The organism is Cellulomonas sp. P1_C4, from assembly GCF_056406355.1.
Genome location: NZ_JBFUAI010000021.1, coordinates 1 through 82,631, shown reverse-complemented (window position 1 = coordinate 82,631; position 82,631 = coordinate 1). Strand labels below are relative to the sequence as shown.

General features: G+C 72.5%; 81 protein-coding genes, 2 tRNA genes, 1 other RNA gene, 1 pseudogene and 2 riboswitches. Of the genes and pseudogenes, 36 read left to right on the top strand and 49 right to left on the bottom strand.

Annotated elements, in window-relative coordinates:
- The 4 genes from AC1DYZ_RS16825 to AC1DYZ_RS16810 form a co-directional block, all read right to left on the bottom strand.
- A partial coding sequence (locus tag AC1DYZ_RS16825; protein WP_477066283.1) for a DNA polymerase III subunit gamma and tau occupies positions 1 to 1,197 on the bottom strand: 1,197 nt, incomplete at its 3' end.
- 56 nt (positions 1,198 to 1,253) lie between these two features.
- Entirely contained in the window at positions 1,254 to 2,612 is a 1,359-nt protein-coding gene (locus AC1DYZ_RS16820; protein WP_477066282.1) for an FtsX-like permease family protein, read from the bottom strand.
- A complete protein-coding gene (locus tag AC1DYZ_RS16815) occupies positions 2,609 to 3,307 on the bottom strand; it encodes an ABC transporter ATP-binding protein (RefSeq protein ID WP_477066281.1) in 699 nt (232 codons plus the stop codon). The genes AC1DYZ_RS16820 and AC1DYZ_RS16815 overlap by 4 nt, the downstream gene beginning before the upstream one ends.
- Positions 3,308 to 3,424: 117 nt before the next feature.
- On the bottom strand, positions 3,425 to 4,024 hold the full coding sequence (locus AC1DYZ_RS16810) for a LysE family transporter (RefSeq protein WP_477066280.1): 600 nt from the start codon (positions 4,022 to 4,024) through the stop codon (positions 3,425 to 3,427).
- An 80-nt stretch (positions 4,025 to 4,104) separates the two neighbouring features.
- On the opposite strand from AC1DYZ_RS16810, the gene AC1DYZ_RS16805 reads away from it, so the two are divergent.
- Entirely contained in the window at positions 4,105 to 4,533 is a 429-nt protein-coding gene (locus AC1DYZ_RS16805) for an Lrp/AsnC family transcriptional regulator (RefSeq protein ID WP_477066279.1), read from the top strand.
- Here the strand turns inward: AC1DYZ_RS16805 and ffs are convergent.
- Positions 4,531 to 4,627, bottom strand: an RNA gene (ffs, locus tag AC1DYZ_RS16800) — signal recognition particle sRNA small type. The two genes, AC1DYZ_RS16805 and ffs, sit on opposite strands and share 3 nt — an antisense overlap.
- Before the next feature lie 133 nt (positions 4,628 to 4,760).
- On the opposite strand from ffs, the gene sthA reads away from it, so the two are divergent.
- Positions 4,761 to 6,224 (top strand): Si-specific NAD(P)(+) transhydrogenase, encoded by a 1,464-nt coding sequence (gene sthA / locus AC1DYZ_RS16795; protein ID WP_477066278.1) that lies wholly within the window; start codon positions 4,761 to 4,763, stop codon positions 6,222 to 6,224.
- Here sthA and AC1DYZ_RS16790 read toward each other — a convergent pair.
- On the bottom strand, positions 6,214 to 7,041 hold the full coding sequence (locus AC1DYZ_RS16790) for an inositol monophosphatase family protein (protein ID WP_477066277.1): 828 nt from the start codon (positions 7,039 to 7,041) through the stop codon (positions 6,214 to 6,216). The genes sthA and AC1DYZ_RS16790 overlap by 11 nt on opposite strands.
- Positions 7,042 to 7,089: 48 nt before the next feature.
- Positions 7,090 to 7,455, bottom strand: coding sequence for a VOC family protein (locus AC1DYZ_RS16785; RefSeq protein ID WP_477066276.1), 366 nt, complete (start codon positions 7,453 to 7,455; stop codon positions 7,090 to 7,092).
- 167 nt (positions 7,456 to 7,622) lie between these two features.
- Between AC1DYZ_RS16785 and AC1DYZ_RS16780 the strand changes: the two genes are divergently transcribed.
- Positions 7,623 to 7,707 (top strand) — tRNA-Ser (locus tag AC1DYZ_RS16780).
- Positions 7,708 to 7,819: 112 nt separating this feature from the next.
- The gene (locus tag AC1DYZ_RS16775) at positions 7,820 to 8,248 is read left to right on the top strand and encodes a ScoMcrA-related endonuclease (protein ID WP_477066275.1); all 429 of its coding nucleotides are present in this window, start codon (positions 7,820 to 7,822) and stop codon (positions 8,246 to 8,248) included.
- A 3-nt stretch (positions 8,249 to 8,251) separates the two neighbouring features.
- Here the strand turns inward: AC1DYZ_RS16775 and AC1DYZ_RS16770 are convergent, their stop codons facing one another.
- Positions 8,252 to 9,451 carry a BaiN/RdsA family NAD(P)/FAD-dependent oxidoreductase gene (locus AC1DYZ_RS16770; RefSeq protein WP_477066274.1) on the bottom strand — a complete coding sequence of 400 codons (1,200 nt, stop codon included), beginning with the start codon at positions 9,449 to 9,451 and terminating at the stop codon, positions 8,252 to 8,254.
- 31 nt (positions 9,452 to 9,482) lie between these two features.
- A complete protein-coding gene (locus AC1DYZ_RS16765) occupies positions 9,483 to 10,898 on the bottom strand; it encodes a DUF2252 domain-containing protein (RefSeq protein WP_477066273.1) in 1,416 nt (471 codons plus the stop codon).
- Between the two features lie 109 nt (positions 10,899 to 11,007).
- Between AC1DYZ_RS16765 and AC1DYZ_RS16760 the strand changes: the two genes are divergently transcribed.
- Positions 11,008 to 11,199: a hypothetical protein gene (locus tag AC1DYZ_RS16760; RefSeq protein WP_477066272.1), complete on the top strand. Its 192-nt coding sequence runs from the start codon at positions 11,008 to 11,010 to the stop codon at positions 11,197 to 11,199.
- A 31-nt stretch (positions 11,200 to 11,230) separates the two neighbouring features.
- On the top strand, positions 11,231 to 12,007 hold the full coding sequence (locus AC1DYZ_RS16755) for a DinB family protein (RefSeq protein WP_477066271.1): 777 nt from the start codon (positions 11,231 to 11,233) through the stop codon (positions 12,005 to 12,007).
- Between the two features lie 165 nt (positions 12,008 to 12,172).
- Here AC1DYZ_RS16755 and AC1DYZ_RS16750 read toward each other — a convergent pair whose 3' ends face one another.
- Positions 12,173 to 13,189, bottom strand: coding sequence for an AraC family transcriptional regulator (locus tag AC1DYZ_RS16750; RefSeq protein ID WP_477066270.1), 1,017 nt, complete (start codon positions 13,187 to 13,189; stop codon positions 12,173 to 12,175).
- A gap of 45 nt (positions 13,190 to 13,234) precedes the next feature.
- On the opposite strand from AC1DYZ_RS16750, the gene AC1DYZ_RS16745 reads away from it, so the two are divergent.
- Entirely contained in the window at positions 13,235 to 13,486 is a 252-nt protein-coding gene (locus AC1DYZ_RS16745) for a DUF4242 domain-containing protein (RefSeq protein ID WP_477066269.1), read from the top strand.
- A gap of 110 nt (positions 13,487 to 13,596) precedes the next feature.
- Complete coding sequence (locus AC1DYZ_RS16740; RefSeq protein WP_477066268.1) at positions 13,597 to 14,229, top strand: hypothetical protein; 633 nt, start codon at positions 13,597 to 13,599, stop codon at positions 14,227 to 14,229.
- Between the two features lie 19 nt (positions 14,230 to 14,248).
- On the opposite strand, the gene AC1DYZ_RS16735 is transcribed toward AC1DYZ_RS16740, so the two are convergent.
- From AC1DYZ_RS16735 to AC1DYZ_RS16725, 3 genes are all read right to left on the bottom strand, one after another.
- Entirely contained in the window at positions 14,249 to 15,328 is a 1,080-nt protein-coding gene (locus tag AC1DYZ_RS16735) for a hypothetical protein (RefSeq protein ID WP_477066267.1), read from the bottom strand.
- Between the two features lie 70 nt (positions 15,329 to 15,398).
- Positions 15,399 to 15,707, bottom strand: a complete 309-nt coding sequence (locus AC1DYZ_RS16730) for a hypothetical protein (RefSeq protein ID WP_477066266.1) — start codon at positions 15,705 to 15,707, stop codon at positions 15,399 to 15,401.
- A gap of 90 nt (positions 15,708 to 15,797) precedes the next feature.
- The gene (locus tag AC1DYZ_RS16725) at positions 15,798 to 17,318 is read right to left on the bottom strand and encodes an ATP-dependent DNA ligase (RefSeq protein ID WP_477066265.1); all 1,521 of its coding nucleotides are present in this window, start codon (positions 17,316 to 17,318) and stop codon (positions 15,798 to 15,800) included.
- A 170-nt stretch (positions 17,319 to 17,488) separates the two neighbouring features.
- On the opposite strand from AC1DYZ_RS16725, the gene AC1DYZ_RS16720 reads away from it, so the two are divergent.
- On the top strand, positions 17,489 to 18,712 hold the full coding sequence (locus tag AC1DYZ_RS16720) for an MFS transporter (RefSeq protein WP_477066264.1): 1,224 nt from the start codon (positions 17,489 to 17,491) through the stop codon (positions 18,710 to 18,712).
- A 15-nt stretch (positions 18,713 to 18,727) separates the two neighbouring features.
- Entirely contained in the window at positions 18,728 to 19,297 is a 570-nt protein-coding gene (locus AC1DYZ_RS16715; RefSeq protein WP_477066263.1) for a TetR/AcrR family transcriptional regulator, read from the top strand.
- A 7-nt stretch (positions 19,298 to 19,304) separates the two neighbouring features.
- Here AC1DYZ_RS16715 and AC1DYZ_RS16710 read toward each other — a convergent pair whose 3' ends face one another.
- Positions 19,305 to 19,712, bottom strand: a complete 408-nt coding sequence (locus AC1DYZ_RS16710; protein ID WP_477066262.1) for a YchJ family protein — start codon at positions 19,710 to 19,712, stop codon at positions 19,305 to 19,307.
- A gap of 300 nt (positions 19,713 to 20,012) precedes the next feature.
- Between AC1DYZ_RS16710 and AC1DYZ_RS16705 the strand changes: the two genes are divergently transcribed.
- The gene (locus tag AC1DYZ_RS16705) at positions 20,013 to 20,216 is read left to right on the top strand and encodes a cold-shock protein (RefSeq protein ID WP_028049733.1); all 204 of its coding nucleotides are present in this window, start codon (positions 20,013 to 20,015) and stop codon (positions 20,214 to 20,216) included.
- 141 nt (positions 20,217 to 20,357) lie between these two features.
- Entirely contained in the window at positions 20,358 to 21,437 is a 1,080-nt protein-coding gene (locus AC1DYZ_RS16700) for a fatty acid desaturase family protein (protein WP_477066261.1), read from the top strand.
- Positions 21,438 to 21,539: 102 nt separating this feature from the next.
- Here AC1DYZ_RS16700 and AC1DYZ_RS16695 read toward each other — a convergent pair whose 3' ends face one another.
- The 6 genes from AC1DYZ_RS16695 to kdpA all read right to left on the bottom strand — a co-directional run bounded on the left by AC1DYZ_RS16695 (position 21,540) and on the right by kdpA (position 32,421).
- Positions 21,540 to 24,089 (bottom strand): rhamnogalacturonan lyase, encoded by a 2,550-nt coding sequence (locus AC1DYZ_RS16695; protein ID WP_477066260.1) that lies wholly within the window; start codon positions 24,087 to 24,089, stop codon positions 21,540 to 21,542.
- Between the two features lie 740 nt (positions 24,090 to 24,829).
- The gene (locus AC1DYZ_RS16690) at positions 24,830 to 25,519 is read right to left on the bottom strand and encodes a response regulator (RefSeq protein ID WP_477066259.1); all 690 of its coding nucleotides are present in this window, start codon (positions 25,517 to 25,519) and stop codon (positions 24,830 to 24,832) included.
- Positions 25,516 to 28,050, bottom strand: a complete 2,535-nt coding sequence (locus AC1DYZ_RS16685) for a DUF4118 domain-containing protein (protein ID WP_477066258.1) — start codon at positions 28,048 to 28,050, stop codon at positions 25,516 to 25,518. Before AC1DYZ_RS16685 ends, AC1DYZ_RS16690 begins: the two co-directional genes overlap by 4 nt.
- Positions 28,047 to 28,667, bottom strand: coding sequence for a potassium-transporting ATPase subunit KdpC (kdpC, locus tag AC1DYZ_RS16680; RefSeq protein ID WP_477066257.1), 621 nt, complete (start codon positions 28,665 to 28,667; stop codon positions 28,047 to 28,049). Before kdpC ends, AC1DYZ_RS16685 begins: the two co-directional genes overlap by 4 nt.
- Positions 28,667 to 30,760 (bottom strand): potassium-transporting ATPase subunit KdpB, encoded by a 2,094-nt coding sequence (gene kdpB / locus AC1DYZ_RS16675; protein ID WP_477066256.1) that lies wholly within the window; start codon positions 30,758 to 30,760, stop codon positions 28,667 to 28,669. Before kdpB ends, kdpC begins: the two co-directional genes overlap by 1 nt.
- The gene (kdpA, locus tag AC1DYZ_RS16670; RefSeq protein ID WP_477066255.1) at positions 30,757 to 32,421 is read right to left on the bottom strand and encodes a potassium-transporting ATPase subunit KdpA; all 1,665 of its coding nucleotides are present in this window, start codon (positions 32,419 to 32,421) and stop codon (positions 30,757 to 30,759) included. Before kdpA ends, kdpB begins: the two co-directional genes overlap by 4 nt.
- 340 nt (positions 32,422 to 32,761) lie before the next feature.
- On the opposite strand from kdpA, the gene AC1DYZ_RS16665 reads away from it, so the two are divergent.
- The 4 genes from AC1DYZ_RS16665 to AC1DYZ_RS16650 all read left to right on the top strand — a co-directional run bounded on the left by AC1DYZ_RS16665 (position 32,762) and on the right by AC1DYZ_RS16650 (position 35,380).
- Entirely contained in the window at positions 32,762 to 33,058 is a 297-nt protein-coding gene (locus AC1DYZ_RS16665; RefSeq protein WP_056087555.1) for a type II toxin-antitoxin system VapB family antitoxin, read from the top strand.
- Positions 33,055 to 33,687 (top strand): LytR C-terminal domain-containing protein, encoded by a 633-nt coding sequence (locus AC1DYZ_RS16660; protein ID WP_477066254.1) that lies wholly within the window; start codon positions 33,055 to 33,057, stop codon positions 33,685 to 33,687. The genes AC1DYZ_RS16665 and AC1DYZ_RS16660 overlap by 4 nt, the downstream gene beginning before the upstream one ends.
- Before the next feature lie 86 nt (positions 33,688 to 33,773).
- On the top strand, positions 33,774 to 33,962 hold the full coding sequence (locus AC1DYZ_RS16655; protein WP_477066253.1) for a hypothetical protein: 189 nt from the start codon (positions 33,774 to 33,776) through the stop codon (positions 33,960 to 33,962).
- Positions 33,963 to 34,036: 74 nt separating this feature from the next.
- Entirely contained in the window at positions 34,037 to 35,380 is a 1,344-nt protein-coding gene (locus AC1DYZ_RS16650) for a glycosyltransferase 87 family protein (RefSeq protein ID WP_477066252.1), read from the top strand.
- Here AC1DYZ_RS16650 and AC1DYZ_RS16645 read toward each other — a convergent pair.
- From AC1DYZ_RS16645 to AC1DYZ_RS16625, 5 genes and pseudogenes are all read right to left on the bottom strand, one after another.
- Entirely contained in the window at positions 35,323 to 35,868 is a 546-nt protein-coding gene (locus AC1DYZ_RS16645) for a hypothetical protein (RefSeq protein ID WP_477066251.1), read from the bottom strand. The genes AC1DYZ_RS16650 and AC1DYZ_RS16645 overlap by 58 nt on opposite strands.
- A 256-nt stretch (positions 35,869 to 36,124) precedes the next feature.
- Positions 36,125 to 36,412 (bottom strand): annotated as a pseudogene (locus AC1DYZ_RS16640) (lysophospholipid acyltransferase family protein); the annotation flags it as partial.
- 128 nt (positions 36,413 to 36,540) lie between these two features.
- Positions 36,541 to 37,416 carry a phosphatidate cytidylyltransferase gene (locus tag AC1DYZ_RS16635; RefSeq protein ID WP_477066250.1) on the bottom strand — a complete coding sequence of 292 codons (876 nt, stop codon included), beginning with the start codon at positions 37,414 to 37,416 and terminating at the stop codon, positions 36,541 to 36,543.
- On the bottom strand, positions 37,413 to 37,988 hold the full coding sequence (locus AC1DYZ_RS16630) for a CDP-alcohol phosphatidyltransferase family protein (protein ID WP_477066249.1): 576 nt from the start codon (positions 37,986 to 37,988) through the stop codon (positions 37,413 to 37,415). Before AC1DYZ_RS16630 ends, AC1DYZ_RS16635 begins: the two co-directional genes overlap by 4 nt.
- Before the next feature lie 52 nt (positions 37,989 to 38,040).
- Positions 38,041 to 38,988: an LLM class F420-dependent oxidoreductase gene (locus tag AC1DYZ_RS16625; protein WP_477066248.1), complete on the bottom strand. Its 948-nt coding sequence runs from the start codon at positions 38,986 to 38,988 to the stop codon at positions 38,041 to 38,043.
- Positions 38,989 to 39,054: 66 nt separating this feature from the next.
- Here AC1DYZ_RS16625 and AC1DYZ_RS16620 point away from each other — a divergent pair, with 66 nt between their 5' ends.
- The gene (locus AC1DYZ_RS16620) at positions 39,055 to 39,696 is read left to right on the top strand and encodes a DUF1684 domain-containing protein (RefSeq protein ID WP_477066247.1); all 642 of its coding nucleotides are present in this window, start codon (positions 39,055 to 39,057) and stop codon (positions 39,694 to 39,696) included.
- Between the two features lie 106 nt (positions 39,697 to 39,802).
- Here the strand turns inward: AC1DYZ_RS16620 and AC1DYZ_RS16615 are convergent, their stop codons facing one another.
- The 5 genes from AC1DYZ_RS16615 to AC1DYZ_RS16595 form a co-directional block, all read right to left on the bottom strand.
- A complete protein-coding gene (locus AC1DYZ_RS16615) occupies positions 39,803 to 40,735 on the bottom strand; it encodes an Fpg/Nei family DNA glycosylase (RefSeq protein ID WP_477066246.1) in 933 nt (310 codons plus the stop codon).
- Positions 40,736 to 40,744: 9 nt separating this feature from the next.
- Positions 40,745 to 42,634 (bottom strand): AAA family ATPase, encoded by a 1,890-nt coding sequence (locus AC1DYZ_RS16610; RefSeq protein WP_477066245.1) that lies wholly within the window; start codon positions 42,632 to 42,634, stop codon positions 40,745 to 40,747.
- A 135-nt stretch (positions 42,635 to 42,769) separates the two neighbouring features.
- The gene (locus AC1DYZ_RS16605) at positions 42,770 to 43,567 is read right to left on the bottom strand and encodes a tyrosine-protein phosphatase (RefSeq protein ID WP_477066244.1); all 798 of its coding nucleotides are present in this window, start codon (positions 43,565 to 43,567) and stop codon (positions 42,770 to 42,772) included.
- A 13-nt stretch (positions 43,568 to 43,580) separates the two neighbouring features.
- A complete protein-coding gene (locus AC1DYZ_RS16600) occupies positions 43,581 to 44,762 on the bottom strand; it encodes an RNA polymerase sigma factor (RefSeq protein WP_477066286.1) in 1,182 nt (393 codons plus the stop codon).
- Positions 44,763 to 44,781: 19 nt separating this feature from the next.
- Positions 44,782 to 45,168, bottom strand: coding sequence for a YciI family protein (locus AC1DYZ_RS16595; protein WP_477066285.1), 387 nt, complete (start codon positions 45,166 to 45,168; stop codon positions 44,782 to 44,784).
- Between the two features lie 184 nt (positions 45,169 to 45,352).
- A riboswitch (SAM riboswitch) is annotated at positions 45,353 to 45,461 on the top strand.
- A 16-nt stretch (positions 45,462 to 45,477) separates the two neighbouring features.
- On the opposite strand from AC1DYZ_RS16595, the gene AC1DYZ_RS16590 reads away from it, so the two are divergent.
- Both AC1DYZ_RS16590 and AC1DYZ_RS16585 read left to right on the top strand, forming a co-directional pair.
- Entirely contained in the window at positions 45,478 to 46,008 is a 531-nt protein-coding gene (locus tag AC1DYZ_RS16590) for an NADPH-dependent FMN reductase (protein WP_477066243.1), read from the top strand.
- Entirely contained in the window at positions 46,005 to 46,550 is a 546-nt protein-coding gene (locus AC1DYZ_RS16585) for a flavin reductase family protein (RefSeq protein ID WP_477066242.1), read from the top strand. The genes AC1DYZ_RS16590 and AC1DYZ_RS16585 overlap by 4 nt, the downstream gene beginning before the upstream one ends.
- A gap of 168 nt (positions 46,551 to 46,718) precedes the next feature.
- Here the strand turns inward: AC1DYZ_RS16585 and AC1DYZ_RS16580 are convergent, their stop codons facing one another.
- The 7 genes from AC1DYZ_RS16580 to AC1DYZ_RS16550 form a co-directional block, all read right to left on the bottom strand.
- Entirely contained in the window at positions 46,719 to 47,921 is a 1,203-nt protein-coding gene (locus tag AC1DYZ_RS16580) for an LLM class flavin-dependent oxidoreductase (RefSeq protein ID WP_477066241.1), read from the bottom strand.
- Positions 47,918 to 49,027: an FAD-dependent oxidoreductase gene (locus AC1DYZ_RS16575; RefSeq protein WP_477066240.1), complete on the bottom strand. Its 1,110-nt coding sequence runs from the start codon at positions 49,025 to 49,027 to the stop codon at positions 47,918 to 47,920. Before AC1DYZ_RS16575 ends, AC1DYZ_RS16580 begins: the two co-directional genes overlap by 4 nt.
- 122 nt (positions 49,028 to 49,149) lie before the next feature.
- Positions 49,150 to 50,148 carry an ABC transporter substrate-binding protein gene (locus AC1DYZ_RS16570; protein ID WP_477066239.1) on the bottom strand — a complete coding sequence of 333 codons (999 nt, stop codon included), beginning with the start codon at positions 50,146 to 50,148 and terminating at the stop codon, positions 49,150 to 49,152.
- A gap of 79 nt (positions 50,149 to 50,227) precedes the next feature.
- Positions 50,228 to 50,995 carry an amino acid ABC transporter ATP-binding protein gene (locus AC1DYZ_RS16565; RefSeq protein ID WP_477066238.1) on the bottom strand — a complete coding sequence of 256 codons (768 nt, stop codon included), beginning with the start codon at positions 50,993 to 50,995 and terminating at the stop codon, positions 50,228 to 50,230.
- Positions 50,995 to 52,038: an amino acid ABC transporter permease gene (locus AC1DYZ_RS16560; protein ID WP_477066237.1), complete on the bottom strand. Its 1,044-nt coding sequence runs from the start codon at positions 52,036 to 52,038 to the stop codon at positions 50,995 to 50,997. The genes AC1DYZ_RS16565 and AC1DYZ_RS16560 overlap by 1 nt, the downstream gene beginning before the upstream one ends.
- 2 nt (positions 52,039 to 52,040) lie before the next feature.
- Positions 52,041 to 52,655: a GNAT family N-acetyltransferase gene (locus AC1DYZ_RS16555; RefSeq protein WP_477066236.1), complete on the bottom strand. Its 615-nt coding sequence runs from the start codon at positions 52,653 to 52,655 to the stop codon at positions 52,041 to 52,043.
- 1 nt (position 52,656) lies between these two features.
- Complete coding sequence (locus AC1DYZ_RS16550; protein WP_477066235.1) at positions 52,657 to 53,763, bottom strand: LLM class flavin-dependent oxidoreductase; 1,107 nt, start codon at positions 53,761 to 53,763, stop codon at positions 52,657 to 52,659.
- A 218-nt stretch (positions 53,764 to 53,981) separates the two neighbouring features.
- Positions 53,982 to 54,100, bottom strand: a riboswitch (SAM riboswitch).
- Between the two features lie 160 nt (positions 54,101 to 54,260).
- Here AC1DYZ_RS16550 and AC1DYZ_RS16545 point away from each other — a divergent pair.
- From AC1DYZ_RS16545 to AC1DYZ_RS16515, 7 genes are all read left to right on the top strand, one after another.
- On the top strand, positions 54,261 to 55,136 hold the full coding sequence (locus tag AC1DYZ_RS16545; protein WP_477066234.1) for a L,D-transpeptidase family protein: 876 nt from the start codon (positions 54,261 to 54,263) through the stop codon (positions 55,134 to 55,136).
- Positions 55,137 to 55,181: 45 nt separating this feature from the next.
- Complete coding sequence (locus AC1DYZ_RS16540; protein WP_477066233.1) at positions 55,182 to 55,856, top strand: phosphatase PAP2 family protein; 675 nt, start codon at positions 55,182 to 55,184, stop codon at positions 55,854 to 55,856.
- Positions 55,856 to 56,587, top strand: coding sequence for a phosphatase PAP2 family protein (locus AC1DYZ_RS16535; protein ID WP_477066232.1), 732 nt, complete (start codon positions 55,856 to 55,858; stop codon positions 56,585 to 56,587). The genes AC1DYZ_RS16540 and AC1DYZ_RS16535 overlap by 1 nt, the downstream gene beginning before the upstream one ends.
- A 21-nt stretch (positions 56,588 to 56,608) precedes the next feature.
- Positions 56,609 to 57,226 (top strand): FMN-binding negative transcriptional regulator, encoded by a 618-nt coding sequence (locus AC1DYZ_RS16530; protein ID WP_477066231.1) that lies wholly within the window; start codon positions 56,609 to 56,611, stop codon positions 57,224 to 57,226.
- A 114-nt stretch (positions 57,227 to 57,340) separates the two neighbouring features.
- Positions 57,341 to 57,712 carry a hypothetical protein gene (locus AC1DYZ_RS16525; RefSeq protein ID WP_477066230.1) on the top strand — a complete coding sequence of 124 codons (372 nt, stop codon included), beginning with the start codon at positions 57,341 to 57,343 and terminating at the stop codon, positions 57,710 to 57,712.
- A 3-nt stretch (positions 57,713 to 57,715) separates the two neighbouring features.
- On the top strand, positions 57,716 to 58,450 hold the full coding sequence (locus AC1DYZ_RS16520) for a hypothetical protein (protein WP_477066229.1): 735 nt from the start codon (positions 57,716 to 57,718) through the stop codon (positions 58,448 to 58,450).
- Complete coding sequence (locus AC1DYZ_RS16515) at positions 58,447 to 59,985, top strand: AarF/UbiB family protein (protein ID WP_477066228.1); 1,539 nt, start codon at positions 58,447 to 58,449, stop codon at positions 59,983 to 59,985. Before AC1DYZ_RS16520 ends, AC1DYZ_RS16515 begins: the two co-directional genes overlap by 4 nt.
- Before the next feature lie 58 nt (positions 59,986 to 60,043).
- On the opposite strand, the gene AC1DYZ_RS16510 is transcribed toward AC1DYZ_RS16515, so the two are convergent.
- Positions 60,044 to 60,277 carry a hypothetical protein gene (locus tag AC1DYZ_RS16510; protein ID WP_477066227.1) on the bottom strand — a complete coding sequence of 78 codons (234 nt, stop codon included), beginning with the start codon at positions 60,275 to 60,277 and terminating at the stop codon, positions 60,044 to 60,046.
- Positions 60,278 to 60,400: 123 nt separating this feature from the next.
- Positions 60,401 to 60,490: transfer RNA gene (locus tag AC1DYZ_RS16505), tRNA-Ser, on the bottom strand.
- Positions 60,491 to 60,578: 88 nt separating this feature from the next.
- Here AC1DYZ_RS16505 and AC1DYZ_RS16500 point away from each other — a divergent pair.
- Positions 60,579 to 61,406: an NAD-dependent protein deacetylase gene (locus AC1DYZ_RS16500; RefSeq protein WP_477066284.1), complete on the top strand. Its 828-nt coding sequence runs from the start codon at positions 60,579 to 60,581 to the stop codon at positions 61,404 to 61,406.
- A gap of 1 nt (position 61,407) precedes the next feature.
- Here the strand turns inward: AC1DYZ_RS16500 and AC1DYZ_RS16495 are convergent, their stop codons facing one another.
- Complete coding sequence (locus AC1DYZ_RS16495) at positions 61,408 to 61,899, bottom strand: nucleoside deaminase (protein ID WP_477066226.1); 492 nt, start codon at positions 61,897 to 61,899, stop codon at positions 61,408 to 61,410.
- A 63-nt stretch (positions 61,900 to 61,962) separates the two neighbouring features.
- Here AC1DYZ_RS16495 and upp point away from each other — a divergent pair, with 63 nt between their 5' ends.
- From upp to AC1DYZ_RS16480, 3 genes are all read left to right on the top strand, one after another.
- Entirely contained in the window at positions 61,963 to 62,598 is a 636-nt protein-coding gene (gene upp, locus AC1DYZ_RS16490; RefSeq protein WP_456825123.1) for a uracil phosphoribosyltransferase, read from the top strand.
- A gap of 200 nt (positions 62,599 to 62,798) precedes the next feature.
- The gene (locus tag AC1DYZ_RS16485; protein ID WP_477066225.1) at positions 62,799 to 63,077 is read left to right on the top strand and encodes a hypothetical protein; all 279 of its coding nucleotides are present in this window, start codon (positions 62,799 to 62,801) and stop codon (positions 63,075 to 63,077) included.
- A 92-nt stretch (positions 63,078 to 63,169) separates the two neighbouring features.
- Complete coding sequence (locus tag AC1DYZ_RS16480) at positions 63,170 to 63,826, top strand: SDR family oxidoreductase (RefSeq protein ID WP_477066224.1); 657 nt, start codon at positions 63,170 to 63,172, stop codon at positions 63,824 to 63,826.
- 378 nt (positions 63,827 to 64,204) lie between these two features.
- On the opposite strand, the gene AC1DYZ_RS16475 is transcribed toward AC1DYZ_RS16480, so the two are convergent.
- A complete protein-coding gene (locus tag AC1DYZ_RS16475) occupies positions 64,205 to 66,112 on the bottom strand; it encodes a sigma-70 family RNA polymerase sigma factor (protein ID WP_477066223.1) in 1,908 nt (635 codons plus the stop codon).
- Positions 66,113 to 66,254: 142 nt separating this feature from the next.
- Between AC1DYZ_RS16475 and AC1DYZ_RS16470 the strand changes: the two genes are divergently transcribed.
- Both AC1DYZ_RS16470 and AC1DYZ_RS16465 read left to right on the top strand, forming a co-directional pair.
- Positions 66,255 to 67,067, top strand: a complete 813-nt coding sequence (locus AC1DYZ_RS16470) for a hypothetical protein (protein WP_477066222.1) — start codon at positions 66,255 to 66,257, stop codon at positions 67,065 to 67,067.
- Positions 67,068 to 67,169: 102 nt separating this feature from the next.
- Positions 67,170 to 68,060 carry a phosphotransferase gene (locus tag AC1DYZ_RS16465; protein ID WP_477066221.1) on the top strand — a complete coding sequence of 297 codons (891 nt, stop codon included), beginning with the start codon at positions 67,170 to 67,172 and terminating at the stop codon, positions 68,058 to 68,060.
- A 59-nt stretch (positions 68,061 to 68,119) separates the two neighbouring features.
- Here the strand turns inward: AC1DYZ_RS16465 and AC1DYZ_RS16460 are convergent, their stop codons facing one another.
- From AC1DYZ_RS16460 to AC1DYZ_RS16445, 4 genes are all read right to left on the bottom strand, one after another.
- On the bottom strand, positions 68,120 to 68,419 hold the full coding sequence (locus AC1DYZ_RS16460) for a DUF1540 domain-containing protein (RefSeq protein ID WP_456825128.1): 300 nt from the start codon (positions 68,417 to 68,419) through the stop codon (positions 68,120 to 68,122).
- A gap of 735 nt (positions 68,420 to 69,154) precedes the next feature.
- Positions 69,155 to 71,224, bottom strand: coding sequence for a hypothetical protein (locus tag AC1DYZ_RS16455; RefSeq protein WP_477066220.1), 2,070 nt, complete (start codon positions 71,222 to 71,224; stop codon positions 69,155 to 69,157).
- Positions 71,225 to 71,645: 421 nt separating this feature from the next.
- The gene (locus tag AC1DYZ_RS16450) at positions 71,646 to 71,786 is read right to left on the bottom strand and encodes a hypothetical protein (protein ID WP_477066219.1); all 141 of its coding nucleotides are present in this window, start codon (positions 71,784 to 71,786) and stop codon (positions 71,646 to 71,648) included.
- Between the two features lie 51 nt (positions 71,787 to 71,837).
- Complete coding sequence (locus AC1DYZ_RS16445; RefSeq protein ID WP_477066218.1) at positions 71,838 to 74,513, bottom strand: carbohydrate-binding protein; 2,676 nt, start codon at positions 74,511 to 74,513, stop codon at positions 71,838 to 71,840.
- 235 nt (positions 74,514 to 74,748) lie between these two features.
- Between AC1DYZ_RS16445 and AC1DYZ_RS16440 the strand changes: the two genes are divergently transcribed.
- The 3 genes from AC1DYZ_RS16440 to AC1DYZ_RS16430 all read left to right on the top strand — a co-directional run bounded on the left by AC1DYZ_RS16440 (position 74,749) and on the right by AC1DYZ_RS16430 (position 77,255).
- Entirely contained in the window at positions 74,749 to 75,366 is a 618-nt protein-coding gene (locus AC1DYZ_RS16440; protein ID WP_477066217.1) for a LysE family transporter, read from the top strand.
- Positions 75,367 to 75,535: 169 nt separating this feature from the next.
- Positions 75,536 to 76,219, top strand: coding sequence for a TetR/AcrR family transcriptional regulator (locus tag AC1DYZ_RS16435; RefSeq protein ID WP_477066216.1), 684 nt, complete (start codon positions 75,536 to 75,538; stop codon positions 76,217 to 76,219).
- 61 nt (positions 76,220 to 76,280) lie between these two features.
- Positions 76,281 to 77,255 carry an NAD(P)-dependent alcohol dehydrogenase gene (locus AC1DYZ_RS16430; protein ID WP_477066215.1) on the top strand — a complete coding sequence of 325 codons (975 nt, stop codon included), beginning with the start codon at positions 76,281 to 76,283 and terminating at the stop codon, positions 77,253 to 77,255.
- Between the two features lie 222 nt (positions 77,256 to 77,477).
- Here the strand turns inward: AC1DYZ_RS16430 and nrdF are convergent, their stop codons facing one another.
- The 4 genes from nrdF to nrdH all read right to left on the bottom strand — a co-directional run bounded on the left by nrdF (position 77,478) and on the right by nrdH (position 81,386).
- Positions 77,478 to 78,452, bottom strand: coding sequence for a class 1b ribonucleoside-diphosphate reductase subunit beta (gene nrdF, locus AC1DYZ_RS16425; protein ID WP_477066214.1), 975 nt, complete (start codon positions 78,450 to 78,452; stop codon positions 77,478 to 77,480).
- Positions 78,453 to 78,492: 40 nt separating this feature from the next.
- Positions 78,493 to 80,640, bottom strand: coding sequence for a class 1b ribonucleoside-diphosphate reductase subunit alpha (gene nrdE, locus AC1DYZ_RS16420; protein WP_456825131.1), 2,148 nt, complete (start codon positions 80,638 to 80,640; stop codon positions 78,493 to 78,495).
- On the bottom strand, positions 80,610 to 81,026 hold the full coding sequence (gene nrdI / locus AC1DYZ_RS16415) for a class Ib ribonucleoside-diphosphate reductase assembly flavoprotein NrdI (protein ID WP_477066213.1): 417 nt from the start codon (positions 81,024 to 81,026) through the stop codon (positions 80,610 to 80,612). Before nrdI ends, nrdE begins: the two co-directional genes overlap by 31 nt.
- Positions 81,027 to 81,140: 114 nt before the next feature.
- A complete protein-coding gene (nrdH, locus tag AC1DYZ_RS16410; protein WP_370503192.1) occupies positions 81,141 to 81,386 on the bottom strand; it encodes a glutaredoxin-like protein NrdH in 246 nt (81 codons plus the stop codon).
- A gap of 525 nt (positions 81,387 to 81,911) precedes the next feature.
- Between nrdH and AC1DYZ_RS16405 the strand changes: the two genes are divergently transcribed.
- On the top strand, positions 81,912 to 82,631 hold a 720-nt coding region (locus AC1DYZ_RS16405; RefSeq protein WP_477066212.1), incomplete at its 3' end, for an AfsR/SARP family transcriptional regulator.

Genomic DNA, 82,631 nt, shown 5'->3' with positions numbered 1-82,631 from the left:
CACCCGCACGGCGGCACCGCCGTCGGCCGGCAGGCTGCGCTCGAGCCGGTCGAGCCGCGCCCCGATGCCCGCGCGCGTGTCCTCGGCGGCGGGCAGCAGCAGGCGGGCCATGAGCAGCTCGAGGTGCAGGCGCGGCGACGTCGCGCCGGTCATCTCGGTGAGCGCGGCGTTGCAGAGGTCGGCGGAGCGCGACAGCTCCGACGGACCGAGGTGGCGGGCCTGGAGGCGCATGCGGTCGAGCTGGTCGGACGGGACGTCGCGCAGGGCGGCGTCGGCGGCGTCACCGGACGCGGCGATGACGATGAGGTCGCGCAGCCGCTCGAGCAGGTCCTCGACGAACCGGCGGGGCTCGTGCCCGGTGGAGATCACGCGCTCGACCACCCGGAACGCCGAGGCGCCGTCGCGGGCCGCGACCGCCTCGACCAGGTCGTCCAGCAGCGAGGCCTGCGTGTACCCGAGCAGCGCGGCGGCGCCCTCGTACGCGAGCTCGCCGCCGCCGGAGCCGGCGATGAGCTGGTCGAGCACGGAGAGCGTGTCCCGGACCGAGCCGCCGCCCGCGCGGACGACCAGCGGGAGGACGCCCGAGGCCACGGGCACGCCCTCGCTGTCGCAGAGCTGCTGGAGGTACGGCACCAGCACGTCGGGCGGCACCAGGCGGAACGGGTAGTGGTGGGTCCGCGAGCGGATCGTGCCGATGACCTTGTCCGGCTCCGTCGTCGCGAAGATGAACTTGATGTGCGGCGGGGGCTCCTCGACGATCTTGAGCAGGGCGTTGAAGCCCTGGTTCGAGACCATGTGCGCCTCGTCGAGGATGAACACCTTGTACCGGTCGCGAGCCGGCGCGAACGTGGCGCGCTCGCGCAGCTCGCGGGCGTCGTCGACACCGCCGTGGCTCGCGGCGTCGATCTCGACCACGTCGAGGCTGCCCGGTCCCCCGCGCGCCAGCTCGACGCACGACTCGCACACGCCGCACGGGGTGTCGGTGGGGTGCTCCTCGGTGTTCTGCGCGCAGTTGAGGATGCGGGCCAGGATGCGGGCCGACGTCGTCTTGCCGCAGCCGCGCGGGCCGGAGAACAGGTAGGCGTGGTTGACCTGACCGCTGCGCAGCGCCTGCCGCAGGGGGGCGGTGACGTGGTCCTGACCGATCACCTCGGCGAAGTTCTCCGGCCGGTAGCGGCGGTACAGGGCTGTCGTCACGCCACGAACCCTAGACGCCCTCGCCCACAGACGGAGCCCCAGGTCCTCAGCCTCACTCAGTCAGCGCGCACGACCGTGTCGGCCAGCACCGATCGCAGCAGCGGCCGCGACGTCTCGGTGGCGCCGAACACCAGCGCGCACCCCCCGGCCAGGAACCCGGCGAGCAGCAGGAGCCCCTGCGGCGACGTGACGGCGGCGGTGCCGAACAGCGGGAAGAACATGATCAGCGCGGTCGCGGCCGAGCCGACGGCGACGAACAGCAGCGGCACCAGCACCGAGCGCCGGCGCACGGAGTCCAGCAGCTCGACGGGGGTGCCGGCCAGGTTCTGCAGCGCGATCTCCCGACGCCGGTCCAGCACCGAGGCGGCCTGCGCGATGCCCGCGGACACCGCCGCGAGCAGGAAGGCGACCACCAGCGTGACCATCGCCCCCGTGACCAGGTCGCCCATGAGCATCGCGCCCTGCGGGTCCTGCGACGTGTCGACCGCGGTGATCGCGGGCAGGACGGCGAGCGCTCCGGCGACGAACCCGGCGAGCCCGAGCCCACCGACCACGCGCCAGGCCGCCTTCGGGTCGTCGAGCAGCCGGCGCGCCGCCAGGAGCCGTGCGGGCGTCGTCGCGCGGCGCAGCTGCACCTTGCCGACAAGCCCGAGCACCCACGGACCGATCGCGTTGAGGGTGGCGAAACCGAGCGCGAGCGCCCCGACCAGCGCGCCGACGGCGGCCGCGCCGAGCGCCCCCGCGGCCGAGCTGAGCACCATGAACAGGCCGATGCCGACGACGGTGACCACGACGCGGAGCCACGTCATCTTCTTCGGCGTCTCCCGCCGCGCCACGCCCAGCGGCGAGACCGTCACGCGCCGCAGCGAGATCGCGCCCGACAGGGCCGCGAGGACCGGGACGGCCACCAGAGCGATCGCGAGCCCCTGCCAGCCCACCCAGAGCTCGCCCACCGAGAAGGTGGTCCCCTGGAACGGCAGCAGGGACACCACGGGTAGCAGCAGCCCGTAGAGCACGATGCCCAGCACCGCCCCGACGAACCCCTGCCACGCGGTCTCGGCCACGGTCAGGGCGACGACCTCGCGCGGGGTCGCGCCCAGCAGCCGCAGGGTCGCCAGCCGGGCGTCACGACGGGCGACCCCCAGCCGCGCGGCCGCGCCGCCGAGCGAGACCAGCGGGACCACCAGCAGCACGACGGCGAACCACGCGAGCGAGAGGTAGAGCCCGCGGATGTCGGTCTGGTCGTCGCCGACCGGGAGCGTGCTCCGGCCCGCGAAACCCAGCAGCCCGCCGACGACGCTGAGCGTGAGCCCGGTCGTCACCGTGAAGGCGGTGACCGCCAGGGCCGTGGTGACCCGGGAGTCGCGGCCGCCCGCGCGCTGGAACCGGGGCGCGAGCGTGACGACGGCGTTCATCGGGCGACCCGGGCGGGTGCGCCGGCCCCGACGACCAGCCCGTCGCGCACCTCGATGCGCCGGTCGCACCAGTCGGCCACCTGGGCGTCGTGCGTGACGACGACGAGCGACGCACCCGCCGCCTTGGTCGTCTGCGTGAGGACCTGCATGACGTCGTGACCGGTGGACTGGTCGAGCGCACCGGTGGGCTCGTCGGCGAAGACGACCGCGGGACCGGTGATGAGGGCGCGCGCCACGGCGACGCGCTGGGCCTGGCCGCCCGAGAGCTCGCCCGGTCGCCGGCCCTCCATCCCCGCGAGCCCGAGGGAGCCGAGCCACTGCCCGGCCAGCGCGGTGGCGTCGCGTCGCGACGTCCCCAGCAGCATCGCGGGCAGGGCGACGTTCTCGATGGCGGGCAGCTCCGAGAGCAGCTGCCCGAACTGGAACACGAACCCGTAGTGCCGGCGCCGCAGCAGGGAGCGCTCGCGGTCGGACAGCGCACCGACCTCGCGCCCGTCGAGCGCGACCGTGCCCGCGTCGGGCAGCAGGATGCCGGCGAGGCAGTGCAGCAGGGTCGACTTGCCGGACCCGGACGGTCCCATCACGGCGAGCGACTCCCCGGCGGCGAGGTCGACGTCGACGCCGGCGAGGGCGGACGTCGACCCGAAGCGCTTGACGAGGCCGCGGGCGGAGAGGCGGGGCGAGGCGGTGGTCATGCTCCCAGGCTGGTGCGGGCGGCTGCTCGTTCGCGTCGGCCCGCGGGCTGCTTCAGGAGGTCCCGGCGTGCACCCGCAGGCGGACGCGGGTCCGCCCACCGAGGGACAGCCACCGCGTCAGACGACGAGCGCCACGCCCGCGAGCACGACGACGCCCGCACCGGCCGTCGACACCCATCGACGGGCCCGGGGCGGGACGCGCAGGCCGAGCGCGCCGCTGGTCACGGCCAGCACCAGCTGCCACGCGAGGGAGGCCAGCCCGACACCGACGACGAAGGCCGACGCCGACCCCGCTCCCCCGACCTGCGCGGCCAGCCCGACGGCGATCGTCGTGACCGTGACGGCGGTGAGCGGGTTGACGGCGGTGAGCGCGACGAACCGCACATAGGCCCGCGACGCCGAGGGGGCGACCGCCGCGACCGCAGTGGGTTCCCGCGACGCCCGGGTGGCCATGACGACTCCGACGACGACGAGCACCCCCGCGCTGACCCACCGGACGAGGGCGGCGTGCTCCCCCAGCACACGGCTCACCGGCGCACCGACCGCCACGGCGAGCACTGCGTAGGAGAGGTCGACCGTCGCGATGCCGCAGGCCGCACCGACCGCGACGCGCGCGCCGTCGACGAGCCCGGTGCGCAGCAGCAGCACGCCGACCGGCCCGACGGGCATGGCGACGGACAGGCCCGCGAGCACGCCGAGAAGGAAGGCCGTGGTCACGCCATCGAGGCTGCGCGATGGAACGCAGTCGCGTCACGCTCGATCTGCGGAATTCGTCGCCACACTGCGAGAATCGCACCGTGGACGCCATCGACGACGCAATCCTCCGCGAGCTGACCGTGGATGCGCGGTTGCCGTACAGCGAGCTCGGAGCTCGCGTCGGCCTCAGCCCGAACGCGGCCGCCAACCGTGTGGGCCGGCTCGTGGCCGACGGCACGATCCGCGCGTTCACGATCGTCCGCGGGGGCGGTGCGGCGGCGCCCGGGCCGGGACTCGAGGTATTCGTCGAGGTGCGGCTGGCCGACGGAACCACCGACGAGGACTTCACGGAGGCGCTGGCGCGGCGGGGCTTCCCGCAGGTGCTCGACGCCGTCCACGTGACGGGGTCGTACGACTACCTGCTGCACGCCGTGGTCACCGACCCGGCGGCGCTGGACCTGTTCGTCCGGCGGCTCAAGCGGGAGGCGGGGGTAGCCCAGACATTCACGCGGCTCGCCATGCGGGCATGAAAGGACCCCCCGCACACCCGCCAGAGCTCACCTGCCCTTGCTGCCTTCCGGCCCTGGGGGAGTTCAGCGAGATGACGCCGCACGAGGGGTCTGCCGGAAATCCTAACCCGAACCGTCGGTGACGATGACCGCGTCAGCAGGCCGGCGGAGCTGTCGCCCGGCCAACGTTCACCTGCTGGTGATTCGCCGGACTCACATCGCGGGGCCTTTGGTTGCAGACTGCCCCCATGGCGACTGACGGGGTTCCCGGCGAGGCCGCGGCGGCACAGGAGCCGGCCGACGCCCACTACGACTACGACCTCATGGTGATCGGCTCGGGTCCGGGCGGGCAGAAGGCGGCGATCGCGTCGGCCAAGCTGGGCCACAAGGTCGCCATCATCGAGCGCCGGCACATGATGGGCGGCGTCTCCACCAACACGGGCACCATCCCCAGCAAGACGCTGCGCGAGGCGGTCATGTACCTGACCGGCATGGCGCAGCGAGAGGTCTACGGGGCCAGCTACCGCGTGAAGTCCGACATCACGATGGAGGACCTGTTCGCCCGCACGCAGCACGTGATCGGCCGCGAGCACGAAGTGATCCGCGCGCAGCTGCTGCGCAACCACGTCGACATCCTCAACGGCACCGGCTCGTTCCTCGACGAGCACACGGTCGGGGTCCTCGACGACGACGGCACCCGCCGGACCCAGTTCACCGCGCGCTTCGTCGTCATCGCCACCGGCAGCAAGCCGCACCGGCCTAACACCGTGCAGTTCGACGGGAGGACGGTCCTCGACTCGGACGGCGTGCTCGCGCTGGAGAAGGTGCCGAACTCGATGGTCGTGGTCGGCGCCGGGATCATCGGGATCGAGTACGCGTCGATGTTCGCGGCGCTGGGCACCCGCGTCACGGTCATCGACAAGCGGCCCGCGATGCTCGAGATGTGCGACCCCGAGGTGGCCGAGTCGCTGAAGTTCCACCTTCGGGACCTGTCGGTGTCGTTCCGGTTCGGCGAGGAGGTCGCGGGGGTCGACAGCAACACGCACGGCACCGTGACCCGGCTGGTCTCGGGCAAGCGCATCGCCGCCGACGCCGTCATGTACTCGGCCGGCCGGCAGGGGCAGACGGACGCGCTCAACCTCGAGGCGGCCGGGCTGTCGGCGGACTCGCGCGGGCGCATCGCGGTCGACGACCAGTACCGCACCGCGGTGCCGAACATCTTCGCCGTCGGCGACGTCATCGGGTTCCCGGCGCTGGCCGCGACGAGCATGGACCAGGGCCGCCTCGCTGCCTACCACGCCTTCGGGGAGCCGGCCCGGGAGCTGCAGTCCGTGCAGCCGATCGGCATCTACACCATCCCCGAGATCTCCTACTGCGGCCGCACCGAGGAGGAGCTCACGACGCAGGCGGTGCCCTACGAGGTCGGCGTCGCGCGCTACCGCGAGCTGGCGCGCGGGCAGATCGTCGGCGACTCCTACGGGATGCTCAAGCTGCTGGTCGACACCGAGACGCGCGAGCTGCTGGGCGTCCACATCTTCGGGACCTCCGCCACCGACCTGGTGCACATCGGCCAGGCGATCATGGCGTGCGGCGGGACCGTCGACTACCTCGTCGACACGGTCCTCAACTACCCGACGCTGTCGGAGGCGTACAAGGTCGCGGCCCTCGACGCGACGAACAAGATCCGCCAGGTGGACCGCTTCAGCTCCTGACGACCGCCAGCCCGCGCGCGACGGCGGCGACCATGGCGTCGGCGATCTCCGGCGTCGCCGCCGCGAGGATCGAGTCGGACGCGAGCGACCACGGCTCCCCCCGCGCATCGACGACGACCCCGCCGGCCTCCCGGACCAGCACCACGCCCGCCACCACGTCCCAGGCCGCGTTCCCGAACGCGATCGAGGCCGACGTGCGGCCGGTCGCCACCCAGGCGAGCTCCGTGGCCGACGTCCCGACGACCCGCACCTTGCCGACCGTCGCCGCCACCTCCCGCAGCGCGCCGGCCCGCACGTCGAGCGGCCACGGCGCGACGGAGGTCCACGACAGGTCCCCGACCGTCACGGTGAGCGAGTCGAGCGGGCCCCCGAGGGTCGACACCCGGACGTCCCCGTCGGCCGTGCGGCGCCAGGCCCCGGCCCCGCGCGACGCCCACACGATCTCGCCGGTGGTCACGTCCGCGGTGACGCCCACCACCGGTTCGCCGCCCGCGAGTCGGGCCAGCGTGCACGCGACCAGCGGCAGGCCGGCGACGAAGTTCGCGGTCCCGTCGATCGGGTCGACGACCCAGCGGTCCGGTGCGGACTCGCGCGGCGAACCCTCCTCGCCCTGGACCGGCAGCGACGACCCGGCCCGCAGCGTTCCGACGACCGCGTCCTCCGTCGCCAGGTCGACCGCGGTGACCAGGTCGTTCGGGCCCTTGAGCCGCAGGACCGCGCGGTCGTCGGTCCCCCGCACCACCGCGAGGCCGGCCTCGACCGCGCGGAGCGCGAGGTCGACGTCGGGCTGGAGGTCCTGGGCGATGAGCGTGGTCATGGGCGCATCATCACCCCCGCGTGCGACGCGCAGGTGAACGGGGGTCGGTCAGTCGGTGGCAGTCGCGCCCTCGTACAGGCCGATCTGGTTGCCCTCCGAGTCCTCGAGCGCCGCCCACCAGCTGGTCGGCGAGATCTCGGTCTTCTCCAGGACGGTGCGGCCGCCGAGCTCGTTCGCCTGCTTGAGCGTGTCGTCGATCGAGTCCACCTCGACGTAGCTGCGCGGCACCTGCAGGTTGCCCGCCCGGGCCGTGAACCCGCCGCCGCTGATGCCGTTCGGGGCGGCCCACATCGGGTACCCCTCGTAGCCGGGCGGCTCCTTGATGTCCCAGCCGAACAGCGCCGAGTAGAACGCCGTCGCCCGCGGGAGGTCGTCTGCCGGGATGTCGATGTGCGTGATGTCGCCGTGCGCCATGGCCTCGCTCCTCGCATTCCTGGCGGGCCCTCGGGTGGCGGGCCCGGAACCCGACAAGCCTAGGACCGGCACCGACGGGGACGACAGCCTGCGCGGTCGCGCGCGTCAACGGCCGCCGGCAGGCGGATTCGGCGCACCCGCCGACCTCGGCTATCCTCAGTCGGCCGGGAGGATTCGCCTAGTGGCCTATGGCGCACGCTTGGAAAGCGTGTTGGGTGAAAGCCCTCKGGGGTTCGAATCCCCCATCCTCCGCGCACCGAAGGGCCCGTCACCTGCAGCGATGTCGGTAGCGGGCCCTTCGTCATGTCGTCGGCGGGACCAGTCCTGGACCGATCGGGCCTGCATCGTCGTACGCTCGTTCGTCGTGGCTACCTTCTCCTCCGTCTCGCGCCAGCACGTCCTCCAGGCGATCGCCGAGTACGACGAGCGCGGCGGCAGCGAGTTCCTCGACCTCTACGGGTTCGCGCCTGCCGACGGCTACCCGCTGGTCCACGAGGGCCGCAGCTACGACTCACGGGCAGTGCTCGGCGTCGCGCACCGGTACGCGACGGGGYGGCTGGCGACGTCCGAGGAGTTCCACGGCGGCATGCAGAGCGCCGTCACGATCCTGCGCAAGCGCGGCTTCGAGGTCACCGAGCCGGCCTCGGCCGTCCGCGCCGCCCCGGTCCGCGCGCCGCGAGCCACGCGCACGCCGGTCGTCCGGGCCGCGCCCACCCGCGAGGCCGTGCCCGTGATCTGCCCGACGTGCCTGATGACCCTCCCGGCGACGGGCATCTGCGACGAGTGCGGCTGACGACTACCGCTCGAGCCAGGCCAGCGCGCCCCGCGCCGCAACCACGCCGGTGCTGAACGAGGCCTGCAGCAGGTAGCCGCCCGTGGGTGCCTCCCAGTCGAGCATCTCGCCCGCGACGAACGTGCCCGGCAGCCGTCGGAGCATGAGCGACTCGTCGACCTCGGACCAGGCGATGCCGCCCGCGGTCGAGATCGCCCGCTCGATCGGCATCGTCGCGGTCACCACCACCGGCACGGCCTTGACCAGCGACGACATCGCCGATGCGTCGCTCGGCAGCGCACCAGCCTCCCGTAGCAGCCCGATCGCGACCGGGTCCAGGGCGAGCGTCCGGCGCAGCCAGTTCGAGCCGGAGTCCTTCGGCCGACGGCGCTGCAGCCGCTCGGCGACCTGCTCGTGCGAGAGAGACGGACGCAGGTCGACCTCGAGGACGCACCGCCCGTCGGTCTCGAGGGCGTCGCGGATGGCGGCGCCGATCGCGTAGACCGGCCCGCCCTCGATGCCGGTCTTCGTCACCATCGCGTCGCCGCGCGACCGCTGCCCGCCCGCCGACAGCCCGACGTGCTTCAGCGGCGTCCCCTCGAACCGGTACGCGAAGGTCCCGGTCCACTCGACGCGCATCCCGACGTTCGCGGGCCGCAGGGGCGTCGTCGCGACCCCCCGCTCGGAGAACGGACCGACCCAGCCGCCGTCCGCGCCGAGCCGCGGCCACGACGCTCCCCCGAGGGCGAAGACGGTCACGTCACCGACGACCTCGTGCGGCGCCTCGTCGGCACCCGTGACCTGCAGCCCGCCGTCCGTCCACCCCGTCCAGCGCTGCCGCCGCTCGATCACGACCCCGAGGTCGGCGAGGCGCGCCAACCACGCGCGGACCAGCGGCGTCGCCCGGAACGACCGCGGGAACACCCGCCCGCTCGACCCGACGAACGTCTGCTCACCCAGTCCCGCGCACCAGTCCCGCAGATCCTGCGGGCTGAAGGTCTCGAGCATCGGCGCAAGCCGGTCGGCCGAGGGGCCGTACCGCGCCAGGAACGGGTCGAGGTCCTCGGAGTGCGTGATGTTCAGCCCGCCGTGACCCGCCAGGAGGAACTTGCGGGCGGGCGACGGCATGCGGTCGAGGACCGTCACCGCGACGCCGGCCCGGGCCAGCACCTCCGCGGCGATCAGACCCGCGGGCCCGCCGCCCACCACGCTCGCCCTGCTCATCGGGCGAACGTATCCGACGACGGCCGGGTCCTCAGACCCCGCGCTCGATCGGGAGCCGCCCCGCCGCCACCGCCCGGACCAGGGCGGCGTGGTCGGCCTCGGTCTGGTCGGCGTAGGCGAGCGCGAACCGCGCCATCGCGGTGTCGAGCTTGTCCGACCGGCCCCCGTAGCCGGAGATCATCGACGCCCCGCTGGTCCGTGCGTGGCCCTTGGCCAGCAGCCGCCCGACGATCCCGGCGTAGTCCGCGAGCGCTGCCGCGTCGATGGCGTCCAGGGCGACCGTGCCCTTCATGTTGCGGAACTGGCGCACGTAGAACTGCAGGCCGCCCACCGTGCTCCAGCCGAGCAGCGGGTCGCTCACGGTCTGCAGCGCCTGCTGGTACTCGACGACCCGCTGGCCCTGGTGCGCGTGCCAGGCGCTGTCGCCGTGGACGTGCTGGGCCAGCACCGACCGCCGCGCCTGCTTGAGCTGGAGGAAGACGACGTCGTCGGGACTCGATCCCTCGAGCAGCGCGATGTACGCGCGCAGGCCCACCGAGCCGACGCCGACGACCTTCTGAGCGACGTCGACGAGCGTGTATCCGCCCAGCGCCCGGCGCCAGTGCGGGGCGAGCGTGGCCAGGTAGTCGTCGAGGCCTTCGGCTACGAGGTCCGCTTCACGATCGGACAGGCGCGTGATCAGCGGGGGCTGCTCCACGATGCGGCGCTGGCCGCCCTCCGAGGCCGTGAACTTCGGCAGCGCACGGTCGCTCGTGCGGGTCCGGGCGCGCTTGACGGCCCGGTCGATCTCCGCGGCCAGCGTGCCGTGCGGGGCGCGCTCGTGGATGCGGTCGACATCCAGGCGCTCGAACGAGCGCGCGAGCAGGGGGCGGTCGGCCAGACGTCGGATCTCGTCGCGGTAGGCGGCGCTGCAGGCGACCGCGGCCGACTCGCACGCGTGCTCGGGCGCACCGTTCTGCCGGCCGGCCACCCAGATGCTGGCGACGAGCCGGCGCAGGTCCCACTCCCACGCGCCGGGATGGGCCTCGTCGAAGTCGTTCAGGTCGATGACCAGGTCGCGTTCGGGCGACGCGTAGAAGCCGAAGTTGCCCAGGTGCGAGTCGCCGCAGACGACGGGCGTGATGCCGGTGGCGGGCAGGGTCGCCAGGTCGTTGGCCATGACGACGGCGGACCCGCGCAGGAACCCGTACGGCGAGGCGGCCATGCGTCCGACGCGCAGCGGGATCAGCGACTCCAGCCGACCCTCGTGGCTCTCGATGATCTGCGCGACGGGGTCGCGGTCCGTCGGCGACCAGTCACCCAGCGACGAGCGCGGCACCGTGTCCCGCAGGGCGTGACCCGTCCGGTAGCGCTCCTCCCGGGTCACCGGCCGACGCCGCAGCGACGCGTAGTCGCTGCTGTCGGCGCTCTGCAGCACCACATGACCGGCGACGGGCCGTCCGTCCATCGCTGCCCACCTCGGGATCGGCTGCCCTGACCTCCGAAGTCTCCCGCACCCGTCAACTGCGCGGGGATACTGGAAACGCCCCGTACCTGATGCCTGAGGGAGACGACTCATGCGCAAGCCGGCTCTGATCGTGCTCGGTGCCGTGCTGCTCGTCGCCGGCGCGATCTTCACGTTCCAGGGGCTCGGCTACCTCGGGGGGAGCGCGATGACGGGGGTCACCCTGTGGGCGATCCTGGGCCCGATCATCGCCGTCGTCGGGCTGGTGCTGATCGTCTCGTCCGCCCGCGGTCGGCGCGGTTGACCTGTCGGACCTCCGTCCTAGCCTGACAGGCATGAGCGACGACGGGTTCTCCGACCTTCGCGGCACCGAGTTCGAGCACGCGGACCTCAGCGGCGCGCGGTTCAGGTCGGCGCTGCTGAACGGTGCGACGTTCCGATCCGTCGAGCTGTCGCACGTCGTGATGCGCGGCGTCGAGATGCTCGACACCACCATCGACGGCGAGATCCGGCGCCTCGTGGTCAACGGGGTCGACATCGTGCCGCTGGTGGAGGCCGAGCTGGACCGCCGCTACCCCGACCGGCCCGCGTTCCGGGCGACCACTCCCGACGGCTTCCGGGCGGCGTGGGACATCAACGAGCGGCTGTGGGCGGCGACCGTCGAGCGGGCGCGCCTGCTGCCCCCGGCGCTGCTGCACGAGTCCGTCGCCGACGAGTGGTCGTTCATCGAGACCCTGCGGCACCTCGCGTTCGCCACCGAGTCCTGGGTCAGCCGTTGCATCGACGGCGATCCGAGCCCGTGGCACCCGCTGTCGCTGCCGTGGGACGAGATGCGCCCGCGGCCCGGCGTCCCGCGGGACCGTTCCGCGCGGCCGACCCTCGACGAGGCGCTCGCCCTGCGGCTGGGCGCGATGGCGTCGGTGCGGCGGGTGGTCGACGGCCTGACCGACGAGCAGCTCGACAGCCGGACCGCCCCGCTGGTGGGGCCCGGCTGGCCCGACGAGGGCGAGACCTTCCCGGTCCGCGTGTGCCTGCAGATCGTCCTCAACGAGGAGTGGGAGCACCGCATGTACGCCGAGCGCGACCTGACGGTCCTGGAGGAGCGCGTCTGACCCTCTCAGACCGCCGTCGGGTCGTCGAGGCTATGGATGAGCATCGGTCACCCGGAGCGTCAGGTACGTGCAGATGCCGAACCCGAAGGTGAACGCCACCGTCCCCCGGACGGTGACCATGTCCTGTCCGCCCACGATGTTCGTCGCGTGCACCGGACCGACGGGTCAGGACATCGTCGTGCGTCCCGCCCGCCAGACGCTCGGCGCGTCCCCGCGGCTGCGCTTGAACGCGCGGCTGAACGCCTCCTCCGAGTCGTAGCCCACGTGGTGCGCCACCGCCACCACCCCGAGATCGGTCGTCGCCAGCAGGTCCTGCGCCACGTGCATGCGCCACTCGGTCAGATAGCGGATGGGCGAGCGGCCGAGCACCTCACGGAACCGCGTGTCCAGCTGTGACCGGGACACCAGCGACTCCCGCGCCAGCAGCTCGACGGTCCACTTGCGCTCGGGCCGTCGGTGCATCGAGGCCAGCGCCGGCGCCAGCACGGGATCGCGCAGCGCCGCGGTCCAACCCTGGTCCACCGCGGGGGCGGTCGCCAGGTGCAGGCGCAGGACCTCCACGAGCAGCAGCTCGGGCAGGCGGGTCGGGATGCCGAGGGTGCCGGCGGACGTCTGCTCGAGGGCGTACTCGATGTTGGCCCGCACCCACTGCGCCGCCGGGCCGGTCGGGTGCACGACGAACACCGACGGCAGCGCCCGCAACGCCGGGTCGAACAGCGGGTCGAGGCTGTGCAGGTAGCCGCAGACGACGTCGGTCTCGGAGCCGTCCCGGCCGTACCGGAGGACCGGCATCTGCGCCCACGGGGCCGGCGGCATGAAGGTCGTGATCGGTACGACGTCGGCGTCCTGCAGGCCGCCCATCCTGTGCTGGTCGCCGTACGGCAGCACGATGACGTCCCCGGGGCCCGCCCAGTGCTTCACACCGCTGCCGACCGCCACCCAGCACGACCCGGACGCGACGACGTGGAACAACACCACCCGCTCGGTACCCGGTCGCAGCATGGCGGCGGTCATGGGGCCGGACATGGACTCGTACGTCCAGGGCTCCCGGTACTCGGCCCGCAGGAAGACGGCGCCCTCCAGCCGCAGCCGCTCCAGCGCGTTCTGCAGCAGGACCGGGTACGTGGGGTCCCGATCAGGAAGGCCGGTGACGCGGTCATGGTCCGCGGACGCGCTCACCACGAGGCTGATCGTGTCACACCGACACACGAGTCAAGGAGAACGGAAATGCCGCTGTTCATGGACATCCACCACATCGACGGACCTGTGGGGATGAACGATGTCGCCCAGGCGCACCAGGCCGACCTGCACACCCAGGGGTCCTACCACGTGAACTACCTGAAGTACTGGGTCGACGAGACCCAGGGCAAGATCTTCTGTCTGGTCGACGCCCCCGACGCCGAGGCGGCCGCGACCGTCCACCGGCAGGCGCACGGCCTCGTCGCGGACGAGATCTACCGGGTCGACGAGGGCGCCTGAGCCCCGATCGAAGGCCCGTGACCTGCAGCGATGTGGGTCGCGGGCCTTTCACCTTCCCGGCCCTTCCCGGCGCGTCCTAGCGTGGGCACCAGCGCCGGAAGGAGACGCCGATGTCCTCACCCGACCCGCCCGCGACCCCGTCGCCATCGGTACGCGCCCAGATCCTCGCCACCGAGCACTGGAGCCTGCTCGCCACGCGCAGCACGCTCTGGTCCGAGGTGATGAGCCGCATCACGATCCACCTGACGGTCGTGTCGGCCTCGCTCGTCGTGCTGGCCCTCGTCGCCCAGGCGTCGGGCTTCGGCACACCGTTCACCGTCCTCTCGATCGGGCTGGCCTCGGCGGCCCTGATCCTCGGCACGCTCACCGGGGTGCGCGTCATGAACGCCAGCCACGACGACAGCGCACTGATCCTCGGGATGAACAGGCTTCGGGCGGCCTACGTCGCACTGGACCCCGAGGTCGCCGACTACCTCGTGACGTCGTGGCAGGTCGACCGCGAGGGCCTCATGCGCACCTACACGATGGGGCTGCCTCGCTCGACGTTCAGCCATGTGGCCGGTAGCACGGCCATGTTCGTCAACGTCGTCAACGCCCTCGTGGCGGGCACGCTCGGCGCGCTCGTCGCCGAAGCAGCGGGCGCGGGCCCGGCAGTGACCGCCGCGGTGGGCGTGGTCACGGGACTGGCCTATCTCCTCGCATGGCTGGAGTACGGCCGCCGCTCGTTCGCGACGGCCGACTGAGCGGTGCGGCGTCGTCCCACTACCGGGTCGACGAGGGCGTCCGAGCCTTCCGGGCCGGCGTCGCAGACCCCGCGGCGCCGATCCTCTCCTTGAGCAGGTCGATGGACGCGCCGGGGAACAGCTGCGCGGGGTAGATCCAGTACAGGGGGGTGTCCCGAGCGCGCAGGAACACGAGCTCGTCGCGGACGGACACCGACCGGTACGCCGCGTAGCTCGTCTCGCCCGTCACGGCCGGCCCCTCGACCCAGACCCCGTCCGGCAGCAGCGCGGCACGGAACGTGGACCCCACGGGGACCTGCCCTGCAAGCCCGCGCGCGAACCGGTTGCGCTGACGCCACATCGACCACCCCACGACGGAGGCGCCGAGCCCGGCGTAGACGAGGCCGGCCACCACGCCGGACGTCCCCCCACCGGCGACCACGACGCCGATGACGAACAGCCCGACGGCCATGAGCACCTGGATGAGGACGCGTCGGGGCGCGAACACGACCTCGCTGACGTACGCGCTGACCACGCGGTCCACGTAGCCAGGACCGGTCGTGTAGGTCGCCACCGCCCCGGGGCGCGGGAGCGCAGCCGGTGCCGTGGTCCGTGCCGGCACCTCCGGCGGGGCACCTTCGATGCGGTTCCGCAGGTCCTCGAGCACGCCGTCCGGGAACAGCTCGCGCGGGTACGCCGCGAGGTAGGCGTTGGTGCGGTTCTCCAGCAGCACGACGTGCCGCCCCACGATCACCCGACGGAAGGCCGCGAGCCGCACCGACGTCGTCCCTGCCTTCCCCTCGCCGACGAGCCGGTCCCCGTCGAGGGCGACCTTGAGCTGCGTGCCCGCGGGGACGCGGCGGTACGAGCCGACCAACGCCTTGACGTAGGCGAGCAGCACCCAGCCGACCAGCACCGCCGCCACCACGAGCGCCGTACCGGCGACCTCGGGTGCCACCAGCGCGAGCACGAGCAGCAGCGCGACGAACACCTCGGCCACGACCATCCGCGGCCGGACCAGCAGCCGCCGCCACTGCGCGTTGACGGCCCGGCGCACGTACGACGGGTCGGTCGTGCACGTCAGCCAGACGAGCGGCTCGGGCGCGGCGGCGAGTTCCACGGGCCGAGGCTAGGGCGGGTCCGCCGTGTGGGGGACGAGTTGGCGACAGGTTCAGCCGGACGCCACGCCGTCAGTCGTCCCGACGCCCGATCGCGACCACGTTCCGCCGCTCCAGCACCACGGGGTCACCCGCGTGCAGCGACCGCAGCTCCACCGGCTCGCTGTGCAGCCGACCCTCGAGCTCCACCTCGTCGACCCGCTCGAGCACCACCCACATCCGCTCCTCGAGGCCCTGCTGCGGCACCACGACCACCTTGACCCGGTCGCCCACCCGCACGGCCGCCAAGGCCGCATCGGCGGGGACTCGGAAGGTGTCGGGCGCGGCCGCGTGACGTTCGGCGGCGTCCGCCAGGCTCCAGCCGACCCGGCGACGGAACACCTCAGGCCGCCGCTGTCGTCGGAACCCACCCGGCACGGGGCGGCTCGAGGGTCGGTTCCACGCGCCGATCGTAGGGCGGAGTCGACGCCGTCACCCGGCGAGCGCTCGCACCGCCTCGATCGTGTCCGCCTCCGCCGCCGGCTTGTCGTCGCGGTACCGCACCACTCGAGCGAACCGCAGCGCGAGGCCGCCGGGGTAACGCGTCGACCGCTGCAGCCCGTCGAACGCGATCTCCACCACCTGCTCCGGCCGCAGCTCGACCACCCAGCCGTCGAGCGGCGACGTCGCGAGCTCCGTGAACCGCGCGGTCTGCCACCGCAGCATCTCGTCGGTCATGCCCTTGAACGTCTTGCCGAGCATGACGAACCCGTCCCCGTCCCGAGCGCCGAGGTGGATGTTCGACAGGAGCCCCTTCCGGCGGCCCGACCCCCACTCGACCGCGAGCACGACGAGGTCGAGCGTGTTCCGCGGCTTGACCTTGATCCAGGCCGCCCCGCGCCTCCCGGCCTCGTACGGGGCGTCGGCGGCCTTCACGACGACCCCCTCCTGACCGGCCCGGACCGCCGCGCCGAAGTAGTCGCGCGCAGCCGCAGGGTCGGAGGTGATCAGCCGGTCCACCACCAGCGGGCCGGCCACGGCGTCGAGCGCCTCCAACCGGCGCAGCAGCGGGGCGTCGAGCAGGTCGACGCCGTCGACGTGCAGGCAGTCGAAGAAGAACGGCGTCAGCGTGACCGCCGCGGCGACCTCGGCGTCGCGGGTGGCGGAGCGCGACGCGGTCTCCTGGAACGGTCGCGGCCGCCCGTCGGGACCGACGGCCAGCGCCTCGCCGTCGAGCACCAGGTCGGTCGCCGGCATGGCGCGGACCCTCTCGACGATCTCCGGCACGCGCGCCGTGATKTCGTCGAGGCTCCGCGTGAACACCGCGATGTGCGACCCCCTCCGGTGCACCTGGATCCGGATGCCGTCGAGCTTCGAGTCCACGACCACCGGTCCCGGCGCCAGGCTCGCCCACGCGCCGTCGACGTCCGGCGCCGACTGGGCGAGCATCGGCCGCACGGGCCGCCCGACCACGAGCGTGAAGGCCGCGAGCGCCGCCACGGGGTCCGGCTGCGTGAGCGCGGCGACGGCGACCTGCTCGGTGTCGCCGGCGAGCATCGCGGCCCGACGCACGGTCTCCGGGGCCACCCCGGCCGCCTCCGCGACCGCGTCGAGCAGCAGCGCGTCCAGCGACCCCTGCCGCAGCTCCCCGGTCACCAGCCCCCGCAGCAGCCGCTGCTCGTCGGCCGTCGCCGCCGCGAACAGCTCACCGGCGGCAGTGGTCCGGGCGGTGCCGGAGCCGGTGCCGGCCAGGAGCGACATGGCCTCGAAGGCGCCGTCGACCTCCGCCACGGTCAGGGTGGGCTCGAGCGCGGGTGGCGGCAGGCTGCTGAGCGACCGCCAGCCGAGCCCCGTGCGCCGCTGGCGCAGCTGCCCGCCCAGGTACCGCGATACGACGGCGACGTCCTCGGGCGGCGTCCGCCGCAGCAGGTCGACCAGCAGCGCCCGCTTGGCCAGCCGCGACCGGGTGGTCGCGAGGGCGGCCGACGTCGTGGCGAGCTCGGCGAACAGCATGTCGGCATCGTGCACCCGACCGCCCACACCGCGCGCGGGCTGCGACCGCACTCCCACCGGCCGACCGAGGCATCAGGTGCGGCGGCCGGCCAACGGTTGACGTCAGCAGACAGATCTGTCTACTGTTCCCCCAGGCATTAGACAGACCGGTCTACCCAACGGAGTCCATCGTGACCCAGCTCGCCGAACGACCCACCACGATCGCCCGCACCCGCCGCCGGCGGCTGTCGCCGCGCGCGTCCTTCGTCCTCCTCGCGACGATCGTCCTCGCGTTCCTCGGCGCCTCGAGCGCACCGACCCCGCTCTACGCGATCTATCAGTCCGAGTGGGGCTTCTCCGCGACCACGACGACCGTCGTCTTCGGCACCTACGCGATCGCGGTGCTGGTCTCCCTCCTGGTGCTCGGCCGGCTGTCCGACCACGTGGGCCGCCGCCCCGTGCTGCTCGCCGCCATCGCGGTGCAGGCCGTCGCGCTGGTCATCTTCACGACCGCCGACGGCGTCCCGATGCTGCTGGTGGCGCGCGTCGTCCAGGGGCTGTCGACCGGAGCAGCCGTCGCGGCGATCGGCGCCGGCATGCTCGACATCGACCGCGTCCGCGGCACCTTGGCCAACGCGGCGGTACCCGCCATGGGGACCGCCCTCGGTGCCCTCGTCGCGTCGTTCGTCGTCGCCCTGCTGCCCGCACCGACGCACCTGATCTTCCTGGCACTGCTGGTGGTCCTCGCGCTGCAGTCGATCGGGGTCCTGCTGATGCCCGAGACCGTGACGCCGGAGCAGGGCGCGCTCGCCAGCCTGCGGCCGACCGTCGCGCTGCCGCGCAGCGTCCGTCGACCGGCGGCCGTCGCGCTCCCCGTGCTCTTCGCCGTCTGGGCACTCCCGGGCTTCTACGGCTCGCTCGGTCCGGCGCTGGTCGCCACGCTCGTCGGGTCGAGCTCGGCGGCGTTCGCCGGGCTGGGCCTGTTCGTGCTTGCCGGCACCGCGGCGGTGACGGTGGTGGTGCTGCGCGACAAGCCGGCCCGGGAGGTCCTGCTCCTCGGCGTCGTTGCCCTCGTCGTCGGCCTCGTCGTCGTCCTCGTCGCGATCGGCCTGCTCGCGCCCGTCCTCTTCTTCGTCGGCACCGCGATCGCGGGCGTCGGCTTCGGCGGCGGGTTCCAGGGCGCCATCCGCCTCGTCGTGCCCCAGACACTGCCGCATGAGCGGGCGGGCGTGCTGTCGCTGCTGTACGTCGTGTCCTACCTCGGCATGGGGGTGCCGGCCGTGATCGCCGGGATCGCGGTGGTCCACGACGGCGGCCTGCAGGTGACCGCGCAGGGCTACGGCGTCGCCGTGATCGCGTTCGCGCTCGTCGCCCTCGCAGGACTGCTGCGGCGTACAGTAGACAGACCTGTCTGACGAGGGGAGTGCGCGATGACGACGAAGACGAGTGCGCGCGAGCGACTGCTCGATGCCGCCAACGAGCTGTTCTACGCCGAGGGCGTGCAGACGGTCGGCATCGACCGCGTCATCGACCAGGCCGGCGTCGCCAAGGCCTCGCTCTACAACACCTTCGGCAGCAAGGACGAGCTGGTCCGGGCGTACCTCGAGTCCCGGCACGCCCGCATCGCCACCCGGATCGGGCGGCACGTCGAGCGCTACACCGATCCCACCGACCGGCTCCTGGCGGTCTTCGAGGCCCAGGACGAGATGGTCCACGAGCCGTCGTACCGCGGCTGCGCGTTCGCCGCGGCCAGCACCGAGGCCCGCCCGGACGGCGCCGTCGTGCACGCGGCGGAGGCGTACCGGCGCTGGGTCCGCGAGCTGCTGACGGACCTCGCCTCGCAGGTCGACGGCGTGCCGGACCCGGCCACCCTGGCCCGGCGCCTGCACCTGCTCTACGACGGCGTCGGCATCTCCGCCCGCATGGACCACGACCGCGAGGCCGCGAAGGCCGCACGCGCCGCGGCGCTCGTGCTCATCGAGGCGGCCACGCAGCGCTGACCTGCGCCTACGCGCCGATGCCGCCGTCGACGTAGAGCCAGCGGCCGTCCTCGCGCACGAAGGTGCTGGTCTCGTGCAGGCGCCCGCGCTGACCGATCAGGGAGCCGTCGTCGAGCCGGTAGTGGGCCACGAACTCGACCGTGCCGGCGTCGTCCCACGGGCCACCCGCGTCGGTCTGCAGGACATCCAGACGGCGCCAGATCATCGCCTCGTCCAGCTCGAGCTCGTCAGGGCGCGTGCTCGGGTGCCACGTCGCCAGCAGGTAGGGCACCGCCCTCCTCGCGAATCCCGTGTAGCGGGACCGCATGAGCGCCTCTGCCGTCGGGGCCACCCGGCCGTCGTCGACGTACCGGCCGCAGCACTCGGCGTACGTCTCTCCCGACCCGCACGGACAGCGGTCATCGGTCTCGCTCATCGGTCTCTCCACCCTGTCGACCGCGTGAACCTAGCAAGAGTTCCGGGGGCTCGCAGAGGCGGCCCGGACCCACCGCGCCGCGGGTTCCGAGCAGACCAGTTCGCTTCGTACGTTCCGGTCAGGCCCATCGTGCCGTACGGTTGTCCCTGTAGTCGCAGTGAATCGCTTGTCATGACGGCCACGGGGAGACCCTGGCAGGACGTTCTCGAGGACCACCTCGGAGACGGACGACGAACACCGTGAATACCGGTCCCGGTCACCCGGGAGTTGTCCATACCGCACGTGAGAGAAGAGAACAACATGCCTGTTGGCACCGTGAAGTGGTTCAACGCCGAGAAGGGCTTCGGCTTCATCGCCCCCGAGGACGGCGGACCCGACGTCTTCGCGCACTACAGCGCCATCACCACGAGCGGCTACCGCACGCTCGAGGAGAACCAGAAGGTCCAGTTCGAGGTCACGCAGGGCCCCAAGGGCCCGCAGGCGTCGAACATCACGCCTCTCTGAGCTGAGTAGAGCTCAACAGCTCCACACGAGACCCCGGCCTTGTGGCCGGGGTCTCGTCGCACCATCGACTTGGCGCCACACGCTCTGGCAGGACCCGACCGCACTCGCGCCGCGCATCGCACGACCGACAGGACGGACGCCATGAGCTCCCCGACGCTTACCGACACCCCCACGCGCCCTCGCGACCGAGCAGTCAGCGACTTCACCGAGCTGACCCGGACCGTGCAGGCCGCCGGCCTGATGAAGCGCCGCCCCGCGCACTATGCCGTACGGCTGTCCGCCGCCGTGCTGGCCGTGCTGGGCCTGGTCGCCACGATCATCCTGGTCGGCGACTCCTGGTGGCAGATCGCCGTCGCGTTCGCCGCCGCGGTGATCCTCACGCAGGTCGCCTTCCTCGGCCACGACGCCGCGCACCGCCAGATCTTCGCCGACGGACGCGCCAACAACTGGACGTCCCTCGTGCTCGCCGACCTGTTCGTCGGCTTGAGCCACGGCTGGTGGCAGCGCAAGCACACCCGCCACCACGCCAACCCGAACAAGATCGACGCCGACCCCGACATCGACCTCGAGGTCCTCTCCTTCACGCCGGAGCAGGCCGCGACGCGCACGTCGAAGCTGTCGATCTGGTTCCTGAACCACCAGGGCTGGTTCTTCTTCCCGCTGCTGCTGCTCGAAGGCGTCGCGCTGCACGTCGCCGCCGTCAAGCGCCTCTCGTCGCGGGAGAAGCTGGACCACCGCGCCGCCGAGATCGTCATGATGTCGATCCGCCTCGTGGGCGGCGCCGCCCTCGTCTTCCTCGTGATGTCCTGGCCGATCGCCCTGGTGTTCCTCGCGGTGCAGATGGGCGTCTTCGGGTTCTACATGGGTGCCTCGTTCGCCCCGAACCACAAGGGCATGCCCCTGATCCCCAAGGACTCGCGCCTCGACTTCCTGCGCCGCCAGGTGCTGACCAGCCGCAACATCGGCGGCGGCAAGTGGGTCGACGTGCTCATGGGCGGGCTCAACCACCAGGTCGAGCACCACCTCTTCCCGTCGATGCCCCGCCCGTCGCTGCGTCGCGCCAAGCCGATCGTCGAGGCGTACTGCCGGGAGCACAACATCCCCTACGTCCAGGTCTCGCTGCCTCGCTCGTACGCGATCATCGTCAAGTACCTGAACACCGTCGGGAAGCCCGACCGCGACCCGTTCAACTGCCCGATGACGGCGCTCTACCGCGTTTGACCCTCGGCACAGCGAAAGCCCCCGTCGTCCTTCCGGACGGCGGGGGCTTCGCTGTTGGTCGGCCCGTCGGCCTCGTCGGCCTCGTCGGCCTCGTCAGCCTCGTCAGCTGAGCATCGAGATCACCTGCTGCGCCTGGTACTCCAGCGCCGCCCGCGCGGCCGGTGTGACCGTCGCGTGGGGCTGCTTCGGCGTGAGCCGGTCGACGTACGTCGCGAGCGACTTGGCCGCGACCTTCTCGTTGCCCCGGTCGGCCGCCTTGTCGGCCGCATCGAGTGCCGCGAGCAGCTGCACGACCACGACACCCGAGATCGCACCGGCGTCGATCTGCGCCGTGGTCGCGTCGCGCAGGGCGTCGATGCTGCCCGGCGCGTAGTACGACGGCACCGGCACCTGCGTGAAGTCCGTGTCCGAGGCCAGGTAGAAGCCCACGTCCGACGGCTGGTTGTAGGTCGTCTGCTGGCGGGCGACCTCGACGCGGTACTGCGGGTCCTGCATGAGCGTGTACATCTTCTTGTGGCTCAGGGCCGTGTTGGTGAACACGCGGATCGCCGACGAGTCCGTGGTGCGGACCAGCAGCTCCTCGCGCGAGTCACCGAGGATGTCCGCCACCAGCGACGGGTTGCCCTTGGTGCCGTTGTTGGCCCGGGTGCCGGTCGCCGTGAGCTGGCGGCCGCGGGTCCAGTCGTCGATCGTGACGGTCTGGTCGCCCGAGCCGTTGACGATCTGCGTCGTGCCGTCCGGCAGCCACTTGATGCTCATGTTCGTGCCGGGGATGGCGCCCGGCGTGAACTGCCCGGTCGCCGTGTAGAGGCCCAACGAGCCGGACCCGCCGGGCAGGCTGGCCCAGACCTCGAGCCCACGGACGTTCGGCAGCACGTCGCCGATCATCGAGCGGCCCGTGTCCGCACCGGAGTACTTGCCGAACAGGACCTCGCCGGTCTTCGCGTCGCGCAGCGCCATGCCGTACGGCGCACCCGTCGCGCCCTCGTGGCACGTGTAGATCTCCAGGCCCGGGCGGTCCGGGTCGATGTCGGTCACGTGGATCGCGTCGCCGTGGCCCAGGCGGGCCTCCGTACCGGGTGCCGACGAGCCCGCCGGGAGCGTGTCGAACGACGAGTACAGGACGGAGCCGTCGTCGTCGATCGTCGCGCCGCCGTAGACGATCTCCTGCTTGCCGTCCCCGTCGACGTCGGCCGCCGAGAGCGAGTGGAAGCCCTGCGTGGTGATCTTCCCGTAGACGGGGTCGGTGCCGTCGCGCCCGTGCGGGCTGTCGTTGAACGGGTTCGTCATCGGCACGTGGCCGCTGTCGACGTACCAGCGCTCCTTCAGCGCCGTCCCGTCCCAGTCGTACGCGACGATCGTGGTGCGCGTGTAGTAGCCGCGGGCGAAGATCGCCGACGGCGTGGCCCCGTCGAGGTACGCGACGCCGGCGAGGAACCGGTCGACGCGGTTCGCGGGCTCGATGCGGGCCATCGCGTAGTCGCCCCACATGAGGCCGTCATCGCCGCGGCCCGGCTTGTAGTCGACGGTCTGGAGCTCCTTGCCGGTCGCCCCCTCGAACACCGTGAGGTACTCGGGGCCGTCGACGATGAACCCCTCGAAGTTGCGCAGCTGGTTGCGGGTGCTGCGGGCGGGCGCGTAGACGTCGACGAAGTAGTTCGCCAGGGCCGTCGCGTCCTCGTGGCTCAGCGGGTAGGTGTACTGCTTCGGGATGCCCAGCGCTTCCTCCACCGTCGACGGCCAGTGCCCCGCGACGACCTCCGGGTGGCTGCTCCAGCCCCTGAGCATGCTGACCAGGTGCTCGAAGTAGCCGGCCTTGCTCAGCCGGTAGTCCGTCGTGTCGGTGACGCCGGCGTCGCGGTCCCGCTGCGGCAGGGTCACGTACGCCTCGCTGGCGACCGAGCCGTCGGCCGCGTACCGCGTGATCTTGGTGCCGGGGGCCGTCTTCATCATGAGCTCGGCCTTGCCGTCGCCGTCGTAGTCGTAGACGGGGAACTGCGTGTAGTGCGCGCCGGCCCGGATGTTGACGCCCATATCGATGCGCCAGAGCTGCGTGCCGTCCTGCTCGTACGCGTCGACGTAAACGTTGCCGGTGTACCCGACCTGGCTGACGTCCTTCGAGTTGGACGGGTCCCACTTGACGATGTACTCGTACTGCCCGTCGCCGTCGACGTCGCCGACCGACATGTCGTTGGCCGAGTAGGTGTAGGCCTCGCCCACCGGCGTGACCCCGTCGGCGGGCTTGTGCAGCGGGATGTCGAGGCTCGGCTGCGCCCACGGCGTCGCCTCGGTGCCGTCGACCTCGACACCGTCGACGACCGCCGCCACCCGGTAGCGGGAGGTCGCCGTGCCGGCCGGGTCGACGAAGTTCGTCGAGTCGGTGACGGTGCCGACCTTGGTGCCGTCGCGGTAGACCGCGAAGTTCGGACCGGTGAGGCCCGTGGTGGTGGCGCCGGTGACCTCGCTGGCCAGCAGCCGCCAGGAGAGGAAGACGCCCTCGTTGGTGACCGCCGCGACGACCCCACGGTCGAGGCGCTCGAGCGTGAGTCCGTCCGGTCCCTGGGTCGCGCCGCCGTTCGCGTTGGTGACCTGGGTGGCGGAGGCGGGCGTCGCCGTCAGCGTGCCGACGAGCAGCACGGATCCGACGAGCATGGCGGGCATGGTCAGCGTGCGCCCTCGTGCCCCCGACGGCCGCTCCTGTCCGGCCGATTCCAGGCGTAGGCCCGGCGATCCGGGCGGTGTCGATCCTCTTCGATGCGTCAGACTCATCCTTGAATCCTTTCAATCGCCTAGGAGGTGCCCGGGGACGAACTAGGTGTCCTCCATGAGGAAAAGCCGAGGGCGCCATTGACCCCGACCGCCCACGACCGTATCGCCTGGTTCACCCGAGTCAACCCGTGCTGAGACATTCGCCGGATTCCGTCGAGGGGAGCGCTCCCGCCAACGGAAACCGCTATCCGATCGGGCCGCGGGCACCGGCTGGTGAGCGCAGCCGCGAGGGTCGGAGTCGCCGAGTTCGTGAGTTTCGGACGAGTTCGTGAGTTGCAACCCACGAACTCGTCGCCAACCCGCGAACTGGCTTCGTCACGAGGCGGGCGCGGCTTCACGCGATCGACGTGCCGTCGACCTCGTGGGTTCGCGCCGAACTCGTGAGACCGGTCGAACTCGTGAGCTCCTGCCCACGAGTTCGGCTCGGCGTCACGAGTTCGACCGGGCGCCACGAGTTCGGCGGAAGGAGAGTCGCCGTTGGGGTGGCGCATGCGAACTCAGGACGGCCTCCGACGGCACCCTGACGCGGCGCACCCCCGAGAACGGCACGCTGCCGCGAGAACGGGACCTGGAAGCGCCGGTCTCGCGCCGAAGCGACGTTCTCGGCTGGGCGCAGCGGGCGGTCACACCTCGAACGTGTAGCCCAGGCCCGGTTGGGTGAGGATGTGGCGCGGGTGGGCCGGGTCGGCCTCGAGCTTGCGGCGGAGCTGGGCGGAGTAGACGCGCAGGTAGTTGGTCTCGTCGGAGTAGCCGGGCCCCCAGACCTCCTGGAGCAGCTGCCGACGCCCGACGAGGCGGCCGCGGTTGCGCACGAGGACCTCGAGCATCGACCACTCGGTGGGCGTCAGCCGCACCTCGACGCCGTCGCGCAGCACCCGGGCGCGCGCGAGGTCGATGGTCAACGCGCCGGCGGTGACGACGGCCTCGTCGGACGGATCGCCGGCCACCGACGAGCGCCGGACCGCCGCCCGCAGCCGCGCGAGGAGCTCGTTCATGGCGAACGGCTTGGTCACGTAGTCGTCGGCCCCCGCGTCGAGGGCGTCGACCTTGTCCTCGCCGTGCTGCCGGGCCGACAGGACCACGATCGGCACCCGGCTCCAGCCGCGGATCGCGGTGATGACGTCGAGGCCGCTCATGTCCGGCAGGCCCAGGTCGAGCAGGACGACGTCCGGCGCGCGGGAGGCCGCGGTGGTGATCGCCGAGGCGCCGTCGGCCGCCGTCGCGACCTCCCAGCCGGACGCGCGCAGCGTGATGGCGAGCGCGTGGGCGAGCCCGGGCTCGTCGTCGACGACCAGGACGCGGTTGCCGGTCATCGCGCGACCGTCTCATCGGGTTCCGGCGACACACCCGCGGCCGGTGATGGGTCGGCGAGCGGGACGGTCACCAGCATCGTCAGTCCCCCGCCGGGCGTGTCCTCGGCGGAGAGCTCCGCGCCGACCGCCGTCGCGAGGCCGTCGGCGACCGCCAGCCCGAGCCCCAGGCCCGTCCCGGCGGAGTCGTCGAGCCGCTGGAAGGGCGCAAACAGCTGCTCCTTGAGCTCGTCGGGCACGCCCGGGCCTGAGTCCGCCACGCGCAGCACCATCCCACGACCGACCACGGCGGCACTCACGCGCACGGGACCTCCGGCCGAGGCGTACCGGACCGCGTTCGAGACGAGGTTGGCGACGACGCGCTCGAGCAGGCCGGGGTCGGTGAGCACGTACGGCAGCTCCTCCGGCACGTCGAGCACCACCGGGAAGCCCTCGACGGCCAGCGGGACGATCTCGTCGAGGCTGGTGGCGCGGAGCACGGGCCGGACGCTGCCGGTCTGCAGGCGGGACAGGTCGAGCAGGTTGTCGATGAGCCGCTCCAGCCGGGCGGTCGACTCGGCGAGCGTGAGCACGAGGGCCGCCCGGTCGGCAGGGTCCAGCTGCAGCGACAGCCCGTCGACCGAGGCGCGGATGGTGGCCAGCGGGGTGCGCAGGTCGTGCGAGACGGCGGCGAGCAGCGCCGTCCGCGTGGCGTCGGTCTGCTCGAGCAGGCGGGCCTGGTCGGCCTGGGCGTGCAGCCTCTGGTGCTCGAGCACGATGCCGACCTGCGACGCGAACGCCTCCAGCACGCGGCGGTCGCTGGCGGGCAGCACACGGCCGGTGAGCGCGAGCACGCGGTGGTCGTCGACCGTGAGGACCGCGTCGGCGTCCTCGGGCCGGAGCGCGGGGTCGACGCCGTCCACCGCCAGCACCTCCCAACCAGAGCCCCGAGCCTCCAGGAGCGCGACGGCCGCGAGGGTGAAGGTCTCGCGCAGCCGGGCGACGAGGGCGGCGGCCGTGTCCTGGCCCGACAGCACCGACCGGGACACCGCCGCGAGCGCGGAGGCCTCGGCGCGCGCCCGGAACGCCTCGGCCGTGCGGCGGGCGGCGAGGTCGACCACGGAGGCGACCCCGGCCGCCACCAGCACGAACACGAACAGCGCCAGCGCGTTCTCCGGCTGGTCGATGGTGAGGTGACCGGTCGGGACGATGAAGAACCAGTTGAGCAGCAGGAACCCGACGACCGCGCTCACGATCGCCGGCCACAGCCCGCCGACCAGCGCCACGAGCACGGTCAGCGCGAGGAAGAGCATGAGCTCGGTGGGCAGGCTCACCACGTCCCGCAGGGCGCTGAGCAGGGCCGTGAGCAGCACCGGTCCCAGCAGCGCGATGGTCCAGCCGGCGAGCAGGCGCGAGCGCGACAGGGCCGAGCGCCGCAGCCGTCGTCGGCCCCCGCGCGCCTTCTCGTGCGTGACCAGGTGGACGTCGATGACGCCGGCCAGCCGGGCGATCTCGGTGCCGTTGCCCTCCGACAGGGCCTCGCGCCAGCGGCTGCGCCGGGAGACCCCGACGACGATCATCGTGGCGTTGACGCCGCGGGCGAAGTCGACGACGGCGCTCGCGACGTCCTCGCCGACGACCGTGTGGAACGTGCCGCCCAGCGACTCGACCAGCCGGCGCTGCTCCGCGATGGCCCCGGGCGGCGCGGTGGGCAGGCCGTCGGTGGCGAGCACGTGCACGGCGAGCAGCTCGGAGCCCGCCGCGCGCTGGGCGATCCGGGCCCCCCGACGCAGCAGCGTGTCCGCCTCCGGTCCCCCGGTGACCGCGACGACCACGCGCTCGCGGGCCGGCCACGGCGTCTCGATCCGGTGGTCGCGCCGGTAGGTGGCCAGCGCGTCGTCCACCCGGTCCGCCAGCCAGAGCAGGGCGAGCTCGCGCAGGGCGGTGAGGTTGCCCACCCGGAAGTACTGCGTCAGCGACGCGTCGATCTGCTCGGCCCGGTACACGTTGCCGTGCGCGAGCCGGCGCCGCAGGGCCTCGGGCGCCAGGTCGACCAGCTGGATCTGGTCGGCGTCGCGCACCACGCGGTCCGGCACGGTCTCCCGCTGCCGGACGCCCGTGATGGCCTCGACGTCGTCGTTCAGCGACTCCAGGTGCTGCACGTTCACGGTGGTGACCACGTCGATGCCCGCGGCGAGGACGTCCTGCACGTCCTGCCACCGCTTGGCGTGCAGGCTGCCCGGCACGTTGGTGTGCGCGAGCTCGTCGATCATGACGACCTGCGGTGCACGCGCCAGGACGGCGTCGACGTCGAGCTCGGTGAAGGTCGCGTCCCGGTGGACCAGCGTCCGCCGGGCCAGCACCTCCAGGCCGTCCAGCTGCGCGGCCGTCGCCGCCCGGCCGTGGTCCTCGACGAAGCCGACGACGACATCCGTGCCGCGGGCGAGGCGGCGGTGGGCCTCGTCGAGCATCGCGTACGTCTTGCCGACGCCCGGCGCCGCGCCGAGGTAGACGGTCAGCCGACCGCGCCTCGGTGGCACCTCGCCGCTGGTCACGAGCCCATTGTCTGCAGCGCGAGGTTGAGGCGCAGCACGTCGACGCGCGGCTCGCCGAGGAACCCGAGGTCGCGACCGACGGTGGTGGCGTCGACCAGCGCGGCCACCGACTCCACGGACAGCCCGTTCTCGCGGGCGACCCGCGCGGCCTGCAGGTGCGCGTACGCCGGCGAGATGTCGGGGTCGAGGCCCGAGGCCGACGCCGTGAGCGCGTCCACGGGGACGTCCGCGGGGTCGACGCCCTCGAGCGCGGCCACGGTGGCCCGGCGCTCCTCGATCGTCGCCACCAGGTCCTCGTTGAGGGGCCCGAGGTTGGAGCCCGCCGACGCCAGCGCGTCGTACCCGTCGCCGGCGGCCGACGGCCGAGGGTGGAACCACTGCGGCCCGTCGAAGGACTGCCCGACGAGGAGCGACCCGGCGGCGTCGGCAGCCGAGGTCACGTGCTCCCCCGAGGAGGAGACGAGCGAGCCGTTCGCCTGCCACCGCAGCGCGAGCTGGGACACCCCCGTGACGGCCAGCGGGTAGACCAGCCCGAGCAGGACGGTGAGGACGAGCAGCACGCGCAGCCCGGCCCAGGACTGGCGGGCGAAGGACACGACGTCGGTTCCGGTGGTCATCAGGACATCCCCAGGGCAGTGACGATCAGGTCGATGAGCTTGATGCCGACGAACGGGGCGATGACGCCGCCGAGCCCGTACACCAGGAGGTTGCGACGCAGCAGGGCAGACGCCGACGCGGGCCGGTAGCGGACCCCGCGCAGGGCCAGCGGGAGCAACGCGATGATGACCAGCGCGTTGAAGATGACGGCCGACAGGATGGCCGACTGCGGGCTGCTCAGGCGCATCACGTTGAGCACCTCGAGCTGCGGGAACGCGACGACGAACATCGCCGGCAGGATCGCGAAGTACTTGGCGACGTCGTTGGCCACGGAGAACGTGGTCAGCGCCCCGCGCGTGATGAGCAGCTGCTTGCCGATCTCGACGATCTCCAGCAGCTTGGTCGGGTTCGAGTCGAGGTCGACCATGTTGCCGGCCTCCTTCGCGGCGGTCGTGCCCGTGTTCATCGCGACTCCGACGTCCGCCTGCGCCAGCGCGGGGGCGTCGTTGGTGCCGTCACCGGCCATCGCGACCAGCCGCCCGCCCTCCTGCTCGCGCCGGATGAGGGCCAGCTTGTCCTCGGGCGTCGCCTCCGCCAGCACGTCGTCCACGCCGGCCTCGGTGCCGATGGCCTTCGCGGTGAGCGGGTTGTCGCCCGTCACCATGACGGTCCGGATGCCCATCGCGCGCAGCGCGTCGAACCGTTCGCGCATGCCCTCCTTGACGACGTCCTTGAGGTGGATGACGCCGAGCACGCGTGCCGGGTTCTGCCCGAGCTGCTCCGCGACGACCAGCGGCGTACCGCCCGACGCCGAGATCGCGTCGACGGTCGCGGCGACGTCGTGCCCCGTGTGCCCGCCGGTCGAGTGCACCCAGTGCGTGACCGCGGCGGCGGCCCCCTTGCGCACGGACCGGCCGGGCAGGTCGACCCCGCTCATGCGGGTCCGAGCCGCGAACGGCACCAGCTCGGCGCCGGCCAGGTCGTGCCGCTCGCGCAGCCCGAACCGCTCCTTGACCAGCACGAGGACCGAGCGACCCTCCGGGGTCTCGTCGGCCATCGACGACAGCTGCGCGGCGTCCGCGAGCGCCTCCGGGGTGATGCCCGCGGCCGGCAGCAGGTCGGCCGCCTGGCGGTTGCCCAGCGTGATGGTGCCGGTCTTGTCCAGCAGCAGCACGTCGACGTCGCCCGCGGCCTCGACCGCGCGGCCGGACATCGCGAGCACGTTGCGACGGACCAGGCGGTCCATGCCCGCGATGCCGATGGCCGAGAGCAGGGCGCCGATCGTCGTCGGGATCAGGCAGACCACCAGCGCGACGAGCACGATGAGCGGCTGGCGGGCGCCGGAGTAGACGGCGAACGGCTGCAGCGTGACCACCGCCAGCAGGAACACGATCGTGAGCGTGGTGAGCAGCACGTTGAGGGCGACCTCGTTGGGGGTCTTCTGCCGCTCGGATCCTTCGACCAGCGCGATCATCCGGTCGACGAACGTGTGCCCCGCGGGTGCCGTGATCCGCACGACGATCCGGTCCGACAGCACGACCGTCCCGCCGGTGACGGCCGAGCGGTCGCCGCCGGACTCGCGGATGACCGGCGCGGACTCGCCGGTGATCGCGGACTCGTCGACGCTCGCGACGCCCTCGATGACGTCGCCGTCGCCGGGGATGGTCTCCCCCGCCACGACGATGACGACGTCGCCGACCTTGAGCGTGGACGACGCCACCTGCGCGGTCGGCAGCTCCGCGAGCCCTGTCGTCGCCTCCAGCGTGTCCTGCGGCGCGAGCACGCGGCGGGCCGTCGTCTCGCGCTGCGTCGCCCGCAGGCTGGCCGCCTGCGCCTTGCCGCGGCCCTCGGCCACCGACTCCGCGAGGGTCGCGAAGAGGACCGTGAGCCACAGCCAGACGGTGATCGACCAGGCGAAGACGCTCGGCTCGGCGATGGCCAGCACCGTGGTGAACGCGGCGCCGACCTCCACGACGAACAGGACGGGCGAGTCCCACAGCTTCCGGGGATCGAGACCACGCAGGGCGCCGGGCAGGGCCTTGGCCAGCTGCGGGCCGGACAGCGCGCTCGTCGCGACCGCCGGCTGGGGCCGCTCCAGGACTGACGTGCTCATGACAGGGACTCCACGACGGGACCGAGGGACAGGACGGGGACGAACGTGAGGCCGACGACGACGAGCGTCACCGTGACCAGGAGGCCGACGAACAGCGGCGTGTGGGTGGGCAGCGTGCCGGCCGTCTCGGGGGTCTTCTTCTGGCGGGCGAACCGGCCGGCCAGCGCCAGGACCAGCGCGATCGGCACGAACCGGCCGATGAGCATCGCGAGCCCCAGGAGCGTGTTGTAGAACGGCGTCCCGGAGGTCAGGCCGCCGAACGCCGAGCCGTTGTTGTTCCCGGCGGACGCGAACGCGTAGACGATCTCCGAGAGGCCGTGCGCGCCGGGGTTGAGCAGACCGCTCAGCCCGGCCGGCGTCGAGATGGCGATCGCCGAGCCCAGCAGCACCACGGCGGGCATGGTGAGGACCGCGAGCGCGACGAGCGTGATCTCCTCGCGGCCGATCTTCTTGCCCAGGTACTCGGGCGTGCGCCCGACCATGAGGCCGGCCAGGAACACCGCGACGATGGCCAGGATCACCATCCCGTACAGCCCGCTGCCGACGCCGCCCGGGGCCACCTCGCCGAGCAGCATCCCGACGAGCGCCACCCCGCCGCCGGGCGCGGTCAGCGAGTCGTGCGTGGAGTTCACCGCCCCCGTGGACGTCATGGTGGTCGACGCCGCGAAGAGCGCCGAGGCGGCCTCACCGAACCGGACCTCCTTGCCCTCGAGCGCACCACCGGCCGCGAGCGGTGCGGCGCCGGCACCGGCCATCTCCGCCCAGGTGAGGAACCCGACGGCCGCGACCCACAGGGTCGACATCGCCGCGAGGATCGCCCAGCCCTGCCGGCGGTCGCCGACCATGCGGCCGAACATCCGCGGCATGGCGAACGGGATCAGGAGCAGCAGCACGATCTCGAACACGTTGGTCCACGGCGCCGGGTTCTCGTACGGGTGCGCGGAGTTGGCGTTGAAGAACCCGCCGCCGTTGGTGCCCAGCTCCTTGATGGCCTCCTGCGAGGCGACCGGGCCGCCCAGCACCGACTGGGTGCCACCGGCCAGCGTGGTGATCTCCGTGTGCGCGTGCAGGTTCTGGATCACGCCGCCGGCGACCAGGACGAGGGCCGCGACGAACGCGAGCGGCAGGAGCACCCGCACCGTGGCGCGCACCAGGTCCGCCCAGAAGTTGCCGACCCGTCCGTCGGTTCCGGACCGCGCGAACCCGCGGGCCAGGGCCGCGACCACCGCGATGCCGACGGCGGCGGACAGGAAGTTCTGCACCGCGAATCCGGCCATCTGCAGCAGGTGACCCGCGGCGACCTCGCCGGAGAACCACTGCCAGTTGGTGTTGGTGACGAACGAGACGGCCGCGTTCCACGCCCCCGCGGGGTCCATCGGCGGCGCGCCGATGTCGAGCGGCAGCCGGTCCTGCAGCCGGGCCAGGCCGAACAGCACCAGCACCGACGCCAGCGAGAAGCCCAGCAACGAGAGCAGGTACGTGCTCCACCGCTGCTCCGCGTCGGGGTCCACCCGCATCAGCCGGTAGCCGACGCGTTCCACCGCGAGGTGCTTCGTCGACGACATGACCCGGTACAGGTAGTCCCCGAGCGGTCGGTGGCTGACCGCGAGCGCCAGGACGACGAGCGCGATCTGGGCAATGGCAACCCACGTGGCGGTCATCGGACCTTGTCCGATCGCAGCAGCTGGGCCACCAGGTACACCAGCAGGGCGCCCGCGACGACGAGCCCGGCGACGTCGAAGCCGCTCATGAGCGGTCCGTCCGGCGGGCAAGGAGCGCGACGGCGGCGAAGAACAGCACGGTCAGCGCGAGGAAGGCCAGGTCGGCCATGGCAGTGACTTTCCGACGAAGGAGCGAGGAGGACACCCGCTGGTCTACGCCGCGCCACGGCCCCCGTGGGGCGCCTTGACGGAACCCTGACGCTCGCGGCCCCGGTCCTGACGCGATGACTCCACCCGCAGGATGAGCGCCGCCGAGCGGCGTGTCACCTAGACTCCGTCCGTGATCTTCAAGGCGGTGGGCGAGGGCAGGCCTTACCCGGACCACGGGCTCGAGACAGCCAAGCAGTGGGCCGAGGTTCCGCCGCGCCAGGTACGGCTCGACGAGCTGGTCACCACGAAGCGCACGCTCGACCTCGATGCGCTGCTGGCCGAGGACTCCACCTTCTACGGCGATCTGTTCGCCCACGTCGTCCAGTACCGCGGCGTCATGTACCTGGAGGACGGTCTGCACAGGGCAGTCCGGGCCGCCCTCCACCAGCGCGCGCTGCTCCACGCCAGGGTGCTGGTGGTCAAGTGACCGAGCAGGACCGTGGTCGTCAGCTCCGTCGACGGCACATGCACGAGCGGCAGGCCGTCATCTTCGGCGTGCTCCTCGCTGTTCTCGCGCTCGCCGGGCTCGGTGCCGCCGCCATCTTCACCGGCAGCCTGAACCTCCCGGTCTTCGCCCGCGACTTCGCCACGGAGGCCGCCACGACCGGCCCGCAGGACCCGTATCCGTGCCCCCCGGCCGGCTCGCTGCCCGTCCCCGCCGCGCAGATCACGGTCAAGGTCTTCAACGCGACCAGCCGGGTGGGGCTCGCGGGCGCGACCGCCGCCGCCCTGCAGGACCGCGGGTTCGTCATCGGCGCGACGGAGAACTTCGCCGTCGCGTACGACGGCAAGGCGCGCATCATCTTCGGCACGGCCGGGGTGGCCCAGGCCTACACGCTCGCGGCACACCTGGACGGCGCGGTGCTGATCCTCGACCCGCGCACCGACCCCACCGTCGACCTCGTCCTCGGCGCCGAGTTCCCGGAGCTCAAGGCGCCGGACACGGTCACGCTCGACCCGGCCACACCGCTCGTCGCCCCGGCCGGCTGCACCCCGTTCGACCAGGTCGTCGCACCGGCCGCCCCCGCGCCGACGGAGACCGCCGCGGCCGGCTGATCCGCCCGCCGTGCGCGCGCCGGACACCCGTGCGAGGTTGGTGACCTGACCGTGGTCACCGACCACGACCGACCTGGGAGCCGACGATGACCGACAACGCGCCTGACCCCGTGGCCTCCTCCGCACCCACCGCGCCGGTGGCACCCGACGACCAGCGCGACGACGCGTACCTCGAGTCGAAGACCACCGCGATCTTCCCCGTGGCCGGCGCGAGCGCCGGGACGGTCCCCGCGGCCGTGCACCCCGACGTCGAGCGGCCGTCCCAGGACGAGTGATCTCACAGGCTGCGGGGCCACCTCGAGCGAGATGGTCGGGCTAGCCTGAGGCCCTGCCCGTCCGGCCGGCCTCGTTGGCCCCCGCCCCCTCGGAGGTCCCGCTGCTCCGCCGCCTGCTGCACTCCACCACAGCCGTCTGGGTCGCGTTCGTCCTCGTGCACGGCTGGCTCGCGCTCGTCGGGCTCGTGCTGATCCCCCAGCAGGCGTTCTGGGACCTCGACCTCTACCGCTACTGGATGTGGCTCGGCATCTACCGCGACCAGTGGCCGGTGCTCTCCGGGACCTGGGTGTACCCGGTCGGCGCGATCGTGCCCATGCTCGTGGCCGCCGTGGGCGGGACGGGAGGCGTCTCGGGGTACGCGCCGGCGTGGTCGGCCATGATCACCCTGCTCGACGGCATCGCGCTATCGGTCCTGCTGCGCGTGCGACGCCCGGACCGGCCCGACGACGCCCCCACCACGTACGGCGCCTGGTGGTGGCTCGCGTTCCTGGCGCTGCTCGGCCCCGTGGCCATGGGTCGGCTCGACGCGGTCGTGGCGCCCGTGGTCGTGATCGCGCTCGCCATCGCCCTGCGGCACCCCCGCATCACGTCCGCGCTGCTCACCGCCGCCGCGTGGATCAAGGTGGCGCCGGGCGCCCTGCTCATCGCCCTCTTCTTCGCGGTGAAGAGGCCGCTGCGCAGCGTCGTGGTGCCCGCCGCGATCGTCAGCGTGGTCGTCGTCGGTGTGACCGCCGCGCTCGGCGGCTTCGCCCACGTGGCGTCGTTCCTCACCGAGCAGGACCAGCGCGGGCTCCAGATCGAGGCACCCGGCGCGACGCCGTGGCTCGTCGCCGGCCTGTGGGTGCCGTCCATCACGCGGGTCCTCAACCAGGCGATCGTCAGCTGGGAGATCCACGGGCCGGGGACCCAGGGCGTCGCGGACGTGCTCGGGGCGCTGTTCTTCCTGGCCATCGGCGCTTCCGCGCTGCTGCTCTGGTGGCGCCGCGAACAGCTGGGTGCACGGATGTGGTCCGGCGGCATCGCCCGGACCGAGCTGCTGGTCCGCGGCGCGATGCTGCTGACGCTCGCCATGCTCGTGTTCAACAAGGTGGGCTCGCCGCAGTACATGGGCTGGCTGGCCCCGCCGGTCGCGGTCGCGCTCGCGCTGCGGCTACCGGGATGGCGCACGACCGCCTGGCTGGTCGCCGGGATCGCGGGCGCGACGCAGCTGGTGTTCCCGTGGCTGTACAGCCAGGTGATCTACGGCGGCGCGGGCGTGACGTTCACGCTCGCCGCCCGCAACGTCGCGCTCGTCGTCCTGCTCGTGCACACCGTGGTCGCGCTGGTCCGGCCGGTGCCGCCCGAGGAGGCTGCACAAGCTCAGGTCGAGGAACGGCGCCGCCAGGAGCGGATCACCAGCGCCAGCCCCGCGGCGTAGCCGACGCCGAGAACCCCGAGGTAGGGCCCGTAGAACCGGCGCAGCACCGGGTGGCCGACAGCCGCGGCACCGGCCACCGCCGCGCCCATCACCACCGCCCGCGCCCCGCGGGCACCGGCGGTCTGGAGCGCGAGCGGCACCCGGGGGATCCCGGCCTCGCCCGCCGCGGCCGCGTAGAGCTTCACCGGGACGCCGTTGACGGCCTGCTTCCAGACGCCGCGCGCGCCGGCCGCCATGTGCTCGGCGGCCGCATCGCGCATGCTCTGCGTGGTGAGCGGTGCCGGCGGCCGCATCCCGCGCCGCGTGAGCTCCGAGGTCACCAGGACGCCGACCACCGACCCCGCCGTGAGCCACCCGGCGGCGGGCAGGACCCGGCGCGGGTGCGCGACGCCCACGATGCCGAGGTACATCTCCATGGTGACGGGCCAGCTCACCGCCTCGGCAAACCCCCACGCCGCGGCGCCGACCATGCCGGCCTTGCCGTCCATCGCCCGGTACAGCAGGCGCCAGGTGCGCGACTCGGACGCGGTCGCGCCCCTCGGCCAGGAGCGCGTCGAGCTGGTGGACCACCGGTGACATGTCGTCGCCGTCCAGGTCCTCCGGCTGGATCGGGTGCCCGAGCCGCACCTCGACCGGCCCCGGGTGCAGTCCGCCGCCCTTGGGCAGCAGGTCGGCGGTGCCGACGATGGCGACGGGCAGGAGCGGCACGTCGAACTCGCGGGCGAGCCGCACGGCGCCGCTGCGCAGCTCCCCGATCTTCCCGTCGGTGCTGCGCGTGCCCTCGGGGAACACCAGCAGGCTCGAGCCGGTCCCCAGCACCGCCTGCGCACCCTCGACCAGCCCGGCGTAGCCCCCGCCGCCCTCGCGGTGCACGGGCACGGCGCCGATGGCGAGCTTGAGCCCGAGGCGCATCCACGCCTTCTCGAACCAGTAGTCCTCGGCCGCGACGACCACGGGCTTGTAGGGCGCGGGAAAAGCCGCGATGAGCGCGGGCGTGTCGGCGTGCGAGCTGTGGTTGGCGACGATGACCATCGCCTCGTACGGCGCCGAGCCGCGCACGCGGTACCCGCCGACGAGGTGGAAGGCGTTGCGCCAGAACGTGTGCCGCAGGGCGCCGGCCAGGTTGAACCCGGGCGGCAGGCCGACGCGCCGGTGCGTGGTCACGCGAGCACCGCCGCGAGCGGGAGCACGAGCAGCAGGGAGTCGACGCGGTCCAGCAGCCCACCGAAGCCGGGCAGCCACGCACCGGCGTCCTTGACCCCCGCGCGCCGCTTCACCATCGACTCCAACAGGTCCCCTCCGACGCTCCCGAGCACCACCGCGACGTACAGCCCGAACGAGGCGGAATCGAGCACGACCAGCACGATCGCGGCCCCGACGGCGGCTCCGACCATACCGCCGACGGTCTTGTTCGGACTGAGCCGGGAGAGTGGTCGTCGGGCCCAGGCGAACCGGCGCAGGAACGTCCCGCCGCACCAGGCGGCGACGTCGGTGGCGGCCGCCGCGAAGCACAGCAGGTACGCGTCGCGGCCGACGAGCACCAGGTTGGCCAGCGACCAGCACAGCCAGATCGAACCGAACGCGGTGAGCGTGGCGCGCTCGAGCCCTCGCTCCGAGTCGCCGGCGAGCAGCGCCGGCACCGCGCAGAGCAGCGCCACCAGCGGCACGAGCGCGAGCAGGTCCGGGTCCAGCCAGGCGGCCAGCGGGTAGGCGACGGCCAGCACCAGCAGCAGCCGGGTCTCGGCGCGCGGCAGCCGCATCATCGCGGCGAACTCCCGCACCGACTGCAGCGCGAGCAGCGCGGCGAGCGCGGCGGTCGGGCCGGGTCCCAGCCACATGGGGATGCCGATCACCGGCAGGATCAGCGCCCACGTCGTCCAGCGCCGGCGCAGCTCCGGCTTGCCGGACAGGAACACGGGGATCGCGGCGAGCGCGAGGATGGTCACGCTGACGACGAGCAGCCAGACCGCCCGGCCCTCCAGGTCGAGGTGCCACGCGCCCAGCACCGTGTGGATCTCGAGCGGCGGGATGGTCACGCGAGCACCGCCCGCACGCGCCGGAGCCGGAGCACCATCGTCGTCAGCGACCCGACGGCGATCAGTCCGGCCCACAGCCCCAGCAGCGCCGGGAAGGCCGTCGCGACGACGACGACCGCGCAGCGCTCGGTCTTGCCCCACGGGCCGCCGTTCAGCCGCGGTGCGCCCGCCCCGGCGCCGGCCAGCGATGCGAACGTCGGCAGCGTGGCGCAGACCGCGGCGACCAGCACCCAGGTGACCTGCTCGGGGCCGTCGGCCAGCACGGCGAGCCCCGCGAACATCAGCAGGTCGCTCGCGCGGTCACCGATCTCGTTGAGGACGAACCCCCACGGCCGCGACACCCCGCGTGCCCGGGCGACCGCACCGTCGAGGTTCGCACCGGCCAGCCGGCCGGCCAGGAAGACGAGGGCCAGCGGCCACCACCCGATCGCGATCGCTACCGCCGCCAGCGCCGCGCTGAGCACGCCGAGCCACGTGAACACGTCCGGCGAGGCGCCCCGGCGGACGGCAGACCGCACGAACCCGTCGAGCCGACGGGTGTACCAGGGCTTGAGGGCGTACAGGCCGCGCATGCCGGGACCCTAGCGACTGCGGGCCCCGGCACAGGCGGTTTCCGGCGCTCGTTCACCCCAGCTGCGTGGCGACCTCCGACGCGACGAGCTCGAGGTGGTCGAGGTCGTGCAGGTCGAGCACCTGGAGGTACACGCGCGTAATGCCGAGCTCGCCGTAGGAGCCGATCCGGTCGACCACCGCGCTGGGCGTGCCGGCGAACCCGACGGCGCGGACCTCGGCGACGTCGCGCCCGATCGCCGCGGCCCGACGGTCCACCTCGGCGTCGTTGCGACCCACGCACAGCACCTGCGCCACCGAGTACGTCAGGGACGACGGATCACGGCCGGCGTCCTGGCACGCGGCGCGGACCGTGGCCACGCGCCCCTCCACGTCGACGGGCGCGGGGAACGACATGTTGAACTCGTTCGCGTACTTGGCCGCGAGCGCGGGCGTCCGCTTCGGGCCGCTGCCGCCCACGATCACCGGGACCCCGGCCCTCGTCGGGTCGAGCGGCGAGAACTGCACCGGCTTGGGCAGCGCCGGCGCGTTCGTCAGCGTGTAGTGCGAGCCCTCGAACCCGTAGCGCGACCCGACCGGCGTGCCCCACAGACCGGTGATCAGCTCGAGCTGCTCCGTCAGCAGGTCGAACCGCTTCTCCGGGAACGGGATGCCGTAGGCCGCGTGCTCCTGTGCGAACCAGCCGGCGCCGAGGCCCAGCTCGACCCGGCCGCCGGACATCTGGTCCACCTGCGCCACCTGGATCGCGAGCACGCCCGGGTGCCGGAAGGTCGCCGACGAGACCAGGGTGCCCAGCCGGATCCGGCTCGTCTCGCGCGCCAGCCCCGCCAGCGTCGTCCAGGCGTCCGTCGGGCCGGGCAGCCCGTCGCCGTCGCCCATGCTCAGGTAGTGGTCGGAGCGGAAGAAGGCGTCGAACCCGAGGTCCTCGGTCGCCTTGGCCACCGCGAGCAGGTCGTCGTAGGAGGCCCCCTGCTGGGGCTCGGTGAAGATGCGCAGGTCCATGCGATCCACCCTCACACAGGTCGCCGCCGCTCGCGGCGCGACGTCCACGCGTGCGACGGTGGACCGGTGAGCGTTGGATTCCCCACCCTCGTGCCCGAGCGGCACCCCGCCGACGAGCCCTTCGCGGTCGCCGACTGGCGCCGCCGCGTGGCGCAGACGTACGCCGACGTCCGGCGCCTCGCGGAGTCGGACCCCGCGACCGCGCACGCCGTCTGGGTGCAGCGCCGCGACGAGCTGCTGGCCGAGCACCCCGCCTCGCCGCTCGACGCCGACGCCAAGGCCGCGTTCGTCGGCCTCGACGTCCCGCACTACGACCCCGCGTTCCGGTTCGAGTGCGAGGTGCTGCCGGCCACCCACCAGCGGCTCGACGTCAGCACCGGCACGGACGGAGTGGTCCCGTTCGAGCGCATCGGCACCGTCGAGGTCGGCGACCTCGGCAGCCTCGCCGTCTGGGTGCTGCGCGGATATGGGGGCGGTCTGTTCGTGCCGGTCAAGGACGCGTCGCCCGACACGTACGGCGGCGGCCGCTACCTGCTCGACACCATCAAGGGTGCCGACCTCGGCATGGCCGGCGACCGGCTCGTGGTCGATCTCAACTTCGCCTACAACCCGTCGTGCGCGTACGACCCGGCGTGGACGTGCCCGCTGGCGACCCGCGCCAACACGCTCGCCGTCGAGATCCCCGTGGGTGAACGCAACTTCTCATGAGCGCCCGCCGGACGAGCAAGCCCTGAGAGACGTGGCGCGGGTCGACGACGACGGTGAGGACTTGGTCGACACGGCGAACCCGACGTGAGTGACGTCTGGCTGACCGTCAGACCTGGCAGGTCGGGCACCAGTACAGCTTGCGGGCCGCCATCTCCTCGACCACCACCGGGTTGCCGCTGACCAGGCACGGCTCGCCGGTGCGGTGGTAGACCCAGTGACGCAGGTCGGGGTCGGTGAGTGCACGCTCGCGGTCCGGCGCCGGCAGGTCCTCGCGCGTGATCATCACGCCCGTGCGGATGCCGTCCGCCAGCAGCACCGCCCAGTCGTCCCAGAGCGAGCGGGCGACCTCGGCCGGGACGCGCCGGCCCGGGGTGTGCGGGTCGAGCCGCGCGCGGAACAGCAGCTCGGCGCGGTAGATGTTGCCGATGCCCGCGACCACCGACTGGTCCATGAGCAGCTGACCGACCGCGACGTTCCTCGTCGTCAGCCGCTCCACCATGACGTCGCCGGCACCAGCGAGGTCGTCCGTCGACGCCGGGTCCGGTCCGAGCCGCTCGATCGCGGCCGCGGCGCCGCCGGGGTCGAGCACCTCGCACGCGGACGGCCCCCGCAGGTCCGCGACCGTGTCGGCCGACGCCAGCCGCACCCGGACCTGCCCGACGGGATCGGGCGGGAACCGAGCCACGAGTCCACCCTCGTCGGCAGGCCCCTCGCGCTCATCCTCCCCCATCCGCACGGCTCGCCGCAGTCGGGGGGCGCCCATGCTGCCGACCGCCAAGGACCCGGCGACCAGCGGCGTCAGCGAGCCGTGGAAGTCCCACGCGCCGTACAGCCCGAGGTGCACCCGCAGCACGTCGCCGCTCTCGAACGTGCAGAACAGCTGTTTGCCGACGGCGTCGGCCGACACCAGGACCTGCCCGTCGAGCCGCGCCGCGCCGGCCGCGAACCTGCCCTGCGGCGAGCTCACGGCGAGCGGACGCCCGACGAGGTCGAGGGCGAGCTGTCGGGCGATGCGGTGGACGGTATGACCCTCGGGCACGCCCCGAGGCTAGGCCACCCGCAGTCGCTCCGCCGCCGCCACCGCGGCCTGCGCCGCCGCACCGGCCGCGACCGCCGCGCTCTTCTCGCTCTCCTCGCGCTCGAGCAGCTCCTGCTGCGCCAGCGTGGCGGCCTCGAGGACGTCGGTGATCTCGGTGCCCAGCAGCTCGTACCGCTCGAGCAGCGCGTCGCGGAGAGCCTCGACGAGGTGGCGGTGCCGTGACAGCAGCCGGCGCACGGTGCTGCGGGCCTCGTCCAGCACGGCCTCGAGAGAAGCGCGGGCCTGCGCGTCGCTGAGCACGGCGGACACCAGGTCGTGCGGTGTCGCGGCGAACGAGATGAGCGACCCCGTCATGCCGGCCGCCCCGACCATCTGCGCGGCCGTGCGCGTAGCCGACGCCAGGTCCCCGGCGGGACCCGTGCTGGTCTGCCCGAAGAACAGCTCCTCGGCCACCCAGCCGCCCATCGCGATCTGCACGAGCGCCCGCAGGTCGTAGTGGGAGTGCGTCCAGACCTCCTCGCAGTCGTCGTGCGCGAGCAGGCCCAGGGCGTCGCCGCGCCGGACGATGGTGAGGACCTCCAGCGTGCGGTTCGGCGCCGCGAGCCACGCGGTCACCGCGTGGCCGGCCTCGTGCGTCGCGATGAGCCGCTGCTCGGCCTCGGTGTACCGGACCGGCTGGCCGATGCCGACCATCTCCGTGATCCGCGCGTGCTCGACGTCGGCGAACGTCATGGTCAGTGAGCCGCGGCGCAGCGCGTTGACGAGCGCCTCGTCCAGCAGGTGCTCGATCATCACCGGCGTCCAGCCGTTCGTCGCCGCCGCGAGCCTGTCGCGCAGCACCGGGTCGTCCAGCTCGGCGTCCGTCGACCGGCGGGCCAGGAAGTGGTCGACGAGGGCGCGGCGGCCGATCGCGTCGGGGGTCGCGAACGTGAGCCTGCGGTCGAAGCGCCCGGGCCGCAGCAGTGCGGGGTCGAGCGAGTCGGCACGGTTGGTCGCGGCGATGAGCAGGATCGGCGCCTTGACCGGCTTGCGCTGCCGCAGCTGCCGCGACGCAGGCAGCAGCAGGTTCGCCCGGGCGAGGAAGAAGTTGACGAACTTGTCGCCCGGCGTCGGCTCGTCGAACGACTGCATCTGCACCAGCAGCTCGTTGACGACGCCGCCGGTGCCCTCGCTGACGACCGCGTTCTTGACCAGGCCCCCGAACGGACGCGCGTCGAACGCGCTCGCCGTCATCGACGACATGCCGCCGCGGCGGGTCGCGATGGCATCGATCTCCTCGATGAACCCGATCGCCCCGCCCTCGGTGCGGGCTGCCTTGCGCAGCGCCTTGAAGTACGCGCGGATCTTTTTCGCGGTCGCGCCGTAGTACATCGACTGGAACGACGTCGCGGACACGAACAGGAACGGCACGCCCGCCTCGGCCGCCATGGCCTTGGCCGTCATGGTCTTGCCGGTGCCGGGCAGCCCCTCGAACAGCAGCCCGCGCCGGGGCGTGCCGCCCATCTGCTCGGCGAACTGGCGGTGCGTCTGGAACAGGTCGATCGACCGCCGCACGTCCTCCTTGACGGGGTCGATGCCGATGACGTCGTCCAGCCGGACGTCCACCTGCTCGGGCCGGTAGACCACGTGCGGCGAGCGGGCGGAGCCCATCTGCGTGCCGACCAGCAGGAGCAGGAGGGCGGCGAAGAACAGCACGGGGACCAGCACCAACGGGTCGATCGTCGGCATCGGCGGGACCAGCGGCCTGTTCAGCAGCGAGCTCACGATGACGTACGCCTGGAGCGCCAGGATCACCGCGGCCGCCCGGTACACGCGCCGGCGGCGGACCCGGTCCCGCTCGAGGGCGATGTCGTGCGCGCCCCGTCGGATGGGGGAGACGATCTCGTCGGCCACAGGCATGCCTTTCCCTCGGCGCCTGGGATCAGACGACGCTGCGTCGCGGGAGGTGCGATCAGCCCATCGTGGGTCCGGCCGGGTGAGTCGGCAACATCGGACATATCGGACCACCCGAACGGTCCAACGACGCGCCTTCCGTCACCCGTTCGTGCGAAGCGTCCGGCGCAGCGACTCGACCTCGACGTCGCCGAGCCCCAGACCGTCCCGCAGGTAACCGTCGAACGACCCGAACCGCTCGTGCATAGCGTCGAGGGCGGCCTGCAGGTACTCCGCGCGGACCTCCAGCATCGGCCGCAGCAGCTCGGGATCACCGCCCGCCGCGGCGAGCTGCTGCAGCAGCGGGGCGAACGTCTCGCGGACCGCCGGGTTGACCGCGAGGAACTCGTCCATCGCGCCCGCCTCGTCGACGCCCGCCGCCAGCAGCAGGATCGTCGCCGCCCACCCGGTGCGGTCCTTGCCCGCGGTGCAGTGGAACAGGACGGGCGTGCGCGTGGGGTCGATGACGGTCCGCGCAAACCCGGCGTAGGCGGTCCGGGCGGCGTCGCCGACGACGAGGCGCCGGTAGACGTCGATCATCTGGCCCGCGAGGTCGAGCTGCGCGAGAGCCGCGTCCGCGCCGCCCTCGCTGAGCAGGGCCGGGAGCTGCGCCGCGGCCCCGCTGGGCAGGTCCGCGAGCGCGTCGAGCACCAGCAGGGTCGTGCCCGCGGGCAGCTGGTCGGGGCGGCCGGACCGCTCGTCGTCGGTGCGCAGGTCGACCACCGTGCGGATGGCGAGCCGGGCGAGCACCGCGTCTGTGGTCACCGCGGTGTCCGCGAGCTCGGCCGAGCGGTACGCCACGCCCGTCGCCACCGTGCCGCCGTCGGCCGTCGGTCGGCCGCCGATGTCGCGCAGGTTGGTCACCGCGGGCGACAGGAGGACGTGGTCGTCGAGGCTCACGGCGCCCAGGCTCTCAACCGTGCCGCAGGCGCGCCACCTGCAGTCGCAGGTAGTCACGCTCCGCGAGGCTGGTGGTTCGCCGCGACGCGAGCAGGAGCTGGTCGGCGGCCTCGTCGGGACGTCCGGCGCGCTCGAGCAGGTGGCCCCGGACGGCGGCCAGGCGGTGGTGGCCGCCGAGCGGCTCCTCCAGCGTGGCCAGCAGCGCGAGGCCGGCCTCCGGGCCGCGGACCATGGCGAGCGCGACCGCACGGTTGAGCGTGACCATCGGGTTGCCCGTCATGCGATCGAGCAGCCCGTACAGCGCGAGCAGCTGAGGCCAGTCGGTCTCGTCGGCGGTCGGCGCCTCGTCGTGCACGGCTGCGATCGCCGCCTGGAGCTGGTACTCGCCGACCGCGCCACGCACCAGCGCGCCCTCCACCAGCGCGATCCCCTCGTCGATCATCGACCGTTCCCAGAGGCCGCGGTCCTGGTCGGGCAGCGCGACCAGCTCGCCGTGCGGCCCCGTGCGGGCGGGGCGGCGGGCGTCGGTGAGCAGGACTAGGGCGAGCAGGCCGGCCACCTCGGCGTCGTCGGGAAGGCTCGCGTGCAGGGCGCGCGTCAGCCGCAGGGCCTCGACCGTGAGGTCGGCGCGGGCCACCGACGACCCCGTGCTGCTGGCGTAGCCCTCGTTGAACATCAGGTAGAGCACCCGCAGCACCGCGCGGAGCCGCTCGGCGTAGTCGGCCGGGGACGGCATCCGGAACGGCCCGTCCAGCTCCCGCAGCGTGCGGCGCGCGCGGCTGAGCCGCTGCGCCATCGTCGGCTCCGGCACGACGAACGCCCGCGCGATCTCGGCCGTCGTCAGCCCGCCCACCGACCGCAGCGTCAGGGCGATCGCCGACGCCGGGCTGAGCGCAGGGTGGCAGCAGCCGAAGAGCAGGAGCAGGGAGTCGTCGGACTGGACCGCGGAGGCACCCTGGTCCATCGTCGCGACGAGCTCCTCGCGGCGCCGGCGCGCGTCCTCGCTGCGGTAGCGGTCGACCAGCTTGTGGTTCCCGACGACGACGAGCCACGCGTGCGGGTTGTCGGGCACGCCCGTCTGCGGCCACTGGGTCGCCGCCGCGAGCAACGCCTCCTGCAGGGCGTCCTCCGCGTCGGCCAGGTCCCCCGAGCGCCGGACGAGCACGCCCAGGACCTGCGGCGCGAGCTCGCGCAGCAGGTCGTCGACGACGACGTCACTCTGCAGGGGAGGGTGCCTCCATCAGCGCGCGAACCTCGAACACCTGCTGGATCGGCACCCCGCCCGGCCCGGGTGCGGCCGACGCCCTCGCGGCGATCGCGATGGCCCGGGCCTCGTCCTCGACGTCCACCGTCCAGTAGCCGGCGAGGAACTCCTTCGACTCGGCGAACGGCCCGTCGACGATCACCGGCGCGGACACCCCGTCGCTCCGGACGAACTTCGCGGAGTCGGGCCACGCGAGACCCTGGCCGTCGACGAACTCGCCGCTGGCCACCAGCTCCGCACCCAGGTCGTGCTGGAACTGGATGTGGCGCTGCACGTCCTGCGGCGCCCACGTGTCGATGGGCGGGACGCCCTCGATGAAGTAGTTCATCAGCAGCATGTACTTCACGATGCACTCCCGTTCGTCGGGGCCCTCGGGCGGACCCGCTACCCCGTGGTCGGAGCCGCTCGCACGTCCTCGACACGCATCCTTGCCGCTCCGGGCTTCCCGCGCGATGTCCGTCATTCGGGATTCTCCGCCGAAGCCCTTGCCGGGCGGCCGCCACTTGCTACAACTCCGCCCAGGTCACGAGCACCAGCGCGAAGCCCCGGCTCGCTGGTCAGCAACCCCTCCACGACGGGGTGCTCCGGGAGATGACCCGGCCGTACCGACCGGTGCGGCAAGCGTGCAGCGAGAAGGAGCTCCACCGTGGTCCACCAGCAAGGCACCGAGACCGTCGTCGCCCTCGTGGGCAACCCGAGGCCGGGGTCGCGCACCCTCGCCGCCGCCGTGCAGGTGGCCGACCGGCTCGCCGACGGCTCGGACGTCACCACCGTCGACCTCGCGACGATCGGTCACCAGCTCTTCACCGCCGACCGCTCGCCGCTCGACCCCGCCCTCGCGACCGTGTCGAGCGCCCGGCTGCTGGTCGTCGCGACGCCGATCTACAAGGCGACGTACACGGGTCTGCTGAAGTCGTTCCTCGACCTCTACGGCCCCGACGGCCTCGCCGGCGTCGTCGCCGTCCCGCTCGTGGTCTCCGGCGGCCCGGCGCACCTGCTCGCCGGCGAGGTGCACCTGCGCCCCCTGCTCATCGAGCTCGGCGCGACCGTCCCCACGCGGGCGCTCGCCGTCACGGAGGCCGACCTCGCCGACCTCGACCCGGCCATCGACCGCTGGCTCGAGCGCGGCTACGGTCCCCTGCGCGCCGCCCTCGACGTCGCGGCGCTGTCCGCATGACCGCCGAGATCCTGCGCAAGCTGGACGCCGACCTCGTGGAGCAGGACGAGCCGCAGCTGAGCCCGCAGGCCTACAAGGAGGTGTTCCGTCGGCACCCCGCGGGCGTGGCGGTGGTGACGCTGCTCGACGACGAGGGCCGGCCCGTCGGGTTCACGGCGACCTCGGTCATCTCCGTGTCGGCCGAGCCGCCCCTGCTCGCGTTCTCGCTGGCGTCGACCTCGTCATCGTGGCCCGCCCTGTCCCGGGCGCGCACGCTGGCGATCAGCTTCCTGTCCTCGGCCCAGGACGACGTGTCCGCGCGGTTCGCGACCAGCGGCATCGACCGGTTCGCGGCCGGCGGCTGGTCGGCGCTGGAGACCGGGGAGCCCGTGATCGACGAGGCCGTGTCGTGGCTGCGGGGTCGGGTCGTGCAGCGGGTGCCCGTCGGCGGGTCGTACCTGGTGTCGGTCCGCGCCCTCGCGCACTCCGTCGCCGACGACGCCCTCCCGCTCGTCTACCACGACCGCACGTACCACCGGATCGGCGACCACACCGCCGTCTGACCGGTCACAGGAAGGCCCCCGGCATCTCGATGCCGGGGGCCTTCTGTTGCGTCAACGTCCGCACTCGTAGGGGTCAGAACCCGACTCAGCGCGGACGTCCTGGTGCGAAAGCAACAACGTCCGCACTCGTGGGGGTCAGAGGCCCATCGAGTGCGGACGTTGGTGGGGCTAGCGGGAGGACGCGGCCGCGCCCGCGCCCACGAGCTCGTCGTCGGCCAGGCCCCAGGCGCGGGCGAGCAGCTCGTACGACCGGGCCGTGTCCGCCGGGTCGTGCGTGATCGTCGTGATCAGCAGCTCGTCGGCACCCGTCGCGCGCACCAGGGCGTCGAGGCCACGCGCCACCGGCTCCGCGTCGCCGACGATCCGCGTGTCGATCCGGTCGCGCAGCAGAGCGCGCTCCGCCTCGCCGCGCAGCTCCCAGGGCGTGGTCGTGCCGGGGCGCGGGTACGGGATCGCGCCCGCGCCGCCGCGGATCGAGAGCACCCACTCCGCGAACGGGTCGCCCAGCTCGGCCGCCCGCTCCGAGGTCTCCGCGACGAGCACGTCGGCCGAGACGACGACGTACGGCTCGTCGAGCACCCCCGGGACGAAGGCCGCGCGGTAGGCCTCGACGGTGTCCAGCACCGTCGCCGGGCTCACGTGGTAGTTCGCGGCCAGCGGCAGGCCCAGCTCGCCGGCCACGCGCGCGCTCTCCCCCGCGCTCGAGGCGAGCACCCAGAGGGCGAGGTCGGAGCCCTCGACGGCAGGGTTGGTGACCACGCGATCGCCGGCCCGTGCGGTCCCGACCTGCAGCGCGAGGACGGTGGACAGCTCGTCCCGGAACGGCGCGGGCGTCCGGCCCGCGCCGAGGAACTCCAGGTGGGCGACGAACCGCGCGCGCAGCTCGGGGTCGGGGTCCGCGTAGTTGAGGGGGGGTGCGGCGGGCACCAGAAGCCCGTCGACCACCCGGTCCTCGGTCGCCGTCGACCGGACCCGCCCGGCGGTGGGGGCGGACGCGTCGGGCACAGCGGACTTGCTCGGCGGCGGGAACGACGCCCGGCCGAGCCCGAGGTCCACGCGCCCGGGGTGCAGGGCGGCGACGGTCCCGAACTGCTCGGCCGCGATGACGGGGCTGGTGGAACCGAGCAGCACGGCGGCGGACCCGACGCGGATAGTCGAGGTGGCGCTCGCGGTCAGCGCGGCGAGCACGCCCGGCGTGGCCGACGCGACGCCGGGTGCCAGGTGGTGCTCGGCGTACCAGACGCGCCGGTACCCGAGCCGCTCGACCAGCTGCGCTCGGTCGACGGCGGCGCGCAGGGCGTCGGCGCCGCTGCTCCCCTCCGGGACGGGCGCGAGGTCGAGCACGGACAGGGGCACGGCACGGCGGGTCATCGGATCTCCTGCAGGGCGGGTCGGGACAGGTGGAAGGCGGGGTGCGAGGCGCTCACAGGGTCGGCGGCGGGCTCCTCGGCGAGGTCGGCCAGGACGCGGCCGATCGCGGGGGCGAACTTGAAGCCGTGGCCGGAGAAGCCAGCGGCGACGACCAGCGGTCCGCGACGGTCGAGGACGAAGTCGTGGTCGGGCGTCGTCGTGTAGGTGCACGAGATCGGCGCGGGCGACGAGGCGTCGACGCCGGGCAGCCACTGCGCCGCGTACTCCTGCAGCAGCGCCAGCTGGCCGGGCTCGGCCGTGAACGTGCGGTGGTCCGGGTCGGTCACGGGGCCGACGGCGTGGAAGCCGACCTTGATCCCCTCACCGGGCGTCCCCAGCCCGTAGGTGCCGCTGGGCCAGGGGTGCTCGCCGAGCGGCCGGTGCGTGAAGCTCGGCCAGTCGTCGGGCGTCCCCGACCGCAGCCCGAAGTGCGCGGGCTGCTCCTGCGTGACCACCAGCGGCGGCGCCTCCGACCCGAGCAGGGTGGAGGTCCAGGCGCCGACGGCCAGCACGGCGCTGCGAGCCCGGAACGCCCCGACGGAGGTCTCGACGAGCACGCCGTCGGCCTCGACGGTCAGGGACAGGACCTGCACGTCGTGCCGCACGTCGGCGCCGAGCGCGGCGGCGGCGGACTGGAACGCGTCGACCGCGCGGTCCGCGTGGATCCGGCCGGCGGTCCGGGTCTCGTGCAGCACGGTCCCCTCAAACCTGAGCGCCGGCCAGCGCTCGTGCGCGGCGTCGGGCGAGAGCAGCTCGTGCGGGATGCCGCGGGCGACGAACGCGTCGATGACGCCGGGCGCCGGCTCGCCGTGGCTCACGCCGCCGGTGAGGGTGAGCACGCCGTCGAACGACTGCCACAGCTCGAGCGCCTCGGCCGCGAGGTCGAGGTACTCGGGCCGGTCGTACGTCTGCCGGTAGATCCGCGAGGCGCCGTGGGACGCGCCGTTGACGTGCCCCGGCGCGAACCGCTCGAGGAGCACGACGTCACGACCGCGCCGCGCGAGCTGCCACGCGGCGGCGGAGCCCATGACACCGCCCCCGACGACCAGGTGGTCGACGACCTGCACAGGGAACACCTCCGACGGGGAACGAGGGGTGGGGGACGAAACTGGTGGCCGGCCGGGCGTCCCCCGACCCCGACCGGCCACCGCGGACGCTCGTACGTGAGCACAGCATCCGGTCTGAGGGGTCAGCTCGTCTTGGGCAGACCCGGCGGGTTGGTCTCAGGCTTCTCGATGGCCTCGGCGGACAGGCCCCAGTGCGCGAGGACCTGGGCGTAGGTGCCGTCGTCGAACGCGTGCTGGAGCGCCGCCGTCACGGCCGGCGCCAGGTCGGAGCCCTTGAGGGTGGCCACGGCGATCTGCGCCGTGAGCGGCCAGCCGCCGTTGAGCGTGCCGACGACCTTGAACTGGTCGGGCGCGGTCGCCGAGCTGTACGCGAGGCTGGCGTTCGGGCCGACGTAGGCGTCGACCCGACCGGACTGCACCGCGAGGAGCACGTCGGAGTAGTTCTCGTAGTACTCCGGCGAACCGTTCTTGATCGGCTCGAGGCCCTTGTCGATGTTCTCCTGGTTCCAGGCGAGCAGGATCTTCTCCTGGTTGGTGCCTGAGCCGACGCCGACCGTGAGACCCGCGATGTCCTTGGGCTCCTTGATCTCCTTGATCTTGCTGGAGGCGCTGGTCAGCCAGCCGAGCTGGTCGTTGCGGTACGACGAGAAGTCGTAGAGCTCCTTGCGCTCCTCGGTCACGGTGACGTTGGAGATCACGGCGTTGACGTCGCCCGACTGCAGGGCGAGCGGCCAGTCGGCCCACGCCTTCTGCTCGAGCTCGAGCTTGAGCCCGAGGGCGTCGGCGACGAGGCTGGCGATGTCGGTCTCGTTGCCGATCGGCGTCTTCTCGTCGTCGGCGAGGAAGCCGAGCGGCGGCGCGGCACCGGCCGTCGTGGCGACCTTGAGGACGCCCGACTTCTTGATCTCAGCCGGCAGCAGCGCGATCGCGTCCTCGGCCTTCGTGGTGTGGATCCGGTCCTGGTCGGGGCTCGTGCTGATCTCGAGGCCGGCGGTGGTCGCCTCGGGGGAGGCGGCATCGGCGACATCCGTGTCCGCGGAGGCCGGTCCGGCGCACGCGGCGAGCGCCAGCAGGGGCACGAAGGCCAGTGCGCTCACAGCACGTCGGAAGGTCGTAGTCACGGGGATCTCTCTCTCGGTCGGGAGCGCAGAGGCGCGCTCGTCACGCCGTCCGCGGGGTGCGGGCGACGAAGAACTGGGGTCAGAGCACCTTGTCGAGGAAGGCGCGGGTGCGCGGGTGCTGCGGGTTGTCGAGCACCTGGGTCGGGGTGCCCTGCTCGAGGATCTGGCCGCCGTCGATGAAGACCACGTTGGTGGCCACCTCGCGGGCGAAGCCGATCTCGTGCGTGACGACGATCAGGGTGGTGCCGGTTGCCGCGAGGTCTCGGATGACGTCGAGGACCTCTCCGACCAGCTCGGGGTCGAGCGCGGACGTCGGCTCGTCGAAGAGCACGACGGCGGGCTTGACCGCGAGCGCCCGGGCGATCGCCACGCGCTGCTGCTGCCCGCCGGACAGCTGCCGCGGGTAGGCGTCGGCCTTGTCCGACAGCCCGACCCGGGCCAGCAGCTCGCGCGCCTCGGCCTCGACCTCGCCGCGCGGCCGCTTCTGCGCCGAGATCGGCGCCTCCACGACGTTCTCCAGCGCGGTGAGGTGCGGGAACAGGTTGAAGTTCTGGAAGACGAACCCGATGCGGGTCCGCTGCACCAGGACGTCCTTCTCCTTCAGCTCCTGCAGCGCGCCGTCGGAACGCTTGCGGTAGCCGATGAGGTCGCCGTCCACCGAGATGGACCCGCGGTCGACCTTCTCCAGGTGGTTGATGGCGCGCAGCAGGGTCGACTTGCCCGACCCCGACGGCCCGAGGATCACGGTGACCTCGCCCGGCTGGACCGTGAGGTCCACGCCGTCGAGCACCTCGAGCGTGCCGTAGGCCTTGTGCACGCCTCGCACCTCGACGAGTCCGGCGGCCATCAGACGTCCCCCCCGTGGTTGGTGCGGACCAGGACGCTGCGAGACCGCCCGTAGCCCGGTGGTAGGTCGGCCGGCAGCGGACGTCCGCTCACGCGCGACCACCCGATCCCCGCACCCCAGCGCGCCCGCTGCAGGGGCGTCGGCGGCAGCTGCCGCAGCGCACCCTTCGCGTAGTGGCGCTCGACGTAGTACTGGACGACGGTGATGACGGTGGTGACGACGAGGTACCAGATGCCCGCGACGATGAGCAGCGGGACCACCCGCTGGTTGCGGCCGTAGATGACGCCGACGATGTAGAACAGCTCGCCGTACGCCAGCACGTAGACCACCGACGTGCCCTTGACCAGGCCGATGATCTCGTTGACGGCCGTCGGCACGATGGTCCGCATCGCCTGCGGCAGGATGATCCGGCGCTGCTGGCGCGACCGCGGCAGCCMGAGCGCAGCGGCCGCCTCGTGCTGGCCCTGGTCGACACCGAGGATGCCGCCGCGGACGATCTCTGCGGCGTACGCGGCCTGCGACAGCCCGAGCCCGAGCACCGCGGCGCCGAACTTGTCGATGACGTCGAGGGTGTCGAACCCGACGAAGGAGGGCCCGAACGGCACCCCGAGCGTGATCGTCGGGTAGAGGTACGCGAGGTTGTACCAGAGCAGCAGCTGCAGGATCAGCGGCACGGACCGGAACACCCAGATGTAGGTCCACGCCACCGACCGCAGCAGCGGCGAGCGCGACAGCCGCATGAGCGCGAGCACGGCACCCAAGCCGAAGCCGACCACCGCGGAGGCGACCGTGAGCCGCAGCGTGCCCCAGAGCCCGTCGAGCACGGACGGCCAAGTCAGGTACTGCCAGACGACGCCCCACTCCCACTTGGGGTTGGTCACCAGCGAGTTGATGACCATCGCGAGCAGGACGGCCACGATCGCGGTGGCGATCCAGCGGCCGGGGTGGCGGGCGGCGAACACTCGGGGCTCGTCGGCCGGCGGGCGGGCAGGCGGCGGGGACAGGACGAGGGACTCGTCCTGGTGCAGATAGGCGGTGGACACGGTCACTCCGAGGCTGTGAGGGACGGACGGGACGGGGGCGGGTCCGTACAGAGCCACTTCTCGAACGCGAGCGGCCCGATGTCCTCGGGGTCCGCGGCGGTGTCGAACAGCGGGGTGAACCCGGTGGCCAGGTAGAGCGCCGCGGCCTCCGGCTGGCGCGGGCCGGTGGTCAGGTACAGCCGCTGGTAGCCGGCTTCGACGGCTCGCGTCTCGAGCTCCGCGAGCACCCGCCGGGACAGGCCGCGGCGGCGGTGTGCCGAGTGGGTCCAGATCCGCTTGTACTCGGCGGTGCGGACGGTCGGCAGACCGTCGGCGTCACGCGTCCCCGGCCGGGTCAGCCGCGCGGCGTCCCCCAGCTCGGGCTCGGCGCGCAGCCGGAAGGCACCGCCCGCGACCGCCTCGCCGTCCTCGAGCAGCAGGATCAGCGCACCGTCCGGGGCGGCGAACTGGGGTGCCGGGTAGCGCTCGAGCTCCTGGCGCAGCGCGTCGACGCCGAAGCGGTCGCCGTAGCGCGACGAGTACTCGTGCGCGAGCTCGTCGAGCATCGGTCGCACGGCCTCATCCAGCAGGCCGAACGAGGCGACGGTGAGCTGTGCGCTCGTCGTGGTCGTCGTCATGTCAGGCCGTCGCGGCGTAGCTGGCGGCGGCGAGCGGGAGCCCGAGGGTGTCGCGCAGCGAGGTGCCGGGGTAGCCGGCGCGGAACCGGTCGGCGGCGCGCAGCAGCGGCACGACGCCGTCGACGAGGGCGGGCAGGTCGGTGTGCACCGACGAGGGCCGCACGACGAACCCGTCGGCGATCTCGTCGTCCACCCAGGTGGAGACGAGCTCGGCAAAGCCCGCGGTGGTGCCGACGAACGACAGGGTCCCGGTGTCGACGCCCTCGAGCTCGGCGAGCATCTCGTGCCGGGCCACCGCGCTCGCCCGGTCCGGGCCGACGACGAGGTGCACGTCGACCAGGACGCGCACGTCGCGGCGGTCGCGACCCGCCGCGGCGACCGCGGCCAGCACGCGGAGCCGGGCCMGCGCGGCGTCGTCCGGACCCGTGGCCCGGACGCGCACGACGTCGGCGTGCCGACCCGCCAGGTCGAGGGCGGCGGTCGAGTCGGCACGCACGACGACCGGCGGCCGGCCCTGCGGGGGGCGCCCGGCGGCGGTGGACGGCTTCGACGCGAAGTGCACGCCGTCGTGGGCGACGAACCGGGGCCGCACGGGYGCGCTCTCGTCCCACCGGTCCCAGTGGCGCTCGACGACCCCGACAGCCTCCGCCGCGCTCCCCACTGCCGACAGCTCGACCGACGTCGAGCGCGGGCCGGCCGTCGGCACGTCGTCGATCCGGGTGTCCCAGCCGACCTGCCAGCCGGCGCGTCCGTGGCTCGCGTGGTCGATGGTTGCGATGGCCTTGGCGACGTGCGCCGGCGCGGTGTGCGTGGTGCCGACGGTCGAGACGAGGCCGATCCCGGAGGTGCGCKGGGCGAGTCGGGCGGCGACGAGGGCGGCGTCGAGCCGGCCCTGCAGGGCCGTGTTCCGGCTCGGGTGCAGCGCGAAACCGTCGTCGAAGACCACGAAGTCGAGGGCGCCGCGCTGGGCGACGGCGACCAGCTCGAGCAGGCGGGCGGCGTCGAACAGCCGCTGGCCCTGGGAGCCGTGGTCGCGCCAGGCGGCGGCGTGGGCGCCGGTGTCGCTGAGGTCGATGCCGAGGTGGGCGTGGCGGGTCGAGGCAGGCACGGGGGGTCCGTTCGTTCAGGCGGGAAGAGGGCGCGCGCTCCTCGCCGAGCGCAGCGGCGCTTCGGGGGTACGCGTCGCACGCCCCGGTCGCGGGGCGTGCGGAGGGTGGGTCAGCGCGTCAGCGGCGACAGAGGGCCGGACAGGAACGCGTCAGCATCGAACGGGTGGTGGCCCCGGTCGCGTCCATGGTCCGTCCCTTCGTCCCGGCGGTTGCCGGGGCTCGCATGTTGTCGACGGCGGGACAGATCCCGCCGTGACCAGGTCCTCACCCGGGGCACCCCACCATGCGGAGGGTTGCCATCCAGCTAGCCGGGGCTTCGCACTGGAAATCTTGACCTTATTGGTAGGGAATTTAGACAGGGACCGCGGGGGCGTCAAACATCGGACCACATCGTGAGATGGAATGTCCGACAGTCGGTCGCTTTGCCGGATCGTGCGCGGCAGGCGCACGATGACTTCTCGGGACGTCGTCGGCTGTCCCCGGGCGGAGGTGGGGCGTGGCACGCACGAAGGTCGCCGCCCTCGTCGCGACCGCGGTTCTCGTGCTGACCGGGGCGTGCTCGGGCCCGACAGACGTGCCGCCACCGGCACCCGTGGTGGTCGCCGCTCCGGTCGCCGTGGCCAAGGCCGCCGCTCCCGCGGTCCCCGCGCCGCCGCCGGCCGACCTCGCCGCGCTGCCGGTCACCGACCCCCTGCACGTCGTCGCCGGCCTGCCCGGCACGGACGGGCTCCCGCAGCGCGCCAACGACGACCCGTCGCTGGGCCGCTGGCAGACCGTCGTCGTCGTGCGCGACACCGCCGCACGGGTGGCACCCGCGGGCGCCGCCGTCGGCGTCGTGCCCGCGCTGACCCTCCAGGTCCGCACCACGCTGCCGGTGATCGACCAGCGCGGCCGGTGGCTGCGCGTCATGCTCGCCACCCGCGGCGCGCTTCCCAGCCAGGACGCCGCGCAGGTGAACGACCGCAGTGCGTGGATCGACGCCGCCGACACCGAGGCCGCCGGGACCGGCTGGACCGTCCAGGTGGACACGGCCGCGCAGACGATCACGGTCGACGACGGCGCGTCCACGCGGGTCTTCCCGGTCAAGGCGACCGGCAGCCCGGACAAGCCGACCCCGCACGTGCCCGGGTTCCTCGTCGGCACCCGATGGCTGGAGCCGGGCACGACCACTCCGCGCGTCCTGCTGCTCTCGACGCAGAGCGAGACGATGGACGACTACGACAAGGTGACGGGCACCTCGGCGACCGCGATCCACACGACCACGCTGCGCGGCACGGGGGCGGTCTCCAACGGCTGTGTCCGGGTGGCGGACGACGTGCTCGACCTGCTGTGGCAGGCACCCGCCGGGACGGTCGTCACCATCGTCGGCTGAGGCTCTCGGCGCGCGCCGGGGCTCCGACGCACCTAACCTCCGGGAATGCGTCCCCTGCCGCTCCGTCGCCGCGCGCTGCTGCGTGCCGGGGCGTTCGCGATCGCGTTCACGGTGCCCGTCGCCGTGCTCGCCTACGTGGTGCGCGCCCAGGTGGAGGACGTCCTGCGCCTCGACCGGCAGGCCATCGAGGGCGCCACGTCGTTCACGCGCGCGCACCCGGAGCTCCAGCACGCGCTGGTCGTGTGGCAAGGGCTCTTCCAGGCGAAGTGGGTGAATCTCGCGGCGACCCTGGTCTGCCTCTGGGTGTGGCGGCGCCACGGCCTGACCACCCGGGCGCTGTGGGCGTTCCTCACGATCATGGCCGCGTGGGCGGTGCAGCTCGGCGCGAAGGGCCTGGTGCAACGGACGCGACCGGTGGTGCAGGACGCCCTCGAGCACGCGCCCGGCTCCAGCTTCCCGTCGGGCCACGCGACGAACACGGCCGCGGTGGCGCTGACCCTGACCCTGCTGCTCTGGCCGCTGCTCGGGCGCCGCGGACGGATCATCGTCCCGGTCGTCGCGGCCGCCGTCACCCTGCTCACCGGGCTCGACCGCGTGCTGCTCGGCGTGCACTACCCCTCCGACGTCGTCGCGGGGTTCGCGCTCGGCACCGCCCTCGTGGGCGCGTCCTACCTGGGCTACAGCGGCTGGTCCGCGACTGCTCCCGAAACGGAGGAATGATGCACACCTTCCTGCACCGCTATGAGCTCGACACGACGGCGCCCACGCGCAAGGAGGCCTGGAGGGACTTCGCGGTCCGGGTGCTCGTGCCCGCCGTCGGGCTGTGGGTGGTCGTCGTCGGCGTCGGGTTCCTCATCACGGGCCCGTTGGGTGGGCTGCCAGGCGAGGCCGCGGTCAACCGCTGGTTCGTCTCCATCCGGACGCCCGCCCTGAACTCGGTCACGGCCGCCCTGTCGGCGATCGGCACCACCGAGTTCATCATCGGCGCCTGCCTGCTGTTCGTCGGGCTGTTCTGGTGGCGCACCAAGCAGTGGTGGCTCGCGATCGTGCCCGCGCAGGCGATCGCCGTGCAGGCCGCCGTCTTCATGACCGCGGCCCTCGTGGTGGGCCGCGAGCGCCCCGACGTCGAGCACCTCGACGACTCCCCGCCCACGTCCGCGTACCCGAGCGGGCACACCGGCGCCTCGACCGCGTTCTACGTCACGCTCGCGATGGTCGCCCAGCGGATCGGCAACCCGGTCGCCCGGGTGGTCGTCACCGTCCTGTGCCTGCTCGTGCCCGTCGGCGTCGGCACTGCCCGGCTCTACCGCGGCATGCACAGCCCGACGGACGTGCTCATGGGCGCCCTGAACGGGCTGGTGTGCGCGTTCCTGGCCTGGAACTACCTGCGCCTCGACGTCTCCGGCACGACGACCGGCACCGCGACGGAGCGCGTCGGCCTCAGCCGCTGAGGCCCGTGGCATCATCGCGAGGTGCTCCAGAACCCGAAGTTCGCCACCGACGACCCGGGCGCGCTGCGCGCCCTCGTGGACGGCTACCCGTGGGCGACGCTCGTCTCCGCCACGGACGACGGGCTGGCCGCCAGCCACTACCCGATGCTCTGGGAGGACCGCGCCGACGACGCGATGTCGCTGGTCACGCACCTCGGCCGCCCCGACGAGCTGAACCACCGGCTCGACGGCTCCGACGTCCTCGTCATCGTGCAGGGGCCGCACGCCTACATCTCGACCAGCTGGTACCCCGAGGGCCAGTTCGTGCCCACGTGGAACCACGTCAGCGCGCACCTCACCTGCCGGCCCGAGGTCCTGTCGGCGGAGGAGAACTACGCCGTCCTCAGCCGCCTGGTCGAGCACTTCGAGGGGACCGGCGAGGGAGCGCGGCTCCTGCCGGCGTACGACGGCCCCGCCCGTGCGATGGCGCGCGGGACGGTCGGCGTGCGGCTGCACGTCCGAAGCTTCCGGATGGTCGAGAAGCTGAGCCAGAACAAGCCACCGGAGGTCGTCGACAGGCTCGCTGACGAGCTCGAGCGGCGGCCGTACGACCTGCACGCCGCGCTCGCGGCCGAGATGCGGCGGGCGAACCTGGCCTGACCTGGCCGCCGGCCGTATCTCCCCCTCCGGCCCCCACTCCTCCTCGGTGAGCGACCCCACCCGGGGCCGCCGGGCCCGGCGCCGACCGGCGCGGGCAACCTGGGAGGGGTAACCATGGGGTTCTACGTGAAAGACCTGTACGTCCAGCGCGTGCCGAAGTTCCCGTGGCACGACAAGCTGACCAACCCGCCGACGGTCCCCGAGACCTCGCCGATCATCCGCGTCGCGGCACTGTCGCCGCAGATCGCCCAGGTGCAGGCACGCGGCGGCGGCGGCGTCTTCCTGCCCGCCGACGACACCACGCTCTACACGATCCCGACGTCGATCACCCCGATCGTCACGCCGGTCGGCCGGCTCCAGGAGGCGGACCTGCAGCAAGTGCGCGAGACGCTCACGGTGACGCTGCGGGCCGTCGAGCAGCAGATCGAGGCCATGAAGCCGTCCGCGGAGGACCTCTCCTACGCGACGTCCGTCCTCAAGGGCTGACCGATGTCGACGCCGCCCGGCGGGCGCCTCGCCCGGATGACCCGCACCGCGGTCGTCCGGGCGGCGGCGCTCGCCGGGTGGGTCGGTCAGGACGAGCTCACCGCCGTCCTCTACCGGTCCGGCGGCACGGCGCTCGACCCCCGCGAGGACCCCCGCCTGCCGCGCTTCCTCGTCGACCGCGCCGAGCGGTCCGTGGCGGGCGCGCTGGAGCACTACGACAAGTCCCGGACCGAGCACTGGAACGGGTGGACCGCGGCGGGCACCGACACGTCGACGCAGGTGCACAAGGTCTACGTCAGCCCCACACTCCCCTGCCTGCCCGAGGCGCTGCCGGTCGTCTTCGCCACCGCCGTCGCGCTCGAGGTGCCGTCGTGGAAGGTCGGTGCCGACGCCGCCGGGCTGCACCGGGCGGACAAGATCGTGCTCTACCTCCCGTCGGCGCAGCGGGCCGACGAGTGCGCCGCCGTCCTCGCGGACGCGCTCGGCGGGCTCGAGGCGCAGGGCGTGCCGTTCACCGGCCAGGTCGGCGCCACCGGCATCGTCTCCCGCGGCCGCGACCAGGGCCGGCAGAGCTGGCGCGCGGTCCTGTGCCGCACCGTCGCCGAGTCGCTGGTCGACCGGCGCGCGACCCTCGGACCCGACGCCCCGCACGCACGGGTTGCCGACGATGCGCTGGCGTCGCTCGCCGCCGCCGTCGACGTCGTGACGTGGCAGCCCGACAGCCGGGTGCCCGCATGACCGCCGCCGAGCTCCGCTACGTCCTGCACGGCGACGTGGAGTCGGTGCCGATGCCCGACGACGACGAGGTGCTCGTCGCGCGGCGCGGCAGCCGCGTCCCACCGCAGCTCCTGTCCGTCGACGCGATGGCACTGCTCGAGCACTTCCGGCAGCCGTCCACGCTGGTCGAGGCCGTCCTGGCGTACGCCGCCGAGGTCGGCGCGGACCCGATGAGGACGCTGGACGAGTCGTTCGGCGTCCTGGTCGCGCTGACCCGCAGCGACATCCTCGTGGCCGACGGCACGTCGACCGCCGACGCCCTGCACGACCGGCACCGGATCGGCGAGCGCGTCGGGCCGGCCACGATCACGTCCCGCATCCGCGTGCTGCGCGACAGCGAGATCTGGCGGGCGGTGCTGCCGGACGGCACGCGGGTCGTGGTCAAGGTCGTCGACGACGAGGTGCACGGCCCCGGCCTGGTCGCGCGCGAGCTCGCCGCGCTGAACATGCTCGGCGGCTCGGTCGCCCCGCGGCTCCTGTGGCACGAGCTYTCGCCCACCGGCGGCACGCTGGTGCTCGACGAGGTCGACGGTGACCCGGCGGACCTCGCGGTCCTGATGGCCGACGACGACGGACGACGACGCGTTGCCACCGCGGTCCTCGACGCCTACGTCGCCCTGCACGGTCGCGGCGTCCTGCACGGCGACGTCCACCCCGGCAACGTGCTGGTCGGTCCCGACGGCCGCGTGACGCTGGTCGACTTCGGGCTCGCAAGCACGGGCTCCGCACCCCCGCCCCGCCCGGGCGGCGGCGAGTACCTCGACCCGTCGGCCGCAGCGGCTCTCCGCGCCGGCACACCGACGCCCCCGCTCGACGCCGCCGCCGAGCAGTACGCGGTGGCGGCCATGGTCTTCCGCCTCGTGGCCGGCGCCGCGCCGCTCGACCTCGCGTGCGAGCGCGACGAGGCTCTGCGCCGGCTCGTCGAGGACCGGCCGCGCCCGTTCGTCGCGGTCGGTGCCGTGGCCCAGCCTGCGCTCGAGCGCGTCCTGCGCCGGGCACTGTCGACGGATCCGACGCGCCGGTACGCCTCGCTGCGGACGTTCCGCGACGCCTTCGTCGCGACCGACACCGAACCAACCCCGGAGCCGCGCGACCTGCGCCGCGTCCTGCGGTCGCTGGACGTCGACGGACCGGCGTGGTCGATGGCCGACGCCACCCGCGCCGCTCACGTCGCCTGGTTCCTCGACCGCGTGGCCACCCTCACCGGCGACCCGCTCGCCTTCGACCTCGCGCTGCTGTGGTCGGCCCGCAGCGGCCACGCCGCACCGCCGACCCCGACGGCGGCCGGCCCGCTCCACCGGGCACACCGGGCGCTCGCCGCCCACGCCCGGACCGGTCGGCGATCCTCGTTGGCGGCCGCCCGCGACGTCGCCGCGCGACTGGGGACCGACGTCGCGCAGCCTGTGGACGTCCTGACCGGCGGCTGGGCGGGACTGCTGCTCGAGCTCGAGTGCGACCGACCGGGACTGGCCGTCGCGCCCGGGTCGGCGGCGTAAATGCATCGTCTCCCTACCTCTCAGCGGGTGGGGACACTTCGAGGCTGTGAGCTCCCGACTACGCGGGCTCTTCCAGCGCGCGCCGGAGGCGTTGATTGATCATGCTCAGCAGCTCATCGAGGGACGCCGAGGTGCGGACGCCGAGGTCGGCAGCCAGACGTCGTTGCAGGTGCGCCATCGCTTCCGGCGTCACATCGCCGGCGGCCGCATGGCCGGCGATGTTCGCCAAGACTCCGATCAGGGCGGTGGCATCGGCCCGATCGATCGTCACGCTCGCTTCCTCGGCGTTCACAGCACGATCATCCTGCCGCGCTCCCCGCGGCGCCGGGCTCGTCGGCGAGTCCGGCGAGTTTTCAATGACCGAGGAACGACGAAGGGCCCCACGCGCAGGATCCTGCGGGTGGGGCCCTTCGACTGGCGGTAGCGGTGGGATTTGAACCCACGGTGGACTTTCACCCACACACGCTTTCGAGGCGTGCTCCTTAGGCCGCTCGGACACGCTACCTCGGCGAGAAGGGTACCTGGTCGAGGGCCCTGCCTCCGAATCGGCGTCGTACGGTGGACCGGTGAGCACTACCCCCGACGCCGTCCCGATGACCGCCGGCTCTCTGGCCGACGTCGTCGAGGTGCTCGCCGGCCACCGTCTTGCGGCGCTCACGGGCGCGGGGGTCTCGACGGACTCCGGCATCCCCGACTACCGCGGGCCGGACTCCCCGCCGCGCACCCCGATGACGTTCCAGCAGTTCACGGGCGACGAGGCCTTCCGCCGGCACTACTGGGCCCGCAACCACGTCGGGTGGCGGCACGTGCACCGGACGATGCCGAACGCCGGGCACCGGGCGCTCGCGGCGCTGGAGGCCCGCGGCGTCGTGACGGGCCTGATCACGCAGAACGTCGACCTGCTGCACGAGGCGGCGGGATCCAGGCACGTGATCGACCTGCACGGCCGGTACGACCGCGTCCGCTGCCTGTCGTGCGGCACGGCGATCTCCCGCGCCGAGCTGGCCACCCGGCTGGACACCCTCAACCCGGGTTTCGCCACAGCGGTCGCGGACATCGAGATCGCGCCCGACGCCGACGCCGTCATCGAGCAGACCAGCGGCTTCGTCGTCGCCGCCTGCAGCGCCTGCGGCGGGATGCTCAAGCCCGACATCGTGTACTTCGGCGAGAACGTTCCGCGCGAGCGGGTGGAGCGGGCGTACGCGATGGTCGACGCCGCCGACGCGCTGCTGGTCGCCGGCTCGTCGCTGACCGTGCAGTCCGGCCTGCGGTTCGTGCGGCACGCGGCGCAGACGGGCAAGCCCGTGGTGGTCGTGAACCGGGGCGCCACCCGCGGAGATAAGTACGCGGCGGTGACGCTCGACGCGGGGACCTCGGAAACCCTGACGGACCTGGCCGAGACGCTGCCGACGCCGCGCTGAGTCAGGTCCGGTGGGCCTCGAAGAACCGCTGCAGCAGCAGCCCGCACTCCTGCGCCCGCACGCCGCCCACCACCTCGACCCGGTGGTTGAGCCGCCGGTCGCGCACCACGTCCCACTGCGACCCGCACGCCCCGGCCTTCGGGTCCCACGCGCCGAGCACGAGCCGCGGTATCCGGGCCAGCACCGTGGCGCCCGCGCACATGAGGCACGGCTCCAGGGTCACGACGAGGGTGCAGTCGTCCAGCCGCCAGCGCCCGAGGGTGTCCGCGGCGGAGCGCAGCGCGAGGATCTCCGCGTGCCCGGTCGGGTCGGCGTGCGCCTCGCGCGTGTTGCGCCCTCGTCCGACCACCTGGCCCTGCGGCCCGACGACGACCGCGCCGACGGGGACGTCGTCCGTGAGAACGGCTCGACGGGCCTCGTCGAGCGCGAGCCCCATCGCCCACGCGTCGGCCGGCTGCTCGGGACGGCGCGGCTCGGTCACGGGCGAGGTCATGGGGGCATCATCGCGCAGGCCGCAGCCCGCAACCCAGCGGCGGGAGGCCGGTAGGTTGAGCACATGCGCCTGCACGTCGCGGACCACCCCCTGGTCGCCCACAAGCTCACCGTCCTGCGCGACGTCAACACGGCGTCCCCCACCTTCCGGCTCCTGGTCGACGAGCTGGTCACACTGCTCGCCTACGAGGCGACGCGCGAGGTGCACGTCGAGGCCGTCGACATCGTCACGCCGGTCACCGCGACCACTGGGGTGAAGCTGGCCGACCCGCGCCCGATCGTCGTCCCCATCCTGCGCGCCGGGCTCGGCATGCTCGACGGCATGACCCGCCTGCTGCCCACCGCCGAGGTGGGCTTCCTCGGCATGCAGCGAGACGAGGAGACCCTCGAGGCCATCACGTACGCGAACCGGCTCCCGGACGACCTCTCGGGTCGCCAGTGCTTCCTGCTCGACCCCATGCTCGCCACCGGCGGCACGCTCGTCGCCGCGATCGACTACCTGCTGAAGCGCGGCGCGCGCGACGTGACGGCCGTCTGCCTGCTCGCCGCGCCCGAAGGGCTCGCGGTCGTCGAGAAGTTCGTGGGCGACCGGGCCGACGTGTCCGTCGTCGTCGCGGCCGTGGACGAGCGGCTCAACGACAAGGCGTACATCGTGCCGGGCCTCGGCGATGCGGGCGACCGGCTGTACGGGGTCGTCTAGCTCGTCCCACCCCCTGGGATACCGACGAATCTCCCTTGGTGTCGGCGAGCGATCGTGCGACAGTCCGGTCATGACCACGTCTGCGCCGCGCCTCGTCGCCGCGTATCCGTGCGCGTGTCATCGGTCCTGATCCACCAGGCCCTCGATCAGACCGCAGCCCGTCCACGGGCGCCGCGGACCGCGCACCCCGGAGACACCCCATGGCACTGCCAGCCTCGCTGCCCACCCCATTGCCCCGCCCGCAACCCGGGCTCGTCCTGTACGTGAGCCTGCCGCCGGGTTCCGCCCACGCGCCGGGTGACCTGGCCGAGGTGGCCGAGGTGCTGCGCGAGTTCGCGACCGAGATGATCCCCGGCGCGGACACGTACACCGCGCTGTCACTGGCCCCGGCCGGGTCCGACGACGTGCACCGCCTGGGCGACCGACTCAGCCACCTGCGGCTCCTCGACGTCCTCGCCGACCCGGGGGATGTCGGCTGAGGACCAGCGCTGCCGGGCCCCGTTGGGGGCTGCGGAGCCCGGCAGCGCGCCCCCGGTCGCCGGTCCTCGTCCGCGTGCCTACCGTGGAGTACATGCGCATCGCGATCGCGGGGGGCCACGGGCAGGTCGCCCGCCACCTGTCCCGCGCCCTGAGCGCGCGGGGGGACGTTCCCGTCGCACTCGTCCGGCAGCTCGGTCACGTCGACGACGTCGTCGCGGACGGCGCGGAGGCGGTCGTGCTCGATCTCGAACGAGCCAACGCGCGCGACGTCGCCGAGGCGATCGCCGGTGCCGACGCAGTCGTGTTCGCCGCCGGGGCGGGCCCGGGCAGCGGCATCGCCCGCAAGGACTCCGTCGACCGCGCGGCGGCCGCGCTCCTGGCGGACGGCGCCGAACAGGCCGGCGTCCGCCGGTACGTGCTCGTCTCGTCGATGGGCGCCGGCGCGCCACCGCCGCCCGGCACCGACGAGGTGTTCGCCGCGTACCTCGTCGCCAAGCGGGCGGCCGAGCAGGACCTGCAGGCGCGCGAGCTCGCCTGGACGATCCTGCGCCCCGGAGCCCTCACCGACGACCCCGCCGTCGGGACCGTAGCGCTCGAGCCGTCGGTTGCGCGCGGCTCGGTGCCGCGCGCGGACGTCGCGGCCGTGCTGGAGGCGCTGCTCCACGAGCCGCGGTCCGCGCAGCTGGTGCTCGAGCTGGTCGGCGGGGACGTGCCGGTGACCGAGGCGGTCACGGCCGCCGTCGTCTGATCAGCCGGCCGCGGGCGCCCCGACGTCGCCGGCCGGAGTGGACCGGAGCGTGATCGCCCCGACGAGGTACTGGTCGTCGCGGTCAGCGAGCTCACGTCGCACGCGAGCGTGACCTGCTGGAACGCCTTGGCGTCCGTGCCCAGCGAGTTGCCCGCCCGCCACCCGGTCGCGGGGAGTCGAAGGCGGCCACGCCGTCTTCCCGGTCGTACGACTCGTCGATCGAGACCCGCAGCAGCCGCCACACACCGTCCAGCGTCACGCCAGCGGGCGGCGACGAGATCGGCCGCCACGGCCTGGCCATTTTTGTGCCGGCCGAACGACAGTTCGCGGGCAGCGGGCCCCGCCTAGAGCGACGGCCCGCCCGGGAGAGCTCGACCGTCACGGCCTGCGGGGTACGTCGGGTCTTCCGGTTCCGTCGGGTCGACCGGGCGGGTCGGCTCGACCGGGTGGGTCGGGTCGACCGGGTTGGTCGGGGCGACCGGGTCGGTCGGGTCTACCGGGTCGGTCGGGTCTACCAGGGGTCGTCGGGGCGACCGGGTCAGTCGGCACGACCGGGTCCGTCGGCACGACCGGGTCCGTCGGGACGACCGGGTCCGTCGGGACGACCGGGGCCGCCGGGACGACCGGGTCCGTCGGGACGACCGGGTCCGTCGGCACGACCGGGTCCGCCGGGACGACCGGGTCCGTCGTCTGCGTGATCGGCGGGTCGGCGGTCACGGTTCCCGTGGCCGAGTCGTCCAGCGCGGTGCCGTCGGCGTTCTCGAGATCCGTCGGCTCCGGGATGGGCGCGATAGCGGTCGAGTCCATGGTCGGGATGTCGGTGGGCTGCGGGCCCACGAGCGCCCCCGCGGCCGACGACGGGTCGGGAGCGTCCGAGCTCGGCGTCTCGCTCGAGGACGGCGTCGGCGGGGCATCGGCCGAGTCGCCGGGGGCGCCGAGCAGCTGGACCACGCTGACCGCGGCGACCGCTGCCAGCGCGACGCTGCCCACGGCGACCGCGGCCGCGCCMGTGGGGATCGCCGCKAGGAACGCCGCCGCGCCGCTAGCCGCGGCGGCACCACCAGCCGCCCCGGCGGCGACGACAACCCCGAGCGTCCCGGTACCGGCCGCTCCGGCGCTCGCAGCGGCGACACCGGTGGCAGCAGCCACTCCGGCGCTCGCAGCGGCGACAGGGGTGGCAGCAGCCGCTCCGGCGCTCGCAGCGGCGACAGGGGTGGCAGCAGCCGCTCCGGCACTCCCAGCGGCAACAGGGGTGGCAGCAGCCGCTCCGGCACTCCCAGCGGCGACAGGGGTGGCAGCAGCCGCCCCGGCACTCCCAGCGGCAACAGGGGTGGCAGCAGCCGCCCCGGCGCTCCCAGCGGCAACAGGGGTGGCAGCCGCTCCGCCTGCGGCCGCCGCACCACCGCCAGCCCCGACACCGCCCGTGCCGAAACCGCCGGCACCCGCGGCCGCGCCTCCCGCCGCGGTCCCCCCGCCGAACGGCAGCAGCCCGCCCAGCGCAGCGAGCCCCGCGAACCCGAGCACCAGAGGCGCGATGACCGCGCGCATGCCGTGGTTGACGTCCCCGAGCTCGAGCACCAGGCCACGGCATATCCCGCAGGTCTCCAGATGCGCGTCGACCTGCGCGGTCTCGCGCGTGCCCAGCCCACCGCGCACGTATGCCCCGAGCTTGCCCGCGACCGACCGGCAGCCCTCGGTGAGCGGATCCTGCAGGTGCTCCTGCAGGTACGCCTGTCGCAGGCCCTCCCGCGCGCGATACGCCAGGGCAGCCACACCGTTGGCGGTCAGTCCCAGGGTCGGGGCGATCTCCGCCGGGCTGAGTCCCTCGACTTCCGTGTGCCACAGCACGGCCTGCCACCGTTCGGGCAGCGAGTGGAAGGCGCGCGCGACGACCCCCCGCTCGAAGCCCGCGAGCGCCGGCTCCTCGGCCGTCCCGGCCAGCGCCGTCCCGGCCTCAAGGACGGCGATATCGTCCGTCGGCTGGACGCGACGTGCCTTCTCGCGCCGCAGTCCCGCCACCCGGCGCACGACCGTGAAGAGATAGGCGCGGAACGCGGATTCGGGCCCGCTGCCGCGCTGGAGCGCCCCGAACACCGCGGCGAACGAGTCGGCGACGACGTCGTCGGCGTCGGCCGGGGAGTCGGAGTACTGCCGTGCGACCACCCACGCAGCCCCGGAGTGTCGTTCGTAGAGCGCGCCGAGCGCGGCGGCGTCGCCGGAACGGGCAGACGCGATGAGCTCCGCATCGCCCACGACCCCGCTGTCGAGCTCCGCGCTTGCTGACACGAACACTCCCGTCGGCTTCCCTGTACGGATGCACAGCCTGCCATATGCGGCGTTTCGACATAAGCAGGGTGAAATTCACCGGGTGAAAAGAGGTAGACCGGCGTCATGGCCGACATCTGTCGGCCTCTCATCCGGTGTGACGATGAACCCAGGGTCGAAAAACGCTGCCCTGCCCGCGCTGCCGGGCCCGGACGGGGTGCTGCCAGCAGCGCTGCGGGACCGCTGGCGCGACGAGAGCGTCGGCTCCGTCTGGCTGCGCCCGGCCGACTGGTACCACCCCGCCGTCGACGCACTCGCGACCGCGCTGCTGGCCGCCGGCGATCCCGACCTCGCGGCAGCCGAGCTCGGCCGGGCGCGCGGGTACGACGGCGTCGGCATCGGCGAGACCATGGACGATCTCTCCTGCCTGTATCGCACTCTCGGCGCCGACGAGCCGCCGATGACGGTGCTGCGCTCCCTCTGCGAGGGCTGGGCCGACGCCCAGGCCGGCACCATGGCGTTCGGCACCGCGCTCGACCCCGAGTCGGGACTGCCCAGCCGGCAGTACCTCGCCATCCGCCTCGCGGAGACGTACCGCGACGCCGCGCTCCCGACGCAACGCGCGCGGACGGTCGCGGACCTCGGCCACCACCTCGTGCTCGTCGACGTGGCCGTCGGCACCGTCGACCCCTTCACGCGTGCCGCGCGGTCCGCCGCGGTCGGTGCCGCGCTGACCACGACGTACGGCGAGGGCCACCCGATGGCGACGTTGGGCGGCGGGGTGTTCGCGATCCTGGCGCGCGCCGACGAGGATCCGCACCCGCCTCTCGAGAAGCTCCACCTCGAGATCGCCCGGCGGTGCGAGCTGCTGGACGTCCGAGCCTCCGCGCGACAGCCGGTCCGCGTCTGGGTAGAGGCGCTCCCGGCCACCCACGAGCAGGCGCTCCAGACGCTCGAGCGGGTCTCCCGACCCTGAGCCGCCGAGTCGCCGACAGGTGTCCGGGAGGTCAAGCGCAGGTCAGGGACCTCTTGGTAGTCGATGGGGGACATCTCGGGCGAATGCGTCTACCGTCGATCCATGAACTCCGCCGGACTCGCTCCGAGCGATCCCGCGACGCCTTCGGAACAGAGGGCGGCCGGGGCCGCTGAGAACCACCCGCACGACGTTGCACCCGACCTTCCCACGCAGCCGGACCGTCGCTCGACCGTCCCCGTCGACCACCCCCTCCCGACCGTCGACGCCGCGCTGGCCGCCGCCGACGAGCCCGGCCCGCTGATCGCCGCCGGCGAGACCGCCGACGTCTTCGCGCTCGACGAGCAGCACGTCCTGCGCCGCTATCGCTCGGGGCGCGACGCCTCGCCCGAGGTGGAGCTCCTGCGCCACGTCGTCGCGCACGGCTTCCCCGCTCCCGCCGTCCTCCAGGCGAGCGGACCCGACCTCGTCATGGAGCGCCTGCACGGACCGACCCTGCTCCAGGCGCTGGCGGCCGGTGAGGTCTCGATCCCCGACGCGGCCGCGATCCTCACGGACCTGCATGCCCGCCTGCACGCCATCACCCCGCCCCACAACTGGGGGCCGGACGAGCCCGACTCGTGGCCCCTGGTCAGCTCCGGGCCGGCCATCATGCACCTCGACCTGCACCCCGGGAACGTGATCCTCACCGAGAGCCACGGACCCGCGCTGGTCGACTGGGCCAACGCGCGCACCGGCACCGCCGAGCTCGACGTCTCGCTCACCGCGCTGATCATCGCCGAGGTGGCGGTCGACGCCGGCGGCGTCTACTCGCAGGCGGCCCGCGCCCTGCTCGCCGCGTTCCTGCAGGCGACGGATGTCGACCCGCTCGCCGCCCTGGACGACGCGGCCGCGCTGCGCGCCAAGGACCCGTCCCTGGTGCCCGGCGAGCGCGAGCTGGTGCCCGCCGCCGCCGTGCTCATCCGCGACCTTGTCGAGGTCGCGACGCACCCCTGATGCCAGACACGACGACGGCCGCCGCGGTCTCCGGGGCGGCCGTCGTGTCGCTCGTGGGATCAGCGGGGGGCGAAGGTCAGGCAGTCGGCCTCTTCGTGACCCGCTCCGACGCGGATGGACTCGGCAGCGCACTCGAGCGCCGAGTTGTGCACGCACTCGGCGCGCTGGCAGGCGCCGACGTGGGTGATGACCTTGTCGAGGCCGCCCTTGGTGCTGAGCGGGAAGAACGTGGTGCACTGCGCGTCTCCGCCGACGCCACCGATGTTCACGGCGGCCGCGTGGCAGTGCGAGTGGTCGTTGTACGAACAACCGGCGACCGAACACTCGGCGACGGCGGGCATGTCCATCAGGGTGCTCATGACGACCTCCGTGGGGGACGGGCGCACATTCCTCCCGACGCTAGACCCGTCGCGCCTCCCGTGCATAGGGAGGACGGGCCGGCTTACTCGCAGGTCAGAGTCACAATTCAGGTGAGGCTTGCCTCATCTAACCGCTCGGTGGATCGCCTGCCGAGCTCCCGGATGCTGAGCACCGAGACGGTCCCCGGCGAGCGGGAAGTGCCAGACCACGGACCAGGCCGGTGCCGACAACGCCATGACCAGGCCGATCAAGGTGAACACCACGCCGAACCCGGCGCTGGCGATGGCCTGCCACATCTCCATCGCGCCGGCCGCTCGCGGGGTCGCGCGCTCAGCCGTCCGGGAGGTCCCTAGGGGAAACGACCGAACGGCCGACCCCGTGTTGGCTGATGCGCTTGTGCGGGTCACCCAGGTTCGCTGTCATGCAACCACCGCACGTTGCATCCGGGGGAGCAACTCGTGGCGCGACGCCACGGTGCGCGCCCGGAAGGCCAACGCGGCGGTCGCGGTGGCGCGTCGGCGACCAGGCGTTCGCGCTGGTAGGGGACGTGTGCCAGGCGACCGCCGCTACCCACACCTCGACACGGTCACTGGAGTACAGCGCCAGCGCCAACCTACTCACGGCGTCGCAGGCGACCTCGACCGTGATCGCATCAGAGCACTGAATACGACCGCGGGCCAGCACCCGGGACCCCTGGGCTGGCCCGCAGTCGTCGACGGACTTGTGATGGTTCCTTACCGCCGGGCGTGCGCCGCCCGGACCAGACGCGGACGTCGACGCTGCTCGAGGATCAAGAACGCCCCGAGCGCGGTGACGAGCACAGCGAGCAGGAACACGTCCCCCGCCTCGCTCCCAGTGGTAGCCAGCGCCGCCGGATCGGACACCGCGATCTGCACCCACCCGATGACCGTGCCTGTCGAGTCAAGGACAGCGATGGTGTGCGTCCCCGCAGGCAACGTGGTCGGCAGGACCACCGTGAACGTGCCCGCAGAAGACACGACATGTGCGCCCAGGGCGGTCGGGGTCGAGTAGACGAACGCGTACTCCGTCTGCCCGGCGTACTGCGTGCCGACGTTCACGGTGACGGTGCCGCCTGGCACGAAGGAGCCGGTTGCTGAGACCGTCCCCCGGTTCGCAGCCGTGAGCCCTGCGTCCGTTGCCGGCGGTGTGATCGCTGCACTCGTCGTGGTGGGCGCCGGTGATGGGGACACGGGAACTGAGGCACTCGGCGTGGGTGCGGGCGACGCAGCCTGGAAGCACGGGGCCTGTGGGTCGGTGCTCTGCGTGACATGGGTGGCTGCGCCAACGGTCAGCGCACGGGAGATCGCTCCGCTCTGAGGCTCGTACCCCCAGCCCGCAGGCAGGTTGTTGGCGTCGAACGCGTAGCCCGGCTTCGGTGTGACGGTGAGGACGTACCCACCGGGGCCGTTGAAGGTGGGGGCGATCTGCGTCGTGAAGTGTTCTGGCTGTGCCGCATCGAAGTTCGGCATGGTGCCGTCCGTGTCGCACGTCGGCGGTGTGGGTGCCGCCGAGAGGAACGGCTTCACTGGGATCACGATGGGGCCGCAGGCCACGTCCGTGAAGTCGGAACTTTGACCGACATAGGTTGCCGTTTCGAGCCCGTTGTCCAGCCAGTTGGGCGGCAAAGTGCCCCAAGTGGTGAGCGGAGCAATGATCGTTGCGATGACGTGACCGGCCCTGTCGTAGCGGTAGGCGATGGACTCGGTATTCGCCGGCAGGACGTACCGGTCGTTGGCGGTCCCGCACTGGTCATCGGCGACGGGCGTCGCGGGATACACCCGGAAGGAAGGCGAGTAGCACGGGGCAGAGGGGTCCACGCTCTGGAACCCGATCGCGTCCGTCACTACCAAGGTGCGGGAGATTTCGGTGCCGCCTGGCTCCACACCCCAGCCCGCAGGCAGGTTGCCCAGCTCAAATGCGTACCCGACATTCGGCGTCACAGTCAGCACGTACGCACCCGGACCGTGAAAGCTCGGTGTGATCTTCCAGGCCACGTTCGGGACCGTCCCGAACGTCGGCAGGGCACCAGCTTGTTCGCACGTCGGGGCTGTCGGTGCTGCGGCGAACTGCGAGGGCACCGGGATGATCGTCGTCGTTGGCGGGCAAGGGGGCTGCTGGTTCAGGGTGTACGTGAACGCGAAGGTCTTGCGGTCCTCGCTGACCACACCCACCTGATCCGGGTCGTCGCCGTTCGGTGCGAACAGGTACCCGTCGATCACGGTGAAGACCACCGTGTGCGTGCCGGGCGTCTGGTCGAAGCCGGGGAATGTGGCCCCGACAAGGGTGGACTGGCCGCCCTCGAAGTACTGGATGAACACCGAGTCCGTCTGACCACAGGCCGTCGCGCGGTTGAAGTCGATCCCGACGTCAGCGTGACTCGGCTCGGTCGGGCACGGGTCGATGGCGGGCTCCACCACGAACGCACCTGACAAGGCGCCACCGTCGGGCTCCAAGCCCCAGCCACCCACGTTGTCGGGGTCGGCACCGAAGGTGTATCCCGCGTCCGGGAACCAGGTCAGGACGTACTCACCGGGTCCGTCGAACTCCGGGTTGACCTGCCATGTCATGTGAGGCAGGTCCGGGATGGTCGGTGGTACACCGTCGTCGGTACAGGTCGGTGGTGTGCCGTCCGCCAAGATCTCGGTCGAGGGAGGCGTCAGGAGGATGTCGCCGTCAGCCGCGGACGCGGACGATGCGATCAGCGCCAACGGAATGACAAGGGTCACGGCGAGCGCGAGTGCGCGGCGCCAGGGCCTGCGGATCATGGCGAACTCCCAGCTCACGGCGGTGGCGCTCTTAGTCGCCATCGTGGCAGCGCTCACATCGGACTCACAGGGGGTTTCACCTGCCTGAATGGGTGAACTTCAGCCGGTTTATGGCGTTTTGAGCCGAACGCGGCGGTTGGGGTAACTTCCGCGAACCGACAGAGGAGATCTCCGCGTCTAGCGGGCCTCCTGTGGATGGGCTCACAGTTGAAGGCGCCCGACCCGGATGGATGCTGGGGCGACCACGTCCCGAGTGGGCTGGTCTTCACGACGTACCGGCAACGTCGACGCCGCGATGTTCCCACGCTGGGGTAGCGGGTGAGTCAGCGACTTCGCTCCCGCCGCGACCGCTCTGACGCGGCGGCTCGGTACGAACGCACAACACAGAAGCGCTGGCTTACCCGCAGGTCAGCAGCATAAATTACGGCGGGCCGCCTCACTAGAACTCGGCCCAGGGCTCGCCGAGCCGGCGCGCATCGGCCCACCAGACCATCAACGCATCCATCGCCACCAGCGCCAGCCCGAACAGCCGAACGGCCGACGAACGCGGCACCCGAGGGGCGACGGCGTCCGCACACACACAGGGGGCTCCACCGCGCACGGTGGAGCCCCCCTGCCGGAACCGGTGCTGTCAGCCGACGAGCTTCCAGGCGCTCCACGCGGTGCCCGGGGCGACGCCGGACGTCCACCACTGCGCCTGGTACGTGTGCCCCAGGTAGGTCACCGTCTCGCCGCCGAGATAGACGGACGCCGCGCTCCACGCGGGGAGCGAGCCGGCCGGGACGGGTGCCGCGATCTCGCTCCACGGGCCTCCCACACCGCCAGGAACCTGGTTACGCGTCCACCACGCCGCCTTGTACTTCTTGCCGTTGTAGACCACGACATCGCCGGTCGTGAACACCCGCGACGGGGTCCAGATCGCGGTGCCGTCGGCGGCCGTCGCGAGCTCCTCCCAGGAGCCGTACGCGGTGCTGCCCGGGACCTCGCCGGAGGTCCACCACTGGGCCCGGAACACCTTGCCGCTGTAGGTGACCTTGTCGCCCGTGGTGTAGACCTTTCCGCGATCCCACGCGGCCGGTCCCGGCACGCCCTGACCGCCCAGGCCCAGGTCACAGCTGATTCGGCCGCTGTACAGCGCGTGCCCTTCGCCGGGGGTCCCGACGCCGGTGCCCCACACCCCGTCGTCGGACCAGACGACCTCCTTCGTGCCGTCGACGCAGGTCGAGCTCGGCGCGAGCGCAAAGCCCTCGATGTTGTCCACCGGCAGGCTCGCCGGCTTGCTGTAGGCGACGTCGGGGACGATCGTGCCGGTCGCGCTGACCTTGAGCACGGTCGACGCGACCCCGCAGGTGTTGTCGCACAGGGCCCAGATCCGCTTCGCGTCGGCGTCGTACTGCACGTCCATGACGTGACCCATCCCCGTGTCGACGACCGCGACACGGTGGAAGGTGTGGTCGCTGTTGAGCGCGTAGGCGTAGAGCTTGCCGTCGTTCTCGAGTGCCGCGAAGTACAGCCCGGTGCCGTGCAACGGGTAGCTGCTCGGCGTGTAGGTCGCGCCGGTGGCGTCGACGAACCCGTTGGCCACCAGGTAGCTGTCCGGGACGAACGCGACGCCCTCGAACCCGAGGTTCGCCTCGGTCTTGTTGCCGGCGTGCAGCTCAGGGAAGTCGGCCGTCAGGTTCCACTGGTCGGTCGCGACGAGCTGCGTGCCCGCCTGCGTCGGGTCGAACCGCAGGATCGAGTTCAGCGGGACGTCGTTCGCGGCGTTGTTGCGCTCGGTCGTGACGTACAGCGCGCCGTCCGGGCCGACCGTCAGACCCTCGGAGTCGGGCTGGTTCGTCAGAGGGTCGGTGCCGCCCGGGAAGAAGATCTCCTTGCCGGCTCCCCAGCCGTTGCTGGTGTCGGAGACCCAGAGCCCGTTCTGCTTCACCAGGCGGAAGACCCAGCTCTTGTTCTTTACCGAGTAGAGGACGTTCGCGTCGGTCGGGTCGAAGACCAGGCCGCTGATGTCGCGGCCCTCCGGCCCGGTCGAGGTCCTCCACGCGCACTGGGCGTCCGCGACGGCGACCGTCGCGGAGCCCGGCCACGCGATGGGGGTGAGCGCCGTTGTCGGGAGCGAGCCGGTCCCAGAGGGGCCCTCAGGCTGGCAGTTCAGCGTCGGGCCACCCGTGCCGCCGCCCGGGGTGACCGGCGTCTGGCACGCGGTGGCGTTCGAAGCGCCGAAGCTCTTGGTCGCCAGAGAGACGAAACTGCCGGATCCATCGGGGCAGCGCGCGTAGGAGGCGGCGCCGATCGGGCTCGTCTCGTCCGTGCCCGCCTGCCCGGCGGTGTAGGTGACGGAGTCGACGAGCGTGCCGGCCGTCCCGTTCGGACCGTCGGGCAGGTACACCTTCACCCCGTCGCCGCCGCTGCCCAGGCCCTTGGTGGAGCCGAGGTACACGAAGCCGTGCGCCGGGACGACGGTGGTCGGGGTGCCGTCGGGCAGCTTCGCCGAGAGCGCGGTGGCCGCGCTGGCGAGACCGCTGTCGATCTGCAGCCAGCCCGCGACGCTTACGTCCGTGGCGCCGCTGTTGTAGAGCTCGATCGCGTCGCCGACGGGCGTCGCCCCGTTGTCCGACGAGACCTCGTTGATCCGGACCTGGCTCCAGCTCTCGGCGGGCGGTGCCGGCGGTGCGAAACGGCTGGTGCCGGGCGAGCCGACGTCGCCGGTGATCGACGCGCGGGACGCCTCGGCGTCGCCGACGGCCGAGAGCTGCCACTGCGAGGCGTCGTTCGCACCGAGCGCACCCTCGCTGGTGGGGACACCGGCGACCCCCTGCGTGCGCGGACCCTTGACGGTGCCGGTGCCCTGGTCGTTGTACGTGAGGCGGTCGACGAGGTCGGCGACCGGGTCCGGCCGGTCGAAGATGTTGATCTCGTCGGCGCGGCCGAGGTTGGTGGTGTTGACCCCGAGGACCTTGACGTCTGCGTCGACACCCCAGTCGCTGCGGAACGTCGAGGCCGAGGACTCGGTGATGATCGCGGACTCGCCGACCGCCAGGGTGCCCAGGCTGTCCAGTGGCACCGTCCCGGGCGCCTTGCTGTCGTCGTCGAACGACCAGCCGACGAGGCTCACCGGGGCGGCACCGAGGTTCGTGATCTCGATGTACTCCCCCGCGGAGAGGACCGGGTTGTACATCCACTCGGTGATGCGGACGGCGGGCGGCGTCTCGACCGCCTGCGCCGTTGTGGGGAGCGCGATGGCCAGCGCGCTCACGGTGGCCAGGAGGGCGAGGGGCGCGACGGTGCGCGAGATGCCAGGTTTCACGGTGCAGAGTCTGGCGACGCCGCATATACGGTCAAAGGCCGCGCGGCGAACAGTGGGAGAACAACCAGCGCGGAGCGGCCGCCGTCGGGCGAGCCGGCACGACCCTCCCGCGTGTCGACGTACGGCGACGCGGCGGCCAGACGCCTGGACCGACGTGGCACGGCGACCGTCGGATTCCGCCTCGTGGCCGATGAGGCGGCATGATTCTGTCCGTGATCGTCCCGGCGCTCGGCGAGTGAGCCTCTCCCTCTGGCTGGCGCTGGTTGGCGCGTGCCTCGTCATCTCCAGCACGCCTGGTGCAGGGGCGGTCAACACGATGTCCAACTCGCTGGGCTCCGGGTGGACGCGGTCGATCTGGGGAATCCTGGGGCAGCAGCTCGCGCTCCTGGTGCACATCGCGATCGTGGCCGCCGGCGTGGGTGCGCTGGTCAGCCGCTCGCAGGTGGCATTCGATGCGATCCGCTACGTCGGCGCCGCCTACCTCGTCTACCTCGGCGTGCGTCAGTTCCGGTCGAACGCCGGCGTCGACGGCGTCGCGCAGCTGGTCCGCGAGCCCGCGTGGTCGATGCTCCGTCGCGGGCTCCTCGTCAACCTGACCAACCCGAAGGCGATCGTCTTCTTCCTCGCCTTCCTGCCGCAGTTCGTGCGGCTCGACCGGGCGCTCGTCCCGCAGTACGCCGTCGTCGCGGCAACCGTTGTCGCGGTCGACGTCGTGGTCATGTGGTTCCTGTTCGCGAGCGCGGCGCGAGGGCTCGTGCGCTTCACGGCGCAGGAGTCGGGCCGACGAACGGTGAACCGGGTGTTCGGCGGCCTGTTCGTCGGCGTCGGCGTCGTCCTCGCTGCCGTGCACTGACGAGGAAGGTGCAACGCTCGCGCGCAGGAACGCGCGGCCGGTCCAAGCGCCTCGGGACGCTCGGCTGCCAGCGGCCCCTAGCCAGCAGGATCGGTGGGTCGACATCGACCGATGCGTAGTGAACGGCGATCAGCGGTCCGCGCCTTACGATCCGGGGAGGAGAGGGGTGGTGTCGTTGACGGCCGAACCGGCGCGGGCGCCTGAGCCGAGGCTGCCGCTGAGTCGGGAGCGCGTGCTCCTCACGGCGATCGCCATCGCCGACGTCCACGGCATCGATGCGGTGACCATGCGGCGGGTCGCCGACGAGCTCGGCGCCGAGGCGATGTCGCTGTACCACCACGTCGCCAACAAGGACGCCCTGCTCGACGGCGCGGTCGACCTCGTCGCTCGGGAGATCAACGACGCCGTCGATCAGCTGGCCCCCCACGACGGCTGGAAGAGTGCCGTCCGCGAGCGGATCCTGACCGCCCGCGAGGTGCTGCTCCGGCACCGCTGGGCGCCGCGCCTGCTGGCGACCCGGACCGCGATGAGCCTCGAAGTGGTGCGCTACCACGACCGCCTGGTCGGGATGCTGCACGACGGCGGATTCTCCTACGACCTCACCCACCATGCGCTGCACGCCCTGGGCAGCCGGGCGCTCGGGTTCTCCCAGGAGCTGTTCGACCCGGGCAGCGGGGACGCCGCGGCGCTGCCGCCCGAGCTCGCCGCCGACCTGCCGTCCCTCGCGGCGATGCTGGGCGAGGTCGCGCACGACGACCCGGACTCCACGCTGGGCTGGTGCGACGACCAGACGGAGTTCGAGTTCGGGCTCGACCTGCTGCTCGACGGCCTGGACCGCCAGCTCGGGGCTTGACCAACCTTACGATGTAAGCCACGCTGGTCAGACCAGCCTTACGACGTAAGGGAGAGGTCCGATGAAGGCGATCGTCCAGACGCGGTACGGCTCGGCCGACACGCTCGCGCTCGAGGACGTCGACGAGCCCGTGCCCGCCGACGGCGAGGTCCGCGTGCGGGTGCGCGCGGCGTCGTTGAACGCGCGCGACTGGCACCTCATGCGCGGCGACCCGTACATAGCCCGCCTCTCGTCCGAGTTCGGCCGGCACGCCCCGAAGGAGCCGATCCGCGGGTCCGACTTCGCCGGCACGGTCGACGCCGTCGGGGCCGGGGTCGTCGGTCTGCGGATCGGCGACGAGGTGTACGGGGAGTGCGACGGCGCGCTCGCCGAGTACGTCTGCGCGCCCGAGCGGCTGGTGGCCCGCAAGCCGGCGAACCTGACGTTCGAGCAGGCGGCGGCCATGCCGCTGGCGGCGACGACCGCCCTGCAGGGCCTGACGGGCCGGGTCGGGCCCGGGCAGACCGTGCTGATCAACGGCGCGTCCGGCGGGGTGGGCACGTTCGCCGTGCAGATCGCCAAGGCGCTCGGGGCCGAGGTCACCGCCGTGTGCAGCACCCGCAACGTCGAGCTGGCGCGGTCCCTGGGTGCGGATCACGTGATCGACTACACGCGCGACGACCCCATGCGGGCGGGGCACCGCTACGACGTCCTGCTCGACCTCGTCGCCAACCGGTCCCTGCGGGACCTGCGCCGCGCCCTGACGCCGAGGGGGACGCTGATCCTGTCCGGCGGCGGCGTCTTCGAGGGCGGCACGCTCCTCGGACCCATCGGCCTGCTGGTGCGGAGCACGGCGATGGCGCCGTTCATCCGGCAGACGATCGTCGTGCTCCGGACGGAGCCGGGCGCCGTGCACCTCGACACGCTGCGGGAGCTCGCGGAGGCGGGCACCGTCGTCCCCGCCATCGACCGGACGTTCGACCTGTCCTCGGCCGCCGACGGCCTGCGCTACCTCGAGGTCGAGCACGCCCGCGCGAAGGTCGTCGTGACGGTGTAGCCCGTGCCCTCCGCCAGGCGCACCTACGGCGACCAGGTCGCGAGCACGGAAGCTCTCGTGGCGTGGCTGTCCAGGGGCCGCCTCAGCGACGCAGCGCTCGTCAGTGCTGGGTGTGCAACCTTCGCCGTCGACATGCAAGGTCGAGAGTCGGCCTACGGCCCAGAACGACCGAACGGCCGACCCCCGAGAGGGTCGGCCGTTCGTGTGCACCCGGCGGACGGGTCAGAAGTCCCAGTCGTCGTCCTCGGTGTTGACGGCCTTGCCGATGACGTACGACGAGCCGGACCCGGAGAAGAAGTCGTGGTTCTCGTCGGCGTTCGGCGACAGGGCCGACAGGATCGCAGGGTTCACGTCGGTCTCGTCGCGCGGGAAGAGCGACTCGTAGCCGAGGTTCATCAGCGCCTTGTTGGCGTTGTAGCGCAGGAACTTCTTGACGTCCTCGGTCAGGCCGACCCCGTCGTAGAGGTCCTGCGTGTACTCGACCTCGTTGTCGTACAGCTCGAAGAGGAGCTCGAACGTGTAGTCCTTGAGCTCCGCCTTCTCGGCCGCCGACAGCTTCTCGAGGCCCTTCTGGTACTTGTAGCCGATGTAGTAACCGTGCACGGCCTCGTCGCGGATGATCAGGCGGATGAGGTCGGCCGTGTTGGTGAGCTTGGCGCGGCTCGACCAGTACATCGGCAGGTAGAAGCCCGAGTAGAACAGGAAGGACTCCAGGAGCGTGCTGGCCACCTTGCGCTTCAGGGGCGAGTCGCCGCGGTAGTACTCCATGACGATCTCGGCCTTGCGCTGCAGGTTCGCGTTCTCCTCCGACCAGCGGAACGCCTCGTCGATCTCTTTGGTGGAGCACAGCGTCGAGAAGATCGAGCTGTACGACTTGGCGTGCACCGACTCCATGAACGCGATGTTCGTGTAGACGGCCTCCTCGTGCGGCGTGATCGCGTCGGGGATCAGCGAGACCGCGCCGACCGTGCCCTGGATGGTGTCCAGCAGCGTCAGGCCGGTGAAGACGCGCATGGTGAGCGTCTTCTCCTGCTCCGTCAGCGTGGCCCACGACTGCACGTCGTTGGACACCGGGACCTTCTCCGGCAGCCAGAAGTTGCCGACGAGGCGGTCCCAGACGTCCGCGTCCTTGTCGTCGTCGAGGCGGTTCCAGTTGATCGCCGAGACGCGGCTGACGAGCTTGAGCTTCTCGCTCATCGGATTGCTTCCTTCGTGTCGTTCAGGTTCGGCGTGAGGGTCAGAGCATGCACGAGACGCAGCCCTCGACCTCGGTGCCCTCGAGTGCCAGCTGGCGCAGGCGGATGTAGTAGATCGTCTTGATGCCCTTGCGCCAGGCGTAGATCTGCGCCTTGTTCAGGTCACGCGTGGTCGCCGTGTCCTTGAAGAAGAGGGTCAGCGACAGGCCCTGGTCGACGTGCTGCGTCGCCTCGGCGTAGGTGTCGATGACCTTCTCGTAGCCGATCTCGTACGCGTCCTGGTAGTACTCCAGGTTGTCGTTCGTCATGAACGGCGCCGGGTAGTAGACGCGGCCGATCTTGCCTTCCTTGCGGATCTCGATCTTCGACGCGATCGGGTGGATCGAGCTCGTCGAGTGGTTGATGTACGAGATCGACCCGGTGGGCGGGACGGCCTGGAGGTTCTGGTTGTAGATGCCGTGCTCCTTGACGAGCTCGGCGAGTGCGCGCCAGTCGTCCTGCGTCGGGATGTGCACGCCGGCCTCGGCGAACAGTGCCTCGATGCGAGCCGTCTTCGGCTTCCACTCCTTCTCGATGTACTTCTCGAAGTACTCGCCGGTCGCGTACTTGGAGTCCTCGAAGCCGTAGAACTTCTGCTTCCGCTCCTGCGCGAGCAGGTTCGAGGCACGGATCGCGTGGTACGCCACCGTGTAGAAGTAGATGTTCGTGAAGTCGAGGCCCTCGTCGGACCCGTAGAAGATGCGCTCGCGCGCCAGGTAGCCGTGCAGGTTCATCTGGCCGAGGCCGATGGCGTGCCCGCCGGCGTTCGCCTTCTTGATGGACGGGACCGACTCGATGTCCGTCTGGTCGGAGACGCCGGTCAGCGCGCGGATGGCCACCTCGACGGACTTGCCGAAGTCGGGCGAGTCCATCGACAGCGCGATGTTCATCGAGCCGAGGTTGCAGGAGATGTCGCGGCCGACCGTCTTGTACGAGAGGTCCTCGTTGTACTCCGACGGGGTCGAGACCTGCAGGATCTCCGAGCACAGGTTCGAGTGCGTGATCTTGCCGGCGATCGGGTTGGCCCGGTTCACCGTGTCCTCGAACATCACGTACGGGTAGCCGGACTCGAACTGCAGCTCCGCCAGCGTCTGGAAGAACTCGCGGGCGCTGATCTTGGTCTTCTTGATCCGCGCGTCGTCGACCATCTCGTAGTACTTCTCGGTGACGTTGATGTCCGCGAAGGGCACCCCGTACACGCGCTCGACGTCGTACGGCGAGAAGAGGTACATCGGCTCGTTCTTCTTGGCCAGCTCGAACGTGATGTCCGGGATGACGACGCCGAGCGAGAGCGTCTTGATGCGGATCTTCTCGTCGGCGTTCTCGCGCTTGGTGTCGAGGAACCGGTAGATGTCCGGGTGGTGCGCGTGCAGGTACACGGCGCCGGCACCCTGGCGGGCACCCAGCTGGTTGGCGTACGAGAACGAGTCTTCGAGCAGCTTCATCACGGGGATGACGCCGGAGCTCTGGTTCTCGATGTGCTTGATGGGCGCGCCGTGCTCACGGATGTTGCTGAGCAGGAGCGCCACCCCGCCGCCGCGCTTGGACAGCTGCAGGGCGGAGTTGATGCCGCGCGCGATCGACTCCATGTTGTCCTCGATGCGCAGCAGGAAGCAGGAGACGGGCTCGCCGCGCTGCGCCTTGCCGAGGTTGAGGAACGTGGGCGTCGCCGGCTGGAAGCGGCCGGAGACGATCTCGTCGACCAGGGAGATCGCGAAGTCCTGGTTCCCCTCCGCCAGCGCGAGGGCGACCATGCAGACCCGGTCCTCGAAGCGCTCGAGGTACCGCTTCCCGTCGAACGTCTTCAACGTGTACGACGTGTAGTACTTGAATGCGCCGAGGAACGTCTGGAAGCGGAACTTCTTGGAGTACGCGTACTCGAACAAGGTCTTGATGAACGCGCGGTCGTACTGCGCGAGGACCTCGGGGTCGTAGTACTTGTTCTCCACGAGGTAGTCGAGCTTCTCGTTGAGGTCGTGGAAGAAGACCGTGTTCTGGTTGACGTGCTGCAGGAAGTACGCCCGCGCCGCCTCACGGTCCTTGTCGAACTGGATCTCGCCGTTCGCGCCATACAAGTTCAGCATGGCGTTGAGGGCGTGGTAATCCAGTCCCGACGTCTCTACGCGGGTATCTGCGACTGTCGCTGCCAAAATCTTCCCAATCCCTCACGGACGGCTGTGACGTCCTCGTTCGTTCCCATGAGCTCGAACCCGTACAGGTAGGGGACCCGGCACTTGGCCGCGATGATGTCCCCTGCGATGCAGTAGGCCTCGCCGAAGTTGGTGTTGCCGGCCGCGATGACGCCGCGGATCAGCGCACGGTTGTCCTCGTCGTTGAGGAACTTGATGACCTGCCGGGGTACTGCGCCACCCTCGTTGCCTCCGCCGTACGTCGGCAGGATCAGCACGTAGGGCTCCGAGGCGTGCAGGAACGGGTCTGTCGGCCGCAACGGGATGCGCTGGGCCGGCAGACCGAGCTTCTGCACGAATCGGTGGGTGTTGTCCGAGGCGGAGGAGAAGTAGACCAGGGAGCTCATCGGTCGGATCCCCTCGCTCGGGTCGTGCTGTCGCTGCGGCGAGCCCGCCGAGCCGGCGCGGCAGTCACCAGCGCCGGCCCGGGGAGTCTGTGCAGGGCGATCGCCCTGCGACCGTCAGGCGACCGCGGTGGCCAGGCGGTCGGCGAGCGCCTTGATGCGGTCCGGGCGGTAGCCCGACCAGTGCTCGCCGTCGACGATCACGACGGGAGCCTGCAGGTGACCGAGCGACATGACGTAGTCACGCGCGTCGGCGTCCTCGCTGATGTCCACGACCGTGTACTCGGCGTCGAGCTTGTCGAGCGCGCGGTAGGTCGCGTTGCACTGCACGCACGCCGGCTTGCTGTAGACCGTGATCGTCATCGTGGGCTCCCCAATGTCCTGTCCGCTCGTCCTGCCTGCGGAAGCTCCCCCCGGAGCGTTCGCGAAGCGTTCTTCCTGATGCTGGTGGGCCCGTCTCCGGGCCGGATGCGAGAGATGAACCGGGCCCGAATCGGACATAAAGCCTAGGAGCCGGTTCCCCCACTGCGTCGTGACTAGACACTACACCTAGGGGTCCCACACGCAATGGACCACTAGGGGTTGTAGTGACAAGCGTGTCATTCTTCACCCTGTGGAGAAGTTCCAGGCTACCGCCGACCACTGACACGGCCCCCGACCAGCGTCGATGCGGGGCCGTGCACAGGCATCCACAGGCACTCATCCGGCACCCACAGGCCACTCCACATGGCAGTCCACACCCGCGGCGCCCGGTTCGTCGGGAACGCCCGCCGCGACACGCCAGACGGGCGGCCGAAGAGCGTCCGGACATGCACCCGAACGGTCCAGACGGCGGCGTCCCGGCCCCCGGGCGCTCCCCGTGTCGCCCCCGTGCGCGATGCTGTCCCCGTGCAGATCACGACGCTCGGGGCGCTCGCCGTCGACGGCCGCCCCGTCCGCGGGGACCGCCTGGTCGCGCTCGTCGGGGCGCTCGTCGACGCCCGCGGCCGCGCCGTGTCCTCCGCGGCGCTCGTCGAGGACGTCTGGGAGGGCGTCCCGCCCGACGACGCCGCCGGCGCGGTGCAGGCGCTCGTCTCGCGCGCGCGGCGGCTCGGGTTCGCCATCGAGGCGGCGCCGGGCGGCTACCGGCTGCCGACCGACGGCCTGCGGATCGACGTCGTCGACGCCGAGGACCTGCTCGCCCGCGGCCGGGACGCGCTGCGCGACGGCGACGCGGCACGCGCCCGGGACCTCGGCCGGGACGCCCGTGACCTCGTGCCCGCGGTCCCGGACCTGGACGACGCCGCCACGGCGCACCTGCTCGCCGACGTCGTGCGGCTGCAGGCGCAGGCGGGCCTGGCGCTCGGCCAGGTCGACGACATGGTCGAGGACCTGCGCCGGTGCGCGCTGCGGACCCCGCCCGACGAGCCGCTCGTCGCCCTCCTGGTGCGCGTGCTGGCGGCGCAGGGGCGCGACGCCGAGGCCCTCGCCGTGGTCGAGCAGGTGCGGGACGAGCTGGCCGACCGGTACGGCACCGACCCGTCGCCCGTCGTCGCGCAGGCGCACCTCGCCCTGCTGCGTGGCGAGCTCGCGCCGGGACCCGCGCGGCCGCCGGCTCCGGCCCCGCAG

Coding starts and splice junctions, on each gene's coding strand:
- nrdH (WP_370503192.1), bottom strand. CDS start 81,386: ATGACGATCACGGTCTACAGCAAGCCGGCGTGCGTGCAGTGCAACGCG.
- AC1DYZ_RS16790 (WP_477066277.1), bottom strand. CDS start 7,041: ATGACCACGCTCATCGCCCAGGACCTCCAGCCCGACGTCGACCTCGCG.
- AC1DYZ_RS16820 (WP_477066282.1), bottom strand. CDS start 2,612: ATGAACGCCGTCGTCACGCTCGCGCCCCGGTTCCAGCGCGCGGGCGGC.
- AC1DYZ_RS16815 (WP_477066281.1), bottom strand. CDS start 3,307: ATGACCACCGCCTCGCCCCGCCTCTCCGCCCGCGGCCTCGTCAAGCGC.
- AC1DYZ_RS16695 (WP_477066260.1), bottom strand. CDS start 24,089: ATGCTCGTCGGATCCGTGCTGCTCGTCGGCACGCTGACGGCGACGCCC.
- AC1DYZ_RS16740 (WP_477066268.1), top strand. CDS start 13,597: ATGTCCTCACCCGACCCGCCCGCGACCCCGTCGCCATCGGTACGCGCC.
- sthA (WP_477066278.1), top strand. CDS start 4,761: ATGGCGACTGACGGGGTTCCCGGCGAGGCCGCGGCGGCACAGGAGCCG.
- AC1DYZ_RS16700 (WP_477066261.1), top strand. CDS start 20,358: ATGAGCTCCCCGACGCTTACCGACACCCCCACGCGCCCTCGCGACCGA.
- AC1DYZ_RS16770 (WP_477066274.1), bottom strand. CDS start 9,451: ATGAGCAGGGCGAGCGTGGTGGGCGGCGGGCCCGCGGGTCTGATCGCC.
- AC1DYZ_RS16585 (WP_477066242.1), top strand. CDS start 46,005: ATGACCGCCGAGATCCTGCGCAAGCTGGACGCCGACCTCGTGGAGCAG.
- AC1DYZ_RS16480 (WP_477066224.1), top strand. CDS start 63,170: ATGCGCATCGCGATCGCGGGGGGCCACGGGCAGGTCGCCCGCCACCTG.
- AC1DYZ_RS16465 (WP_477066221.1), top strand. CDS start 67,170: ATGAACTCCGCCGGACTCGCTCCGAGCGATCCCGCGACGCCTTCGGAA.
- AC1DYZ_RS16525 (WP_477066230.1), top strand. CDS start 57,341: ATGGGGTTCTACGTGAAAGACCTGTACGTCCAGCGCGTGCCGAAGTTC.
- AC1DYZ_RS16595 (WP_477066285.1), bottom strand. CDS start 45,168: ATGCTGCTGATGAACTACTTCATCGAGGGCGTCCCGCCCATCGACACG.
- AC1DYZ_RS16645 (WP_477066251.1), bottom strand. CDS start 35,868: ATGGACGGCAAGGCCGGCATGGTCGGCGCCGCGGCGTGGGGGTTTGCC.
- kdpC (WP_477066257.1), bottom strand. CDS start 28,667: ATGACCACCGGAACCGACGTCGTGTCCTTCGCCCGCCAGTCCTGGGCC.
- nrdF (WP_477066214.1), bottom strand. CDS start 78,452: ATGAGCGAGAAGCTCAAGCTCGTCAGCCGCGTCTCGGCGATCAACTGG.
- AC1DYZ_RS16555 (WP_477066236.1), bottom strand. CDS start 52,655: ATGACGACGACCACGACGAGCGCACAGCTCACCGTCGCCTCGTTCGGC.
- AC1DYZ_RS16485 (WP_477066225.1), top strand. CDS start 62,799: ATGGCACTGCCAGCCTCGCTGCCCACCCCATTGCCCCGCCCGCAACCC.
- AC1DYZ_RS16430 (WP_477066215.1), top strand. CDS start 76,281: ATGAAGGCGATCGTCCAGACGCGGTACGGCTCGGCCGACACGCTCGCG.
- AC1DYZ_RS16760 (WP_477066272.1), top strand. CDS start 11,008: ATGCGCAAGCCGGCTCTGATCGTGCTCGGTGCCGTGCTGCTCGTCGCC.
- AC1DYZ_RS16580 (WP_477066241.1), bottom strand. CDS start 47,921: ATGACCCGCCGTGCCGTGCCCCTGTCCGTGCTCGACCTCGCGCCCGTC.
- kdpA (WP_477066255.1), bottom strand. CDS start 32,421: ATGACCGCCACGTGGGTTGCCATTGCCCAGATCGCGCTCGTCGTCCTG.
- nrdI (WP_477066213.1), bottom strand. CDS start 81,026: ATGAGCTCCCTGGTCTACTTCTCCTCCGCCTCGGACAACACCCACCGA.
- AC1DYZ_RS16625 (WP_477066248.1), bottom strand. CDS start 38,988: ATGGACCTGCGCATCTTCACCGAGCCCCAGCAGGGGGCCTCCTACGAC.
- AC1DYZ_RS16755 (WP_477066271.1), top strand. CDS start 11,231: ATGAGCGACGACGGGTTCTCCGACCTTCGCGGCACCGAGTTCGAGCAC.
- AC1DYZ_RS16535 (WP_477066232.1), top strand. CDS start 55,856: ATGCACACCTTCCTGCACCGCTATGAGCTCGACACGACGGCGCCCACG.
- AC1DYZ_RS16495 (WP_477066226.1), bottom strand. CDS start 61,899: ATGACCTCGCCCGTGACCGAGCCGCGCCGTCCCGAGCAGCCGGCCGAC.
- kdpB (WP_477066256.1), bottom strand. CDS start 30,760: ATGAGCACGTCAGTCCTGGAGCGGCCCCAGCCGGCGGTCGCGACGAGC.
- AC1DYZ_RS16785 (WP_477066276.1), bottom strand. CDS start 7,455: ATGGCGCACGGCGACATCACGCACATCGACATCCCGGCAGACGACCTC.
- AC1DYZ_RS16690 (WP_477066259.1), bottom strand. CDS start 25,519: ATGACCGGCAACCGCGTCCTGGTCGTCGACGACGAGCCCGGGCTCGCC.
- AC1DYZ_RS16710 (WP_477066262.1), bottom strand. CDS start 19,712: ATGAGCGAGACCGATGACCGCTGTCCGTGCGGGTCGGGAGAGACGTAC.
- AC1DYZ_RS16655 (WP_477066253.1), top strand. CDS start 33,774: ATGACCGACAACGCGCCTGACCCCGTGGCCTCCTCCGCACCCACCGCG.
- AC1DYZ_RS16500 (WP_477066284.1), top strand. CDS start 60,579: ATGACCGCCGGCTCTCTGGCCGACGTCGTCGAGGTGCTCGCCGGCCAC.
- AC1DYZ_RS16765 (WP_477066273.1), bottom strand. CDS start 10,898: ATGGACGGACGGCCCGTCGCCGGTCATGTGGTGCTGCAGAGCGCCGAC.
- AC1DYZ_RS16540 (WP_477066233.1), top strand. CDS start 55,182: ATGCGTCCCCTGCCGCTCCGTCGCCGCGCGCTGCTGCGTGCCGGGGCG.
- AC1DYZ_RS16630 (WP_477066249.1), bottom strand. CDS start 37,988: ATGCGCGGCCTGTACGCCCTCAAGCCCTGGTACACCCGTCGGCTCGAC.
- upp (WP_456825123.1), top strand. CDS start 61,963: ATGCGCCTGCACGTCGCGGACCACCCCCTGGTCGCCCACAAGCTCACC.
- AC1DYZ_RS16745 (WP_477066269.1), top strand. CDS start 13,235: ATGCCGCTGTTCATGGACATCCACCACATCGACGGACCTGTGGGGATG.
- AC1DYZ_RS16705 (WP_028049733.1), top strand. CDS start 20,013: ATGCCTGTTGGCACCGTGAAGTGGTTCAACGCCGAGAAGGGCTTCGGC.
- AC1DYZ_RS16520 (WP_477066229.1), top strand. CDS start 57,716: ATGTCGACGCCGCCCGGCGGGCGCCTCGCCCGGATGACCCGCACCGCG.
- AC1DYZ_RS16715 (WP_477066263.1), top strand. CDS start 18,728: ATGACGACGAAGACGAGTGCGCGCGAGCGACTGCTCGATGCCGCCAAC.
- AC1DYZ_RS16460 (WP_456825128.1), bottom strand. CDS start 68,419: ATGAGCACCCTGATGGACATGCCCGCCGTCGCCGAGTGTTCGGTCGCC.
- AC1DYZ_RS16565 (WP_477066238.1), bottom strand. CDS start 50,995: ATGGCCGCCGGACTCGTCGAGGTGCGAGGCGTGCACAAGGCCTACGGC.
- AC1DYZ_RS16470 (WP_477066222.1), top strand. CDS start 66,255: ATGAACCCAGGGTCGAAAAACGCTGCCCTGCCCGCGCTGCCGGGCCCG.
- AC1DYZ_RS16610 (WP_477066245.1), bottom strand. CDS start 42,634: ATGCCTGTGGCCGACGAGATCGTCTCCCCCATCCGACGGGGCGCGCAC.